The sequence below is a fragment of the Kiloniella sp. genome (genome assembly GCF_965205715.1).
In the GTDB taxonomy this organism is placed as follows: domain Bacteria; phylum Pseudomonadota; class Alphaproteobacteria; order Kiloniellales; family Kiloniellaceae; genus Kiloniella.
The window spans coordinates 1-115,343 of sequence record NZ_CBDBHW010000002.1; the positions used below are offsets into that span (position 1 = coordinate 1).

Annotated in this window: 111 protein-coding genes, 6 tRNA genes and 1 pseudogene; 50 read left to right on the top strand and 68 right to left on the bottom strand. The window is 44.7% G+C overall.

Annotated features, from left to right (window positions below; genetic code table 11):
- A partial coding sequence (locus ACOGW3_RS02130; protein ID WP_419901452.1) for an aminotransferase class V-fold PLP-dependent enzyme occupies positions 1–294 on the top strand: 294 nt, incomplete at its 5' end.
- A 3-nt stretch (positions 295–297) separates the two neighbouring features.
- Positions 298–543 (top strand): hypothetical protein, encoded by a 246-nt coding sequence (locus ACOGW3_RS02135; protein WP_419901453.1) that lies wholly within the window; start codon positions 298–300, stop codon positions 541–543.
- A gap of 206 nt (positions 544–749) precedes the next feature.
- On the opposite strand, the gene ACOGW3_RS02140 is transcribed toward ACOGW3_RS02135, so the two are convergent.
- Positions 750–902, bottom strand: a complete 153-nt coding sequence (locus tag ACOGW3_RS02140) for a hypothetical protein (RefSeq protein WP_419901454.1) — start codon at positions 900–902, stop codon at positions 750–752.
- 364 nt (positions 903–1,266) lie between these two features.
- Here ACOGW3_RS02140 and istA (ACOGW3_RS02145) point away from each other — a divergent pair, with 364 nt between their 5' ends.
- The 3 genes from istA (ACOGW3_RS02145) to ACOGW3_RS02155 all read left to right on the top strand — a co-directional run bounded on the left by istA (ACOGW3_RS02145) (position 1,267) and on the right by ACOGW3_RS02155 (position 4,250).
- A complete protein-coding gene (gene istA, locus ACOGW3_RS02145; RefSeq protein WP_419901087.1) occupies positions 1,267–2,775 on the top strand; it encodes an IS21 family transposase in 1,509 nt (502 codons plus the stop codon).
- Positions 2,772–3,584, top strand: a complete 813-nt coding sequence (gene istB / locus ACOGW3_RS02150) for an IS21-like element helper ATPase IstB (protein ID WP_419901088.1) — start codon at positions 2,772–2,774, stop codon at positions 3,582–3,584. Before istA (ACOGW3_RS02145) ends, istB (ACOGW3_RS02150) begins: the two co-directional genes overlap by 4 nt.
- Positions 3,585–3,773: 189 nt before the next feature.
- The gene (locus ACOGW3_RS02155; RefSeq protein WP_419901455.1) at positions 3,774–4,250 is read left to right on the top strand and encodes a helix-turn-helix domain-containing protein; all 477 of its coding nucleotides are present in this window, start codon (positions 3,774–3,776) and stop codon (positions 4,248–4,250) included.
- Positions 4,251–4,343: 93 nt separating this feature from the next.
- On the opposite strand, the gene ACOGW3_RS02160 is transcribed toward ACOGW3_RS02155, so the two are convergent.
- From ACOGW3_RS02160 to ACOGW3_RS02170, 3 genes are all read right to left on the bottom strand, one after another.
- The gene (locus ACOGW3_RS02160) at positions 4,344–4,469 is read right to left on the bottom strand and encodes a hypothetical protein (RefSeq protein WP_419901456.1); all 126 of its coding nucleotides are present in this window, start codon (positions 4,467–4,469) and stop codon (positions 4,344–4,346) included.
- A 179-nt stretch (positions 4,470–4,648) separates the two neighbouring features.
- Positions 4,649–4,975, bottom strand: coding sequence for a hypothetical protein (locus ACOGW3_RS02165; RefSeq protein ID WP_419901457.1), 327 nt, complete (start codon positions 4,973–4,975; stop codon positions 4,649–4,651).
- Positions 4,972–6,054 (bottom strand): phosphotransferase family protein, encoded by a 1,083-nt coding sequence (locus tag ACOGW3_RS02170; RefSeq protein WP_419901458.1) that lies wholly within the window; start codon positions 6,052–6,054, stop codon positions 4,972–4,974. The genes ACOGW3_RS02165 and ACOGW3_RS02170 overlap by 4 nt, the downstream gene beginning before the upstream one ends.
- Before the next feature lie 111 nt (positions 6,055–6,165).
- On the opposite strand from ACOGW3_RS02170, the gene ACOGW3_RS02175 reads away from it, so the two are divergent.
- The gene (locus tag ACOGW3_RS02175) at positions 6,166–6,816 is read left to right on the top strand and encodes a DsbA family oxidoreductase (protein ID WP_419901459.1); all 651 of its coding nucleotides are present in this window, start codon (positions 6,166–6,168) and stop codon (positions 6,814–6,816) included.
- Between the two features lie 66 nt (positions 6,817–6,882).
- Here the strand turns inward: ACOGW3_RS02175 and mfd are convergent, their stop codons facing one another.
- Together mfd and ACOGW3_RS02185 are read right to left on the bottom strand one after the other, a co-directional pair.
- Positions 6,883–10,362, bottom strand: coding sequence for a transcription-repair coupling factor (gene mfd, locus ACOGW3_RS02180; RefSeq protein WP_419901460.1), 3,480 nt, complete (start codon positions 10,360–10,362; stop codon positions 6,883–6,885).
- A gap of 70 nt (positions 10,363–10,432) precedes the next feature.
- Positions 10,433–10,717 carry a succinate dehydrogenase assembly factor 2 gene (locus ACOGW3_RS02185; protein WP_419901461.1) on the bottom strand — a complete coding sequence of 95 codons (285 nt, stop codon included), beginning with the start codon at positions 10,715–10,717 and terminating at the stop codon, positions 10,433–10,435.
- A 124-nt stretch (positions 10,718–10,841) separates the two neighbouring features.
- Between ACOGW3_RS02185 and recG the strand changes: the two genes are divergently transcribed.
- Entirely contained in the window at positions 10,842–12,923 is a 2,082-nt protein-coding gene (gene recG, locus ACOGW3_RS02190) for an ATP-dependent DNA helicase RecG (RefSeq protein WP_419901462.1), read from the top strand.
- 19 nt (positions 12,924–12,942) lie between these two features.
- On the opposite strand, the gene ACOGW3_RS02195 is transcribed toward recG, so the two are convergent.
- From ACOGW3_RS02195 to ACOGW3_RS02205, 3 genes are all read right to left on the bottom strand, one after another.
- Positions 12,943–14,367 (bottom strand): DUF502 domain-containing protein, encoded by a 1,425-nt coding sequence (locus ACOGW3_RS02195; protein WP_419901463.1) that lies wholly within the window; start codon positions 14,365–14,367, stop codon positions 12,943–12,945.
- A gap of 155 nt (positions 14,368–14,522) precedes the next feature.
- Positions 14,523–14,609: transfer RNA gene (locus ACOGW3_RS02200), tRNA-Leu, on the bottom strand.
- Positions 14,610–14,687: 78 nt separating this feature from the next.
- Positions 14,688–14,775 (bottom strand) — tRNA-Leu (locus tag ACOGW3_RS02205).
- A gap of 485 nt (positions 14,776–15,260) precedes the next feature.
- Between ACOGW3_RS02205 and ACOGW3_RS02210 the strand changes: the two genes are divergently transcribed.
- Positions 15,261–15,614, top strand: a complete 354-nt coding sequence (locus ACOGW3_RS02210) for a TraR/DksA family transcriptional regulator (protein WP_419901464.1) — start codon at positions 15,261–15,263, stop codon at positions 15,612–15,614.
- A 102-nt stretch (positions 15,615–15,716) separates the two neighbouring features.
- On the opposite strand, the gene ACOGW3_RS02215 is transcribed toward ACOGW3_RS02210, so the two are convergent.
- Entirely contained in the window at positions 15,717–15,929 is a 213-nt protein-coding gene (locus ACOGW3_RS02215) for a DUF3126 family protein (protein ID WP_419901465.1), read from the bottom strand.
- A gap of 138 nt (positions 15,930–16,067) precedes the next feature.
- On the opposite strand from ACOGW3_RS02215, the gene ACOGW3_RS02220 reads away from it, so the two are divergent.
- Positions 16,068–16,277 carry a hypothetical protein gene (locus ACOGW3_RS02220; RefSeq protein ID WP_419901466.1) on the top strand — a complete coding sequence of 70 codons (210 nt, stop codon included), beginning with the start codon at positions 16,068–16,070 and terminating at the stop codon, positions 16,275–16,277.
- A gap of 60 nt (positions 16,278–16,337) precedes the next feature.
- Here the strand turns inward: ACOGW3_RS02220 and ACOGW3_RS02225 are convergent, their stop codons facing one another.
- The 8 genes from ACOGW3_RS02225 to ssb form a co-directional block, all read right to left on the bottom strand.
- Positions 16,338–17,354 carry a M23 family metallopeptidase gene (locus ACOGW3_RS02225; protein WP_419901467.1) on the bottom strand — a complete coding sequence of 339 codons (1,017 nt, stop codon included), beginning with the start codon at positions 17,352–17,354 and terminating at the stop codon, positions 16,338–16,340.
- 10 nt (positions 17,355–17,364) lie between these two features.
- Positions 17,365–18,129, bottom strand: a complete 765-nt coding sequence (locus ACOGW3_RS02230) for a 5'-methylthioadenosine/adenosylhomocysteine nucleosidase (protein ID WP_419901468.1) — start codon at positions 18,127–18,129, stop codon at positions 17,365–17,367.
- A gap of 226 nt (positions 18,130–18,355) precedes the next feature.
- Positions 18,356–18,431, bottom strand: a tRNA-Lys gene (locus tag ACOGW3_RS02235).
- Positions 18,432–18,471: 40 nt separating this feature from the next.
- Positions 18,472–18,547: transfer RNA gene (locus tag ACOGW3_RS02240), tRNA-Lys, on the bottom strand.
- Positions 18,548–18,700: 153 nt separating this feature from the next.
- Positions 18,701–19,219, bottom strand: a complete 519-nt coding sequence (coaD, locus tag ACOGW3_RS02245; protein ID WP_419901469.1) for a pantetheine-phosphate adenylyltransferase — start codon at positions 19,217–19,219, stop codon at positions 18,701–18,703.
- A 37-nt stretch (positions 19,220–19,256) separates the two neighbouring features.
- Positions 19,257–22,058, bottom strand: coding sequence for a DNA gyrase subunit A (gyrA, locus tag ACOGW3_RS02250; protein WP_419901759.1), 2,802 nt, complete (start codon positions 22,056–22,058; stop codon positions 19,257–19,259).
- Positions 22,059–22,357: 299 nt separating this feature from the next.
- A complete protein-coding gene (locus ACOGW3_RS02255) occupies positions 22,358–22,813 on the bottom strand; it encodes a GNAT family N-acetyltransferase (protein ID WP_419901470.1) in 456 nt (151 codons plus the stop codon).
- A gap of 101 nt (positions 22,814–22,914) precedes the next feature.
- Entirely contained in the window at positions 22,915–23,451 is a 537-nt protein-coding gene (gene ssb / locus ACOGW3_RS02260) for a single-stranded DNA-binding protein (RefSeq protein WP_419901471.1), read from the bottom strand.
- 202 nt (positions 23,452–23,653) lie between these two features.
- Here ssb and uvrA point away from each other — a divergent pair, with 202 nt between their 5' ends.
- Positions 23,654–26,494 (top strand): excinuclease ABC subunit UvrA, encoded by a 2,841-nt coding sequence (gene uvrA, locus ACOGW3_RS02265; RefSeq protein WP_419901472.1) that lies wholly within the window; start codon positions 23,654–23,656, stop codon positions 26,492–26,494.
- Between the two features lie 79 nt (positions 26,495–26,573).
- On the opposite strand, the gene ACOGW3_RS02270 is transcribed toward uvrA, so the two are convergent.
- On the bottom strand, positions 26,574–27,806 hold the full coding sequence (locus tag ACOGW3_RS02270) for an adenylate/guanylate cyclase domain-containing protein (RefSeq protein ID WP_419901473.1): 1,233 nt from the start codon (positions 27,804–27,806) through the stop codon (positions 26,574–26,576).
- Positions 27,807–27,942: 136 nt separating this feature from the next.
- Between ACOGW3_RS02270 and trmFO the strand changes: the two genes are divergently transcribed.
- On the top strand, positions 27,943–29,319 hold the full coding sequence (trmFO, locus tag ACOGW3_RS02275; protein ID WP_419901474.1) for a methylenetetrahydrofolate--tRNA-(uracil(54)-C(5))-methyltransferase (FADH(2)-oxidizing) TrmFO: 1,377 nt from the start codon (positions 27,943–27,945) through the stop codon (positions 29,317–29,319).
- Positions 29,320–29,381: 62 nt separating this feature from the next.
- Here the strand turns inward: trmFO and ACOGW3_RS02280 are convergent, their stop codons facing one another.
- From ACOGW3_RS02280 to yajC, 5 genes are all read right to left on the bottom strand, one after another.
- Positions 29,382–30,230, bottom strand: coding sequence for a phytoene/squalene synthase family protein (locus ACOGW3_RS02280; protein ID WP_419901475.1), 849 nt, complete (start codon positions 30,228–30,230; stop codon positions 29,382–29,384).
- Between the two features lie 12 nt (positions 30,231–30,242).
- Positions 30,243–30,620 (bottom strand): Mth938-like domain-containing protein, encoded by a 378-nt coding sequence (locus tag ACOGW3_RS02285; protein ID WP_419901476.1) that lies wholly within the window; start codon positions 30,618–30,620, stop codon positions 30,243–30,245.
- Between the two features lie 12 nt (positions 30,621–30,632).
- Positions 30,633–31,580, bottom strand: a complete 948-nt coding sequence (gene secF / locus ACOGW3_RS02290) for a protein translocase subunit SecF (protein WP_419901477.1) — start codon at positions 31,578–31,580, stop codon at positions 30,633–30,635.
- 19 nt (positions 31,581–31,599) lie between these two features.
- Entirely contained in the window at positions 31,600–33,168 is a 1,569-nt protein-coding gene (gene secD, locus ACOGW3_RS02295) for a protein translocase subunit SecD (protein WP_419901478.1), read from the bottom strand.
- Positions 33,169–33,298: 130 nt separating this feature from the next.
- On the bottom strand, positions 33,299–33,685 hold the full coding sequence (gene yajC, locus ACOGW3_RS02300; RefSeq protein ID WP_419901479.1) for a preprotein translocase subunit YajC: 387 nt from the start codon (positions 33,683–33,685) through the stop codon (positions 33,299–33,301).
- Between the two features lie 211 nt (positions 33,686–33,896).
- Here yajC and ACOGW3_RS02305 point away from each other — a divergent pair, with 211 nt between their 5' ends.
- Positions 33,897–34,769: an ATP-binding protein gene (locus tag ACOGW3_RS02305; RefSeq protein ID WP_419901480.1), complete on the top strand. Its 873-nt coding sequence runs from the start codon at positions 33,897–33,899 to the stop codon at positions 34,767–34,769.
- A gap of 62 nt (positions 34,770–34,831) precedes the next feature.
- Here the strand turns inward: ACOGW3_RS02305 and ACOGW3_RS02310 are convergent, their stop codons facing one another.
- A complete protein-coding gene (locus tag ACOGW3_RS02310) occupies positions 34,832–36,064 on the bottom strand; it encodes an ISL3 family transposase (protein ID WP_419901077.1) in 1,233 nt (410 codons plus the stop codon).
- Between ACOGW3_RS02310 and ACOGW3_RS02315 the strand changes: the two genes are divergently transcribed.
- Positions 36,051–36,242, top strand: coding sequence for a hypothetical protein (locus ACOGW3_RS02315; protein ID WP_419901481.1), 192 nt, complete (start codon positions 36,051–36,053; stop codon positions 36,240–36,242). The two genes, ACOGW3_RS02310 and ACOGW3_RS02315, sit on opposite strands and share 14 nt — an antisense overlap.
- Here ACOGW3_RS02315 and ACOGW3_RS02320 read toward each other — a convergent pair.
- The 16 genes from ACOGW3_RS02320 to ACOGW3_RS02395 form a co-directional block, all read right to left on the bottom strand.
- Positions 36,168–37,391: a peptidoglycan DD-metalloendopeptidase family protein gene (locus tag ACOGW3_RS02320; protein ID WP_419901482.1), complete on the bottom strand. Its 1,224-nt coding sequence runs from the start codon at positions 37,389–37,391 to the stop codon at positions 36,168–36,170. The genes ACOGW3_RS02315 and ACOGW3_RS02320 overlap by 75 nt on opposite strands.
- Before the next feature lie 54 nt (positions 37,392–37,445).
- Positions 37,446–38,087 (bottom strand): protein-L-isoaspartate(D-aspartate) O-methyltransferase, encoded by a 642-nt coding sequence (locus ACOGW3_RS02325; RefSeq protein WP_419901483.1) that lies wholly within the window; start codon positions 38,085–38,087, stop codon positions 37,446–37,448.
- Entirely contained in the window at positions 38,084–38,872 is a 789-nt protein-coding gene (surE, locus tag ACOGW3_RS02330; protein ID WP_419901484.1) for a 5'/3'-nucleotidase SurE, read from the bottom strand. Before surE ends, ACOGW3_RS02325 begins: the two co-directional genes overlap by 4 nt.
- Positions 38,865–40,142 carry a serine--tRNA ligase gene (gene serS / locus ACOGW3_RS02335; RefSeq protein WP_419901485.1) on the bottom strand — a complete coding sequence of 426 codons (1,278 nt, stop codon included), beginning with the start codon at positions 40,140–40,142 and terminating at the stop codon, positions 38,865–38,867. The genes surE and serS overlap by 8 nt, the downstream gene beginning before the upstream one ends.
- Before the next feature lie 107 nt (positions 40,143–40,249).
- A complete protein-coding gene (gene tatC / locus ACOGW3_RS02340) occupies positions 40,250–41,032 on the bottom strand; it encodes a twin-arginine translocase subunit TatC (RefSeq protein ID WP_419901760.1) in 783 nt (260 codons plus the stop codon).
- 32 nt (positions 41,033–41,064) lie between these two features.
- The gene (tatB, locus tag ACOGW3_RS02345; RefSeq protein ID WP_419901486.1) at positions 41,065–41,538 is read right to left on the bottom strand and encodes a Sec-independent protein translocase protein TatB; all 474 of its coding nucleotides are present in this window, start codon (positions 41,536–41,538) and stop codon (positions 41,065–41,067) included.
- A gap of 51 nt (positions 41,539–41,589) precedes the next feature.
- The gene (locus ACOGW3_RS02350) at positions 41,590–41,799 is read right to left on the bottom strand and encodes a twin-arginine translocase TatA/TatE family subunit (RefSeq protein ID WP_419901487.1); all 210 of its coding nucleotides are present in this window, start codon (positions 41,797–41,799) and stop codon (positions 41,590–41,592) included.
- Positions 41,800–41,913: 114 nt separating this feature from the next.
- Complete coding sequence (locus ACOGW3_RS02355; protein ID WP_419901488.1) at positions 41,914–42,975, bottom strand: ABC transporter ATP-binding protein; 1,062 nt, start codon at positions 42,973–42,975, stop codon at positions 41,914–41,916.
- Positions 42,976–43,112: 137 nt separating this feature from the next.
- Positions 43,113–43,850 carry an SMC-Scp complex subunit ScpB gene (gene scpB, locus ACOGW3_RS02360; protein ID WP_419901489.1) on the bottom strand — a complete coding sequence of 246 codons (738 nt, stop codon included), beginning with the start codon at positions 43,848–43,850 and terminating at the stop codon, positions 43,113–43,115.
- A gap of 73 nt (positions 43,851–43,923) precedes the next feature.
- The gene (locus ACOGW3_RS02365) at positions 43,924–44,712 is read right to left on the bottom strand and encodes a segregation and condensation protein A (protein ID WP_419901490.1); all 789 of its coding nucleotides are present in this window, start codon (positions 44,710–44,712) and stop codon (positions 43,924–43,926) included.
- A 13-nt stretch (positions 44,713–44,725) separates the two neighbouring features.
- Entirely contained in the window at positions 44,726–45,421 is a 696-nt protein-coding gene (locus tag ACOGW3_RS02370) for a site-2 protease family protein (protein ID WP_419901491.1), read from the bottom strand.
- Between the two features lie 56 nt (positions 45,422–45,477).
- Positions 45,478–46,500: a beta-N-acetylhexosaminidase gene (gene nagZ, locus ACOGW3_RS02375; protein ID WP_419901492.1), complete on the bottom strand. Its 1,023-nt coding sequence runs from the start codon at positions 46,498–46,500 to the stop codon at positions 45,478–45,480.
- A gap of 18 nt (positions 46,501–46,518) precedes the next feature.
- The gene (locus tag ACOGW3_RS02380) at positions 46,519–47,556 is read right to left on the bottom strand and encodes an SPOR domain-containing protein (RefSeq protein ID WP_419901493.1); all 1,038 of its coding nucleotides are present in this window, start codon (positions 47,554–47,556) and stop codon (positions 46,519–46,521) included.
- The gene (gene argS, locus ACOGW3_RS02385; protein ID WP_419901494.1) at positions 47,556–49,310 is read right to left on the bottom strand and encodes an arginine--tRNA ligase; all 1,755 of its coding nucleotides are present in this window, start codon (positions 49,308–49,310) and stop codon (positions 47,556–47,558) included. The genes ACOGW3_RS02380 and argS overlap by 1 nt, the downstream gene beginning before the upstream one ends.
- Positions 49,307–50,494 (bottom strand): deoxyguanosinetriphosphate triphosphohydrolase, encoded by a 1,188-nt coding sequence (locus ACOGW3_RS02390; RefSeq protein WP_419901495.1) that lies wholly within the window; start codon positions 50,492–50,494, stop codon positions 49,307–49,309. The genes argS and ACOGW3_RS02390 overlap by 4 nt, the downstream gene beginning before the upstream one ends.
- The gene (locus ACOGW3_RS02395; protein ID WP_419901496.1) at positions 50,487–50,645 is read right to left on the bottom strand and encodes a hypothetical protein; all 159 of its coding nucleotides are present in this window, start codon (positions 50,643–50,645) and stop codon (positions 50,487–50,489) included. The genes ACOGW3_RS02390 and ACOGW3_RS02395 overlap by 8 nt, the downstream gene beginning before the upstream one ends.
- On the opposite strand from ACOGW3_RS02395, the gene ACOGW3_RS02400 reads away from it, so the two are divergent.
- From ACOGW3_RS02400 to ilvD, 5 genes are all read left to right on the top strand, one after another.
- The gene (locus tag ACOGW3_RS02400) at positions 50,632–51,864 is read left to right on the top strand and encodes an ISL3 family transposase (RefSeq protein ID WP_419901077.1); all 1,233 of its coding nucleotides are present in this window, start codon (positions 50,632–50,634) and stop codon (positions 51,862–51,864) included. The two genes, ACOGW3_RS02395 and ACOGW3_RS02400, sit on opposite strands and share 14 nt — an antisense overlap.
- Before the next feature lie 276 nt (positions 51,865–52,140).
- A complete protein-coding gene (gene erpA, locus ACOGW3_RS02405; RefSeq protein ID WP_419901497.1) occupies positions 52,141–52,482 on the top strand; it encodes an iron-sulfur cluster insertion protein ErpA in 342 nt (113 codons plus the stop codon).
- A gap of 58 nt (positions 52,483–52,540) precedes the next feature.
- On the top strand, positions 52,541–53,329 hold the full coding sequence (xth, locus tag ACOGW3_RS02410; RefSeq protein WP_419901498.1) for an exodeoxyribonuclease III: 789 nt from the start codon (positions 52,541–52,543) through the stop codon (positions 53,327–53,329).
- Between the two features lie 139 nt (positions 53,330–53,468).
- Entirely contained in the window at positions 53,469–54,071 is a 603-nt protein-coding gene (locus tag ACOGW3_RS02415) for a rhomboid family intramembrane serine protease (RefSeq protein ID WP_419901499.1), read from the top strand.
- Positions 54,072–54,210: 139 nt separating this feature from the next.
- Positions 54,211–56,061 carry a dihydroxy-acid dehydratase gene (gene ilvD / locus ACOGW3_RS02420; protein ID WP_419901500.1) on the top strand — a complete coding sequence of 617 codons (1,851 nt, stop codon included), beginning with the start codon at positions 54,211–54,213 and terminating at the stop codon, positions 56,059–56,061.
- Between the two features lie 52 nt (positions 56,062–56,113).
- On the opposite strand, the gene ACOGW3_RS02425 is transcribed toward ilvD, so the two are convergent.
- From ACOGW3_RS02425 to ACOGW3_RS02445, 5 genes are all read right to left on the bottom strand, one after another.
- Positions 56,114–56,833 carry a TetR/AcrR family transcriptional regulator gene (locus ACOGW3_RS02425; RefSeq protein ID WP_419901501.1) on the bottom strand — a complete coding sequence of 240 codons (720 nt, stop codon included), beginning with the start codon at positions 56,831–56,833 and terminating at the stop codon, positions 56,114–56,116.
- Between the two features lie 99 nt (positions 56,834–56,932).
- On the bottom strand, positions 56,933–59,584 hold the full coding sequence (locus ACOGW3_RS02430) for a valine--tRNA ligase (protein ID WP_419901502.1): 2,652 nt from the start codon (positions 59,582–59,584) through the stop codon (positions 56,933–56,935).
- Between the two features lie 128 nt (positions 59,585–59,712).
- Positions 59,713–60,423, bottom strand: coding sequence for a DUF2497 domain-containing protein (locus tag ACOGW3_RS02435; RefSeq protein ID WP_419901503.1), 711 nt, complete (start codon positions 60,421–60,423; stop codon positions 59,713–59,715).
- A 105-nt stretch (positions 60,424–60,528) separates the two neighbouring features.
- Entirely contained in the window at positions 60,529–61,917 is a 1,389-nt protein-coding gene (locus ACOGW3_RS02440) for a TolC family outer membrane protein (protein WP_419901504.1), read from the bottom strand.
- Positions 61,907–62,119, bottom strand: a complete 213-nt coding sequence (locus ACOGW3_RS02445; protein WP_419901505.1) for a hypothetical protein — start codon at positions 62,117–62,119, stop codon at positions 61,907–61,909. Before ACOGW3_RS02445 ends, ACOGW3_RS02440 begins: the two co-directional genes overlap by 11 nt.
- On the opposite strand from ACOGW3_RS02445, the gene ACOGW3_RS02450 reads away from it, so the two are divergent.
- Entirely contained in the window at positions 62,106–63,338 is a 1,233-nt protein-coding gene (locus ACOGW3_RS02450) for an ISL3 family transposase (RefSeq protein ID WP_419901077.1), read from the top strand. The two genes, ACOGW3_RS02445 and ACOGW3_RS02450, sit on opposite strands and share 14 nt — an antisense overlap.
- A gap of 172 nt (positions 63,339–63,510) precedes the next feature.
- Here the strand turns inward: ACOGW3_RS02450 and ACOGW3_RS02455 are convergent, their stop codons facing one another.
- Complete coding sequence (locus ACOGW3_RS02455; RefSeq protein ID WP_419901506.1) at positions 63,511–64,182, bottom strand: protein-L-isoaspartate O-methyltransferase family protein; 672 nt, start codon at positions 64,180–64,182, stop codon at positions 63,511–63,513.
- Between the two features lie 233 nt (positions 64,183–64,415).
- On the opposite strand from ACOGW3_RS02455, the gene ACOGW3_RS02460 reads away from it, so the two are divergent.
- From ACOGW3_RS02460 to ACOGW3_RS02470, 3 genes are all read left to right on the top strand, one after another.
- Positions 64,416–64,489, top strand: a tRNA-Cys gene (locus ACOGW3_RS02460).
- 342 nt (positions 64,490–64,831) lie between these two features.
- Positions 64,832–64,907, top strand: a tRNA-Asn gene (locus tag ACOGW3_RS02465).
- A gap of 166 nt (positions 64,908–65,073) precedes the next feature.
- Positions 65,074–66,024, top strand: a complete 951-nt coding sequence (locus ACOGW3_RS02470) for a tetratricopeptide repeat protein (RefSeq protein WP_419901507.1) — start codon at positions 65,074–65,076, stop codon at positions 66,022–66,024.
- A 19-nt stretch (positions 66,025–66,043) separates the two neighbouring features.
- Here ACOGW3_RS02470 and ACOGW3_RS02475 read toward each other — a convergent pair whose 3' ends face one another.
- The gene (locus ACOGW3_RS02475; protein WP_419901508.1) at positions 66,044–66,649 is read right to left on the bottom strand and encodes a hypothetical protein; all 606 of its coding nucleotides are present in this window, start codon (positions 66,647–66,649) and stop codon (positions 66,044–66,046) included.
- A 165-nt stretch (positions 66,650–66,814) separates the two neighbouring features.
- On the opposite strand from ACOGW3_RS02475, the gene ACOGW3_RS02480 reads away from it, so the two are divergent.
- The 7 genes from ACOGW3_RS02480 to ACOGW3_RS02510 all read left to right on the top strand — a co-directional run bounded on the left by ACOGW3_RS02480 (position 66,815) and on the right by ACOGW3_RS02510 (position 73,920).
- Positions 66,815–68,149, top strand: a complete 1,335-nt coding sequence (locus ACOGW3_RS02480; RefSeq protein ID WP_419901509.1) for a pentapeptide repeat-containing protein — start codon at positions 66,815–66,817, stop codon at positions 68,147–68,149.
- An 85-nt stretch (positions 68,150–68,234) separates the two neighbouring features.
- Complete coding sequence (locus ACOGW3_RS02485) at positions 68,235–68,885, top strand: NUDIX domain-containing protein (protein WP_419901510.1); 651 nt, start codon at positions 68,235–68,237, stop codon at positions 68,883–68,885.
- Positions 68,886–68,927: 42 nt separating this feature from the next.
- Entirely contained in the window at positions 68,928–69,929 is a 1,002-nt protein-coding gene (locus tag ACOGW3_RS02490) for a cysteine synthase A (RefSeq protein WP_419901511.1), read from the top strand.
- A gap of 202 nt (positions 69,930–70,131) precedes the next feature.
- Positions 70,132–70,842: an alanyl-tRNA editing protein gene (locus ACOGW3_RS02495; protein ID WP_419901512.1), complete on the top strand. Its 711-nt coding sequence runs from the start codon at positions 70,132–70,134 to the stop codon at positions 70,840–70,842.
- Between the two features lie 18 nt (positions 70,843–70,860).
- On the top strand, positions 70,861–71,712 hold the full coding sequence (gene sseA / locus ACOGW3_RS02500; protein WP_419901513.1) for a 3-mercaptopyruvate sulfurtransferase: 852 nt from the start codon (positions 70,861–70,863) through the stop codon (positions 71,710–71,712).
- A gap of 90 nt (positions 71,713–71,802) precedes the next feature.
- Positions 71,803–73,290, top strand: a complete 1,488-nt coding sequence (locus tag ACOGW3_RS02505; protein WP_419901514.1) for an MATE family efflux transporter — start codon at positions 71,803–71,805, stop codon at positions 73,288–73,290.
- A gap of 42 nt (positions 73,291–73,332) precedes the next feature.
- The gene (locus ACOGW3_RS02510) at positions 73,333–73,920 is read left to right on the top strand and encodes a GNAT family N-acetyltransferase (RefSeq protein WP_419901515.1); all 588 of its coding nucleotides are present in this window, start codon (positions 73,333–73,335) and stop codon (positions 73,918–73,920) included.
- Between the two features lie 86 nt (positions 73,921–74,006).
- Here the strand turns inward: ACOGW3_RS02510 and tnpA are convergent, their stop codons facing one another.
- From tnpA to ACOGW3_RS02540, 6 genes are all read right to left on the bottom strand, one after another.
- Positions 74,007–74,441, bottom strand: coding sequence for an IS200/IS605 family transposase (gene tnpA, locus ACOGW3_RS02515; RefSeq protein WP_419901154.1), 435 nt, complete (start codon positions 74,439–74,441; stop codon positions 74,007–74,009).
- A 152-nt stretch (positions 74,442–74,593) separates the two neighbouring features.
- Positions 74,594–75,520 carry a hypothetical protein gene (locus tag ACOGW3_RS02520; RefSeq protein WP_419901516.1) on the bottom strand — a complete coding sequence of 309 codons (927 nt, stop codon included), beginning with the start codon at positions 75,518–75,520 and terminating at the stop codon, positions 74,594–74,596.
- Between the two features lie 202 nt (positions 75,521–75,722).
- Positions 75,723–76,496, bottom strand: a complete 774-nt coding sequence (locus ACOGW3_RS02525; protein WP_419901517.1) for an amino acid ABC transporter ATP-binding protein — start codon at positions 76,494–76,496, stop codon at positions 75,723–75,725.
- 13 nt (positions 76,497–76,509) lie between these two features.
- Positions 76,510–77,619 (bottom strand): amino acid ABC transporter permease, encoded by a 1,110-nt coding sequence (locus ACOGW3_RS02530; protein ID WP_419901518.1) that lies wholly within the window; start codon positions 77,617–77,619, stop codon positions 76,510–76,512.
- Positions 77,620–77,628: 9 nt separating this feature from the next.
- Entirely contained in the window at positions 77,629–78,825 is a 1,197-nt protein-coding gene (locus tag ACOGW3_RS02535; protein ID WP_419901519.1) for an amino acid ABC transporter permease, read from the bottom strand.
- 110 nt (positions 78,826–78,935) lie between these two features.
- Complete coding sequence (locus ACOGW3_RS02540; RefSeq protein ID WP_419901520.1) at positions 78,936–79,946, bottom strand: amino acid ABC transporter substrate-binding protein; 1,011 nt, start codon at positions 79,944–79,946, stop codon at positions 78,936–78,938.
- Positions 79,947–80,479: 533 nt separating this feature from the next.
- Between ACOGW3_RS02540 and metC the strand changes: the two genes are divergently transcribed.
- From metC to ACOGW3_RS02565, 5 genes are all read left to right on the top strand, one after another.
- Positions 80,480–81,664, top strand: coding sequence for a cystathionine beta-lyase (gene metC, locus ACOGW3_RS02545; RefSeq protein WP_419901521.1), 1,185 nt, complete (start codon positions 80,480–80,482; stop codon positions 81,662–81,664).
- Between the two features lie 11 nt (positions 81,665–81,675).
- Positions 81,676–82,083 carry a phosphoribosyl-AMP cyclohydrolase gene (gene hisI, locus ACOGW3_RS02550; protein ID WP_419901522.1) on the top strand — a complete coding sequence of 136 codons (408 nt, stop codon included), beginning with the start codon at positions 81,676–81,678 and terminating at the stop codon, positions 82,081–82,083.
- Positions 82,084–82,290: 207 nt separating this feature from the next.
- Positions 82,291–83,076 carry a response regulator gene (locus ACOGW3_RS02555; protein WP_419901523.1) on the top strand — a complete coding sequence of 262 codons (786 nt, stop codon included), beginning with the start codon at positions 82,291–82,293 and terminating at the stop codon, positions 83,074–83,076.
- A 92-nt stretch (positions 83,077–83,168) separates the two neighbouring features.
- Positions 83,169–83,489: a peptidylprolyl isomerase gene (locus ACOGW3_RS02560; protein ID WP_419901524.1), complete on the top strand. Its 321-nt coding sequence runs from the start codon at positions 83,169–83,171 to the stop codon at positions 83,487–83,489.
- Positions 83,490–83,569: 80 nt separating this feature from the next.
- Positions 83,570–83,875: a PilZ domain-containing protein gene (locus tag ACOGW3_RS02565; RefSeq protein ID WP_419901525.1), complete on the top strand. Its 306-nt coding sequence runs from the start codon at positions 83,570–83,572 to the stop codon at positions 83,873–83,875.
- 56 nt (positions 83,876–83,931) lie between these two features.
- Here ACOGW3_RS02565 and ACOGW3_RS02570 read toward each other — a convergent pair whose 3' ends face one another.
- Positions 83,932–84,660: a protein phosphatase CheZ gene (locus tag ACOGW3_RS02570; protein WP_419901526.1), complete on the bottom strand. Its 729-nt coding sequence runs from the start codon at positions 84,658–84,660 to the stop codon at positions 83,932–83,934.
- Positions 84,661–84,924: 264 nt separating this feature from the next.
- Between ACOGW3_RS02570 and ACOGW3_RS02575 the strand changes: the two genes are divergently transcribed.
- The 12 genes and pseudogenes from ACOGW3_RS02575 to ACOGW3_RS02630 all read left to right on the top strand — a co-directional run bounded on the left by ACOGW3_RS02575 (position 84,925) and on the right by ACOGW3_RS02630 (position 97,246).
- Positions 84,925–85,926: a BMP family lipoprotein gene (locus tag ACOGW3_RS02575; RefSeq protein WP_419901527.1), complete on the top strand. Its 1,002-nt coding sequence runs from the start codon at positions 84,925–84,927 to the stop codon at positions 85,924–85,926.
- A gap of 49 nt (positions 85,927–85,975) precedes the next feature.
- Positions 85,976–87,613, top strand: coding sequence for an ABC transporter ATP-binding protein (locus tag ACOGW3_RS02580; protein WP_419901528.1), 1,638 nt, complete (start codon positions 85,976–85,978; stop codon positions 87,611–87,613).
- The gene (locus tag ACOGW3_RS02585) at positions 87,610–88,743 is read left to right on the top strand and encodes an ABC transporter permease (RefSeq protein ID WP_419901529.1); all 1,134 of its coding nucleotides are present in this window, start codon (positions 87,610–87,612) and stop codon (positions 88,741–88,743) included. The genes ACOGW3_RS02580 and ACOGW3_RS02585 overlap by 4 nt, the downstream gene beginning before the upstream one ends.
- Entirely contained in the window at positions 88,736–89,710 is a 975-nt protein-coding gene (locus ACOGW3_RS02590) for an ABC transporter permease (RefSeq protein WP_419901530.1), read from the top strand. Before ACOGW3_RS02585 ends, ACOGW3_RS02590 begins: the two co-directional genes overlap by 8 nt.
- 1 nt (position 89,711) lies before the next feature.
- A complete protein-coding gene (gene cdd / locus ACOGW3_RS02595; RefSeq protein ID WP_419901531.1) occupies positions 89,712–90,113 on the top strand; it encodes a cytidine deaminase in 402 nt (133 codons plus the stop codon).
- Positions 90,106–90,939: pseudogene (locus ACOGW3_RS02600) on the top strand (purine-nucleoside phosphorylase). The gene cdd and the pseudogene ACOGW3_RS02600 overlap by 8 nt, the downstream one beginning before the upstream one ends.
- Positions 90,932–91,687: a deoxyribose-phosphate aldolase gene (gene deoC, locus ACOGW3_RS02605; protein ID WP_419901532.1), complete on the top strand. Its 756-nt coding sequence runs from the start codon at positions 90,932–90,934 to the stop codon at positions 91,685–91,687. Before ACOGW3_RS02600 ends, deoC begins: the two are co-directional and overlap by 8 nt.
- A complete protein-coding gene (deoA, locus tag ACOGW3_RS02610) occupies positions 91,687–93,009 on the top strand; it encodes a thymidine phosphorylase (protein WP_419901533.1) in 1,323 nt (440 codons plus the stop codon). Before deoC ends, deoA begins: the two co-directional genes overlap by 1 nt.
- A gap of 1 nt (position 93,010) precedes the next feature.
- Positions 93,011–94,231 carry a phosphopentomutase gene (locus ACOGW3_RS02615; protein WP_419901534.1) on the top strand — a complete coding sequence of 407 codons (1,221 nt, stop codon included), beginning with the start codon at positions 93,011–93,013 and terminating at the stop codon, positions 94,229–94,231.
- A gap of 38 nt (positions 94,232–94,269) precedes the next feature.
- Positions 94,270–95,235, top strand: a complete 966-nt coding sequence (locus ACOGW3_RS02620; protein WP_419901535.1) for an adenosine deaminase — start codon at positions 94,270–94,272, stop codon at positions 95,233–95,235.
- Between the two features lie 39 nt (positions 95,236–95,274).
- Entirely contained in the window at positions 95,275–95,871 is a 597-nt protein-coding gene (locus ACOGW3_RS02625; protein ID WP_419901536.1) for a thymidine kinase, read from the top strand.
- 253 nt (positions 95,872–96,124) lie between these two features.
- Positions 96,125–97,246, top strand: coding sequence for an NAD(P)/FAD-dependent oxidoreductase (locus tag ACOGW3_RS02630; RefSeq protein ID WP_419901537.1), 1,122 nt, complete (start codon positions 96,125–96,127; stop codon positions 97,244–97,246).
- Positions 97,247–97,318: 72 nt separating this feature from the next.
- Here the strand turns inward: ACOGW3_RS02630 and ACOGW3_RS02635 are convergent, their stop codons facing one another.
- Positions 97,319–99,391 carry a methyl-accepting chemotaxis protein gene (locus ACOGW3_RS02635; protein WP_419901538.1) on the bottom strand — a complete coding sequence of 691 codons (2,073 nt, stop codon included), beginning with the start codon at positions 99,389–99,391 and terminating at the stop codon, positions 97,319–97,321.
- A gap of 82 nt (positions 99,392–99,473) precedes the next feature.
- Positions 99,474–100,706: an ISL3 family transposase gene (locus tag ACOGW3_RS02640; protein WP_419901077.1), complete on the bottom strand. Its 1,233-nt coding sequence runs from the start codon at positions 100,704–100,706 to the stop codon at positions 99,474–99,476.
- Between ACOGW3_RS02640 and ACOGW3_RS02645 the strand changes: the two genes are divergently transcribed.
- A complete protein-coding gene (locus ACOGW3_RS02645; protein WP_419901539.1) occupies positions 100,693–100,827 on the top strand; it encodes a hypothetical protein in 135 nt (44 codons plus the stop codon). The two genes, ACOGW3_RS02640 and ACOGW3_RS02645, sit on opposite strands and share 14 nt — an antisense overlap.
- A 6-nt stretch (positions 100,828–100,833) precedes the next feature.
- Here ACOGW3_RS02645 and ACOGW3_RS02650 read toward each other — a convergent pair whose 3' ends face one another.
- On the bottom strand, positions 100,834–102,066 hold the full coding sequence (locus ACOGW3_RS02650; RefSeq protein ID WP_419901077.1) for an ISL3 family transposase: 1,233 nt from the start codon (positions 102,064–102,066) through the stop codon (positions 100,834–100,836).
- 364 nt (positions 102,067–102,430) lie between these two features.
- On the opposite strand from ACOGW3_RS02650, the gene mazG reads away from it, so the two are divergent.
- Positions 102,431–103,243: a nucleoside triphosphate pyrophosphohydrolase gene (mazG, locus tag ACOGW3_RS02655; protein WP_419901540.1), complete on the top strand. Its 813-nt coding sequence runs from the start codon at positions 102,431–102,433 to the stop codon at positions 103,241–103,243.
- Positions 103,244–103,256: 13 nt separating this feature from the next.
- Here mazG and ACOGW3_RS02660 read toward each other — a convergent pair whose 3' ends face one another.
- The 9 genes from ACOGW3_RS02660 to ACOGW3_RS02700 all read right to left on the bottom strand — a co-directional run bounded on the left by ACOGW3_RS02660 (position 103,257) and on the right by ACOGW3_RS02700 (position 112,324).
- Positions 103,257–105,980 carry a hypothetical protein gene (locus ACOGW3_RS02660; RefSeq protein ID WP_419901541.1) on the bottom strand — a complete coding sequence of 908 codons (2,724 nt, stop codon included), beginning with the start codon at positions 105,978–105,980 and terminating at the stop codon, positions 103,257–103,259.
- Positions 105,981–106,011: 31 nt separating this feature from the next.
- Positions 106,012–106,905: a molecular chaperone gene (locus ACOGW3_RS02665; RefSeq protein WP_419901542.1), complete on the bottom strand. Its 894-nt coding sequence runs from the start codon at positions 106,903–106,905 to the stop codon at positions 106,012–106,014.
- 65 nt (positions 106,906–106,970) lie between these two features.
- Complete coding sequence (locus ACOGW3_RS02670; RefSeq protein ID WP_419901761.1) at positions 106,971–107,144, bottom strand: DUF4402 domain-containing protein; 174 nt, start codon at positions 107,142–107,144, stop codon at positions 106,971–106,973.
- Positions 107,145–108,377, bottom strand: a complete 1,233-nt coding sequence (locus ACOGW3_RS02675; RefSeq protein ID WP_419901077.1) for an ISL3 family transposase — start codon at positions 108,375–108,377, stop codon at positions 107,145–107,147.
- Positions 108,378–108,447: 70 nt separating this feature from the next.
- Positions 108,448–108,846, bottom strand: coding sequence for a DUF4402 domain-containing protein (locus ACOGW3_RS02680; protein WP_419901543.1), 399 nt, complete (start codon positions 108,844–108,846; stop codon positions 108,448–108,450).
- Positions 108,847–109,436: 590 nt separating this feature from the next.
- Positions 109,437–110,318, bottom strand: a complete 882-nt coding sequence (locus ACOGW3_RS02685) for an AEC family transporter (RefSeq protein WP_419901544.1) — start codon at positions 110,316–110,318, stop codon at positions 109,437–109,439.
- A 188-nt stretch (positions 110,319–110,506) separates the two neighbouring features.
- Entirely contained in the window at positions 110,507–110,836 is a 330-nt protein-coding gene (locus tag ACOGW3_RS02690) for an NIPSNAP family protein (protein ID WP_419901545.1), read from the bottom strand.
- A gap of 109 nt (positions 110,837–110,945) precedes the next feature.
- Positions 110,946–111,794, bottom strand: a complete 849-nt coding sequence (locus ACOGW3_RS02695) for a substrate-binding periplasmic protein (protein ID WP_419901546.1) — start codon at positions 111,792–111,794, stop codon at positions 110,946–110,948.
- Positions 111,795–111,922: 128 nt separating this feature from the next.
- Positions 111,923–112,324, bottom strand: a complete 402-nt coding sequence (locus tag ACOGW3_RS02700) for a hypothetical protein (protein ID WP_419901547.1) — start codon at positions 112,322–112,324, stop codon at positions 111,923–111,925.
- A gap of 210 nt (positions 112,325–112,534) precedes the next feature.
- Here ACOGW3_RS02700 and istA (ACOGW3_RS02705) point away from each other — a divergent pair, with 210 nt between their 5' ends.
- The gene (gene istA, locus ACOGW3_RS02705; RefSeq protein WP_419901087.1) at positions 112,535–114,043 is read left to right on the top strand and encodes an IS21 family transposase; all 1,509 of its coding nucleotides are present in this window, start codon (positions 112,535–112,537) and stop codon (positions 114,041–114,043) included.
- Positions 114,040–114,852 carry an IS21-like element helper ATPase IstB gene (istB, locus tag ACOGW3_RS02710; RefSeq protein WP_419901088.1) on the top strand — a complete coding sequence of 271 codons (813 nt, stop codon included), beginning with the start codon at positions 114,040–114,042 and terminating at the stop codon, positions 114,850–114,852. Before istA (ACOGW3_RS02705) ends, istB (ACOGW3_RS02710) begins: the two co-directional genes overlap by 4 nt.
- Positions 114,853–114,875: 23 nt before the next feature.
- Here istB (ACOGW3_RS02710) and ACOGW3_RS02715 read toward each other — a convergent pair whose 3' ends face one another.
- A complete protein-coding gene (locus ACOGW3_RS02715; protein ID WP_419901548.1) occupies positions 114,876–115,325 on the bottom strand; it encodes a transporter substrate-binding domain-containing protein in 450 nt (149 codons plus the stop codon).
- Positions 115,326–115,343 lie beyond the last annotated feature (18 nt).

Here is a 115,343-nt window from a genome sequence, read left to right on the forward strand (position 1 = left end):
AGTCAATATTTTCGAAATGAACTATCAAATATCCCAAGTATATCATTACTCGATTTGGGAGATAAAAAATGCGGCATCGTGAGTTTTTATTCTGATCAAAAAAAATGTACCGAAATAAGGGCTTTTTTAGAAACTAACCAAATTCATGTCTCCACGCCAGGCAGAACAGGAAATCCAGTTTTATTTGACCAATGCGGCATTTCCCAGTTAGTAAGAGCCTCCGTACATTACTTTAATACCAAAGAAGAAATCGATAAGATGGTCGATCTTCTTAAAACATTTCTGAGAGCCTGAGGCATGAATAAGCCAACAACGATCCCTGACATCCAAAAACAGTTAGAAATTATTAGTCAGGAGCTGATTGCCATTATACAAAAATACGAACTGGATGCTCAGAACCCGCTGGACGTTATTCCTGTTGCGCGAAAACAAATTACGAATGACAGTGATTATGTGCGATTTCTTGAGCTATCGCTTGAAGGAAGACTACTGGGAGAAGCAGCAGAACACCTTAATGCAAGCAACGAAAGCTCTAAAGGATAAGGCTGAAACCTTATCCTGAGAAATTCACCCAGCACGATTATCCTCTTTCTATAAGCCACCCCGGAAAAATCTACGTAGACATACATTATGTCTATTGCCGCGAGGGCATTAATAAGGCTTTTGAGTTCCACCTCTTCCGCCAACAAAAGCTTAACCTTTAATCACTGTGTGTGTTCATACGGGAGCTGCACGCATAATTAGCCAATCTATCCAACAGCATCAGACTTGCCAGAGTGAACTCCAAGCGAATCACTAGAGTATTCGGCTTTTCGAACTGAAAAATTACTCAAAGCACCTTTAAGGTAGGAACGTTTTCTCAACTCAGGCAAGCGCACATTAATCATGTTCAAGGTTAACATAACTATCTTTTTATCACGCAAAAGAAGTAAATTTATCAATTGTAGGAATTAATTCATCAGTAATTACACGCCAACTTAGTATTTTATTAAGGCGGATGATGCATATTTACTCGTTGTGGACACGCATTTGAATTTGCTCGCTCAACGAGTTCTAAAATTTTACAAATCCAACCAAATAAGGATTTGTTCAGCGACAATAACCTTGGCCGGTTGCGACAACCACCTTGGCCGGTGGATCTGATCATTAAAAAGGGCGTGCCCGTTTGATAATCAGATCCACCGGCCAAGGCTTAATTTGGTGTTAGTTACAAGCTGCTGTGAGTTGATAAATTAGGAACCTCTAGATGTAATTGGAGGAACCTGTTTGCCGTATAAATTTATCACAGATGAACAACTGAGACTTTACATGACAGATAGAAAAACTCATGGTCAACGAACCGCCGCTGCCCGCGCAGGGTTTAGCGAACGCACGGCCCGCCGATTTGACGTTGATGCGACTTTACCGTCACAACGCAATATAAAGCGAGGGCGAACAGTTTCTGATCCGCTTGAAGATATCTGGGATAAGGACATCCTTCCCATTTTGGATAAAGACAACTCGGTCAAACCCATTACTTTGTTGCGCCACATACAGAGCCTCTATCCGCTCCGTTTTCCCGATGACCGTGTCAAGCGCACGTTAGAGCGCCGAGTTCGGGGATGGCGGGCTCTGAATGGCCCTGAAAAGGATATCATTTTCAGGCAAACACCTGAGCCGGGTTACATGGGCCAATCAGATTTCACGGATGCAGCCGACTTAAGTATTACCATTGCAGGAGATCCTTTGGTGCATCGGCTCTATCATTTTGTTCTGGTATATAGCCGATGGGAACATGTTGGGGTCGTACTTGGCGGTGAGAGTTTTACAGCCCTTGCGGAGAACTTACAAAATGCGCTTTGGTCCTTGGGGGGCGCTCCTGAAAACCACCGGACCGACAGCCTGTCTGCGGCCTTTCGGAATTTGAGCGTTGAGGAAAAGGAGGACATTACCAAACGTTATTCTGCTTTTGTTGAGCACTACGGTATGGAGGCCAGTCGAAATAACAGAGGGGAATCACACGAGAACGGTGCCATTGAATCTCACCACGGTCACCTTAAGACTGCGATAAAGCAGGCCCTGATTTTGCGTGGCAGTAATGACTTTGACACTTTGGATGAGTATCGGCGATTTTTGGACGAGCTGATTGCTAGACGGAACAAACATCGTGACCAAGATATCCAAACAGAGTTGAAATCTCTCAAGGCGTTACCTCCTCGGCGAACAACAGATTACACTGAAGTCGTGTCGAGAGTTACCAAAACAAGTGGTTTTTTAGTTAAGCAGGTTTTTTATAGCGCCCCTTCTCGCCTAATTGGTCAACGCTTGCGTGTCCATATTTACGATAACCGGATAGAAGCCTATCTAGGCAGCACTCATGTCGTCAGCCATTCTCGTGAGCGGGGGCACGGCAAAGGCCCCCGCATTCATGTTATCAATTATCATCACGTCATTCATGCTCTCAAACGTAAACCTCAGGCACTCGCCAATTCTATTTATCGTGACAGTATTTTTCCAAGAACCGAGTACTCCCTGGCCTGGACATTGTTTCAGAAAAAGTTGTCCCGCAGAGATGCGTGTCGTCAGATGGTTGGGATACTTTTCCTTGCGCACGAAGAGGCTTGTGAGGCCGAAGTCGCGCACCTGATTTCGAGAGAAATCAATGCAGGAAGGCTACCTTGCGCAAAAAAACTTAAGCTGAATATCACAAAAAAGAACACGGATTTACCTCCTGATATTCCCGTGGTTCAACCTTCATTATCAGTCTTTGATACTCTGTTGGAGGATCGGGCATGACAAACATTGAAGTGGATCAGCACAAGCTGCCTCTTATGCTAACTGACTTACGATTACCCAGCTTTCACAAACACTGGCAAGATATCGCAATCCAATCCGACAAGGAGGGCTGGTCAGCAGCCAGGTTCCTTGCCGTTTTGGCCGAATATGAATTGGCCGAAAGGGACACGCGACGCATTCAACGCCATCTCAACGCATCAAACCTGCTGGGCGGAAAAACTCTGGCCACTTTTAACTTCAAGCGGCTGCCTAACGTGAAAAAGGCGCAGGTCGAAGCCTTGTCTGCCGGTGACTGGATTGACGCAAGAGCAAATCTGATTGCCATTGGAAATTCAGGGGGAGGAAAAACTCATCTCCTATGCGCCGTAGGTTATGCTCTTATAGAGGCTGGATACCGTGTGCTCTATACGCAAACCAGTGATCTGGTGCAAAAACTCCAGGCTGCCAGACGTGAACTTATGCTCGAAAACGCCCTCGCAAAACTCGATAAATTTGATCTCATCATTCTCGATGATATTACCTATGCACAAAGGGATATATCTGAAACATCCGTGCTCTTTGAATTGATCGCCAGACGATATGAGTACCGAAGTATTGCAATTGCTGCCAATCAACCTTTTAGCGGATGGGACAATATTTTTCAAGATAAGGCCATGACCGTTGCAGCAATCGATCGTCTTGTTCACCACTCAACCATTCTTGAGATGAATATCGACAGCTACAGACAATGGGAAGCCGCCCAAAATCTCAAAAAAATGTTGCGGAAAACCACAAACAAAAAGGTGAAAAATATGCCTGAAGCATCGTAAATAAACGTCAGATCACAGCCGCATCAAAAGCGGCCAAGGTGGTTGACGCAACCGGACAAAGTGGTTGACGCTCTACAAGGATTGGTAATTATTGTCAAATAGCGTCTCTTAGCTTAAGATTTCACGATGAATACTTGGGCTAGTGCGCGCGGTATGGTAGAATAACCATCGCAACCATCAAGGTTTAGCATGAGAAATAAAAAAACACTTCCTAAGCGGATCACTGGCGTACCCAATGCTGTGGACGTCCATGTGGGACAACGACTAAGGTTACGTCGTACTCTTTTAGGCTTAAGCCAAGAGAAACTTGGTGAGGCTTTGGGCCTGACATTTCAGCAAGTTCAAAAGTACGAACGTGGGACCAACAGAATTGGTGCTAGCCGCCTCTATGATCTCGCAAGGGTACTGGATATCGATGTTGGATATTTCTTTAACGAGATGACTGACGAAGTATCGCATAGATCACCCGGTCAAATAAGAGGCATGGCCGAGGAAGGTGAGGAACTCCCCTTCCAGAAGGACCCCATGGCGCGTCGGGAAACTCTCGAGCTCGTGCGGGCTTATTATAAAATTGACGATCCGACAGTACGACGGCGACTACTGGAAATGGCAAAAACACTTGGCAAAGTGTCATTGGATTTAAATGAAATGACAGAAGCCGAATAGCCTATCTACATATAAATACAAAAAGGATTGCCGCATGAATTCTGCAATCCTTTTTGTGACATTATAACTTCCAGGTTGCCAGTAGACCTATGATTACTGAGCCATAACCTGAAAAGCTGTCAGCCATCCATAGGACAATACAAACAGAAAAAAACCAAAACTACCAAAAGCAACTAAACTGCTGAGAAAATAATCTAGCATTGAGGTCTCTTCTCTCATTTCCATCTCCTACCTTTAGAACATTACATGAACAAATATGAACATGGAGACCATCTTCGTCAAGAACAAAAAGAGAACAAAATTCACAAAACAAGAACGTAAATAATTATTTTCTTATAATTCAAATAGATAGAAGGATGTATTTTTTAGAAATAAATTCTTAACTCAGTAAATAAGAGTTATTCAAGCAAACCGACATAACCCTTCAAACTATCAGGACTAATGAGCTCCAATTTAGAATGGGTATGCATATATAACTTTTGGTACAACTCAGCATTACCGTCACAACAACCAGAACGGACATTTTCGGTTAACTTGCCAGCTTCGAGCTCGACTAGACCTACGACTGCATCATTTGCATTCATTAACTTAAAGCGGTTTGATATTTTATAAATTCGTTGAACAGCCTTTTCTTCGCTCAAGGACAGTTGAGTATTTATGTTCTCTTTATCCTTAATAATTTGTTCAACCTGCAAGACCAATTGATCAATTTGATTTCGCATCATTTTGGGCCGTTCTCATTACCAAGATCAGGCCGTGTATCTGGTTGGGGATCTTTTTGAGATTCTGGCCAATTATCAGGAGCAGTCATTTCCAGTAACATCATCTCAATCTCAGGTGGACGAATAAGGCCGGTTAATCCTAACTCTAAATCTCGTTCACCTTCTACGAAATTTCGGTCTCCTTGCTGAATGGCGATTACGAGCCAACGCAGTAACGACATGACTTCCCAAAACAGAACTCGTTGATGATCGACCTCTTTTCCCGTTATTGCTGAATAGCCCTCATAAAAGCTTTTACGGCTTGCGATTCCTCCAGCCGGATTGTCTTCGTGGCCATACCGCCAGCACTTGGCACAAAACCACCCCAGATCGCTATAGGGGTCTCCCCATCCGGAGAATTCCCAATCGAGCAGTCCTGATAAGCCTTCTGGAGTTACAAGGTAGTTTGCTGTTCGAAAATCACCGTGAACGAGAACCTGTGGTAACGGGGGAAGCTTTGTTTGTTGTAATAAACACCAGCGCATAGCCCATTCTGCGACAGGATTAGGCTTATTCCGACCGTCACAAAAACCACGGTACCGGTTTATGAGCTCTTCCACCGGGTTGGGAGAAGCTTTGTTTAAAAATTTCAATTCCGTAGGACATAATTGATGTAATTGAGCAATTTCGGATCCAAGCTCATAAGCAAGTGCCTCACAATTGCCCGAGGATTTTATCTGATCAAAATCTGTCGTTCCAGGAAGCAGCTCCATCAAAATAAAGCTCCGCCCAATAAGAGCCTTATCCAAACAAAGAGCCAAAGGCTTTGGTGCTTTTACACCCGCTTTCCAGGCATAGGATAGAACTTCAAATTCATCTTCTTTAGGGTGACTTCCAGGGACCCCCGTATGTGCATCAGCCCGAACAACAAGACTTCCCTCTTCTCCAGAAAATTCGTGATAATCCAGTCGCCAATTTTCCTGAATAGCACCTCCTGACATTGTGATCATCTTATCAATCACAAGCCCTTGACGGCCGAGGACATGGCCAACAAAATCAGCCAAAGCATCCACATTTACACTATCTGGAAAAATTTGTTCCACCACGTACACCTTGAAAATCGCAACTCGACACCTCATACCAAAGGTGTACCCGAACACAAACCCTGATATTATCCCTGAACACTATCTTTCTTTCAAAGGTCCGTTGTTAGCATGATGAAACCCTCTATCGAAATCGATATCTATTCCGACCCTATTTGTCCCTGGTGCTACATAGGGTTAAAAAGATTTCAAAAAGCTCAGGCTCAACGACCACATTTTGATGTAAAAATACGCTGGCTAACTTTTCAGTTAAATCCCGATATGCCTGATGAAGGTATGGATCGGCAACATTATCTCGACACAAAATTCGGTGGCAGAGCCAACGCAACCCAGTTCTATAGCCAAATTGCCGCCGCAGGGATTTCCGACGGTATAGATTTCAAGTTCGATCTCATTCAAAAAACACCGAATACCGTTGATGCTCACCGTCTCTCCCTACTTGCCAGAGACCAAGACAAGCAAGATGAGGTTATGGAATGCTTGTTTGAGAGTTATTTTCTCGAAGGTAAAAATATTGGTGAAAGAGAAGTTCTCCTATCCATTGCGGATGAAACAGGACTGACTGGTGCAGAAGAATATCTCAATAGTGACCAAGGTCATGAAGATGTTTTATTTACCGATCAAAATGCCAGATCTCTAGGCTTAACCGGCGTACCCTGCTTTATTGTCAACCGACAGCACATCCTACCCGGCGCACAAAGCCCTGACACCCTAGCCCAGATGCTTGATATTGGTTTTCAGCAATTAAATGAAGAGGCCTGAATCTATAGGAGTGATCATGATAGACGTTCCCGATTGTCGTGATCACTCATACAGGATCTGTTTTTGTCAGGATTTCGCCAACTTAACCAACTCTTCCATCATCATTTTAACGCCTTTTAGTCGACTGCCAGCATCGTCCCATGCACGACGGTAAACCAATTTATGGTCGGGACGAATTTTCACCGTTCCGACCTGCTCTTGAATGAAAATAATCAAGGCAGATGGGTTTTCAAAATTATCATTTCTAAAGGAAACCACAGCGCCCTTAGGCCCAGCGTCTACCTTCTCAACGCCACTAAGCTTGCAGAGCCCTTTAATAAGCATAATTTGTAAAAGGTTTTCCACTTCTTCTGGAAGGTCGCCAAAACGATCAATAAGCTCCGCGGCAAAACCATCAATTTCGGTACGTTCCGTCAAAGAAGATAGACGCCTGTACAGTCCCAAACGCACGTTTAGATCGGCGACATAACGATCGGGAATAAGAACAGAAGTTCCAATGTTGATTTGTGGTGACCATGCCAGATCCTCTTCACCCTCTGCCTCATCACTCCGCAGGGATGCGACGGCTTCTTCCAGCATTTGTTGGTAGAGCTCAACACCGACTTCTTTGATGTGTCCGGACTGTTCGTCCCCAACCAGATTTCCCGCCCCACGAATATCCATATCGTGACTGGCAAGGTTAAATCCGGCGCCGAGATTATCCAGCGTCTGCATAACCTCTAGACGGCGTTCCGCAGTTTTGCTCAACAACTTACCAACAGGTAGAGTGAGGTAACAGTAACCGCGTATTTTGGACCTGCCAATACGCCCGCGAATTTGATAAAGCTGAGCCAGACCAAACATGTCAGCACGGTGTACCAACATTGTATTGGCGCTCGGAATATCAAGGCCAGATTCGATGATACTGGTCGAAAGCAGGACGTCGTATTGATGATCACAGAAAGCTGTCATCACATCTTCGAGCTCACTTGCAGGCAATTGACCGTGCGCCATGCAGATTTTCACTTCGGGAACCAGCTTTTCCAACCGCTCTCTCAGGTCTTTCAAATCAGACAAGCGAGGGCAGACATAGAAGGTTTGGCCTCCACGATAGTGTTCACGTAAAATAGCTTCGCGAATGATGACGGGATCGAAAGGAAGAACAAAGGTTCTAACCGCAAGACGATCTACTGGCGGAGTGGCAATTAGGCTCATTTCTTTGACACCAGACATAGCCATTTGCAAAGTTCTCGGTATTGGCGTCGCTGTCAAAGTTAGAACATGAACATCTGATCTGAGTTCCTTGAGACGTTCTTTTTGCTTAACGCCAAAATGCTGTTCTTCATCAACGATGAGAAGACCAAGATCTGAAAACTTCATGTTCTTGGCAAAAACAGCGTGGGTACCAACAACGATCTCGACGGTTCCCTCTGCCAAGCCTTTTTTGGTTTCGGTCTGTTCTTTCCCTGTTGCCAGTCGCGAGAGCTGACCGATGCGTACAGGTAACCCTTTAAAACGCTCCATAAAGGTGCGGTAATGCTGACGGGCCAACAATGTCGTTGGAACCACTATCGCGACTTGCTTACCACTCATAACGGCAATAAAGGCAGCGCGCAGGGCAACTTCTGTTTTACCAAAGCCGACATCACCACAAACCAAGCGGTCCATCGGGCGCCCAGAACGTAAATCACCGAAAACATCTTCTATGGCATTGAGCTGATCTTCAGTCTCAGGATAAGGAAAGCGAGCCGCAAATTCATCATAGAGCCCCTCAGGAACGTCAATCGTATCTGCTTTACGCAACAGACGATTAGCTGCAATTCCGATGAGCTGATGTGCAATCGCTCGGATACGTTCTTTAACACGTGCTTTTTTTGCCTGCCAGGCTACTCCACCAAGACGATCTAGTTCGGCTCCACAGTCTTCGGATCCATATCGAGATAGAATTTCAATATTTTCAACGGGAACGAATAGCTTATCACCACCGTGGTAAAGCACCTTGAGACAATCATGCGGCGCACCGCCGACATCAACAGTTTCCAGCCCAATATACTGCCCAATACCGTGCTCCATATGAACGACAAAGTCTTTGTCCTGCAGAGATGAAACTTCTTTGAGAAAGTTATCAGACTTCCGGCGTCTTTTTTGCGCACGGGCCAGTCGTTCACCCAGGATATCCTGCTCGGTAATAAAGGCTACTTTAGGTGTAACAATGCCACGCTCAAGACCGAGCGTCAGGAATTGCACCTGCTTACGCATGGTCTTTTTATGGGTTTTCCAATCACGGAGAACATCAGTGTTCGTGAGGCCATGCTCATGAAACATGGAAATCAGGCGATCACGCGAACCGTCTGTATACCCAGTAACAATTATTTTTTTACCGTCATTTTGCTGAAGCCGGATGTATTCACTTACATCATCAAAGACATTCACATCTTCCCGGTTTCTCGCTTCGGAAAAGTCTTTCCCTTGTTTGCCTTCCGCTTCAACCAGGTTTTCCACATGATCAGGTAGGGCAAAGGGTGAGAATTGAGTTGTACTTCGGCTTGAGAGAATACTTTCCCAATCATCCTTTGAAAGAAACAGGCGCTGCATAGGTACAGGCTTGTAAACCCACCCCCCTTCAGAGGACGTTTCCATGGATTTTCTCGCCTGGAAAAAATCAGTGATGGATTCAATACGCGCATCCCGGGCTTCTTCTGCCTGCCCGTCTAATGTAATGACAGCCTCAGGCAGGTAATCAAACAGGGTTTCGAGCTCACCGTAGAACAATGGAAGCCAATGCTCCATTCCAGGGTACTGGCGCCCCTCAGAAATAGCCTCATACAAAGGATCTTCTTTAGCAACGGCCCCAAATGTCTCCCTGTATCCTTTTCGGAATGACTCAATTGTTTTTTCATCAAGGATGGCTTCGCCGACTGGCTTTAACTCCAGGCTTTCAGCTTCACCGGTCGTTCGCTGAGTTAGAGGATCAAACCGCCTTAGGGTATCCAGCTCGTCTCCAAAAAAATCAAGTCGTAGAGGACTTTCTTCTCCAGGAGGAAAAACGTCTACGATACCTCCGCGTATCGCAAATTCACCGGATTCACTTACAGTATCAGCACGAAGATATCCATTGGTAGAGAAGAACTTCAGGAGGTGATCGGTTTTAATCTCTGACCCTGATTTCGCAACCAGAGTTCTGTTTTTAAAAAGGTCTCTGGGAGGCACCCGCTGAAGAGAGGAAGATATCGTTGTTAAAATCAACCGTCCCGTTTTTGGTACCGGGGTTGCCAAGAGCTTTGCAAAAGCATCAATACGGGATGCCAGAATATCTTTATGGGGGCTAACACGGTCATAAGGAAGGCAATCCCAGGCCGGAATTTCGACGATCTCGAGATCGGGGGCAAAAAACTGAACAAGTTCTGCCAGCACAGCCAAACGATTATCATCAAGAGCGATATGCAATACTGGCCTCGGTGCAAGCTCTATCGCTAGCTCAGAGAGAAGCTGGGCATCATATCCCTCCGGAACAGCTGAAATTTGATAACGATCAGCGGCCTGTAGCCGAGTAGCAAGTGTTTTCACAGTAAGATTCTTTGTATTTGACGGACAAAATTTCGATGATCAGGCTTTATTAATGCGACAAATGCTCTGATTATCTTGGATTGGGTGTATATTTGTAACTCAACAAATCATCGAGCACTTTGTTGTGCATATTTTCTGTCGGTTCGGAATTACCGATTATCCAGTCATAGAGAACTGGGTCAGGAATTTCGAGTACACGCTCAAAAAGGTTTAATTCTTCCGCACCCATTTTACTTACATTATCATCTGCGAAGGAACCAATAATGAGATCGGCCTCTTGAGTACCCCGGTGCCAACTCCTGAAACGAAGCTGTTTTCGCCTTTTATCCAAATCGTTGCTGGCTTCAGAACTCATGAAATCTCACCTGTAAAAGAATTATATTTGCTTGTTCGTTTCGCTTGCACAGAAAGCTATGGTATAGGAAACATTACTAGAACATTTAATAAACATCCTACTCATATTCTGCAAGTCAAAGCCCGTGCGCCCTGAAATTCTCTTCCCTCTCTTTACCCCGGTATCCACGCTCCCAGGAGTTGGGCCAAGGTTAAGTACGCTTTATGAAAAGCTTGCTGGCCCACGCGTCATTGACCTTTGCTGGCATTTACCTGTGGGTATGGTTGATCGTCGCTACTCTCCAACAATTGAAGAGGCTATTGCAGATCGGGTCGCGACATTGAAGGTGAGCGTTTTAAGACATATCCCCTCACCCAATCGCCGCAGTCCTTACCGCGTCATTTGCCATGACCCTACCGGTGAGATCCTTTTGATTTTCTTCCACGCACGTGGGGATTATCTGATGAAGCTCCTCCCTCCTGGGGAGACCAGAATTATCAGCGGCAAGCTCGAACGCTTTGGCGATACTTTGCAAATGGCTCACCCCGATCATATGGTCCCGGTTGAAGAAGAACTGGATGTTAAAACAGTAGAACCTGTGTATCCCTTAAGCGCTGGTGTCACCCTAAAGCCCCTAACAAAAGCGATCAAAGCCTCCCTCGTTCAAATCCCGACTGTGCCCGAATGGCTTGACCAATCCCACAAAACTCAAGAATCCTGGCCTGACTGGCAAGAGTGTCTGGAGAAAACACACCATCCGTTATCAGACGAAGAACTGACTGCATTTTCTCCTTATCGCAAACGCCTTGCTTACGATGAATTACTCGCAAATCAACTCGCAATTTCCCTGGTACGAGAACAACAAACAGCCGCGAAAGGACGTATCATTAAGGGAGACGGCTCTCTACGTGAAAAGATGTCAGATATCCTTCCCTTTAAACTGACGGGATCCCAGGACAATGCCATTCGCGAAGTCATAGAGGACATGGAAAGCCCCAACCGAATGTTACGTTTGGTTCAAGGGGATGTTGGGAGTGGTAAAACAGCCGTCGCCCTATTCCCCATGCTTGCCGCCATAGAAAGTGGCTTTCAATCTGCCATTATGGCGCCAACTGAAATCCTCGCGAGACAACACTATAAAACACTGCAGCCTTTTGCTGAAAAACTGGGTGTCTCAATCGTCATCCTTACGGGTAGAGACAAAGGCAAGGCACGCAAAGCAATTCTAGAATCTATTGCTGACGGGTCCACCCAGATGATTATCGGCACTCATGCTCTGTTCCAGGACGACATCGCGTTTTCAGACCTCGCACTTGCCGTTATCGATGAACAACACCGCTTTGGCGTCCATCAACGGCTTTCACTCGCTAAAAAGGGTGCAGGAGTGGATATGCTGGTGATGACTGCAACCCCCATCCCTCGCACCCTGATGCTAACAGCCTATGGCGACATGGAGGTTTCAAGGCTGACAGAGAAACCCGCGGGAAGACAACCCGTAGATACCAGAACGGTATCCGTTGAGCGCATCGGCGATGTTATCAATGGTGTTGCACGTTCTTTGGATCAGGGAACCAAGGTATATTGGGTTTGTCCTCTGGTTGAGGAATCCGATAAGTCAGATTTGGCAGCTGCCGAAGAGCGTTATCGAGAATTAAGCGAACGCTTCGGAGATCGGGTTGGCCTGGTTCATGGCAAAATGAAAGGCCCTGAGAAGGATGCCGTCATGGAACAATTCTCGAAAGGCAATGTTGATCTGCTGGTAGCAACCACAGTTATTGAGGTTGGCGTTGACGTTCCCCAGGCAACCATCATGGTTATTGAACATGCGGAACGTTTTGGTTTGGCTCAGCTGCACCAACTCAGGGGGCGCATTGGGCGCGGTAGTGAAAAATCGACCTGTATCTTGCTTTTCCAAGGCCCCCTTGGGGAAACCAGCAAGGCACGTTTAACGATCATGCGTGAAAGCGATGATGGTTTTGTTATTGCAGAAGAAGATCTTCGCTTACGTGGCGCAGGGGAAGTATTGGGGACGCGCCAAAGCGGCCTGCCTGAATTCAGAGTAGCTGATTTAGCCTGTCACGGTGAACTTCTTGCAACAGCCCGCAACGATGCCAAGCTCATTATGGACAAAGACCCCGCCTTGAAAACAGAGAGGGGACAAGCCCTACGTATTCTGCTGTACCTCTTCGAAAGAGATACAGCCGTCAAGTATCTGAAATCAGGTTAAGAAACGAAGGAAGGGCCCCTTAAGACGCTGCCTTTTGATCCCCGTCAACATCCTCTGAAATTCTATCTTGTTGCTCTGCAGCCTCTTGCTCTTCCAGATCATGTTCATGGCCGGGACGATGGTCCTCAGGGGTAACGATGCCACCAGATACAACCATCTTGATTCCTTCTTCTACCGTCATGGAAAGAGAGCGCGTTTCACCCCGTGGAACAAATAGAAGGAAGCCAGACGTCGGGTTAGGGGTTGTTGGCAGGAAAACATTAATAGATTCGTCTTCAGAGATATTTTTGATTAAACGATTTGAATCCCCTGTATAAAAACCGAGGGCCCAAGATCCTGGACGCGGATATTGAAACAACACCACTTCACGAAAGGCATTTGAGTGTTTTTGAAAAATTGTTTCGATGATCTGTTTAACCGCACCGTAAACAGTACGGATAACCGGCATCTGGTCCAATAAATGCTCGCTGATACGCAACAAAGTCTTACCGACGATGCCAGCGGTTAAAAACCCAATTAAGGTCAATGTCAGGAAAATAAAGAACAGCCCAAGGCCAGGTATTGCAAAGGGAAGATAGCTCTCGGGATTCCATTTCATCGGAATATAGGGGCGGACCCAATTATCGATAAAGATAATGATTTCCCAGGCGAGCCAAAATGTAAGCCCGATTGGCGCCGTAACTAACATACCAGCAAAGAAATAATTTCGAATACGCATAAGAAAGCTTGGCTTATGGCTGGCAATCTCTTCCTCGGCGGCCTTGTTGTCTTTTTCTTCCAGGGTAAGTTTTTTAATTTCAGATGGAGATAGAATACCTCCTGAAATTACCAGCTTAATGCCCTCTTCAACCGTCATATCCAAGTGATGAACATCTTGCTCGGGAATGAAGAGTAAAAAGCCCGTTGTTGGATTGGGGGTCGCTGGAACGAACACATTGATTACAGTATCATCTGTGACGCTCTGAACCTCTCCTTTGGTTCTTCCGGTGATAAATCCAACCGCCCAAGACCCTTTGTGAGGATATTCAACAAGAACAACTTCGTTAAAAGCAGAAGAGTTTTTGGAAAGAACCGTTTCGAATACCTGTTTCGTCCAACTGTAGATACTGCGAACAACAGGGAGGCGCTTTACAATGCTTTCGCTTGTCCGCATCAAAAGGCGACCAATATACCCCGCGGTAAGGAAACCAATGAGCGTGAGGCCAACTATAATGACAACCAGGCCAAGACCGGGCACACCAAAAGGAAGATAGTGTTCAGGGTTCCAGTTCGCTGGTATTAAAGGCGTGACTTGATTGTCGACGAAAGTAATCGCCTTCCAAGCCAACCAGAGCGTAATGGTCACAGGTGCTGTTATGAGAACCCCTGCCAGAAGATAATTGCTAAGCCGTTGGGCAAAAGATTGCTTCAGCTTTTTATTGGTCTTGCGACCGGTATCTTTCATGAATCAAGGTTCCGTTAAAACAACTGTTCTGGCGCCATTAATGGATGACACTTCTTAGATAATTAAGATCGCCGTTATCAGTGTCTTTTTCAAGGGGAGAAGTGAGTAGAAAATACCCATCAGAAAAATTAACAATCAGAATTGAAACTGTGGGATGGTGCGGCAAAGAGGACTTGAACCTCCACTCCCTTACGAGAACTAGCACCTGAAGCTAGCGCGTCTACCAATTCCGCCATTGCCGCATATGATATGCACCCACAGGCTTGCGCAGAAGATCAGAGGAGATCAATACCGGCACTTTAGAGCAACAACATAAATTTTGGTGCGGTCGAGAGGACTTGAACCTCCACGGGCTATTAGCCCATAACGACCTCAACGTTACGCGTCTACCAATTCCGCCACGACCGCATCGTTGTTGCTGAGGGGATTTATACTGATCCAATCAGAAAGGGCAATCGAAAAATTTCAGAAAAGTGAAATTATCTGTGGATAAACATAAAAAGGGTCTCTTTGGGTCGTTTATTAGGGACCGAGCATTGTAAATACTTAACCGTTAGTATTGTTAATATCGATTATTATTAGGCCCTCCGATTCTTTTTACAATCATAATTTTCCCTTAAGGAATCGATAGTTAACAACCTAAGGGCACAGATTAATGAAATTTATTTTCAAAGTGTTATTTGAGAACACAAAATCATCACAACAATTGTCAATTCTCTTTGTTATGTTCAGTTAAATACCTCGAATTGAGACGTTGGCCATGCCGTGACATGCTCATGGAAACCCCCATTTGGCCGTCCCCCCTGTCTGAATTCGAGGTGTTTTCTATTTAATTCTGATCATTTGTATTTTTTTGCTATGATGCTTTTTGCACAATGAAAGGCAAAGGCGGTATGGCTGACGATACTATCAGATTCAACCTGGAAAAATTTGCTGAAGAATTGAATAAACGAAGAGCTGAAATAACAGAGCTTCGTAATTCGAGCCAAGAATCGCGGGATGTCGTTGAACTTGACCAAACAAAGGTTGGGCGGCTTTCTCGAATGGATGCTCTTCAATCCCAAGCTATGTCTTTAGAATCTGAAAGAAGGCGTCAACTCGAGCTCGAGAAGATAGAAACGACACTTACACGTCTTCAAAACGGTAATTTTGGATACTGCCTGAAATGCGATGAAGAAATCCAAATCAAAAGGTTAGAACTTGATCCAACAGTCACACTATGTGTCGAGTGCGCGTCTGACAAATAAGTTTGTTAAATTTAATTTCCCAATAAAAATCGGGATAAGGACATAGACCTTACCCCGATTATAATCTTCTATAGCCGCTTCTAGATTATTTAAAGAGCTATACTATTTTGGCAAATCGTCGGCTAGGATCGCCATATTGAACGAATAAGAGAGTTCTTCGTCTTCGTCATCACGATAAATGACACCGATAAACTCACCTCCAAGGGTCACTTCAATAGAATCTTCTTTTTTGGTTTTACGATCCAAGCCAATTGTTTCGTTACCAAAGGTTTGGCGAAGATATTTCTCTACGCTAGTGATTTCGTTGTTATCCACGCTTACGCTCTCCGACATTAGATTTAAAGGAACTGATTAACGGATCATTCTCAGAACTAAAAGTGTTTTCTCTGGTAGTCTAAAAAAACAACACCATATGTTAACACTTACTTAATAGAGATATGGGAAAGTGAGATTATGACTATAAATGCTACATCTTTCCAGAGCACAGTTCGATTTTCCGAGCCAGCCGCCGCTATTGATACTTCTTTAGAAGGTGGAGTTCAGAAAAACTCACAAGCTGAGTTTGCGACGAAGCGCCCTGTCGAAAACTCTGAAGCCACAAATCCTACTCGTAAACAAAGTACCAGTGAGTATCTTGGCCAGAATGTAGATATAGAAGCTTAATTCCATCTTCGATAATATATTTCAAATAAATCACCACTTTAAAACTGATTTTTCAGTTCATTAATGCATTGTTATTTCAGAATTTTTTGAAAATACAACTTCCCAACGCCCCTCAATAATTCTCTCCAAAATAACTTGCCCCTTATACTTGCCTTTCATCCAACCGGTTATGCCTTTCCTCTTCCCCAAGTATTTAAAATATGATGCCTGATTTTTCTTTAATATTTTCTGATCGGTAGAAACTTTCCCAGAAGGATCGGTGTAAGTCATTGTAAGACGATCAGCCGTTTTCACGCCCCAGGCTTCCATCCAGTAAATAAGGACTTCAGCATCTTTTCGAAGAGAGATTCGCTTTCGCTCATCGGAAAAGGGTAATTGTTTATAAACCGGGATCTCGGAAGAAAAGTTAGCTTCGACAAGCCCAGTTCCAATGTACTTAAGTTTTTTTAAATCTGAATCGTTCCAAAAACTTTTCTTCAACCGATTCTGACATCCTGCAGCGATGGTCCCAATGTAGGGGTCATATATTTTATTGTTATGTATGACTTGAAAATGCAGGTGGGTAAATTCGGTTTTCCCGCTAAGCCCAACAACCCCCAAGCTATCACCCGCTTTGACCTTGTCCCCGACAGATACCTTAATCGATCCTCTCTTTAAGTGAGCGTATAGAGTCTGCCACCCGCCCTTATGTTGCACAACAACACCATTCCCCCCTTCTATGGCTTTGACGGCTTCTTTACCTTGTCTCAAATAATCTCCTTCAACCTCTCCATCCCTTAAGCGCAAGACTGTGCCATCCGCCGCAGCAAGTACGGGGACGCCTCTCTCGTACGATGCATAATCCAATACTCGAAAGTCAGTTCCCTTATGCCGCTCATAACTTAGAGTACCGCAATTGAAGTCTCGTACTCCTGGACCTGGTCTAACATCCATATAGTTCTGAACAACACATTCGCTCGGAACCTCACACTCCAGAGGAATTCTAAATTCTGGCGTGGATAGTTCTTCTGCCTGTACTGAAAAGCTCGTGAAGAAAAAGAGCCCCGATAGCGATAGGAGATGCAGCAGTCTACACATATAACTGCCTTTATATTGCGCTTATGATTCGCCTCAAGACCAATGCCGCTCCGCCTGCGGTTTCTTCAAGGAACTTCATAAAGTCCATAGTACTTTCCTCACCCGCAAGATCACTAAGAGAACGAATAATAATAAAAGGAACTTGATAACGCTCAGCTACCTGGGCAATAGCAGCCCCCTCCATCTCAACAGCAAGCCCTGACAAATCGTCATGCAACTGGTCGCGCGCAACTGTACAGCCAATAAATTGGTCACCTGTTAAAATGGTACCAGTCGTGATAATCGGCTGTCTTGTTTTGCCACCAGCGGCCTCGGCTGAGATCTCAGGAAGTTTGAATCCCCTTAATGCATTCATAAGTTTATCAATAAGGGGAGAGCTCACCTCGTACCCAAGTTTTTCAGTGGGCATATGGATGGGAAGATGGCCAGGCTGATACGCTGTCATTTTTTCATCAACCATCATGCCATAATCATGCTGGATAAGCTTGTTACCAACGATAACATCACCCACCCCAAGCTCAGGATCCAAACCACCTGCTACACCAGAGAAAAGAATGGCTCTACAGTTAAAGTGCTCCATTAACAGCGTTGTAACCACAGCAGCATTTACCTTACCCATACCAGCCTCAACAAGAACTGTATCTACGCCATCCAAAGTACCAGAGAAGAACATAAAGCCTGCAATAGACCTTTCTGCTTCTTTCGTAAAAGCAGAGCCAAAGTGTTGAATTTCATTGGGGATAGCACAGATTAGACCAAGTGGTTTTTGAGACACGATATTTTCCTAACAAAAGAGCTGAATTCAACTACTCTTAATAAAATGGAGGCACCTACTGAAAACTTCTGATAAATCGGAGGATTTTCAAAATAAGATCAACTGATAGACATTATTCATTCTGGAAATGAAGAAAGAAAGACGTTTTATATATCGTAACTTTAGAAAGTAAGGTGAAGAGTAGATAAACAAAACCCCGCATTAAAGCGGGGTTGTTTGTGTAGATTGGTGGGCCCGACAGGATTCGAACCTGTGACCTGCCGATTAAAAGTCGGACGCTCTACCAGCTGAGCTACGGGCCCAATCTACTATATGTATTTACCGAATGAATTCGGTTGAGAATGGTGGGCCCGACAGGATTCGAACCTGTGACCATTCGATTAAAAGTCGAGTGCTCTACCAGCTGAGCTACGGGCCCATTCTCATTTGCTTGCCGACATCAAACTGTAATGCGGTAAGCGAGGCGGAAGATAGAACCACTTATTGATTCGGTCAACAGCCTTTTTACTTATTAGAGGAAAAAAATGAATAATTTCAATTCTTCTCAAAAAGGCATCGGCCTAAAGCTAATCTACCCCTCATTCAGACGCATTAACTTGAACTTTTCCTCAAGTTTGTTTTTTGTGTCCACACTGACGAATGTTGAGATATCTCCCCCTAAATATCCGATTTCTTTGACGAATCTAGAGGAGATGAATTGTTGTTTCTCAGATGCCATAAGAAAGACAGTCTCTATTTCAGCATCCAGTCTGGCGTTCATACCTGTCATTTGAAATTCATACTCGAAGTCAGATACAGCACGAAGCCCACGTAAAATGACACTTGCCCCGACTTCTCTGGCAAATTTAACCAAGAGATTGTCAAAAGGAAGAACTTCAATTTCAAAACCCTTATCCCGTAAGGGTTTTGTATCATGTAAAACCATCTCAACACGTTCGTCAGTGTTGAATAACGGCCCCTTACGATCATTTCTCGCGACAGCAATGATCAGCTTATCAACCACACGACACCCGCGTGTGATGATGTCCATATGGCCTTTAGTAATAGGGTCAAAGGTACCTGGGTAGAGCCCGACGTGTTTTGTCGTCATGGAGTCTATCTTTCTCTCTTCACCGAAGAGGCGGGGATTACTCCCCACCATCTCCTTCTACCTGCTGAGCTTCACCTGAATTGGCCTCTGAGGTCTCTTCAGAGGTTTCTGATACATTTTCAGCCCCCTCATCACCCTCAATCAGGTCCAGGTTATCCTCTTCTTCATTTTCGTCTTCGCCATCATCTTCAAGACGAGATACAGAAACGATTTTCTCATCATCAGCAACGTTAAACAGGTTAACGCCACGTGTTGAACGCCCTGCTATTCTCACATCATGAACCGGGCAGCGGATCAATTTACCAGCGTCTGTAACCAACATAATATGGTCAGTCTCATCAATTGGGAATACCGAAATTACAGTCGTGGTTTTCCCCTTAGCCCGGGTTAAGTCCAGGTTACCAATACCTTTACCACCACGACTTGTTACCCGGTATTCGAATGACGATGATCGTTTACCCAATCCATCTTGCGAAATAGAAAGGATAAACTGTTCCGTTTCAGCCATACTATCAAGAAGCTCTTGAGATAAAGTCGTCTCAAGTGCTGATGGATCGAATTCACCCTCATCAGCATTTTCACTACGGCGCTTGGCACTCGCATAACGTAAATACTGTTCTCGTGTCTCGGAATCAGCGTCCATGTGGTTGATGATCGCCATAGAGATAACCGAATCACCTTCAGCCAAGGAAATCCCCCGAACACCCGTAGAAGTCCGCCCAGCAAATACACGAACGCCATTAACAGGGAAACGAATACACTTACCATTAGCTGTCGATAGCATGATGTCGTCGTGTTCGGTACACGTTTGCACCGCGATTAACCGACTGCTTTCGTCTTCGAGTTTCATGGCGATTTTACCGTTTGCCATAACACGAGTGAAGTCAGAAAGCTTGTTGCGTCGTATGCCACCAGTCGATGTGGCAAACATTACGTACATTTCTGACCAGGTCTCCTCATCTTCAGGAAGAGGCATCATCGTAGAGATGGTTTCTCCCTGCTGTAGAGGAAGCATATTAATGAGCGCCTTCCCTTTTGATGTCGGGTTACCTGCAGGTAGTCTATAGACCTTCATCTTGTAGACCATCCCGCGGGAAGAGAAGAACAGAACAGGTGTATGGGTGTTGCAGACGAAGATCTGGGAGACAAAATCTTCATCTTTAGTGGACATACCCGACCGCCCCTTACCACCACGACGTTGCGCGCGATAAGTACTTAGCGGTACGCGTTTGATGTAGCCGCTATGGCTAACAGTAACGACCATATCTTCGCGTTGAATAAGATCTTCATCGTCGTAGCCAAAGACACCATCCAGAATTTCGGTCCGCCGAGGAGTGGCGTACCGTTCTTTCATCTCGGTGAGTTCATTACGCAGTATATCTAGTAGTTTTTCGCGAGATGCGAGAATTTCGAGGTAGTAGCGAATTTGCGCTGCGATCTCTTCTAACTCGTTGGCAATTTTATCTCTTTCAAGACCGGTAAGTCTTTGTAACCGCAGCTCCAAAATAGCTCGGGCTTGAATTTCTGAGAGATAATAATTTCCGTCTTCATCTACGTTCCGTCCGGGCTCGTCGATCAGCTGTATCAACGGCTCAACATCTTTGGCTGGCCATGCACGGCTCATAAGCTGTTCGCGCGCAAGCACAGGATCAGACGCAGCTCTAATCAGAGCAATAACCTCGTCAATGTTTGCAACAGCTATCGCCAATCCAGCAAGAACATGAGCGCGATCTCTTGCTTTATTGAGTTCATAAATCGTTCTGCGTGTAATCACTTGTTCGCGGAATGCGATAAATGCAGAAATAATTGATTTAAGGTCAAGAAGCTCTGGGCGTCCAGAGTTAAGCGCCAACATATTTGCGCCAAAGGAAGTCTGAAGCGGAGAATAACGATAAAGCTGGTTGAGAATTACTTCAGGCTCGACATCACGACGCAGCTCAACAACAACACGAACGCCGTGTCTGTCACTTTCATCGCGAATATCGGTAATGCCTTCAATCGTTTTCTCTCGTGCAATTTCAGCAATTTTCTCAAGCATCCGTGCCTTATTAACCTGGAATGGCACTTCGGTGATGATGATTGCCATTTTGTCCTTACGGACTTCCTGGATTTCAGCCTTACCACGCATGACGATTGAGCCACGACCAGTATGATAGGCATCACGGATCGTGGTCCGGCCAAGAATAAGACCGCCCGTTGGGAAATCTGGTCCTGGAATAATCTGGTTTAGCTGATCAATTGAGATCTCAGGGTCATCTACATAAGCCTGACAGCCATCCAAGACCTCACCAAGGTTATGAGGCGGTATATTCGTCGCCATACCAACAGCGATACCACCTGCACCGTTTACCAGAAGGTTTGGATAACGGGCGGGAAGAACAATAGGCTCTTTCGTTGATTCGTCGTAGTTGTCCTGAAAGTCAACTGTATCGCGATCGATATCCTCTAAGAGAGAGTCAGACGCAACACGTTGAAGTCTGGCTTCAGTATAACGCATCGCAGCAGGAGGATCACCATCCATGGAACCGAAGTTACCCTGGCCATCGATCAACGGCAGACGCATGGAGAAATCTTGCGCCATACGAACCATGGCATCATAGATCGCACTATCGCCGTGAGGGTGATACTGTCCCATCACATCACCAACGATACGCGCTGACTTACGGTAGGCCCGGTTCCAATCGTATCCAGATTCCTTCATAGCGTAGAGAATGCGGCGATGTACCGGTTTCAAGCCATCTCGAACGTCAGGAAGAGCACGTGAGACGATAACGCTCATAGCGTAATCGAGGTAAGAGCGCTTCATTTCATCTTCAATGGTTACCGGAAAGATATCCATATGATCAGAGGAGGTATCAGAATTCGAGGTCACGTAATCATCCTGTTTCTGTTTCACAGAAATGCTTTAAACACCGTCTTTGGCAGGCTGCCATTGAGCGAATAAATTAAAGCGTCATAAATTTCAGGGAAAATGTAACAAATTCATCCCGCTGCCACAACAAAATGTGCACAAAAAGATACGGAAAAAGACGGTTCTATCGGTTTGAAATTAAATAATTTTTCCAGAGCTCAATATTAGCCAAAAATTCAAAAATATTTTAGTTTGTCAAGACAAATATAATGGCGAATAAAGAGTATTTACACCGCCCTAATCATATCGATATGCATTACGCCAGCATCGTCATATGGCTGCTCAGAAACCAAAACATATCCAAGATTTTTGTAGAAATCACATAGGTATTCTTGGGCCGACAGCTCTATACGTTCTGCGCCCTCTTGTTTGGCAACAAACTCATGAGCCCGTTCCATCAATTTCTTTGCCAGACCTTTGCCTCTTGCTGATTTGGAAACTGCAACACGTCCAATCGTATAACAAGATGGATACTTTATATCTTTGAGAACTCGAACAACGCCCGCCAGCTCATTTTGGGTATTACAGGCCAAAATATGCCAAGCATATGCGTCTTGCCCATCCATATCCCGATACAAAGACTGTTGCTCTAATACAAACACATCCGCACGCAGCTGCAAAACACCATACAACTGCTCTTTAGATAATTGCTCAAAATGAAGAAGACTAAGTTGAAAAGACATTAGGTTCCCTTCTCAATGACGAGACAAAACAGCCATCTATAGCTGATAAAAACAAGAAAAGCGGCCACAAGGACCGCTTTCTTAATTAAAACATCATCAACCTAGAACGGGATTTCATCGTCCAGATCATCAACAGGCGCACTACCGCCAGAGGAGCTACCGCCACCGGATTGTGATGAACCACCACCAAAGCCGCCGCCATAACCACCGCCACCACTGCCGCTTCCGCCAAAGCCGCCAGCATCACCACCGGCTGAATCACCAAAGCCACCACCTTGGCCATCGTTACGACCGTCTAACATGGTGAGTTCACCGCGGAAGTTCTGTAGAACGATTTCTGTTGTATATTTTTCAACGCCAGAATTATCAGTCCATTTACGGGTCTGTAGTTGGCCTTCAAGGTAAACCTTTGAGCCTTTTTTTAAGAATTTTTCTGCAACGTCGCACAAACGGTCATTAAAGATAACAACGCGATGCCATTCGGTTTTGTCCCGACGCTCACCAGTGTTGCGATCTTTCCAGCTCTCAGATGTCGCAATATTCAGATTAGCCACACGCTGTCCGGATTGCATAGAACGGATCTCAGGATCACGTCCCAAATTACCAACCAGGATCACCTTGTTAACACTACCAGCCATGGCCTCTTTCCTTGAAAAATAAAGAATCTATAAATTGATCTGAAACCCTATCAGTCAGGGTCCTCAGAGCCAACGTCTAATAAGAGATCGATCACATTTCTGCAAGATATCTAAAAGCAATTAGAAAAAAGATGCATTTTGTTCACTGTTCGTCCATATATATCCCAACGAGAACATTTGCAAAACATCTACAGGTAAAAAAATGAGTTCGATACAGGAATCCCGCACAATTTCCGTACGTGGCGCAAGGGAGCATAACCTGAAAAATGTCAGCGTTGATTTGCCGAGAAATCAACTGGTTGTCATTACCGGGCTCAGTGGATCGGGCAAATCTTCTCTTGCCTTTGATACGATATACGCTGAGGGGCAGCGACGGTATGTCGAATCCCTTTCTGCTTATGCGCGTCAGTTTTTGGAACTAATGCAGAAACCAGATGTCGATTCTATCGAAGGCCTTTCCCCGGCCATTTCAATCGAACAGAAAACAACATCCAAGAACCCCAGATCAACCGTTGGTACCGTTACTGAAATTTACGATTACCTACGCCTTTTGTTTGCCCGCGTGGGTATCCCCTACTCTCCCGCAACAGGCCTTCCCATCCAAAGTCAATCTGTCAGCCAAATGGTCGACAAGGTTATGGAGATGGAACAGGGGACACGGCTTTATCTCCTCGCCCCAATCGTTCGCGGCCGCAAGGGAGAATACAGAAAAGAACTTGCTGATCTACAGGTAAAGGGCTTTCAACGGGTCAAGGTTGATGGCGAGCTCTATGAAATTGCCGACGTCCCGGCTCTCGATAAAAAGAAAAAGCACGACATTGAAGTTGTCGTAGACCGCGTTGTCGTCAAAGGAGATATAAAAACCCGTTTGGCTGACAGTCTGGAAACCGCTTTGGCCTTGGCAGATGGCATTGCTTTTGCGGAAGATGCCAAAACGGGAGAACGGACGATTTTTTCAGCCCGTTATGCCTGCCCGGTTTCCGGTTTCACAATCGATGAAATCGAACCCCGATTATTTTCATTTAACAATCCCTTTGGTGCTTGTCCTACTTGTGATGGTCTTGGAAAAACACTGATCTTTGATGGTGAACTCATCGTTCCGGACCCAAGAATGACCTTAAAAGAAGGAGCGATAGCTCCCTGGGCAAACTCAACTTCTAAATACTACCTTCAAACCCTGAAAAGCCTGGCCGAACATTTCAGCTTTGAGCTTGATTGTTCATGGAACGAGCTTCCTCAAAATATCAAAAAACTCCTACTTATGGGGTCTGGTAAAGAAACCATCGATATGACCTATACCGATGGTAATAGAAGCTATCAAACCAAGAAACCGTTTGAAGGCATTATCCCCAACATGGAACGTCGTTTCCGTGAAACAGATAGTGATTGGGTGAGAGAAGAGCTCGCGAAATATCAGGCCAAGCAACCCTGTACCGTTTGTAAGGGACACCGATTAAAACCTGAAGCACTGGCGGTAAAAATCGGTGACAAGCATGCAGGTGATATTGCCCAGCTTTCAATCGCTGAAGCAAGTAAGTGGTTTACCGAGATTCCAGAGATACTCTCATCAAAAGAAAATGAAATTGCGGTCCGTATTCTCAAGGAAATTAATGAACGTCTCTATTTCCTCGTCAATGTCGGTCTGGATTACCTTACCCTCTCCAGGTCTTCCGCGACATTGTCTGGGGGGGAAAGCCAACGCATTAGACTTGCATCCCAGATTGGCTCAGGCCTGACGGGTGTCCTCTATGTCCTGGATGAACCATCAATCGGTTTGCACCAACGAGACAATGCCCGCTTACTGGAAACCTTGAGACGGTTACGCGATCTTGGCAACACGGTTGTTGTTGTCGAACACGATGAAGATGCAATCCGAACCGCAGATTACCTGGTAGATATGGGCCCAAGGGCTGGCAAGCATGGCGGACAAGTTGTGGCCTGCGGCACACCAGACGAAGTAATGTCCACGGAGGCAAGTTTAACCGCGAAATATTTAACTGGTGAAGTTGCCATTACTCTTCCTGAGAAACGTCGCAAAGGTCATAAAGGACAAAAAATCAAAGTCCTGAATGCCAATGAAAACAACCTCCAGAATGTATCGATTGAAGTTCCGCTTGGAACCTTCACCTGTATCACAGGGGTTTCAGGCAGCGGAAAATCCACTCTCATTCTTGAAACTCTCTATAAGGCGGTTTCGCGAAAGCTCCATAATGCTAAAGGCCACCCCGGAAGCCATGATTCTATCGAAGGGCTCGAGCACATCGACAAGGTGATCGATATCGATCAATCCCCGATTGGCCGTACACCAAGGTCCAATCCAGCAACATACACGGGTGCTTTTTCTCCAATTCGTGACTGGTTTGCAGGATTACCCGAAGCAAAGACACGTGGCTACAAGCCCGGACGGTTCTCTTTCAACGTAAAGGGGGGACGTTGTGAGGCGTGTCAGGGGGATGGTGTCATCAAAATTGAGATGCACTTCCTACCAGATGTTTATGTAGAGTGTGATGTCTGTAAGGGGAAACGCTATAACCGCGAAACATTGGAAATCCTATTCAAGGGGAAGTCCATTTCAGATGTTCTACAGATGAACGTTGATGACGGGCTTGAGTTTTTTAAAGCGGTTCCATCAATTAAAAACAAACTTGAAACGCTACAGCGCGTCGGCCTAGGTTATGTTCAAGTAGGACAAGCGGCTACTACTTTATCGGGTGGCGAAGCCCAAAGAGTGAAACTAGCCAAAGAGTTATCTCGTAGGGCAACCGGCAAAACACTCTACATTCTGGATGAACCAACAACCGGGCTGCATTTTGATGATGTGAAGAAGTTGCTCGAAGTCCTACAGACCCTTGTTGACCAGGGAAATACCATTCTTTGTATCGAACATAATCTCGAAGTCATCAAAATTTCAGATTGGATTATCGATATGGGCCCTGAAGGCGGGGACAAAGGCGGACGTGTTGTTGCGACGGGAACACCTGAAACCGTGGCCAAGACTAAAGGCAGTTATACAGGCGAATACCTGAAGCCTTACCTCTCTTAAACAACAAGGGCCAGAACAGTATCTATTGTTCTGGCCCTCCTCATTGCAAACTTACGGCAATATACTAACGGTGATGAATTCAGTCACCCATGGTATAAACTTCGCGTTTTTCCTCAATTCCTCTGAGTTGGTGCTTGCCCATTGGCATACATTGCCTGCCAACGATTTCTGCAAACTCCTTGCTCATGAGAATTTCTTTTCCGAGATCTTTTGTCAGAGCTTCAAGTCGGGCCACTTCATTTACCGCCGGACCAACCGTTGTAAATTGAAGCCGATCCGGTAAGCCAATATTACCGAACATAACATTCCCCACATGCAGCCCCAAACCAAACGAAGCTTCGCATTTACCATTACTACAAGCACAGGTGTTTAACTCTTTAATCCGCTCCAGAGCATCATATGCTGCTTTCACAGCTAATTCACCCGTCTCTGCCTGAGTTCGGTTTTCAGTGAACGGAAAAATACCCAGCACAGCATCACCGATAAGCAGGAGGACATCACCACCATTATCAATAATGGCGCCCGCGGTACTTTCGAAATAACCATTAAGAAGATCAAGATAGTCTTCCTCAGGCATCATATCAGCAAGGGCAGTAGAATTTCGTAAATCACTGTACCAGATCACGGCGTGAATTTTTTCACCATCGCCGCGTTTAATTTGTCCCTTCAACACCCGCTGCCCAGCATTACTACCAAGGTAGGTCGTCGAAATATTTTGAGCGATCTGAGACTTGATAATTACCTTACAGGCCACGGCGAGGCGGTTTTGCACCCGGATGAGCGATCTAATATCAGAATCACTAAAGCCTGCTTTTATATCGCAAGACCAAGTACCAAGAATTCCTCTGGCCTCGGTATCCCCTGGAGTAGATTCTTCAAAGTGAATAGCATAGCAAAGGGTGTCGGTGTAACCATCATCGCGTAGATCAGTCATAAGCGGAAAATCATGAATGGCGCCCTCACCCGTCAAACGCCGCCTCAATAGGCTGATATCCTTGCTAAGCATGAAATAAAAGGGGCTGCGACGCCACACTTCATCACGCGAAGCATCATGTGACATGCCAACTGTCTTTACCCCATTACCCAACTCCCAGGTCAAACCCATTGCGCTATAAAGTGGATGAAGGGTACGAAAAGCGATGTAACCTCTGGCAATGGGAAGACCAGCAGACCTTAGGCGAAGGCAACAACCTTCAAAAAGATCTTCGATTGTCGTATCGCGCAGGGCCTGAGCCATAACCCAGTCAACAACCGAGCCGATAAGGCTGTCGTCATCTCCCCCTCGTTTAATACGATCATCAATACGCTGCATAAACTAAATAGCTCCTGAGAAATGTGTTATTATTTTTTAAGTACAAAGAAAATTACAAGACCTAAAACATATGGGTGCAATAAGCTGAATTAATAGATATAACACGAAAAAATTATTTATCATACGAGAAGAACAAATGAGCAACAGCGATTTAAAACCTATCCACGTTATCGGCGGCGGAATGGCGGGAACAGAAGCGACCTGGCAAATTGCTCAAGCTGGTGTCCCTGTTATCCTGCACGAAATGCGTCCAGTCAGAAAAACTGACGCTCACCAGGGTGAAGGTTTGGCAGAACTGGTTTGTTCTAACTCGTTCAGATCTGATGATTACGAAAACAATGCTGTTGGTCTTCTCCACGAAGAGATGCGCCGGATGGATTCAATCATCATGGCCTCAGCAGCCTTACATATGGTCCCTGCTGGTGGCGCACTCGCTGTTGATAGAGATAATTTTTCTGATGAAGTAACACGGCGCCTGGAAGCGCATCCGTTGGTTACGATCGTCCGTGAAGAAATTGACACCCTACCACCAGAAGACTGGGATTCTGTTATTGTTGCAACAGGCCCGCTTACTTCTGAAAGCATGAGCGAGATTATCGCCAGCATTACAGGCGAAGAATACCTCGCTTTCTTCGATGCCATTGCCCCTATTGTTTACAAAGAATCCATAAATTTCGATAAGGCCTGGTTCCAATCTCGCTATGATAAAGTCGGCCCTATGGGTGACGGAGCGGATTACATCAACTGCCCGATGAGCAAGGAACAGTACGAGACCTTTATTCAAGGCTTAATCGATAGCGAAAAAACCGACTTTAAAGAGTGGGAAGAAAACACTCCCTATTTCGAAGGATGCCTTCCAATTGAAGTGATGGCGAGCCGAGGAGTAGAAACGCTTCGTTTTGGCCCTATGAAGCCAGTAGGCCTTACCAATCCTCACAGCGATGAAGAGCCCTATGCCGTCGTACAACTTCGCCAGGATAATAAACTCGGTACGATTTATAATATCGTTGGTTTCCAAACCAAGATGAAATATGGCGCACAAATGGAAATCATCAGAGCCATTCCTGGCCTGGAAGAAGCTGAATTTGCACGTCTGGGCGGGTTGCATAGAAATACTTTCCTGAAATCGCCCAAACTATTGGATAGCTCTCTTCGGATGAAGCCCATGCCTCGGTTGAGGTTTGCAGGTCAAATCACGGGTGTTGAGGGTTATGTTGAATCAGCGGCTTCAGGATTAATGGCCGGACGCTTTGCTGCAGCCGAGCGTCTCGGCAATGAATTGCCAGCTCCTCCAATCACCACAGCACACGGTGCCTTGATCAACCATGTAACAGGTGGCGCAGACGCCAAGACCTTCCAGCCCATGAATGTAAACTTTGGTATATTCCCGAATATTCCAAGAGGCCCAGGTAAAAAGGTCAAAAAGAAAGACCGCAAGCCGCTTTATTCAAAACGGGCACTTGAAGATCTTCAAACATGGTTCGATGAAAATTACGGATCAATACCTTCATAGAATTTGTATATAAAAATGGCCTCGCATTTTCAAATGTGAGGCCAATTTTCTAACAACTAACGTTAGTAACGAGACCGTAGGTTTGCCCACATCAATCGCCAGGAAACTGATGACGTTACCTTATGGAGAGAGGGGCTAAATGGGTCGTATTTATTATCTTCAAGTCGCTTGATGTACTGGTCAGCCAAAATACCCACGAGCAAGGGTGATTGAGCTCTTTTGGGAATATCACGTCTAAAAGACCTGGCTTTAGCTAGGTGACTTCGAAGTCGTTCGGTCAAAACCTCGATAATGTCACATAGAGCTTTAGAGCTCTGTAGCTCAAACAGTTGTTTAAGATCCAGGTTATGTAAGCTGCATAATTCTTGCGGGATATAAATTCGTTTTTTTTCTGCATGGAATGGTATAGCCCGGATCAACCCCAAAATGCCCCACGCCAGCCCCATGTGCTTAACAACGTCATGTGTGTTATTGGCTTGGTTGGATGCCGTGATCTCAACCGCAGCAGCTAACAAGCTTGACGATGTACTCTCGACATAGTTTTCCAAAGATCCAAGAGTTGTTGGGACCTCTTCGTCCAAATCAAATTCTCGGCTATCTATTATCTTTTCAAGCAAACTTTGCTTCAGAGAAAACTGATGCACCGCTTCTGACAGTGCTTCGACAACCATGTGCTTTCTTGGAGAGTGATCGTATATCCCCTGAATAGACTCCCGCCACCATTGCAAACGAATCATCCCCGTAAGAGGTTCACTTACAACTTCGGCGGTTTTTGCTATTTCCTGATTAAAAGCATAAAGAGCAAACAAGGCGTCGCGACATTCTTCAGGCGCAAACAGGCACGTTAAGTAACGATCATAATCATGAGACTTAACTTCCTGGCCGCAAAGAGAGAGAGCACTATTACTCATTAAGGCTACGGCCTATTCTACAGCGATTAAAGCAGCAGCCACAGTTCGGTTTTCTGATAATAGAACATTATAGGTTCTACAAGCAGCTCCTGTGTCCATGGCATCAATAACGAGGCCTTTACCACGTAGCTCTTCTCTAAATTTGGGTGGTATGAATTCAGATTTTGAACCGCAACCGATCAGAAGAACTTCGATTTGATCCGCCATATCAACAAAGGGTTGAAGGCTCTCAACGGTTAAATCCTTGAACTTTGTTACAGTCCAGGGAACCGTTTCTTCGGATCGGATAAGAACGGAACCCTCGTGGTAATGGTCGCTAATAAGAAAGCGGCCATTACCATATTTTTCGACAACCTGTTGGCCATCCTTTAATTGCAGTGTCACTTCCACTTTGTGACGCTCCTAAGCTTCTTGCCCGTTTTCGGCACCTTCGCCATTTTCTTCGTCTTCAGGAACAGGTGAACGAACATCTGTTGCAAAGAGCAATGGAACGGCAAGACCAATGGATGAATATGTACCAATGGCAACACCCCAGATCAGCCCCAAACTTAGACCACGTAGAACTTCACCGCCAAAAACAAAGAGCGAAACCAGAGCCAATAGGGTTGTTACAGATGTCAGGATTGTCCGAGAAAGAGTTTTATTAACCGCCATATTGAGGATGTCGATGACTTCCATCTTTTTATAGCGGCGTAGCTCATCCCGTACCCGGTCAAAAATAACCACCGTGTCATTGATAGAATAACCAGCGATCGTCAGAATAGCAGCAAGTGTCGCCAGATTGAATTCGTATTGCGTCAGAGCAAAGAACCCAATCGTTGTGATCACATCGTGCGTAAGCGCCAAAAGCGCCGCCACAGAGAATTGCCACTCAAAGCGGAACCAGATGTAAAAGGCAATTCCGAGTAGAGCAAAGATCGTTGCAAGTGCTCCATCCTGCTTTAACTCAGCACCGACTTTCGGACCAACAAACTCAACGCGACGGTATTCTGCAACATCGCTGCCCAATTCGGCTTTTACCAAATTGATGGCGTCCATCTGTTTCTTCTCATCACCCTCTTGTTTTTGGATGTTGATTAGAACTTCATCAGGAGCACCAAATTCTTGCAGACTGACTTCACCGATATTAAGTGTGCCCATCCGGCTGCGCAAAGAGTTGAGATCCGCAGGTTCCGTGGTTTTAATTTCGATCAGAACACCACCCCGGAAATCAATTCCGAAGTTTAGTCCACGTGTCGCAACCAAGAAAACAGAAAGGGCAATCAACAGAGCAGAGAAAGCCATAAACAGTTTTCTGTTGCCCAAGAAATTGATTTTGGGATCGACAGGAAGCTTTTTGATTAATGCCATGATATTACAAAGCCTCCTATTATATACCGAGTGATTGCGGACGTTTCCGACGCAACCAGGTTACGATGAGTAAACGGGTGAACATAATCGCCGTAAACATAGATGTAATGATCCCGATCGTCAGTGTGACAGCAAAGCCTTTGATCGGGCCGGTGCCAAACTGGAACAGAAGTACAGCAGCAATTAGGGTTGTGATGTTTGAATCGAGAATAGTTGCGATGGCACGCTTGTAACCCGCATCGACGGCCATAACGGGCCCTCGTCCATTCCGGACCTCTTCCCTAATGCGCTCAAAAATCAACACATTTGCATCAACAGCCATACCAATTGTCAATACAATCCCCGCGATGCCCGGCAAAGTAAGTGTCGCCTGGAACAAAGAGAGTACAGCAACAATCAAGACAAGATTGGCGACTAGGGCAAAGTTGGCCATTACACCAAACAAGCCATAGGCCATCCCCATGAAAATCAAGACAAAGACAAGACCAATGATACTTGCGTACTTACCAGCTGTGACAGAATCTTCACCAAGCCCCGCACCCACTGTTCTTTCTTCTTCAAAAGAAATATCGGCGGGTAGTGCTCCTGCACGTAAGAGTAAAGCGAGCTCTTCGGCCGATTGAATGGTAAAATTACCAGAAATGATGCCCGTACCCGTAAGGATTGGTGAACGAATAACCGGTGCAGAAATAACTTTTTTATCGAGGACAATAGCAAAAGGACGATTTACATTTTTCTGTGTCGCATCTGCAAAACGCTTGGCCCCTGTGGTATCAAAGGTAAAGGAAATAACCGGCTGACCATCCTGAAAAGTCGCCTGAGCATCGATCAGGTTTTCCCCACTGACCATTTCACGCTTATTGATCACATAACGTTGAGGTTGGCCATTGGCTTGCAAATCTTGGGAAAGCAAAATTTGTGAACCTACTGGTGCTTTTCCAGAATAAGGATCGGCATTTTGGTTGACCAGTTGGAAAGTTAATTTTGCAGTTTGACCAATTTTACGTTTCAGCTCATCCGGGTTTTCTTCACCAGGAGCTTGAAGGACAATACGGTTATCACCTTGGCGTTGCAGGCTGATTTCTTTGGTCCCGGTTTCATCTACCCGGCGACGAATAACTTCAATAGATTGGTTTAGAATCGATATATTACGTTGCTGGATAGCCTGTTCACCATAAGCCGCAGTGATAGTGCCATTGTCTGTTGTAATTAACAGACCCGGATTGTTCTGGTAGATCATTGCCCGAACACGTGATGACATTTCATCACTACCATCACGAAGGTCAAAAGTGGCGGCGCCATCTACAACCCGTAGGTTTGTATAACCAATGCGTTCGGTTCTTAGAGTGGCTCTGAAACCTTCAACTAGATTGGAGAGTTGTTCTTGTTTGGCTTTTTCAAGATCGACTTCCATCAGAAGATAAGAACCGCCCTGAAGATCCAATCCCAAGTTTATTTGGTCGGATGCCACCCATTCAGGAAATGCGTCCAGCGTTTGTTCTTTGAAAACATTTGGCATGGCATAATAAAGACCAAGAACAAGGACGCCAATAACTGCAAAAATTTGCCACTTAGGAATTTGAACCATAACCGGCCCGTATTATCTGTTGAATAAAGAAATTAAACCTGCTCTGGATATAGTTCCAGAGCAGGTAAAGACCAGTCCTCAATTTTATATACTTATAAAAAGTAGATAAGTCATTGGGACGGCAGACAAATTAATCCTTGGATTTTTTGTCTTTTTTACTTTTTTTGTCGTCGTTAGCTGATTTTTCAGTAGATTTATCAGCCGGTACTGGTTTCGTCAGTACGCTGGCAATCGTGCTTTGGATAACAGTGATCCGAACACCTTCAGCAATGTCGACTTCAACTTCACCTTCTTTGACTTTCGAAACCTTACCAACGATACCACCAGCTGTGATCACTTTATCACCACGACTAATCGCTTCGATCATCGCTTTTTGCTGTTTCATTTTCTTGCTTTGCGGGCGAATAATCAGAAAGTAGAAAACCGCAAAAATCAAAACAAGCGGGAAGAGTGTCGCGAACAATTCGTTTGGTGAACCACCACCAGCTGCCTGAGCATAAGCTGTGGAAATAAACATTAATCCCTCCAGAAGATAGAACTTGGAATCGGTCTATTAACAGCCGTCCAAAAAAAATTACCCGCGGACTATAACGGTCTGGCCCGGAAATGCAAACGAACAGGCACACAAAGCTAATCGAGCTAGGATATACTCTAATTGACGGCCCTAGTTCGGAAGGATAGGGTTTGGAAAATAATAACTATGTTGGCAATAAGCCGGAGTAAGATAAATGACTGATTCTCAATCTTTAATGCCCGTTCTTGAGCGTATTGCGACCGCATTGGAAAAGATTGCACCTCCAGTCAAATCAGAGCCTGATCTTACAAAGGCGGAAGCCTATGTTTGGCACACAGACCCCGATCAGCTAGAACCAATTTCAGAGGTGAATCGGATCGAATTCGATCTTCTAAAGGGGATTGATCGCCAAAGAGAAATACTTCTTTCCAATACCTTACGCTTCGTTGAAGGCTTTCCGGCGAACAATGCCCTGCTTTGGGGTGCCAGAGGAACAGGGAAAAGCTCAATCGTCAAAGCCGTTCATGACAAGGTAAATAGCCTTGCCGCGGCAGAGGGATTCACCAAACTCACTCTTGTTGAAATTCACCGCGAAGATATCCCCTCCCTTCCAAGATTGCTCAAAATTTTGAAAAAATCAGATCGCCCGTGCATTCTGTTCTGTGATGATCTGAGCTTTGACACTCAGGACGACACTTACAAATCGCTCAAAGCTGTTCTTGAGGGTGGCATTGAAGGTCGCCCAAACAATGTGATTTTTTATGCGACATCAAACCGGCGCCACCTGATGTCCCGTGAGATGATTGAAAACGAGCGTTCATCCGCCATACATACTTCGGAGGCCACCGAAGAAAACGTCAGCCTCTCGGATCGTTTTGGCCTTTGGCTCGGTTTCCATAATTGCAATCAGGATACCTTCTTTGCGATGATTGAAGCCTACGTGGAGCATTATGGCATCAAGATCGATCTCGATACTTTACATGCAGAAGCACGGGAGTGGTCAGTAACCCGGGGATCTCGCTCTGGTCGGGTTGCCTGGCAGTATATCCAGGACCTTGCAGGCCGTATGTCAATTAAGATCACTTAAGAGATTATAATCTTTAGGAAATTCAAGATTACAACGGCACTTCTCCGCTTTGTTGAGTAGATTTAGGATTTCAAATAGAGCATAGATTGATTATCTGGAATGGATGATTGTCTAATTTTGAGTTTGAAGTATTCGGTATCCTTGATGCCTCTGGCTCGCTTACGGATCATTCCTATACTGACATTACCAGCCTCTATCCTGGCGCTTGTGAGCTTGTGTTTGGCGTAGTTGCAGATGCCCACACAATGTTTCCGTAGGGATTTCGCGAACTTTTTTAGATAGAGCATCTGTGACTGATCTGCTATCAGGCACCAACGTTCCAGTTGCTCCGCCATCGCCTCAAATGAAGCGGCACTCCACAGCAGCTGAAGCTGTTCTTTCAAGACGTAAAGTGCATTCAGGTTGCTATTGCTCTCCAGCAACCTTTGCAGCTTGTCACTTTGTTTTTCACTCAACTTATCCGCATTTTTGAGCAACAGATAATGTGTCCCTTTCATCAACTCTTTACCACTTGGATCGGCCTTTCTGAACTCAAGTCGACGCTGATTATGGATAGCTTTGCTGTAGTTTTTCATGACGTGGAAACGGTCAAATACTATGTCGGCCAACGGCAAGGACTCTCTGACAGCCTTTTGGTAGGCAGGCCCCATATCCATCGCTACGGCCTTTATTTTGCAGGCTGTATCTGGTTGCAGTTGTTTCAAAAACCTTGAAAAAACCTCGGCAGTTCGGCCTGCTTCAACCCAGATCAGATGACCGCCAACCATATCGTAGACCACCGTCATGTAGTCATGACCTTTCGCCCGGGCAACTTCATCTACACCAATATATTCCAAGCCAGTTAGCTCTGCAGGATCAAGCGTAGGGAGAGTTTCAATAAGGTATGCCCTGTCGATATTCTTGACCGTTTCCCATCGTATATCCAAATGTCTGGAAACCGCTTGAATAGACATATGCCGACATAATCCACTGATCAGTCGGCAAAATCGGTGAGTGAAACGGCACCCTTTATCAACAAAATCACACCCCTCAATGCGGCGTTCGCCCTTGTTAATATAAACCTGCGCCAGCTCAATCTCGACCACACAAGGATACCCAAAAAGGGGGATGTCGTTTACTTGTCGGCGGACATGCTGGTTGATGCTTCCCTTCTGGCCTGTAGCAGGGTCTATAGCCCTCCTACGCGCGTCTCGGCTGCAGTGAATGACAATCTTAACACCGCCGTCATCCAGTTTAATTTCATTTACACGTTGCCCTTTGAGGCCTAAAATATGCTGCGAGATGTTGATTGTCATATACCTGCTCTATGTAAAGTTATCAGAAACCATACATATCAACAGGTTACTTGGCGGTCGGCATCTTTTTCTACTCAACAAAGCGGAGAAGAGCCATTACAACCTAATTGGTAATCAGCTTGTTGGGATTAACAGCTTCCGATCCTTTGCGGATCTCAAAGTGAAGTTGTGGTTTTGAAACATTTCCCGTACTGCCGACCTTGGCAATCTGCTGGCCTCTTTTTACCCTTTGCCCCCTGCCGACCAATAACTGATCGGTATGGGCATAGGCTGTGACCCATCCATCAGAGTGTTTGATCAACAACATCTGACCAAATCCCTTGAGTTCACTCCCCGCATAAACGACAACACCGTTTTCTGCGGCCTTTACCAATGTCCCTTTTTTAGCAGCGATGTTTATTCCATCGTTGTGAATACCACCGGGTTTTGGCCCAAAGGATGAAATGACTTTGCCACTTACCGGGCGTAAGAAATTACTCGCTGACCGCGGGAGAGGTTTTGGTACCGGTCCTGTGAAGTTCTTAGCCTTGGGTATCTGGGCAACTGTCGTTTTTTGAGAAGGCACAGAAACGGGCTGAACCTTAGCAGCAGCTTGTCCTGTTTTCTTAACAACGGCCTGACCAGCTACGACGGTTTTTCTCAAAGCTGGCAGGTTTAGGCGCTGCCCAACACGCAACGAGTATGGTGGCTGTATTTTGTTGATGCGAACCAGTTCGGTTGTTTCCACCCCATAACGCCTGGAAATTCCATAAATAGTATCCCCGGAAGCCACGACATGTTCCTTCGATACTGGAAGCAGGATGAGCTGCCCTGCAACCAACTTATAGGGCGCAGATAACTTATTAATGATGATTAGTTCACGGATAGAAACCCGTTTGTTGCGAGAAATGGAATAGACACTGTCTCCACGCACAACTTTGTATTTCGACGTTGCGTTATTATTTTGAATTCCCTTGGATACAGTGGTGATCTTGGAGTTTGTCACACCCAATGACGTCTTAGAATCTTTCTGTACCTTGGACCAGGCAAGACCACGCCTTGGATTTCTTTTTGGAAGAGCTATCCGACTAGGCAACAAAGCCGGAATAACATTTCCGGCAACAGTACCTGTCGCACCTTCAGTTATTTGCGGTCGTGGTGGGGGTGTTGGTTTGCGCTTTGGCAGTGTTGGTGGCGGATAGTTATAGACTGTTGGCGGCGCCGTTTTGGTCGTCGAAGAGCTGGAAAGCGTTGGAAAGGATGATGGGTCTAGGGTACAACCAGACAAACCAGCAGAGACAAGCATGGCTAGAATTTTCACAATGGATAAGCTATTCTTATCAAACATTATTCTTGTAACGCACGTTTTATATATCCGCTCTCTCCAGAGAGATAATTTGCCTTATGTATCTTTGGGCATTCCATGTACGAGAGGTACAAAACGCACGCCCCCCAAATTTTCCTGATCATAACCATGTTCTGTTCGTGTAATCCTGATCAGTTCTTGATGATTACCCTGCGAACCAAGTGGTAAAACAAGAATACCACCAATTGCCAATTGCTCAAGAAGCGCTTGAGGAATTTCCTTCGGTGCTGCTGTGATAATTATGCGCTCAAAAGGAGCTTGCTCTTTCCACCCCTTGTAACCATCCCCTAACTTTGTGGTTACATTGTGAAGTCGAAGTTCGGTGAAACGTTCCTCTGCTTCTGACAACAGTTCTTTATGCCGCTCAATGGTGTAAACCCGGCGGCACAGGCGAGAAAGAATTGCTGCCTGATATCCTGACCCTGTACCGACCTCAAGAATCTTAATACGCTTATTCAAGCGAAGTCCCTGGGTCATCATCGCCACGACTTGAGGCTGACTTAATGTCTGACCACGCCCGATTGGAAGAGCCATGTTTTCGTATGACTGATCCTGAAAGGGACCGGGAACAAAAGCTTCTCTTGGGATACGTTCGATGGCAGATAGCACATCTGTATCAGAGATACCGCCACGACGCAGTTCCATTATTAGCCGTATCTTTCGCGCATGGAGGCTCATGAGAACAACTGTCCCATTTTCTCAAGAACGTCGTGATCCGTCAGGTCATACTTCAAGGGTGTAATCGTAATATAATTTTCCGCGATTGCTGACAGATCCGCATTGGGCACCGATGTATGGTGGCTAACGAACTGCCCCACCCACAGATAAGGCCGCCCACCGGGATCATTCCCTTCAACAACTGTGGTCTCTTCGTCCCGGTGCCCCTGTCGACAGATCTTTATTCCTCTGACCTGATCAGCAGGAACTCCTGGAAAATTGACATTAAACAGAAGATTCTCAGCACCGTCCCACATCGCAAGTTTTCGAATGACATCAGGAGCAAAGTGTCGAACCGTGTCCCAGTGGAACAAAGTATCATTTTGGGTATCAGGGCGTAGGCTGAGTGCGATCGACCGGGCGCCGAGAATGGCACCTTCCATTGCAGCTGCAACAGTTCCTGAATAAATCACGTCTTCGCCGAGGTTTGCCCCGACATTTACCCCTGAGAGAACGAGATCAGGCCTCTGACCTTTCATGAGGTACTTCATGCCCATCAAGACACAGTCCGTGGGCGTACCATCAATCGAATAGCGTTTGTCAGCAAGTTTGCGCTCACGCAAAGGACGTCGCAAAGTGAGCGAGTGACTAGCTGCACTTTGCTCTACTTCAGGTGCAACAACCCAAACATTATTAGAAAGCTTACGCGCGACCTCTTCAAGAACAGCTAATCCTTCGGCGTGAATGCCGTCATCGTTAGACAGCAGCATCCGCGCTTTGGAAAGATCAGTTATAGTCCTAGTCATTCGGGCGTATGCTCTCCTTGCCGCCCATATAAGGACGAAGTACTTCTGGCACCGTGATGGAACCATCCGCCTGTTGATAGTTTTCCATTACCGCGATTAGGCAGCGTCCAACAGCTACGCCAGAACCGTTTAGCGTATGAACAAAGGCTGGCTTTTTGCTATCGGTTGGGCGGAAGCGTGCGTTCATGCGACGCGCCTGGAAATCTCCACAAGTAGAACAACTGGAAATTTCACGATAGGCATCCTGCCCCGGAAGCCAGACTTCGATATCATAGGTTTTACGGGCGCCAAAACCCATATCACCCGTACAAAGTACAACAACCCGATAGTGAAGCCCAAGACGTTTTAGAACATCTTCAGCACACCCAGTCATGCGCTCTAGCTCATCATCAGATTTATCTGGATGAACGATGGACACCATCTCTACTTTATCGAATTGATGTTGGCGCAACATACCACGGGTATCACGACCAGCAGAACCCGCTTCTGAACGGAAGCAAGGTGTAAGCGCCGTCATACGTTTGGGCAGCTCATTCTCTTTAAGAATTTCACCAGCGACAGAGTTCGTCAAAGGAACCTCTGCAGTTGGAATAAGCCAGAAACCTTCTTCGGTACGGAATGAATCCTCAGCAAATTTCGGAAGTTGTCCCGTTCCATACATGACATGATCGCGAACCAAAACAGGTGGAATAACCTCTGTATAGCCGTGTTCATCAATGTGAAGGTCGATCATGAACTGCGACAACGCACGGTAAAGTCTGGCAACACCGCCTCTGAGCAGAACAAACCTGGAGCCTGATAGCTTTGCCGCTAATTCGAAGTCCATTTCATCGAGTTCTTCGCCAAGCTCGAAGTGCTGTTTGGCTTCGAAAGACAATTCAGGTTTGTCGCCAACCAGGCGGGCCAAAATATTGTCGTCTTCGTCTTCCCCTACAGGAACATCGTCTTTTGGACGATTAGGCATACCGGAAAGAATATCTTTGATCTGGTTGGCATAATCATTATCGGCGGCTTCTTTTTCAGCCATGCCAGATTTGATACCTGCAACCTCTGCCATAAGATCCGAAGCGTCTTCGCCGTTGCGTTTGGCCATTCCAATTTGCTTGGAAGCCTCATTACGACGCGCCTGCATATCCTGCAGTTCGGCCTGAACCGAACGGTGCTGCTTGTCTAGCTCTAGAATATGAGCAGACATTGGCTCAAGGTTACGACGTTTGAGGCCTTCATCCAGTAATTCTGGAGTTTCGCGGATCAACTTTAGATCATACATAGGTATCTCTGTCCTCACATTGGTAGAGATTATTGATAGAGACAAAATTCAATTAACACTTGGTACACTCTACATCGCAAAGAGAGAATGCAGGAAGTCAAAACACATTAATCTTGAGTAATATCACTCGAATCAGCGGTTTCTTCTTCAGCGCGCTTCTTTTCCACCATTTTGGCCATGAGGATCGAAATCTCATAAAGCAAAACAATCGGAATAGCCAAAGCCAACTGGCTTAGTGGATCAGGTGGAGTAAAAATAGCTGCCACGATAAATACGCCCACAATGGCATATTTACGTTTTGCTGCCATGCCCGCTGACGAAGCAATTCCAACTTTTGCCAAAAGGGTCATAAGCACTGGAAGCTGGAAGCAAATTCCAAAGGCAAAAATCAACTTCATCATAAGGGAGAAGTATTCATTTACCTTGGCTTCAAGCTCAATTGCTAAAGAACCTTCAGATCCTTCAACCTGGAAAGCCAGGAAAAATTCTGCTGCAAGTGGGAAGATGACAAAATAAACCAAAGCCCCGCCAACAAAGAATAAAATTGGTGATGCGATCAGGAAGGGCGCAAATGCCGATTTCTCATTCTTGTAGAGGCCAGGAGCCACAAAGAGATAAATCTGTGACAGAAAAATCGGACAACTAATAAAGGCGCCAAAGAAGAAAGCAACCTTTACATAAGTGAAGAACACTTCTGTCAAATCCGTAAAAATCAAACGGGTTTGACGTTCACTTACAGCGTTTTCCCGCATTACTTCAGCGAGGGGTGCTGCTAGATATTCAAACAGCTGCTCAGCAAACGCAAAGCAAGCCACGAAGGCCACCAATAGAGTGACTACACTCCATAGAAGGCGCCTTCTAAGCTCAATTAAATGCTCCAATAAGGGCATCTTCTGTTCTTCTGTCGTATTCGTCACAATGATTAGCTACTTTTAGAAGTGGTTGTTTCACGATCAGCATCTGACAAAGCCGCCGTTTCTGAAGTGTCACTTTTGGGCGCTTCACTTTTCGGCTTTTCAGTAACAAGATTGGTCGGCGGCTTGGTGATGGATGAAAAAGGATTATGCTCCTCTTTATCTTCGTCCTTGGCTATAGCCTCAACCTCGTCTTTGACCTCTTGTGATGCTTTCGTCAGCGATTTTGAAGGATCGATAACTTCTTCAATCGTTTTACGAATTGATTCGCTATTAGATCCCTCAAGCGCTTTTCGTGCATCCTGAAGATCTGATTCACGAATAACATCATCAACACCAGACTGGAATTCACGAGCCAGTCCTTTAGCTTTCTTTATCCATTTGGATACGCTTCGCAGTGTGTTAGGCAGTTCTTTAGGCCCCATAATCAATAGGGTTAAAACTGCAACGACCATCATTTCCGACCAACCAATGTCGAACATAGGTTACTGCTCCTTAAGTCAAAACTCAATCCAACTGGAACCCAAACGGGTTTAAGCTTTGTCTTTATCTTCTGGAATTGATTTGCTCTCTTCTGTGTCAGAAGAAGCAGTATCTTTGTTTTCTTCTTTAAGACCTTTTTTGAAGGCTTTAATACCGGAACCTGCGTCACCCATAAGCTTACTCAGCTTACCGCCGCCTCCGAAGAGAACCAAAACAACAACTAAAACAATCAGCCAATGCAAAATGCTGAACGCACCCATTACTCTCTCCTTGGAGATAAAATCCTATAATCTGCTAGGGACTATGGCAAAAAGATAAGGGTCAATCAACGATTCATACGCAATGGACTTAAGTGTCTTGTTTCGAAGGAATAATTATTCCGTGGACGGGGATGAAAAAACAAAGGCCAGACGCTTATCCAGCTCGAGTACAATCTTCTTTCCAGCTTCGGGAATAAACTCACTTCCCATTCGAGCTTTCACATGAAGATCGTCCTCTAAGCCATTGGGAATTTTAAAGTCTACAAGACTCGTCCGGCCCAACATACGTGTTTTCAAGACACTGGCTTCAACCCCCGTACCGTTCACTTTCTCCCCCAATACAACACCTTCATGTCGTACCAAAATGTTTACCGGGGATCCATGCGGGAGGCTTGGCGTTGCAAGCGGCCCAAAAGGTGTGACAACGTGACCGTTATTACAAATACCTTTGAATTCATTTAAGTCACCAAAGAAATGGGCCACAAAAGGATCTGCAGGGTTGGTATATAACTCTGATGGGGTTGCAAGCTGGACAATTTTGCCTTCACGCATAATCGCGATCCGATCCGCCATAAACATCGCTTCTTCTGGATCATGGGTAACCATAAGTGTTGCAGTGCCGTTTTCTTTGAGGACACGAACAGTTTCATCCCGTATTTGATTTCGAAGGCGGACATCCAAACCAGAAAAGGGTTCATCCAAAAGAACAAGTTTTGGCCGTGGGGCTACTGCTCGTGCGAGGGCTACGCGCTGTTGCTGTCCCCCAGATAGGGTGTGCGGAAAAGCATCCTTATAATCAGCCATCCCCACTTGTTGAAGTGCTTCCAGCACCCGAGACTTTCGCTCTGACCGCGAAAGATTCGTAAGTCCGAAAGCAACATTTTTTTCAACACTTAGATGGGGAAACAAAGCATAGTCTTGGAATACCAATCCCACAGACCTGTCTTCTGGTGGGGTTTCAATATTGCGATCAGCAACAATGGCCCCTCCCATCCGAACCACCCCACCTTGGAGAGGTTCAAGACCGGCAGCTAAACGTAAAATGGTGGTCTTTCCACAGCCTGATGGACCCAGCAGACAAATAAACTCACCAGCCTCTATCGAAAGGCTGACGTTATTCACCGCTGCTAATTTGCCAAATCTATGGCTCACGTTTTCCAAAGAGAGTGCGGACATTAAGTAACCGTGCCATTAATCTTCATTACGTTTTGTGCAACCTCGCAGAACTGCAGTTAAAAATCAATATCAACTAGAGCCTGAACCCAAAATGTCGCACTAAAAAGCGTTAACAATCCTTATTTTCACAAAAAAAACTAAACAGGCAGTGAAGATTGGTCAGAGATCTCATCAGAATCAGCAGCACCCTCTTCTTCTGAGTTCATCAAATCGTCCCCGAAGTCAGACTTCAACTGTTCTGTAATTTCTGATTCGTCAGCTTCTTCAGCCCCTATTGTATCCACCCCTTCATCTGCCACACTCAACAAGTCGCCGTGATCTCCCAGGGCGGTAATGGCTGGCCTTGCATCCAACAGTCCAGCGACCTTTAATTCATCTAGACCAGGAAGGTCATCCAGATTTTCGATGGAAAAATGATCAAGGAAACTATCACTTGTGGCCCAGGTAACGGGTCGTCCCGGCGTTCTCCGTCGCCCCTTAGGGCGAACCCAGCCGATTTCCAACAAAGTATCCAGGGTCCCCTTTGAGAGGGCTACTCCTCGTATCTCTTCAATTTCGGCGCGTGTCACAGGCTGATGATAGGCAATGATAGCGAGCGTCTCGACAGCAGCACGGGTCAAACGTTTGATCTGACTTTTCTCTATCCGAAGCAGCGGAGCCATATCCGGAGCTGTTCGAAAAGCCCACTTATCTTCAAGTTGGACAAGATTTACCCCGCGTGTTTCATAAACGGCCTTTAGCTCGATAAGCAGGGGTATCAAGTCCAAGTCTTGAGGAAAGTGGCGAGACAATTGTTTTGGTGAAAGAGGTTCGGTTGCTGCAAACAATAACGCTTCAACCAAACGAATATGGTCGTACCTGGTTTCAAGAGACATTCTTTGTCACCTCGTTATCATTTGAACGATTATTCTCATATCTTCCATCATTTTCATATTTCCAGGGCGGTTTCTAAATTCGGTCTTTTATATAGATAGGGCCAAATGTTTCCGTTTGCTTTAATTCGAGCTTCCCCTCCCGGCACATCTCCAGGCTTGCCGCAAAAAGAGAAACCATCGCTGATCGCCCAAGAATTCCAAGCTGTAGATTACCCGGAAGGAATTGATACAGCTCATTCCAATCCGGCATTGTCCCCAGAAAAGCAGATAGCCTAATGATCGCATCCTCTACAGAGTGGAGCTCCATATGTTCAATCAACAAGCTTTTGGTTTCTGTTTTATTTCGAGAGTTCGCATAGGCCTTCAGGAGCTCAAAAAGAGAAACCTCATAGCCTGTTTTCTCAATAATCCCTGTATCTTCTGGGGCTCCTCTGGCAAAGAAATCCAAACCCAATTGTGGTCGAGACATCAACGTTTTACCAGCGTCCTGCATTGCCTGTAGTCGTCGAAGCTGAAACTGTAGTGAAGCAGCGAGTTCCGCCCCAGAGGGTTCTTCATCACCTTGTGGTGCAGGTAATAACAATCGGGACTTGAGATAGGCCAACCAGGCCGCCATCACCAAGTAGTCTGCAGCGAGTTCCAACCTTAATTCGTGAGCTTGCTGGATAAAGTCAATGTATTGATTGGCCAGATCGAGAATAGAAATTTGTGTCAGATCGACCTTTTGATCACGCGCCAATTGTAGAAGAATATCAATGGGTCCCTCGTAACCGTCGAGGTCGAGTACCAGCGGATGAAGCGCCTTTAACGCTTCATCTTTTTCTGATGGATTATCTTCTTCAAATAACGGTGTATCTGTCACAGAGTTCCCATCGTTAAAATCTTAACAGGTTAGCTAAACCATTAAAAAATGGATACATCGCGCTCTGTGATTCAATAAGAACAAATCTTAATAAATCCAAATCCATTCCAATTTGCCTACCAATTAGTGGTAACAGAAAGATTAACCCAAGTAGTATGAACATTCCATAACGTTCTAATTGGGAGAATTTAATTGCCAGAGGAGTAGGCAATAAGCCTGTAAGTATCCTTCCACCATCCAATGGTAAAATTGGCAACATATTAAATACCGCCAATAACAAATTGATTTTAATTGCATTTTGAAGATTTTGCACAATCCACTCATAGACCGTAACGTCAGGAATAAGCGAAACAAAGTTAAAACAAAGTGCCGCAATTATTGCGATAAGAATATTAGAAATTGGACCTGCAATGGCAACAAAGATCATATCCCGTTTAGGATTTCTCAGGCGCCCAAAAATGACCGGCACCGGTTTAGCCCAGCCCAAAACAACAGGAGATCCAGCAAAGATAAGCATTGAAGGCAGTAATATTGTTCCAAAAGGATCTATATGTTTTGCAGGGTTAAGGCTTACTCGTCCTAATTTCGTGGCAGTATCATCTCCCAGAAGCTTAGCGACATAAGCATGTGCAGCTTCATGCAAAGTAACAGCCAAAAGAACTGGTAGAACCCAAACTGTGGCTCCACTTAGGAATTCTGAAATATCCATAGATATTAATCCTGATTAGGTAAGGACATCAGACTTCTTTGATGCCGTAAAGGAGATTAGGTCTCTGGCCAATAAGGCGAGATTAATGTGGTTAGCTCGGCAAGAGCATCATCCCAATCGATTTCAGTTGTTTTTCGTAAATTCCATGTGCTTTCCAGACGCACACTCTTTGCGTTATCAATTGATGTCAGCCCTTTGGCGACAGCTTGCATCTCTACTTGGTCACCATTGCAATGGAGTGCAAGATCGCAACCGGATTGAAGAGCTGTTCTTGCCCGTTCTTCGTAAGTGCCGTGCATGGCTTTCATGGAGAGATCATCAGACAAGAGAATGCCTTCAAAACCGATTTCTCCGCGAATGATCTCTTGGATAACTTTTTCAGACACCGTTGCAATATTATCCGGGTCGATGTCCTGGTAGATAACATGAGCCGTCATCCCCCAAGGCGCATCGTTCATTAACCTGAAAGCTTCAAAGTCGCTACTCGTGAGTTCAGACTTTTGAGTATCGACCCGAGGGAGTTCTTTATGGCTGTCCACCATGGCACGTCCATGACCCGGCAGGTGTTTGACAACAGGCATGACACCGCTATCCAGGAAGCCCTCGCTTACCACTCGGCCAATGGCTGCGACCTGTTCAGGTGTTGCACCATAAGATCTATCGCCAACGATCTCATGAGCCCCAGGGATGGTTAAATCGAGTACTGGGGCACAATCAACCGTAAAGCCCAGATCTGTCAGTTCGTGAGAGATCAAACAGGAATTGAGATAAGCGGCTCTTAAAGCTTTTTCAGGGTTAACTTCATACAACTTGCCAAATACTGCGGCAGGCGGTGTCCGGCGCCAATGCGGAGGACGCAGTCTTGCCACACGTCCACCTTCTTGATCAACAAGGACGGGGAGATCATCACGCCCACTCAGATCTCTTAGCTCAGATATAAGGTTTCTGATCTGTTCTGGTGTATCGCAATTTCGAGCAAAGAGGATGAACCCATAAGGATTTATTTCTGAAAAAAATCCCTTTTCCCAATCTGTAAGACTATACGCTTCACAGCCAAAGATAACTGAGTTACATCCCATTATATCGCCCTCGAAATATTATTTAACTTTTTTGACCAGGCAATCTCTTTTGGCTGATTTTAATTTTGTACAAAAATCACTCGCTGATTTTTTATCAACAAAAGGTCCGGTTTGTAGGCGATAGCGTACCCCTACTCCGGTGATGCTCGCCTTTTCGATGATCGGCTGTTTATCGCCAAGAAGGTTCGACAGCTTTTTCTGCATATTCTTCCACTCGGTCATGGCACCGTCTTTAGATTTCAAAGATGCGAGTTGAAGAATATATTGCCCAGCAACAGGTTTTGCTTTTGTTGTAGCAGGTGCTGTAGCCGGTGCAGGTGTTGGTTCTACCTTTTTCACCACTTTTGGGGCTGGTACTTCTTCAACTACCTTGGTCGGCTCAGGAGCTTTTTCTGGAGTTTTTGGTGCCAAAACGGATTCAACCTCAGGCTCTACCTTTGTTGCTTCAGGCACTGTTGTAGGCGGAGGGGATAATTTAGCCACCTCTTCTTTTGTTATCTCCGTAACTTTTTTAGTAACGGCTTCTGCTGTCGGCGTTTCAGTAACTTCTGTTTTAGCTGGAGCCGAAACAATTTCTTCAGTTTTCGGCTCTTCAGCTTTGGGGGGCTGAGGAACTTCAGGAGGCGGCAATAGCTTTTCAACTTGTACAGTTTTGGTATCAGCGCCTTCCTTATTCAGCACCAGCTTGTCCTGATGCGGAATAACCATGCCTCCCGGCGTTTCAGGCTTGGTTTTCTCCGGAGTAGCCTCTGCTTCAATCAACGGAATAGCATCAGGTATATTTTGCTTGGGAGAACTATCCCCAAGCATAATCAAAATACCGCCACCGACAATTGAAACAGCGATAAGGCCGAGCCCAACGGGCACAAGTTTCTTAAAAATACTTGCACCGGGATCATCGTCTAAATCTATTTCGTCTTCCCAATAATCATCATCGGAAAAGTCATCGTAATTATCTGAAATATCTTCGACATTTCGATCAGAAGCCGCACGCATAGACTCACTTTGGCGTACTTTCTCAAAATTTTTCAGATCATCGGAAGACTTTGATGACATCAGCGCATCTCCTCAGCTGGTTCAATGCCAAACATCTCGAGACCAGAAGCAATAACAATTTTTGTTGCTTCGACGAGTGCCATACGAGCTTGTGTTAACTCTTGATCATCACGAACGATAAACCGTAAGCGCGTGTTCAGCTTACCTTTATGGTAGAGAGAGTGAAGTTCAGAAGCGAGATCATAGAGATAAAAAGCTATTCTATGTGGTTCATGCGCTTCACCAGCACTCTCAAGTAATCTTGGCCACGCACAAAGAGCTTTTATAAGACTGAGCTCACCTTCGCTGTTTAAAGCTGACAGATCCAAGTTTTTCAAGGCTTCAACAGATAGATCTATAGAGGGGAACTCGTCTTTGGCGTGCTTAAGAACAGAGCAATTACGCGCATGAGCATACTGCACATAAAACACTGGATTGTCTTTGCTCTGCTCAAGAACTTTTACCAGATCAAAATCAAGCGACGCATCGTTTTTACGGGTCAGCATGATAAAGCGAACAACGTCTTTGCCGACTTCATCAATAACAGAACGCAACGTAATGAAATTGCCTGAGCGCTTAGACATTTTGACAACTTCGCCATCACGCATCAATTTCACGAGCTGACAGATTTTAACATCCAAGCTGCCCTCTTTATCAGTGACAGCACTGACGGCAGCCTGCATCCGTTTGATATAGCCGCCGTGATCTGCGCCCCAAACGTTGATCATGGTGTTAAATCCGCGACGGTACTTATCGAGGTGATAAGCCATATCCCCTGCGAAATAAGTCCAGGATCCATCTGACTTCTTAATGGGACGATCGACGTCATCACCAAACTCTTTAGACTTAAAGAGGGTCTGTGGGCGCTCTTCCCAATCTTCGAGCTTTTTACCTTTTGGGGGCTCTAAAACTCCCGTGTAAACCAGATCTTTTGCTTCAAGAACGGTCATCACTTCATCAACGCCGCCAGCTTCGACCAGGGCACGTTCGGATGAATAGAGATCCATAACAACACCAAGGGCAGCCAAATCTACTCTGATCAGCTCCATGAGTTGTTCGATCGCAAACTTTCTGACTTCAGAAATCCAATCGGCTTCGTCTTTACCGAGCCACTTGTCGCCATCGCGATCAACAAGAGCTTGACCTACTGCCTTTAGGTATTCACCAGGATAAAAACCTTCTGGGATTTCCCCAATATATTCGCCAAGAGCTTCGCGATATCTCAAGTAGGCAGAGTTCGCTAATACATTGACCTGATTACCAGCGTCATTGATGTAGTACTCGCGGCAAACATCGTATCCGACTTTTGCAAGCAGAGAAGCCAGAGCATCACCGACAATAGCTCCACGAGCATGGCCGACCGTTAAAGGACCTGTTGGATTTGCAGATACGAACTCAACATTGACCTTCTCGCCTTGGCCCATATCTGAATCGCCGTAAGACTTACCGGCATTCAGTATGATGGACACTTGCTCAAACCAGAATTTCTCATCAAGTCTTAGATTAATGAATCCAGGACCCGCGATTTCAACAGATTTCACAACATCTAGAGATTCTAATCGGGCTGCTAGGAGGCCGGCAAGGTCTCTGGGTTTCATCCCAGCAACTTTGGAAAGCACCATGGCCGCGTTTGTTGCAGCATCACCATGAGATGAATCACGCGGAGGTTCTGCGGCCACTCGGGAAAAATCTAACCCATCAGGGATTTCACCGGCCGCAACCATATCTTCGAGTTGCGCAACAATTTTAGTTCTTAGATCTTTGAAAACGTTCATTTTATCTCAAAATCCAGATTGAAAATCTGTCTGTGTTGTTCAAAAGCATAGCGATCGGTCATTCCAGCGATATAGTCTGCTATCAACCTGGCACTCCGCTTCGTTAATTTCGTACCAGCTTCCAAACGCCAATAATCAGGAAGCTCTTCCGGGTGTTCTGAATAATGCGAAAATAGGTTTCTCACAACCTGCTTTACACGTTCTCGCATTTCTTTGACCTTTTCATGGCGATACATACGCTCGAAAAGGAAAGCCCGCAACTCTCTTTCTATCTTCTTAAAGTCATCAGAGAAAGCAACCATCGCTCTATCCTGACATCTGATGTCGTAAACCGTTTTGGGTTTAGCTGATGATAAACGCCGATTGGTCTCGCTCAAGACATCATCGGTCATATAGCCAATGAGGCTTCTTACCGCTTCATGAACCAAGCTTTCCTTCTCAAGGTTCGGGTAGCGCTTCATAACCTTTGAAAATATATCACCGACAAGGGGGAGTTTTAACAGATCATTGATATCGAATAAACCTGCCCGAATACCATCATCTATATCGTGGTTATTATAAGCGATATCATCAGAAATGGCTGCGATCTGTGCCTCAAGGCTCGCAAAAGAAGATACCTCCAAATCCCGGGCATTCCGACAATACTTTAAGATACTTTCGGGAATGTGTTCTTCGCGGGTATGAGGACCTTCGAGGGGGCCGTTATGTTTTGCAAGACCTTCCAGACTTTCCCACGTCAAATTTAATCCGTTAAAATCAGCATAACGTCGCTCTAACTGAGTTACGATCCGAAAGGTTTGCTCATTGTGGTCAAAACCACCAAAAGGCTCCATCACGTCTTGCATTGCATCTTCGCCAGCATGCCCAAAGGGGGTATGGCCAAGGTCATGAGCCAAAGCAATCCCTTCGGCAAGATCTTCATTGACCCCAAGTGTTCGGCTCAAGCTTCTTGCGATCTGTGCAACCTCAAGTGAATGTGTTAGCCGGGTTCTGAAGTGATCGCCTTCATGATAGACAAAAACTTGGGTTTTGTATTGCAGTCGACGGAAGGCTACAGAGTGAATGATCCTGTCGCGGTCTCTTTGAAAGCAAGATCGGGTCTGGCTTTCGGGTTCCTTTAGAAGCCGTCCGCGCGAACTTTCTGGAAAAGAGGCATAGAGTTTTATCGAATCGTCTTTATTCATAGCAAAAGACTAGCTCTATGAAGCCTTTAGTAAAGGTTATTTGGCTCTTCTCCGCTTTGTTGAGTAGAAAAAGATGCCGACCGCCAAGTAACCTGTTGATATGTATGGTTTCTGATAACTTTACATAGAGCAGGTATATGACAATCAACATCTCGCAGCATATTTTAGGCCTCAAAGGGCAACGTGTAAATGAAATTAAACTGGATGACGGCGGTGTTAAGATTGTCATTCACTGCAGCCGAGACGCGCGTAGGAGGGCTATAGACCCTGCTACAGGCCAGAAGGGAAGCATCAACCAGCATGTCCGCCGACAAGTAAACGACATCCCCCTTTTTGGGTATCCTTGTGTGGTCGAGATTGAGCTGGCGCAGGTTTATATTAACAAGGGCGAACGCCGCATTGAGGGGTGTGATTTTGTTGATAAAGGGTGCCGTTTCACTCACCGATTTTGCCGACTGATCAGTGGATTATGTCGGCATATGTCTATTCAAGCGGTTTCCAGACATTTGGATATACGATGGGAAACGGTCAAGAATATCGACAGGGCATACCTTATTGAAACTCTCCCTACGCTTGATCCTGCAGAGCTAACTGGCTTGGAATATATTGGTGTAGATGAAGTTGCCCGGGCGAAAGGTCATGACTACATGACGGTGGTCTACGATATGGTTGGCGGTCATCTGATCTGGGTTGAAGCAGGCCGAACTGCCGAGGTTTTTTCAAGGTTTTTGAAACAACTGCAACCAGATACAGCCTGCAAAATAAAGGCCGTAGCGATGGATATGGGGCCTGCCTACCAAAAGGCTGTCAGAGAGTCCTTGCCGTTGGCCGACATAGTATTTGACCGTTTCCACGTCATGAAAAACTACAGCAAAGCTATCCATAATCAGCGTCGACTTGAGTTCAGAAAGGCCGATCCAAGTGGTAAAGAGTTGATGAAAGGGACACATTATCTGTTGCTCAAAAATGCGGATAAGTTGAGTGAAAAACAAAGTGACAAGCTGCAAAGGTTGCTGGAGAGCAATAGCAACCTGAATGCACTTTACGTCTTGAAAGAACAGCTTCAGCTGCTGTGGAGTGCCGCTTCATTTGAGGCGATGGCGGAGCAACTGGAACGTTGGTGCCTGATAGCAGATCAGTCACAGATGCTCTATCTAAAAAAGTTCGCGAAATCCCTACGGAAACATTGTGTGGGCATCTGCAACTACGCCAAACACAAGCTCACAAGCGCCAGGATAGAGGCTGGTAATGTCAGTATAGGAATGATCCGTAAGCGAGCCAGAGGCATCAAGGATACCGAATACTTCAAACTCAAAATTAGACAATCATCCATTCCAGATAATCAATCTATGCTCTATTTGAAATCCTAAATCTACTCAACAAAGCGGAGAAGTGCCGGTTATTTAGGTCTTCAACCAATTCTAATCTGGATAATCATTTCATAAATCTGGATTGACACCCTCACGATCATACTTACATAGATACCGAAGTCGTGTTAAAGCTTCTAACTGTAATAGAATAATGGCTAGTGATAGCGTTATTCTAGTAGTATAATATATGCCCAAATGTGTATGAACACCACGTGGAAGCCCAATGAATGACTGTGGGTTACCAAGAGTTGCCGAGAGAGTTGACGGAATAACAATATGAATGATCAAGCCCCCGCTATAACGATTTCGTCGAGCGCTGCAAAACGAGTAGCATGGCTCGCAGAGCAAGAAGGTAACCCTGATCTTATGTTACGCATTACCGTTTCGGGCGGTGGGTGCTCTGGTTTCCAATACGGGTTTTCTTTTGATAGCGCCATCAACGACGATGACAAGACTTTCCAAACCGATGGAACCAAAGCCGTCATTGACGAGATGTCTCTCGATATCCTCAACGGCTCAGAAGTCGATTTCGTCGAAGATTTAATGGGCGCCTCTTTCCGCATTAACAACCCGAACGCTACCGCGTCTTGCGGGTGTGGTACTTCTTTCGCCATTTAACGCAAAGCTGTTCTAATTTTCTTTCTGTAATACTGTTATTTCTGGAGCTTTACCTCTTATGGTCAAGATTGCGACTTGGAACGTTAATTCCGTCAACAAACGCCTGCCAAACGTCCTTGACTGGATTAAAATTGCTTCACCAGATGTTCTTCTATTGCAGGAATTAAAAACCGTTTCGGAAAAATTTCCGTATCTAGAGTTTGAAGAACTGGGATACCACGTAGAAATCGTGGGACAGAAAAGTTACAACGGCGTTGCCTTGATTTCAAAAGAGCCGATAACCGATGTGATCCATGCTCTTCCGGGTGATCCTGATGATGATCATGCACGTTATATTGAAGCGACAACATTTGGTATTCGGGTTGCTTCTATTTACCTGCCCAACGGTAACAACAACCACAACATGACCGATGAGATTAAGTTCCCCTATAAATTAAAATGGATGGAACGCCTGAACGCGCACGCTGAAAACCTCTTAAAATCCGAACAGCCAATTGTGCTGGCAGGCGATTTTAATCTTATCCCGACGGATGACGACGTGTTTGATGCCCGCCGTTTTGCAGGAAGCTCGCACACTCATCCAGATTCCAGGGATCGCTATCGCGCGTTAGAACACCTCGGATACAGTGAAGCCTGGCGAAGCCTAAACAAAGAAACCCACGTTTACAGTTATTGGGATTATCAAAAAAGTGCCTATGCCCACAACAACGGCATTAGGATTGACCTTATGATGCTTTCGCCCCAGGCAGCAGACCTTTTAACATCCTGTGTGATTGATAAAGAACCGCGTGGAAAAGAATCACCTTCAGATCATACACCCGTTGTATGTGAACTAGAGCTGGCCTAACCACACCATGTTTTTCCCCTTATTTGATAACCTCCCCCGGCTTTTAATAGACAAGCCCTGGGTTACCATAGGGATAATATTTCTTTGTTTCATCATTTATGCAGTGGAGAGTCTGTCACCTGAGCCTGTGATGAGGCACATGATTTATGGCTTTGGATTAATTCCCGATGTCCTGTTTGGCTCATCTCGGCTCCCTGAGGCTGTGGACTGGATAGCCCCCGTTTTCACGCTTGTTACCTATAACTTCCTCCATGGTAGCTTTATGCACCTCGCTGGAAATATGGCTTACCTATGGGTATTTGGTGATAATGTAGAAGACGCCATGGGACATCGGCGTTTTCTTACCTTCATTCTATCCTGCGGTATTCTCGCGGGCCTAGGTCAGTCCCTTATTACTTCTGAACCACAATCGCCCATCGTTGGTGCAAGTGGAGCTGTATCTGGTATCCTCGGGGCCTATTTACTTCAATATCCCCGTGCGAAAATTTTGGTTCCTATTTTTACAATTCCGGTCTTTGTTCGCGCCTACCTTCTTTTGATTTTTTGGATTGGGTTTCAGGTTTTTTCTGCCCTTTTACCTGGAGAAAGCGGTGTTGCCTGGTGGGCTCATATCATCGGCTTTCTCAGCGGCATGGCCCTACTCCCGTTTTTTCGCCACAAAACCTTACCTTTATTAAGCCCGGAAGAACTTCCAAGAGGTATTAAGATAAGAAAAAAGACGAAGTACCGGGGTCATAATTAAGCTTCTTGAGGCAAATCGTCTCAGAAATGGTAACTTTCTAGCCCTTTTGTGAAATAACCATGGACGAAGTGGCTTCGATTTCCTAATTATCTTACAAGAACCTTAAAATTATAAACGAAGCAACGTTAGGATTAAGACAGTGCCTGAGTATCGCTCCAGAACATCTACACATGGTCGCAATATGGCCGGTGCGCGTGGCCTATGGCGCGCGACAGGCATGACAGATGATGATTTTGGCAAACCGATCATCGCGATTGCGAACTCGTTTACTCAGTTTGTCCCAGGACACGTCCACCTAAAAGACCTTGGTGGCCTCGTCGCAGAAGAAATTGAAAAATCCGGCGGCGTTGCAAAAGAATTCAATACCATTGCGGTTGATGACGGCATTGCCATGGGGCACGACGGCATGCTGTACAGCTTGCCTTCACGTGAAGTCATCGCTGATGCTGTAGAATACATGTGTAATGCACATTGCGCCGATGCTGTCGTCTGCATATCCAATTGTGATAAAATCACACCCGGCATGTTAATGGCAGCCATGCGCCTGAACATTCCAGCGATCTTCATCTCAGGCGGCCCAATGGAAGCTGGTAAAATCATCCTTGATGGTGAAGAGCGCAAACTTGATCTTGTTGACGCTATGGTCGACGCCGCAGATCCAAATGTTAGTGACGAAGACGTTGCAGCTATCGAACGCTCAGCCTGCCCAACCTGTGGTTCATGTTCCGGTATGTTCACAGCGAACTCCATGAACTGTCTTGCAGAAGCAATGGGACTTGGCCTTCCAGGTAATGGCTCTTTACTTGCCACCCACAAAAAACGTGAGGAATTGTTTAGAGAAGCAGGACGTCGAATCGTCGACCTTACCAAACGTTATTATCAAGACGGTGATGAAAGCGTTACCCCACGCAAAATCGCAACATTTGAGACATACCAGAATGCTATGGTTCTTGATATTGCAATGGGGGGATCGACCAATACCATTCTCCACATTCTTGCGATGGCAAAAGAAGGTGGGGTTGAATTCACTCTTTCAGATATTGATGAACTATCGCGTAAAGTACCACAGCTTGCCAAAGTTGCGCCTTCCACGACAAAGTATCACATGGAAGATGTTCACCGCGCCGGTGGTATTATGGGGCTTTTGGGTGAACTTGACCGCCTTGGCTTGATCCAAAGGGATCAACCAACAGTACATGAAAAAACTATTGGTGATGCGATTGATAAATGGGACATCATGCGCACTGATGATCCAGAGGTGAAAAAATTCTATTCCGCTGCACCAGGCGGCGTTAGAACTACGCAAGCTTTCAGCCAAGATCGCTATTATTCGTCACTGGATGATGACCGTGCAAACGGCTGTATCCACAATGGCGAAAATGCCTTCAGTCAAGAAGGTGGTCTCGCGGTTCTCTTTGGTAACATTGCCTTGGATGGCTGTGTCGTAAAGACCGCTGGGGTTGACGATTCTATTCTAAAATTCACTGGTAGCGCGCGCATTTTTGAATCACAGGATGCTGCTTGTGCTGGCGTTCTCAGCGGCGAAGTCGTTGCAGGTGATGTCGTCGTTATCCGCTACGAAGGCCCTAAAGGTGGCCCGGGTATGCAGGAGATGCTCTACCCAACCAGTTACTTGAAATCTATGGGATTGGGTAAAGCCTGTGCCCTTCTCACAGACGGACGCTTCTCTGGTGGCACATCCGGCCTCTCTATCGGTCACGCCTCACCCGAAGCTGCTCAGGGCGGAGCCATTGGCCTGGTTGAGGCTGGGGATGCAATTGAAATCGATATCCCGAACAGAACCATCAACGTTCTGGTCAGCGATGACGAACTTGCAATGCGTCGTCAGGCGATGGATGCAAAAGGAAAAGACGGCTGGAAACCTGTAAAACCAAGAGAGCGAAAAGTAAGCTCAGCCCTAAAGGCCTACGCACACTTTACAACATCAGCGGATAAGGGTGCTTATCGCGACGTGGACCAATACGACTAGCTCTTGCTAATCTTTCTATTCCAAAGGCCGCTTGAGTAATCAGGCGGCCTTTTTATTTAAAAGCCATTCCAATGACTTCAAGAAGAGATTGTTTTCCTCTGGAATAAATCAGAGGCTTTTGTTCTTCATCTGAGTTTGCCATCGGCGTAACCAGAGCTCTTTCAAAATGAAATAGTAACATGGAAATATTCTGCAACTCCTGGAGAGGCAACTTAGCCCCTAGGATTTGTAAAAAATTGACCATCCTATCTGCAAGCCTCTGGCCATGAAGCAGATCAAGTTGCCTTAAATCTTCGTTCATACCCATTGCTTTCTGAAGGCGATCTTTGACTTCCACCCCGGTATTTGTTGCAGCTAAAGCGTCGATGAGTTGGTCGAAAAACTCTCTCCACGTTCCTGAACGCAAGTATTCCGCTTCCGCCCGATCGAACGCACTGCCAGTTTCATCCAACCACTTTTCATAAAGAGCAAAGATTATAGCTTCTTTGTTGGGGTAAAATTGATAAAGCGTTGCAATATTTACATTTGCAACTTCAGCAATCCGCCGCGTGGTTAGCTTGTCAACGCTATTGGATGTAAGCAATGTCGATGCCGCATCGAGAATACGCTCCACACGTTGACGCGAGCGTTCCTGAGAAGGGCTGCGCCGTTTACTTATTGCTGCGTGGCGTTCAGAAGCCTGAAGTTTTGTCTTCGTTGTCATACCAAACAGAATAAAGGCCACGAGTTCGTTTTTATATACGTAGATAAACGTATAAAAGATATTTTTCACACGAATTCAGATAGATAAACCAATACTAAAATTCCGCCATCGAACACAAAAAAAGCCGTTCATAAGAACGGCTTTTTTATAAACATGAATAAAGAGTGCTTAGAGATCTTTTAGCCGATCCATCGCTTCTTCCAGATTAGATTTCACAGACATAAATTCATCCCTAAGGGTTCGCTTTTCCTGAACAACCTGTTCAGGCGCCCGTGCTACAAAATTTTCATTTGAAAGCTGCTTATCAATTTTAGCAATTTCCTCGAGCGTTTTTTCCATCTCTTTGTTCAGACGGGCCGTTTCCTGCTCAACATCGATGATACCTTCAAGTGGTAGAGCAAAGATTGCATCATCCAGAACAATTTGAATGGCACCCTTTGGTAAATCAGCATCGGTAAAATCTACAGAAGATAAACCTGCCAGCCACTTTACGACATCGCCGTACTGATTGACCTTGCCCTTCACAACATCAGTTCCGTCTTTGAGAAGAAGCGGAGCCTTTAGTTTTGGCGGAGTATTCAGTTCAGCACGCGTTGCCCGAATTTCAGAGATGAGCTTCATAACCCACTCCATCTCTTTTTCGACATCTGCATCCGTGTGACGCTCGTCAAATTTAGGCCAAGATGAAGAAATCAGAGGCGTAGCCCCTTCCCCGCCGATCGTTTCCCACAGCTCTTCTGTGATGTAAGGCATAATCGGGTGCAAAAGATGAAGTGTCTGCGCAAGTGTCCAGGCGATAGTCGCCTTGGTTTCCTTGATAACAGCCTCATCACCAGCCGCTAAAACAGGCTTGGTAAATTCGACATACCAATCACAATATTCATTCCAGAAGAAACGATAAAGAGCATTGGCAGCATCGTTAAAGCGGTAATCTTCCAAAGCCTTATCAACAGCCGCAGTAGCCGCGGCAACTTTGCCTACGATCCATTTATTGACGGGTTGCTGACAGCTCAAAGGATCAAAGGAAGGATCATATACAGCCTCATTCATTTGGCTGTATATGGCTGCATTCCAGAGCTTTGTGCCGAAATTCCTGTAACCTTCCACACGAGAAGATGCCAACTTGATATCTCGTCCCGGTGCCGCCATCGCTGAAAGCGTGAACCGGAGAGCATCACAGCTGTACTCGGAAATGACTTCGAGAGGATCAATAACGTTCCCCTTCGATTTGGACATTTTCTGGCCATTTTCGTCGCGAACCAAGGCGTGAATGTAAACGGTCTTGAACGGCACCTCTTTCATGAAGTGCATGCCCATCATCATCATTCTGGCAACCCAGAAGAAAATAATATCAAAACCGGTTACAAGAACATCGCCAGGGTAATAACGTTCCAGCTCAGCCGTCGTTTCAGGCCAACCTATTGTTGAGAAAGGCCACAGCGCAGAAGAGAACCAGGTATCCAAAACGTCTGGATCACGTGTAATTTCAACATCTTTGCCATAATGCGCAAGGGCCGCAGCTTTGGCTCCTTCTTCGCTTTCTTCAACGAAGATCTCGCCATCAGGACCATACCAGGCTGGAATTTGATGCCCCCACCAAAGCTGTCGAGAAACACACCACGGCTGAATGTTACGCATCCATTCGTAGTAGGTGTTTTCCCATTGCTTGGGAACGATCTGGGTTTTACCCGTTTCTACGGCTTCCAAAGCTGGTTTCGCGAGCGTAGCCGCATCAACATACCATTGATCGGTCAACCAAGGTTCAATTGGAACTCCGGAACGGTCGCCATAGGGAACAGAATTGAGGTGATCATCAATTTTGTCCAGCAAGCCAAGCTCTTCAATCTCAGCAACGATTTTCTTCCGGGCAACAAAACGTTCAAGCCCCTGATAGGCTTCCGGAGCATTTTCGTTTACTTGGGCAAACTTATCAAAGATGTTGATCATTTCCAGATTACAACGGCGACCAACCTCAAAGTCATTGAAATCATGTGCCGGGGTAATTTTCACAGCACCCGATCCCGTTTCAGGGTCAGCGTATTCATCAGCCACGATCGGGATCAAACGACCAACAATTGGCAGTTTAACTTTTTTACCAACAAGATCTTTATAGCGGTCATCATCCGGGTGAACGGCAACCCCCGTGTCGCCCAACATTGTTTCCGGACGTGTCGTCGCAACAACAATGTATTTACCGTCTTCACCGTCAATAGGATAACGGAAATGCCATAGCTTCCCGTTACTCTCTTTTTGAATAACTTCGAGGTCAGAAATAGCCGTTAAGAGTTTCGGATCCCAGTTCACCAGGCGTTTGTCTTTGTAGATCAGACCTTCCTTGTGGAGCTGGACAAAAACCTTTTGAACAGCAACAGAAAGTCCCTCGTCCATCGTAAAGCGCTCACGCGGCCAATCTGCAGAAGCACCGAGATGACGAAGTTGCTTTACAATCGCGCCGCCTGATTCCTCTTTCCACTCCCAAACGGAATTAAGGAATTTTTCACGGCCAAGATCGTGTCGGGATATCCCTTTTTCAGCAAGTTGGCGCTCAACAACCATTTGGGTAGCTATACCCGCATGGTCTGTACCTGGCTGCCAGAGGACATCGTGTCCCTTCATGCGCTTATAACGTACGAGAACATCCTGAAGCGTAAATGTCAGAGCGTGCCCCATGTGCAGATTACCAGTGACGTTTGGCGGCGGCATCATGATGGTGTAAGGATCGGCTGGAGAGTTCGGGTCAGCGGAAAAAGCTCCGGATTTTTCCCAGCGCTCGTAATGCTTTGCCTCAACTTTTTCAGGGCAATAGGTTTTGTCCAGCATTACTGGGTTCCTCTTAACTAAAAATTCGACGTGAAATTATGCTAGCAGTAGCTAGCAGTTTGGGAAGAAAAAAGAAAGACCGGGCCCTATAAAACTTGGGCCCGGGACATAAAAAGATCAGTCAGACTCTATAAATCTTCGGCCCGACGCACCATTTTCTTAATTTCTTCACGAACGATACGCTCAACCATAGGGCCGAGGCGGACATCAAGCCATGCCTTAAGTTCCGGAACCAATGCTTCACGTACGATATCTTCCAGTGTTTTTCCGGTCCCGATTGCCAGGGATCGCTGGACAACAGCTGCCCGTGCAATTTCAGACAAAGCTGAAGAAGTGGCATCCTGAGTGATTTCCTGAAGAATACTATCTGCATCGGGAGCGTCGAGTTCAATATCTTCACCGATATCAAGGTCTAAATCGACTTCTTCAATCTCTGGTTCTGACTCGAGCTCAGGTTCCGGCTCGGGCTCAGGTTCCGGCTCGAAGGATTCTTCTACTTCTTCAAAGGAAACCTCATCGATTTCCTCTTCAATTTCGATAACCTCTTCAGCTTCCTCTTCGGGCTCTTCCATTGATTCACGGAAATCATTCTCAATGGAGTCCTCAGGCTCGACAGGCTCCTCAACTTCAGCAACGATTTCTTCTTCCTCGACTTCTTCTGTCAAATCAAGAATATCATCATCTTCTGTTTCGGGTTCTTCTGGCGCAGCTTCTTCCGGGGCCTCACTTGCAGGTGTACCTTCCCCCTCACCTTCAGGATCGTCCTCAGAAATAATCCGGCGAATAGACGCCAGAATTTCTTCCATTGATGGTTCACCCTGGGCTTCTTGATCACTCATTGAAATGTTGTCCCACCGCTTCTTACACTGCCAACATAGTCTTTAACCGATACGAGATCGGTGCTGAAAGCTAGATATTATTGAAAAAGAAGGGCTTTTGCACGTCTATTTTTCAATTTCCAACCCAAACCATTTGTCACGAACCTTGTTATAGTCATCTGTTGGATCAAACAGGTTCACTGAAAGACCAATATGTTGGGCTGTCATTTGCCCCATAGAGTTAAGGACTTGATATGTTGCAACAACCTCATCTCGTTGAGCTCTGACAAGGTTTACTTGCGCATCAAGAAGTTCCTGCTCCGCATCAAGAACATCAAGAACCGTACGCTCACCAACTTCCTCTTCCTGACGGACACCTTCCAAGGCAATTTCTGCGGCATCAACTGCAGAAATAAAGGATTTTATTTGGGCTTGAGTACTAACCAAATTTTCCCAGGAAGACGTTCCTTGCTGCTCAACAGCTCTAACCTGTTCTACGATTTGGATTCTACGCTGATTAGCATTTTGCTTGGCTTGTCTCACCCGGCTACTAACAAGACCTTGTTGGTAAAGAGGAACAACAAGTTGAGCAATAACTTCGCCTGAAGTGCTGTCGATATCTTTACCTGAGGTTTCGTCTGATCGACTTACGCTCCCAACCAAAGAAAGTTCCGGATATAGCTCACCTGTAATTTCCCGAACTTCATTGTTGGATGCGAGTTCATTATATTTTGCAGCCAACAAAGACGGGTTATTTTCCGTGGCTACTGCCAGAAGTTCCGATTCTGAACTTGGTAAAACCGCATAGGGTGCTGGTTGATCAAGCACCCCAGACTCCCCGCCGACAACTTCTTCATAAACAGCTTTGGCTGTATTTAGTGTACCTTCAGATGCAATCCGCTGCGCCGTTGCCGTCGAATATCTGGATTCTGATTGGGCAACGTCCGTTCTTGTTAACTCACCGACTTCGAAGCGATCTTTGGTTGCTTCCAACTGACGAGCCAAAACTTTTTCATTATTAATGTTAAGTTCCAGGATCGCCTGTTCACGCCAAACATTTGCATAGGCTGTTACTGCTTGAAGAAGAACGTCCTGCTCGACGGATGTAACAGTGGCACGCTGTGCAAGCACCAGATTCTCAGCTTGCTCTGTCGCGGCCTCGGTTCTTCCTCCACGATAGAGTGATTGTGATACCTGTAGAGTCGCATTAAGCGGCTGCGTTGTATCATCACTATTACTTGTCGGAGTATCTGTGTCTGTTCTACGTAATCCAGCCGAAGTAGAAAGTGTAACTTCAGGACGCCAGTTCGATAAAGCTTGAGGCACGCCCTCATTAACTGATTTCAAACCAGTTTGGGCACTGGAAAGGGTTGGGTTTGTTTCATAGGCCTGGGTAAGGGCTTCATTAAGGCTCTGTGCACTCGCACCAGACATGACGCCGCCACACATGGCTAAGCTGATCAAAGCACTTCTCGCCAGTAGGTTTTTTTTGGTGTTTCTAAATTTAAAAATCATGTCTTTTCCAATTAAACCTTAATCGATTCCAACTTAACAGATAATACAAGCGCTCAAAATTACACGTAGGATACACTCGAAATAGAAAAATAAGGCTCTTCTCCGCTTTGTTGAGTAGAAAAAGATGCCGACCGCCAAGTAACCTGTTGATATGTATGGTTTCTGATAACTTTACATAGAGCAGGTATATGACAATCAACATCTCGCAGCATATTTTAGGCCTCAAAGGGCAACGTGTAAATGAAATTAAACTGGATGACGGCGGTGTTAAGATTGTCATTCACTGCAGCCGAGACGCGCGTAGGAGGGCTATAGACCCTGCTACAGGCCAGAAGGGAAGCATCAACCAGCATGTCCGCCGACAAGTAAACGACATCCCCCTTTTTGGGTATCCTTGTGTGGTCGAGATTGAGCTGGCGCAGGTTTATATTAACAAGGGCGAACGCCGCATTGAGGGGTGTGATTTTGTTGATAAAGGGTGCCGTTTCACTCACCGATTTTGCCGACTGATCAGTGGATTATGTCGGCATATGTCTATTCAAGCGGTTTCCAGACATTTGGATATACGATGGGAAACGGTCAAGAATATCGACAGGGCATACCTTATTGAAACTCTCCCTACGCTTGATCCTGCAGAGCTAACTGGCTTGGAATATATTGGTGTAGATGAAGTTGCCCGGGCGAAAGGTCATGACTACATGACGGTGGTCTACGATATGGTTGGCGGTCATCTGATCTGGGTTGAAGCAGGCCGAACTGCCGAGGTTTTTTCAAGGTTTTTGAAACAACTGCAACCAGATACAGCCTGCAAAATAAAGGCCGTAGCGATGGATATGGGGCCTGCCTACCAAAAGGCTGTCAGAGAGTCCTTGCCGTTGGCCGACATAGTATTTGACCGTTTCCACGTCATGAAAAACTACAGCAAAGCTATCCATAATCAGCGTCGACTTGAGTTCAGAAAGGCCGATCCAAGTGGTAAAGAGTTGATGAAAGGGACACATTATCTGTTGCTCAAAAATGCGGATAAGTTGAGTGAAAAACAAAGTGACAAGCTGCAAAGGTTGCTGGAGAGCAATAGCAACCTGAATGCACTTTACGTCTTGAAAGAACAGCTTCAGCTGCTGTGGAGTGCCGCTTCATTTGAGGCGATGGCGGAGCAACTGGAACGTTGGTGCCTGATAGCAGATCAGTCACAGATGCTCTATCTAAAAAAGTTCGCGAAATCCCTACGGAAACATTGTGTGGGCATCTGCAACTACGCCAAACACAAGCTCACAAGCGCCAGGATAGAGGCTGGTAATGTCAGTATAGGAATGATCCGTAAGCGAGCCAGAGGCATCAAGGATACCGAATACTTCAAACTCAAAATTAGACAATCATCCATTCCAGATAATCAATCTATGCTCTATTTGAAATCCTAAATCTACTCAACAAAGCGGAGAAGTGCCTCCTAAATCTACTCAACAAAGCGGAGAAGTGCCAAAAATAATACTTAGATCTTAAACCGGAACTTAAAACTGGCGCAGAAAGCGCCAGTTAAAAAGGTAGTCTACAATAACGGTAAAGCAAGGGTAACTTGTAATATGCTTTACTTTAGAAGCTAAAACCTTCTTCAGCCTCAAAACCTGGTAGCAAAGGTGTATTTGCATCAAAAACAATACGGCCTGAAACATTGCCGGCATGCTTTTCCATAAGGGTTACACGACCAAGATATTGTTTATCTCCAGCTTTGGAGTCATGAACGACTGCGATTAGGCGGCCCTTCTCAGCTAATTGATCGATTAAAGAAGCAGGTATATCTGCAACAGCACCGCCAAAGAGGATAAGATCGTAAGGCGCCTGTTTAGGATACCCATTATTAAGGTCTGCTTTTACGGCAACAGCGTTCTCTGCTGACTGAGAGGCAAAGATTTCGTTCATTTTATCAACAAGGTCGTCTTCACTCTCGAGTGCGACAACTACATTTACGAGCTTAGATAAGACTGTTGCTGCATACCCGGTACCCGCGCCAACAACCAGAGCAGTTTCATTTTCTTTTGGATCAAGAAATTGAAGCATACGCCCAAGTATCATTGGCTCCATTAAGTACCGCCCATGACCTAGGGCAAGATCTTCATCTACGTAGGCGATGTGTTTAGATACTTCAGGCACATACTCTTCGCGTGCAACACTCTCAAAGGCATCAAGAACACCAGAGTGCGTGACTTTATTTGTACGCAATTGGCAGTTGACCATATTAAGGCGAGCTTGTTCAAAGTTGATCATAATTTGAAAGACCGATTATTAAATAGAAATTTTGTGGGATCATAGCCAAGAGAACCCGAGCTTTCCAGATAAAGTATCTCTTTTGAGCATTTTATTTCTAGTTAAAGCCCCTCATAAGAGATATTTAGCGCAAGATTGATGTCTGGATTTTGGAATCGAGATTGAGACCTTGACCTCTTCATTCACTCCCACTATACACTGCGGCACTGCCTACGAATTATATTCGTCCGGATGGCCCGGTGGCAGAGTGGTGATGCAGAGGACTGCAAATCCTTGTACGTCGGTTCGATTCCGGCCCGGGCCTCCAACTTTATCTTTTCCCAGCTAAACAAGTTCCAATAAATCACCCTCAAACACTTGAAATCGTTTTTTCTTCAGTAACAACCTTTAGAAACAAACCCGAATTGCTGTGTCGTAAGACAATGAGCTCCAAAGTTCATTTCCACACGAACTTAATCATAGAATCAGCGGGGATTATTAGAATCTAAATTCGACTCTCTTCGTGAATCGCTGCTAAAGACTAGGGTTCAAGCCATTGATTTAAAAGAAACAAAAAAAAATCAAAAAAAATACATAAAAGCCATTGCCAGCTTCTAAGACCGCTGTTATAACCCATCCCAACGCCGCAGAATACAGCGTAAAACACTGATCCGCGATAGCTCAGTTGGTAGAGCAGGTGACTGTTAATCACCCTGTCGCAGGTTCGAGTCCTGCTCGCGGAGCCATTTTAAAAACCCCTGACTGATATTTTCAGTCAGGGGTTTTTCTTTGCCATTAGAATCGAACAATACACGGATCAAGAAAAATTCATCTTTGTAATTCTCCTTTTCGTTAGATAAAATCATGTCATTGTTAACTATGTTTTTTTAAGGCCTACGTGGCGACAGAGATATGCCGTTAAAAAAAATTCTTACTGCTGTAGTTTTTATATATTCCCTCCCGCTATTTTCGCTTGAAACTCAGGCGGGTGGCATCGAATTCGCGAGAGCAGCTCAAGAAGCGCAAGAGTATGGCGATAGAGAGTTAGCTATAAAATACTACACAGAAGCCCTTGATGAAGGAGATCTCTCCGCAAAGCATCAAGCCTATGTCTACAATAATAGAGGCATACTCTTCCAAGATCTGAATAATGCGGATGAGGCTGAGAGTGATTTTGAAGATTCTGTCAGATTACTTCCGAGCTATAGTGATGCTTATTTTAATTTGTCGAGCTTGTTATCTTCGCAAAAACGATATGATGACGCTCTTGCCCTCTTAAATACTGCCTTAACGATTAGCCCAGAGGATGCAGAACTCATTCTTAAGCGTGGCATTATTTACCGAGAATTAAACGAGATTGAAGCCGCCCTTCAAGATATTTCACAGGCAATTCTTATTAAGCCCTCACTCGGCTCGAAGCTTATTGATCAAAGTAACGTATATTTCGGCACTTATATTGAAAGCGCCACGATCGAACATTTTATTTCCATTTTATCGGATGAGCCAGCTTCGCTGGATGGTTATCTTAATCGGGCAAAATCTTACTTAAGCGCAGGTTTTTTTAAACGCGCCCTGGCCGATACTGAATATGTCATCGAATTAGAACCAAAATCATTCAAAGCCTATGAAACAAAAGCAATTATTTTGTATAGTCAAGGTGCTTACGACAAGTCCATAAGGGCTTTTGATAACGCCCTACACTTTGCCCCGAATAATGCTGAAATATTTTATAACAGAGGAAGATTATACAAAAGCTTGGGCGACAACAATAACGCCTCATTTGATTTTCAAATGGCTTTTAGCATCAAACGATCAGAGAAAAAATATCGTAAAGAACTTAGGGAATTGGGCCTGATTAGGTAGCTGTTATTTTGTCGAAAAATTATTTTTTATCGAACAGCTTAAGAATACGCCTCTGCTGAGTGACATTAAGCGTAGGCCATATTTTATCCATATTTGTTTTTGCTTCCGTTGCCCCTGATAGATACGCGCGGCCATACCAAATATATGCAGCTTCTTTGGGATCCAATTCTTTTGTAGATTTTGGCATCATGCCCTGAACATACATCCAGGCGAGAAGCTCCATTGATTCTTTATCACCGGATTCTGCCCGTTTTGTCAGGTCTTTAAGATCCTTTTTATACAGAGTTCCTTGTTGAATGTTTTTAGCGACCCCAATTTTGCTTTCCAAAAGGATCGCAGCCTTAAGCATTCTTTCGGCTTCAGCTTTTTTTCCTGAATCCAGATTATCTCTGTAGGTTCCAAATGAATCCTGAATATTGATTTTTTTTGGCAAGCTGTCACACCAGGAAGGAGGTGTATAATCAGCGCCACACTGATCCCAGTTCTGTAGCCGTGCAGCAACCTGCCAGTCCCGAGAAGGATCTGACATGTCCAAAGCTTGAGCACTATCCATTTGATTCGTAAGAAGAATCGACGCGGATATCACACCTGCAGCCAAAGGCGCTATATTACGTAACTTTACCATGGTTGGTATCTTATCCCAGCAAACCTAAGATTATGTAAAGAAATATAGCCAAAAATAATTCAGTTTTGAAGTAACATCTACTTCTAATTACTTCCGATTTTATCGTTCTAACCGTACACTCCTATTTGGGGATGGCTATTAACTAGTCAAACTAATGGAAAATACATGAAGGCAGAGCATACAGAATCGCTGGAACGGGTAAACCAAATATGGGTTGATGAAGGCGTTACATTACATAGAAACTATTTGGATGGCCGTACTGGCGGTATCCGCTTGTTTCTATCGTTCAAAAACGCCCGAAAATTAAATTTTACCGATAAGATTCTTGATACCGCCGAGATGGTGGGATCAGAATTAGCAGATGCAAACTTCAATAACACAAGTCTTGCACGGGCAAATTTGTTTGGCGCAAACCTAAGTGGCGCAGAAATGCGTCAATGTACACTTGATAAAAGCGACCTACGCGGTGTCTGCCTGGAGAATGCCGACCTTGAAGGCGCATCATTGACCTCCGCAGATATCCGAAACGGTTTTATCCTCGTTAGACAACCGGATGGAACTTATGTTCCTGTCAAAAATGATGAGGCGAGTAATTTTGATGGCATTAATTTAAAAGGTGCAGATCTAAGTGACGCTAAGTTGGGTCGTGTAATTGGAAGAAGAACAAACCTTACCAACGTGAACTTCAAAAATGCAGACTTAACTGGTGCGGTTATGGCTGACTCAAACGTAAGTGGTTCCATTTTTACTGGTGCCGACCTTACAAACGCAGATTTAAGTGGATGTATATTTCATGGTGCAAACTTAAGTGGTGCCCTCCTCAACAATACCAATCTTGAAGGTGCAGATTTAACCGCAGCTCACTTTAATAACAACGATCTGGTGTATGCAAACACTGTGGAAACCAGCCTTCCCAAAAGTATTGAAGCCTTAGATAAGACCTTAAGAGATATTTTGGAAGAACACATGCTGTGGATCAATTCGTTGGGGAGAAGTGGTACACAGGCCGATCTATCAAAGTACGATCTCCAGGCTACGGATCTCGCAGGAATAAATCTTCAAGCCGCAGAGCTTTCATTTTCAAATATATCTAACTGTACATTTCTTGCCAGTCGATTGAACATGGCAAATATGAAGAATGTGATCGCTCTAAATAGCGATTTTAGTGATGCTGATATGCGTGGCGTTAAATTAGAGAACGCAAATTTAACTGGCGCAAGCCTCAGGCATTGTCGTTTGTCACCAATGAACATCTTGGGCACCCAAGGAAATAAGGTTAATGCCAATCTAAGAAGTTGTTGTTTGGACCAAACTGATATGGAGAATGCCGATCTAAGTCATGCAGATCTTTCAGGATCCAGATTTCGCCTTGCAAACTTGGCAAATACCAACCTATCAAATGCCATTTGTGTTGATGTGGATTTTACAGGGGCAGATCTGAGAACAGCAAACCTTGAAGGGGCAGATCTAAGAGGATGCAAAGGATTAGTTCTACCATAACCAAAATACAACACTTAAAATTTGTGATTAATTTATTTTCACAATAAATCTTGTTTTTATTTAATTGAGATCATAATTTCAAAACATGAGCAAAGATACAAACATCATTAATGCCTTAAACGACCATGGCAACATTGAAATCATCGAGAAAACCACCCCTTTTAAAGGGTATTTTCAAGTTGATTCCTACCGTTTCAGCCACAGTCTTTTCGAAGGAGGCATGTCTCGAGAAATTGTAAGAGAAGTTTTTGAGCGCGGCCATGCAGCTGCGGTTTTACTTTATAATGCATCTACAGACGAAGTCATTCTTATTGAGCAATTTCGGGTCGGTGCTTATGCAGCTCAGATGGCACCCTGGCTCCTCGAAGTTGTCGCAGGCATTATAGAACCAGGAGAAACAGCAGAAGACCTTGCTCATAGAGAAGTCATGGAAGAATCCGGTTGCAAGATTGGCCAGTTAGAGAAAATCGGTAACTTTCTTATGACTCCCGGCGGAAGCTCTGAAACAATTACACTGTTTTGCGGCGAGGTTCTCGATCAAGAAATTAAAAACTCTTATGGCCTAGATCATGAGGGTGAAGACATACGCACACACATACTTAAAGCCGCGGAATCTTTCGAATTATTGCGTACCGGAAAAGTAACAAACGCAATTACGGCCATTGCTCTACAATGGTTGGAGTTGAATAATGACCGCATAAGAACTAAATGGTCATCAGATCAAGTTTCAAAATGACTTTAAGACACCCCCTAATACTAACACCAGTGGACAACGAGCATGGATATTCGCGACGGTTTTATTGACAGCATTGGCAACACACCTCTTATTCGCCTTAAAAAAGCGTCAGAGGAAACTGGTTGTGAGATCTTGGGGAAAGCAGAATTTCTAAACCCCGGTGGATCTGTAAAAGATCGCGCAGCATGGGCGATTATTAAAGATGCCGAAGAAAAAGGCATTCTTAACCCTGGTGGCGTCATCGTTGAAGGCACAGCAGGTAATACTGGTATTGGGCTTGCCTTGGTAGCTAGAGCGCGCGGATACCGTTGTGCGATTGTCATTCCTGAAACTCAGTCTCAGGAAAAAAAGGATATGCTTCGTATTTGTGGTGCAGAACTCTATGAAGTCCCGGCAGCACCATACAAAGATCCCAATAATTACGTTCACTACTCCCAACGCTTGGCCCAAGAACTCGCGGGCACGGAACCCAATGGTGTAATTTGGGCAAATCAGTTTGATAACATCGCCAACCGCCAGGGCCATATTGAAACGACGGCTCAGGAAATTTGGAAACAGACTGATGGTAAAGTCGACGCGTTTGTCTCTGCTGTCGGCACAGGGGGCACATTGGCTGGTGTTTCTCTTGGTCTCAAAGAGCACAACAAGGATATTGTCATCGCTCTCGCCGATCCTCATGGCGCTGCCCTTCATAACTACTATAAACATGGTGAGCTTAAAGCTGAAGGATCTTCCATATCTGAAGGCATTGGCCAGGGACGTATTACTGCCAATCTACAAGGCGCAGTAATCGATGAGTCTTTCCGTATCAGTGATGGCGTTGCAATTCCGCTTATTTTTGATCTTTTTGAGGAAGAAGCGCTTTGCCTTGGAAGCTCAAGCGGCGTCAATATTGCTGGAGCAATCGAGCTTGCGAAAAAAATGGGGCCAGGCCATACCATCGTAACAATGCTTTGCGATCTGGGGACACGCTACACCAGTAAGCTCTATAATGCTGAATTCCTGCAGCAACACGATTTACCAGTGCCTAAATGGGTGTCATAAGGCGTTAAAGGCCCTCTGACCTCTGGTTCGACTAATTAAAAGGCTGCCTCAAGGCAGCCTTTTTTATTGTAAGGGGACAAAGTTTTCATAAAAATCGGTACCTTATCACTACAACATTGGGATTCACCGTGATAGCTTTGACCTCCGGGAACAATAATCCCAGCCGAATGACTTTCTAACGCTTTTCCGACCGAGGTATCCAATGGACTTACTCTTCTACAAAGACGCATATTTAAAATCATGTGAGGCCAATGTTACCTTTTCTGAGGATGGGACAATCCGCTTAGATCAGACGATTTTCTACCCAACGGGTGGAGGACAACCAGGAGACAGTGGTTGGATTGAGCTTGAAACAGGTGAAAAAATTCAAATCTTAGAGGCTAAAAAAGGCGAAAGTCATGAAGACGTTGTTTTATTCATGCAAGAGGACACCCCTCTTCCCGCCGTCGGATCAAAAGTAACAGCCCATTTGGACTGGGAGCGTCGCCATGCTCATATGAAGATCCATAGCTGCCTGCACCTACTTTGTGCTTCGGTTGTCGGGGGCGTCACAGGGGGACAAATATCTGCAACAAAAGGGCGGTTGGATTTCAATCTTCCAGATACTGCAATTGATAAAATTGCTCTGGAAACGAAGATCAACCAACTTATTGAAGAAGACCATTCAATCACAATGGACTGGATTACGGACGAAGAGCTCGACAACAACCCTTCAATGGTTCGTACGATGTCAGTAAAACCGCCTCGTGGTTCTGGAAAAATACGTCTGGTAAAAATTGGTGAAGAAGTGGATCTTCAACCCTGTGGTGGAACTCACGTAAAATCGACGGGTGAAATTGGAAAAATAAAAATAGGTAAAGTTGAAAACAAAGGTAAGCAAAACCGACGTATCAACCTAACTTTTGCTGATTAAAAATAAGGGATTCTGCCAATGAGTGATGGATTAAATTCAACTGTTTCAACCCAATGGTTGGCTGATCACCTTTCAGCACCAGATGTACGCGTTGTTGATGGAACTTATTATCTACCCAATGAAAATAAAAATGCCCGGCAACTATATGAAGAACAACACATAGAAAATGCTGTTTTTTTCGATATCGATGATATCTGTGATGAGGGCAATCCTCTCCCCCACATGATCCCTTCTGATATCAAGTTTGCCTCGCGTGTTCGGAAACTTGGATTGGGTGATGGCAACAGAATTATCGTTTATGATCAAAGGGGCCTATTTAGCGCCGCTCGGATTTGGTGGATGTTCAAACTTTTCGGCCATAAAGATGTCGCGGTTCTCGACGGCGGACTACCGAAATGGCTAGAAGAAAATCGCCCGGTTGATGATAATAAGGTTTATCCGGGTGAGCGCCATTTCACACCAAGGTTCAACAGTTTCCTGGTTCGAGACAAAGGGCAAATGCTTAAGAACCTAGATACCAGAAAAGAGCAAATAATCGATGCCCGTGCTGCTGGTCGTTTCACAGGAGAAACCCCTGAACCACGGGAAACATTACGCTCCGGCCATATTCCCGGAAGTTTGAGCCTCCCCTTCACAGAACTTCAGAATGATAAAGGTGTCCTTAAATCATCCCAAGAGCTTCGCGTAATCTTCGAAAAAGCAGGCGTTGACTATTCCAAACCAATAGTAACCTCTTGCGGGTCTGGTGTAACCGCCGCAGTCCTAAGCCTGGGACTGGAATTAACCGGACACAAAAATATATCCCTTTATGACGGGTCTTGGACCGAGTGGGGTCAAGAAGGTGAAACCCCTGTGGATATAGGTACCTAAAGAATTACTTTTATCCCAGCCACTTGAAACACCCGTTTTCGTTCCAAATTTAAACACTTTGGAGGCAATAAAAGTAGTACGGCAAAAATAATGAGCAGAACAACGACCCCGGATGTGAAATTAAGTGGAGCTGCGAGCTCAAACAATATCAACGCCCGCTTTATATCCGGAAGTATTTTAAAGCACGTCATTTATATGACGGCTGCAACTTCTGTTGGGTTGATGTCGATATTTTTTGTTGAGTTGGTTGATATGTATTTTATCAGCCTTCTTGGGGAAGAAGTACTTGCTGCGGCAATCGGCTTTTCCGGCGCAATTACTTTCTTTGTTTTTTCGATAAGTATTGGTCTGTCGATTGGCCTCGCTGCTGTCGTGGCACGAACAATTGGTGCTGGGAATGGTGAACAAGCCAAAAGCGTTATTTTTAACGGCCTGTTGATTTCCTTCCTACTCATGACATTGATTGCCATTCCAGTCTTCATTTATGCACGAGAACTCTTAAGCCTGGTTGGTGCAGAGGGAAAAACCCTGGAATATGCCCTCAAATATATGCATATCGCGATCCCCTCTCTCCCCGTAATATCCATTGGTATGTCAATGGGTGCCGTACTACGGGCGATTGGCGCAGCGAAGGAGTCGATGATTTCGACCGTTATCGCCGGCATCGTTAATGTAATTCTCGATCCAATCTTTATCTTTGTTTTAGATCTACACATAGAGGGTGCCGCTTATGCAACCCTAGTTGCACGACTGACCATGGCTCTCGTCGCAACCGTTATACTAGCTCGCCAAATGGGGATCAGCGTATTCAAACCCCACGGGGGTTTGACACGTGACATTACTTCCATCTCTAAAATTGCGATCCCTGCTGCATTAACAAGTCTTGCAACTCCCTTTGCAAACTCCTATGTCACCCTTTCAGTTGCTGAATATGGTGCAGATGCGGTCGCTGGTCTCGCGATTATCAGCCGCATCACACCTTTTGCTTTTGCAGCTGTTTTTGCTCTATCTGCCGCTTTAGGGCCGATTGTGGGACAAAACATCGGCGCAGGACTTAATTTAAGGGTCCGTGAAGCCCTTACCAGCTCGCTATTTGTCATCATAGCAGTAGTCTCTGCGACCTCGCTCATTATGACGCTGACATCAGACCTCATCGCTTATCTGTTTAATACAACCGGGCAAAGTTCCGAGTTATTGATCTTTTTCTGTGTTTTCACATCCTGGAGCTTTATTTTTACCGGTGCGCAATTTATCGCCAATGCTGCCTTCAACAACATGAATAGAGCAACTTGGTCAACTTTTGCAAACTGGAGTAAGGCGACACTCGGGACAATTCCGTTCATCTGGATTGGTGGGAATATAGCTGGAGCAAAAGGCATTATGGCAGGCCAAGCCGTGGGATCTATTATCTTTGGTGTCATTACGATCGCTGTTGCCTATTATATTGTAGATCGCCCGGCAAATAAGGTTGGCCCAAGATATTTTGGTGCTATGCTTCCAGCTGTTCTATCTCAATTTGGATGGCAAAGGTTTCTCGAAGAACGCTGGAGCGTGGATCATAAGAACGGGAAAGATTAATCAACGTAGAAGCAGAAGTTCTCAGGGGTGGAGCATATAAAAATGGTCAATAAAGATGATAATGGTTCAAATTTTACGGGCGAAAAACTTGAGGTAACAATAACCTCTCTGGAAATGTTTGAGCGCCCGTCAAACCTGATGCTTAACTCCCCCCATGGACATAAAACCTCCCTTATAAGAGCTTATGATCCTACTGTTTCATTTTACCGCTATCTCTACAACACTGTTGGCGCACCTTGGTTGTGGTGGGAACGCCGCACGATGTCAGACGAAGATTTAGCCAAGGTAATTAAAAATCAGGATGTAGAGGTTTACGTGCTCTACTTTGATGGGGTGCCTGCTGGATATGCCGAACTAGATCGCAGAGAACACCCCGTTATTGATCTCGCTTATCTTGGTTTAATCCCCGAATTTGTTGGATGTAAATTGGGTCCATACCTACTTTCATCTATGATCGATATAGCCTGGAGTTACGAACCCAAACGTCTCACCGTTAATACCTGTACCCTAGATCACCCTAAAGCGTTGGGTGTTTATCAAAAGTGCGGTTTTAGCGTTTATGACCAAAGCTCAAAATTGATTGATGATCCCCGGTTAAATTCAGTCTCCTCATTTAAGACCGAAGGCTAGAAGCTAAAGTTAAATGACCCCCGGCAAAGCCGGGGGCTTAAGCGGGTGAGCCCCTTAAAGGGGCAAATTGGGAACCGCTAAAGCGGTTATGGATTGAATATATCCATTTGGTCAAAGTACTTATCACGCTCTTCTTGCGTTCTGATATACTCCCTCACCATCTGTTCATCGAGCCCTACAGTTGAGACGAAATATCCACGGGCCCAAAAATTTTCACCCTTGAAATTCCGTGCTTTATTTTTGAATTTTCGAGCTATGGCAATCGCGCTTTTTCCTTTTAGGTATCCAACGACTTTTGAAACAGCATGTTTGGGCGGTATGCTGATACACATGTGAATGTGATCCGGCATCAAATGGCCCTCCTCAATCTTACTTTCGCGATGCCCGGCCAGTTCATGGAAAATTTCACCAAGATACTGACGTAGGTTGCCATAGATAACTTTTTGCCTGCGTTTAGGGATGAAAACCACGTGGTATTTACAATCCCATCTCGTATGTGCAAGGCTTTTGTAATCTCTCATCGGCTAATTCCTTTGTTATTTTGGTCAATAAACAAAGAAATGTAAGACCGTGGGAACGGTCAAACCATTGAGAGTCCCCCGGCATAGCCGGGGGTTTACCGGATTAAATTACCTTATTTATAAGTCTCACGATGTGAGTATGGCGTAATTACCTAATCACCAATTAGCTGCTCGATGGGATCACGCGGAATGGGGAATGCGCTATTCTCCCCAAAATGTCGTTGATAGATTTCCTTATAGTTACCGTGTGTTTTGATTACCCGATAAGCCCACTGTCTATCTAACCCGAGCGACAAACCAAGATCACCCTTTAAGCCAAGTAATTTTTGTACCGCTTCGTTTGTTGTTGTCGAGGCGATGATATCGATATTTTTAGAGCTGATATTCCCGATTTCAGCCTCAAGCAAAACATGCCCAAAAGAACTGGTGATATTTACCCACTCCTTGTCACTTGTTGATACCAGAATTCCTAATGAATCTTTTGTAGAAGATTCCCTAAGAATATGAGCCTGGGGAAATTTTGATAAAATCTTCTGCTTAAATTGTCGTAGATTAACCCGGGGTAAAGCGATGGCCTTACAGTTGTGCTTTAAAGTCATTTCTAATAACTGTTCAGGAGTTTCATAGCTGATAACACTAAAGCTAATCTGCTGTTTTTGTCCGAGAACAGCTAACCCACTTTTATTTACTTTGTTATTAAGTGTGCATATGCGGTTACCGCTTAGTCTAATAAAATTTTTCTCCCCATTTGGTTTTAAAACTCTTACTCCATTGATTAATAAAGGGGCTGACAGAATTGATTTTTGACTTTTATCAAAACGGTCCCTCCCAGCCAACATAACGAGATCAACCTTACCATTATTGATGTAATCGTGTTTTTTCCCGTTGGGGATTGGGATTATTTTAAGCGCTTTACGATCCTGAAAAAGGGCTACCGTCAAAGCTTGGCAATACTCTCTAGCCGCACTCTCAAGTGGATTTTTAAAGCCTAAGAACGGCTCGATTTTTTCAATGCCACAACGTAGATATCCTCGATCTTCAATCGTATCACGGATGGGGCCAGCAACGGCGTCCCCCATGCTAATCCAGAGAAAAATCAACGATAGGCATAATTGAGCCATTCGACCAAAATTGAACAAATTGAACACCCTAAGTTATTTTAAAAGTCCCAAATTACATTATCCACTCATTCAATAATTTGTATAGATTACTGTTAAGTTTACACAAAAAAAGCGGCTGCAAAATGCAACCGCTTTTTCAATAGAACGTATGCCGTAAAAACTAGTGGGCCAGGATTTGGCTCAAGAATTTTTGAGTTCGTTCGGATTGAGGATTATTGAAGAACTCTTCGGGTTCATTTTCTTCAATAATTTCTCCCCCATCCATAAAGATCACTCTATCGGCAACTTTACGCGCGAAGCCCATTTCGTGGGTAACACACAGCATTGTCATACCGGTTTGAGCAAGCTCAATCATTGTGTCGAGAACTTCCGCAATCATCTCTGGATCAAGAGCCGAAGTCGGCTCATCAAACAGCATGATACGTGGGTTCATACAAAGTGAACGGGCAATCGCAACACGTTGTTGCTGGCCACCAGAAAGCTGACCTGGGAATTTGCCTGCCTGATCTGGAATTTTAACGCGTTCCAGATAATGCATCGCAATTTCTTCTGCTTCTTTCTTCGGCATCTTGCGAACCCAAATCGGTGCAAGAGTACAGTTTTCAAGAACAGTCAGGTGCGGGAAGAGGTTAAAGTGCTGAAAGCACATACCAACTTCACGGCGGATCGCATCAATATGCTTGAGGTTACCTGTGAGCTCGATGTTATCAACGATGATATCACCTTGCTGGTGTTCCTCTAGACGGTTGATACAACGAATCAACGTAGATTTACCTGAGCCAGAAGGACCACAGATAACGATACGTTCACCGCGTTGAACCGTCAGATTGATATCTTTAAGTACATGAAACTGGCCATACCATTTGTGAACACCGTTCAACTGGATAGCCACCTCATCAGTTTTTTTCGAGGTATTGGCATTTGCATTACTCATAATACCAGGCTCCTTATCTTTTATGACCAGTGTGGAGTTTATTCTCAAGCCAGAGGCTGTAACGCGACATCGAGAAACAGGAAATGAAGAACAATAACGCGATAAACACGTAAGTCTCCGGCGCAAGTCCACGCCACTTAACATCGGCAACTGCCACCTGCCCAATTCCGATAAGATCGAAGAGGCCGATGATGGATACAAGTGTTGTATCTTTGTACAAACCGATAAAAGTATTCACGATTCCAGGAATAACGATACGAAGTGCCTGAGGGAGAATAATCAGACGCATGGACTGCCAGTAACTGAGACCCATCGCATCTGCACCCTCGAACTGACCTTTCGGGATGGCTTGAAGACCACCACGAATAACCTCGGCCATATAAGCAGAGGAGAACAGTGCAACACCGATCAGGGCACGAAGCAGTTTATCGAAGTTCACGCCTTCCGGCAGGAACAACGGCAACATATTCGAAGCCATAAACAAAATGGTGATCAACGGTACGCCACGTACAAACTCGATAAAACAAACACAAAGCGTTCTAACGATTGGCATATTTGATCGACGTCCAAGCGCCAATACGATACCGATCGGGAAAGAAGCAACGATCCCAGTAACACCGAGAACAAGAGTAAGTAACAGACCGCCCCAGTTTGAACTGTCTACAGTTTCCATACCCAAACCACCGCTTAAAAGGAAAAAAGCAATGAACGGGAAAAGTGTTGAAAACAGTAGGAACTTCCCACGATGTGGAATTTTGTCAAACAGTACTGGTACTATTGCAATTAGCATTAGTACGAAAGTTAGGTTCGGTCGCCAATACTCAGATTTTGGATATAGGCCGTACATAAACTGGTGGAAACGATCACCAATAACAAGCCAACAAGCGCCACCCAATGTACAATCAGCTTTGGTTTCACCAACGAATGTTGCACCCGTCAGTGTCCAAAAAATAACTGTCGACAGTACATTGTAAAGGAAATAAAGAGCAAGGATTGTCAAAATTGTATTCCCAATAGAGGAAAACAATCTCTTCTTAAACCATGCAATCAGTCCTGCCTCTCCCAAAGGAGCCGGCAGATCCGGATGCTCGCCAGGAGCATATTGTTGTTCAGCTAAACTCATCTGCTCCTCCTATCTTTCTACCAAGCGTACGCGGTTATTATACCAGTTCATAACCATTGAAATCACCAAACTAATTGTAAGGTAGACCAACATGGTAATGAAGATAACCTCAATAGCCTGCCCAGTTTGATTAAGCGTAACCCCACCAAAAGACTGCACAATATCGGGATACCCGATGGCAACAGCCAGTGAAGAGTTTTTGGTTAAGTTCAAATACTGACTGGTCATTGGAGGAATAATCACGCGCAGAGCCTGAGGAAGAATAACCAAGTTCATCGTCCGGGCTGGGCGCAAACCCAATGCTTCCGCTGCTTCAGTTTGACCGTGCGATACAGATTGAATACCTGCACGAACTGTTTCTGCAATAAAAGCTGCAGTATAGAGACTTAACGCAAACCAAAGCGCGGTAAATTCAGGCTTGATGGAAACACCACCTTTGTAGTTGAATCCTTTTAATTCTGCGTATGCAAAATCAAGCGGGAACCCTGTCACCACAAATGCGAGGAGAGGTAAACCAACAATCATCGCCATATTTATGAGAAATACCGGATAGGTTTTACCAGTAGAATCCTGCGTTTTATGAGCCCATTTCGCAAAGATAAAGCTGGCAACTAAGCCAACGACAAGAGCGATAGGAACCAACATAAAACCATCACCAGGTAAAGGTTCTGGAAGGATGAGGCCACGTTTGTTTAGAATAAATGTCTCATTGAAAAAAGTCATACTCTGCTTAACAGCAGGCAATCCGAGGAAGATTGCGTACCACAGAAGAATTTGCAGTAACAAAGGAACGTTACGCGTCATCTCGACATAACAATAAACAATTCTACTTATCAACCAGTTGGGTGACAGGCGAAGAACACCTAGAAATACACCGAGTACGGTTGCTGCAACTATTCCCAAGAAGGAAACCAGAAGCGTATTGAATAGACCGACAAGGAATACACGACCATGCGTGTGTTGTGCGGTATATTCCATAAATGGGGAAATGGCGATGTCGTATCCAGCGGGGGCACTTAAAAAATCAAAACCGGTTTGAATACCACGTTTTTCAATGTTGTGCGCTGTGTTGAAGACGATGAATACGAGGAATGCGCCTAACAGGCCAATTACGAGTGCCTGGAAGAAAAGCGATCTAAACCGCTGATCCGAAAAGAGCGAGGCTCCACCCGACCCACGGGCATTTTGTGCAGTTTCAGCCGACATACTGCCTCCTAATGCTTATTTTTATTAAAATTAAAGCCTGATCATCCAAGGTAGGGGCAACCAAAAAGGGTACCCCTACACAAAGACGAATCAGGCTTTAATGTCTCGACTTAGCGCATTGGAGGAGCGTAAAGCAGACCACCATCTTTCCACTGAGCGTTGATACCGCGCTCAATGTTCAGAGTATCAGTAAGATTTCTTTTGAAAGACTCACCGTAGTTACCAACGTTTTTAATTACGTTGTATGCCCACTTAGTGTCCAGACCAAGCTGCTCGCCCATGTTACCTTCAACACCAAGAAGACGAAGAACTTCTGGGTTTGTAGAAGATGTCATTTCATCGATGTTTGCAGAAGTAACACCTAGCTCTTCAGCAATAATCATAGCGTTTAGAGTCCAGCGAGCGATATCGCCCCACTGTTGGTCACCGTGACGTACGAGTGGACCGAGTGGCTCTTTAGAAATGATTTCTGGAAGAACAACTTGCTCAGCTGGTGCTGCAAGTGTTGAACGAAGAGAATACAAACCAGAAGCATCAGTTGTGTAAACGTCACAACGACCTTCATCATATACTTTCGCGCCTTCTTCAGCTGTAGCTACTGGAACTGTTTCATATTTCATGCCTTGTGCACGGAAATAATCAGCAAGGTTCAACTCAGTTGTTGTACCAGTTTGAACGCAAACGGAAGCTCCGTCTAGTTCAGTTGCACTGGAAACACCGAGACTTTTGTTCACGAGGAAACCTTGACCATCGTAGTAGTTAACACCAACGAATTCAAAGCCGAGGTTAACATCACGAGAGAATGTCCAAGTAGTGTTACGAGCAAGCATATCGATTTCACCAGACTGAAGAACGGTGAAACGCTCTTTAGAAGTCGTTGGTGTAATCTTTACTTTCATAGGATCGCCGAAAACAGCTGCTGCAACTGCGCGGCATACTTCTACGTCAAGACCTTCCCATTTGTTGTCTGCGTTTGGAGCAGCAAAACCAGGTAGTGGTGTAGCAACACCACACTGTAGCTCACCGCGTGCTTTGACATCGTCAAGAGTACCAGCTTGTGCTGTAGCGGTCATAGCTGTGGCTGCTGCTGCTGCCACAAAAAGGACTTTTCCGAATTTCATTTTTTGTGTCTTCCCTGCTGTTTAACACGTTTATTGTTTGTTTAAAGACGTCGCAAACAGGACATCCCGATTATTTTTCATCGGCATACATTTTGTTCACCAACGCAATAAACATGTACTACCAGTAACCTATCGAAGCGGATCGGAAAACAGCATTTTTTACTTTGTTAGGTGACAATTTTTATTGAAATTATTTTACATCAATAAAATCAATATGTTGTAAGGAATGTCATAGTTAAAACTTTATTATTTTTTCACGAAAGAATTGTAAATACAGATTCAAAGTTTGGTTAATTTTTTAAATTCCCTTGAAATTTGTCCTCTCTGCGCCATCGAAAAACTGTTTTCAGAATCCTATTTTCTTAAAATTTCAGGCCGATCTAGTTCGATAACGGACTGATACTGAAGCCGATTCTTTAAAGTTTTCGACAGAGATTTATACCTGATTAGTCGACTATCACTTGCATTAGTGAAATTCTAAGAGGATGCTGCCCTACCATTTCCCTATCAGATACAAATTAATAGAGAACTTCATGTCCAAGAAAAACTTTTCGCAAGAAACAAAAATTACTTACCTTGGTAGAAACCCTTCTGATAATCATGGCGTCGTAAATCCGCCTGTCTATCATGCTTCGACCATTCTATTTAATTCTGTCGAGGAAATGGAAGCACGTGCTGCTGTTAAATTTGAAAAAGGTACCATCAATTATGGGCGACAAGGTACTCCTACAGTTTTCTCACTTGAAAATGCAATTGCAGAACTCGAAGGCGGATACGGAGCATTTTGTGTTTCTTCCGGCCTAGGCGCCATTACAACAGCAATTCTCAGTTTAGTAGAATCTGGTGACCACATTTTGGTAACGGATTCCGTTTATGCACCAACAAGAATGTTCTGTAATGACGTACTAAAACGCATGGGCGTGGAAACAACCTATTACGATCCATTAATTGGCAAAGATATAGATACCCTTATAAAGCCGAATACACGGCTTGTATTTACAGAAGCACCGGGATCCCACTCTTTCGAAATGCAGGACATACCAGCGATATCGAAAGCTGCTCACAGTAAGGGGGCTCTGGTAATTATGGACAACACCTGGGCAACACCTCTCTTTTGTAAGTCTTTTGAACTGGGTGTCGATATTTCAGTCCACGCAGGCACGAAGTATGTTGTCGGTCATTCCGATGCCATGCTTGGTCTCATTATTACGACGGAAGAATGTTATCAGAAGGTGAAACAAACCACCTTCCACCTGGGACAATGTTCTGGTCCAGATGATGTCTATCTCGCTCAGCGCGGTTTAAGAACAATGGCCGTGCGGTTAAAGCAACACCAAGAAAGTGGCATCAAAGTCGCGAAATGGCTGCAAAGCCGTTCAGAAGTATCTCGTGTGCTCCACCCTGCCCTACCTGAGGATCCAGGCCATGAAATATGGAAGCGTGATATGACAGGAGCGACCGGGTTGTTTAGCTTTATACTGAACCCAACCTCAAAATCTGCTATCAATGCGATGGTTAACGATCTTGACCTCTATGGTATAGGGTATAGTTGGGGCGGATACGAAAGCCTTATCCTTCCAAGTGATCCAAGCTCTATTAGAACAGCGACCAAATGGAATGCTGAAGGCCCGCTTTTAAGGTTACATATTGGCCTTGAAGATCCAGATGATCTCATTCGAGACCTTGAAGCAGGCTTTGAAAGAATGTCTGCGAATTAAAGATTGATGCAATGACCAAAGATTCTATGACGAATATTATTTCCGCTATTAAATTTGATAGCCAAGGCCTCGTTCCTGCCATAGCCCAAGACAGCGAAAGAGGCGATGTCGTAATGATGGCTTGGATGAACGAAGCCTCAATCAGAGAAACAATAAACAGCGGCCGCGTATGTTATTGGTCCAGATCACGACAAAGCTTGTGGAAAAAAGGCGAAACATCGGGACAGCATCAAGAACTTGTTGATTTTTTGATCGATTGTGACGGGGACACAGTATTATTGTTCGTAAAACAGCACGGAGTTGCCTGCCATACTGGGCGTCGAAGCTGCTTCTATCGATCGGTGCAACCAGATGGAAGATTAAAAGAGATTATGGATATAGAAAAAGATCCCACAGAACTGTATTCATCAAATAAGTAATCAAGTACATTGATTAAAGCTGCCTAGTATAAAAAACTAGGCAGCTTTTTTTTATGCCTTTTAATATGACTCCTGGCATAATCAAAAAATATGTGGTGCGTTCACCAATAAATCGAAATTAAACAGCATACTATATATAAATTTTAGCAGAGCATTAACTCATTACCTTTATCTTTTGCTGGTAATATGAATTAAGGCGGTAGGTTAATGAATAAAAATTCAGGTTCTGTGATTAGTGAAGAAGAAGCAGATAAAATTGCTGAAGGTGAGATGCACGACGAAGCAAGAGATGTTGCATCGAACCTTGAACTGACATTACAACAAGTACGCACAGGTGATTTAGATGGAAAGACTGCGGCTGAACGTTTAGCCCAAGATTCTTCCAACCTTAGATTTAAAGCAAAATCAGTTAATATCCCTGGATTAGCCGCTATAACTCACCGACTAGACGAATACCTTGGTGGGGTTACTGACCTTGAAGATCAAAATATAAAAGATCTTCAAACATATAGTGATAAAATTTCTGCACTTCTCGACGGCGAGGCAATGCCTACGGAGACAATTGCCGAAGTAGTGCGGTCCATGCCGCATAAAATTACCTTTAATGTAGAAGATATCGAAATCACCAACACCGAAGTTCTTTTGGTCATCCCCCAAAGAACAGCTGGGAAAGTTGTCGCAAGAGAACTCGAAGCCTGTGGGTACAGGGTTACATCCCTAACAGAACCTCTCGAAGCCATTACAATGATACTCGAGACAAAACCCGATTTGATTATCACATCCATGGTTATGCCAAGACTGGGCGGAGCTGATCTGGCTTGTGCCTTAAAGGCAATGCCTTCTACCAAAAAAACCCACGTTGCCGTTTTAACAAGTCTTGATCCAGATGACCCGGCAATGCAGGCTCTACCGATGAGCGTTGGTGTTATTCGACGGGGAAAAACCTTTGGCGATGACCTCGCTGACGTTCTTCAAAAATTTAATATCACATAATTATCAACTCACCATTGATCAATTTAAACCGCACGTTATTGTTAAGTATCAATACCCGCAATAATGTGCGGTTTTTAAATGGAGAATAAGTTATGTCAGATCAGGTACGCGCGTCACACATCCTTCTAATGTACGAAGGTTCAATGCGTTCCACAGCAACTCGTAGCAAAGATGCTGCAGAAGCTTTGATGAAAGATATTAAAGAACAAATCGCTGGCGGCGCATCATTTGCTGATCTTGCAAAAGAGCACTCTGACTGCCCCTCAGGCAACGATGGTGGAGATCTAGGACATTTTGGCAAAGGAATGATGGTTCCTGAATTTGAAGAATCAGCCTTTTCTATGGAACCAGGTGAAACGAGTGATCTTGTTGAAACATCATTTGGTTATCACCTTATCCAACGCACTGAGTAAGCGAAAATAAGCGAGTTCATATTAAACAACTTCTCTTGACGCGTATAATAAGGTTTGAGAGTTGTATAAGGAGGATCTAATTGCAGGATAGTTCGAAAGAGCGTCGCAGATTTCCACGTTATAATTGCGAATTGAAAGCACTTATAAATCTTGGAGAAAGTTGGGAAACTACTGAGTGCCTGAATATTTCAGGTGGGGGAATTTGTTTTTCTACGCGATTAAGGCCTGCACTAGACAATACCATTAAAATACACATCGATAACTTTGGCCGATTTGAAGGTATCGTCTTAAGACACATGAAGGATGGTTTTGCGGTTCAATTGAATGCATCAGAATTTATAATGCAGCAATTGGCAGAACAGCTTTCTTGTGAACTCGTTGATTAAGAAAATAAAAAAAGCGGGGAATCTCTTCCCCGCTTTTTTTTTAGGATGCGAACAGCTTAATCAAAAAGCGCATCAATATCATCTTGGGTAATACCCTCGTTCTCAGCAGCTGGACCGTTCATCAATTGGTCATCGCCTTCTCGACCATCTTCTTCCCCAACTGGTAAATCAACAAAGGCTTCAACTCCCCATATATTAATCATCGAGACAATTCGATCTTCAATAAACCGAAGCGTATTGATAATTTTGGTCATTCTTTGCCCAGTGATATCCTGGAAATTTGAAGCTTCCAATATCGTAATGACATTATTCGCAATTTTATCACAGGCCGTTTGAACATCTGTGTCATCGTGTAACAAGCCAGATAATTCATTCACCGTCGCCTCGATTTGTTCATTGGCATCAAGAATACTGTTAGTGGCAGTTTCAGTTGCCATTACGATAGCGTCGAGTTCATTCGTTGACTGAGCAAATGGATCATCAACATCATCCGGATGCTTAATCTGTGCAATTTCTTTTTTCGTCTTGCCGATCATTCGTACCATTTGGGCTATCTCGATACGAACATCTTCAGCGTCGTTGAAATTTCTCTCTTCCTGGCTTAACTCCGAGGAAGGCTGTCGTTGCATTGCATTAGACTGTTTAAGAGCTGTGATTTCAGATCTGAGCTCATTAATAGATTCAAATAACTGCATATTAGATATAGTCGCAGTTGGCGCTAATCCTTGACGTAACCGGACCCCCCGTTCTGCAGAAAATTCTTTTTTTGGCTCGATCTTACTCATTATTGGCTCCCAGATGACCCCCATATTAGTGGATAAGCATAGCTCCCAATACTTAATGTTTTATTGAATATGTTATTATTTTTACGAGAAAATTAGTTATTTTTTTGACCGATTGAACAATTTTTTCACCTCAAGCTTTAACGATTGGTTGAACATGTTAGGGTTTTGCCTCACCATAGACGACCGATTCCGAGTTATATTGGAGGTCGGCAAAAAAAAATCGAATACTATTTAATAACCAATAGACAGGGATTGGGCACTCAAATGAAGAAGCTGTTCCAGACTGCCGCTGCATCAATTATTGCATTAACGGCTGCAGCCGCTCACGCCGACGAAATTAAACCAGCTGTTGTTTTCGACATGGGTGGTAAGTTTGATAAATCCTTTAACGAAGGTGTTTATAACGGCGTCGAAAAATTCTCGAAAGAGACCGGAATTAAATACCGTGAATTCGAAGTTACAAACCCATCTCAACGCGAACAAGCCATCCGAAAAATGGCTCAACGTGGTGCAGATCCGATCGTCGGCGTTGGTTTTGCTCAGGGTCCAGCGATTGAAAAAGTTGCAAAAGATTTTCCGAACATTCGCTTCACAATCATCGATTCTGTTGTCGACCTCCCAAATGTTCAGTCCGTCGTATTTAAAGAACATGAAGGCTCATTCCTTGTTGGTGTTCTTGCGGCAATGGCATCTGAAAACCATAAAGTTGGCTTTATCGGTGGTATGGATATTCCACTTATCCGTAAATTCGCATGCGGATATGCCCAGGGTGCAAAATTTGCCAACGCAAATGCTGAAGTATACAGCAACATGACAGGGACTACGCCTTCTGCCTGGAACGATCCAAGTAAAGGGTCTGAATTAGCAAAAAGCCAATTCGATAAAGGCGCTGATGTTATCTTTGCTGCAGCTGGCGGTACAGGCATTGGTGTTTATCAGGCTGCTAAAGATTCAGGTAAATTGGCAATTGGTGTTGATTCAAACCAAAATCATATTCAACCAGGAACGATGCTGACATCAATGACCAAAGGTGTTGACGTTGCCGCTTACAATGCCTTCAAAACTGCCATGGCTGGTACTTGGAAGCCAGGTATCCATGCTCTTGGTCTCGCTGAAAACGGTGTTGATTGGGCCCTAGACGATAACAACAAAGCTCTTATTACTGATGCCATGAAAGCAAAAGTAAAAGCCGCACGTGAAGCTATCGTTTCAGGAGCAATTTCTGTTCATGACTTTACGTCAGACAATTCCTGTCCAGCCCTTTAATTTTTTGGGTTAGAAAACAGAAAATTGATAATACTGTATTAGGTTTTTTATGAGTATAAAAAGCATCAAGACTGATAAGTCTGACGCAATGGGGGAGCAATCAGCTCCCCCACCTGCTATTGAACTTAAAGCCATCAGCAAAAGCTTTGGCCCTGTAAAAGCAAATCACAATGTGGATTTAAAGGTTCTCCCGGGAACTATCCACGGCATCATCGGAGAAAATGGTGCCGGAAAATCTACCCTGATGAGCATTCTCTACGGCTTCTACGAGGCTGATAGAGGAGATATCTTCATACATGGCCAAAGAAAATTAATCCATTCTTCTAGAGATGCGATTTCTTTTGGCATTGGTATGGTTCACCAGCATTTTATGCTCGTAGAAACCTTTACAGTTCTTGAAAATGTAATGCTCGGCGCAGAAGGCACTCCTCTTTTGAATGAGAGCAGCAAAGTTGCCCGGGAAGAACTTATAAAACTCTCCAAAGAATATAGCCTATCAGTCTATCCCGATGCCTTAACTGGCGATCTCCCCGTGGGGTTGCAACAACGGGTCGAAATATTAAAAGCACTGTATCGCGGCGCCGAAATTCTTATTCTCGACGAGCCCACAGGCGTTTTAACACCACAGGAAACAGATCAACTGTTTAAAATATTGGATATACTCCGCAGTCGTGGTGTATCCATTATTCTGATCACCCATAAACTTCAGGAAATTATGGCCATTACGGATAGAGTAACTGTAATGCGTGCTGGCACCATGGTTTCTGAAAGAGAAACTGCAGACACTTCTAAAAATGAACTCGCCGAATTGATGGTTGGACGTAAAGTCCTTTTGGAAGTTGATAAAACGGATGCAAAACCAGGTGAAATACTCCTCGAAGCCAAAAACCTCAGTTACAGTGAAGATGGTATTAAAAAGCTCGACGACGTTTCCCTAACACTTAAAGCCGGCGAAATCGTTGGTATCGCAGGTGTATCTGGAAATGGCCAAACCGAGCTTTTGGCGGCTTTAAGCGGTATTTGCCCATTACAGACTGGTTCAATAGAACTCGATACTGTCAAAATCGATGCCCAGGCACACAAAACACCTAAAGAGTTTCGTGAGTTAAGTGTTGGTCATGTACCTGAAGATCGTCATCGAATGGGAATGGTTACTGCATTTAATGCCCAAGAGACAGCCATTATGGGGTTCCATGAGGATCCTGCTTACAATGGTCAAATTCTCATGGATAACAAAGCAGTAGAAGAGCATTGTCGGCGTTTGATGCAGGATCATGACGTTCGTCCTGAGGATCCAAAACTTAAGTCTGCCAATTTCTCTGGGGGCAATCAGCAAAAGCTTGTTCTTGCCCGTGAAATGGATCGTCACCCCAAAGTACTCCTTGTGGGACAGCCTACCCGCGGTGTTGATATTGGCGCTATTGAATATATTCATAAAAACCTGATTGCCATGCGTGATGCCGGCTCAGCGATTTTGGTTGTCTCTGTTGAGCTTGAAGAAATTATGTCTCTTAGTGATCGAATTCTGGTGATGTTTGAGGGACGCGTGGTTGGCGAAGTTGCTGGTAAGGATGCTGATGCAAGACAGCTCGGTCTTCTTATGGGGAATGCAGGAACTCAAGCTGATGTGGGCCCCAAAAGCGCAACCCAAAATAATGATGAGCACTCTGAGGGGATCCCGGCATGAGTAGTCCAAGTAAAGCTCTCCCAGCATGGATCGATGTCGGTGTAATTCCTCTGATCAATATTATGTTGGCATTTTTTGTTTCAGGTTTGGTTATTTGGCTTATAGGCGAAGACCCCGTCGAAGCTGTCAAAATCGTTGTTTATGGTGCATTCGGCAACGATTATAATTTAGGTTACACCCTATACTACACGACGAACTTTATCTTTACCGGGTTAGCTGTTGCAGTCGCATTCCACGCCAGTCTCTTTAATATCGGGGGAGAAGGACAAGCCTATATTGGTGGACTTGGTGTTGGTTTAATTTGCCTCGCTCTTGATCAGTATTTCCCCTTTTGGATCATTCTCCCTCTTGCCATAGTTTCTTCAGGGCTTTTTGGTGCAGCTTGGGCCTATGTCCCAGCTTATCTTCAAGCTTATAGAGGCAGCCATATTGTTATTACGACAATTATGTTCAACTTCATCGCCTTTAGCTTGATGAACTATCTGTTGGTAAATGTCCTTATCGAACCCGGGCAAATGTCACCAGAAAGCCGAGACTTTTTAGCTTCCGCCCAAATACCGACAATGCAAGAAGCTGTAGGATGGTTTGGATTTGAAATCCAGAAAACCCCGTTAAATTTATCAATTCTCCTTGCTTTATTTAGTTGTGTTTTTGTCTGGCTGTTCATTTGGCATACCCGTTGGGGTTACGCGATCAGAATGCTTGGTTTTAATGAGAATGCCGCAAATTATAGCGGCATCAATACACAGCGCTTAGTCGTTGGTACTATGTGTCTTTCTGGTATTCTTGCCGGTTTTGTTGGCATTAATGAGATCATGGGCGTTCATCACAGGGTCCTCTTGGATTTCACTGCTGGTGCGGGCTTTACAGGTATCGCTGTCGCATTGATGGGCCGTAATCATCCAGTCGGTATTGTTATTGCCAGCCTTCTGTTTGGCGCTCTTTACCAAGGTGGAGCTGAACTTTCCTTTGAAATTCCGACTATCCAGGTTGAAATGGTAAAGGCTATTCAAGGGCTTGTAATCCTTTTCTGTGGTGCATTGGCATATATGGCAAGACCTACTGTTGAGCGTATCTTTATGGCCATTGTCTCAAACAAAGAAGTTGTAGGGGAGCAAGCCAATGGATGATTTGTTCCTTTTACTCCTGTCCACTTTGGATTCAACTCTGCGGGTTTCTGCACCACTCGTTCTCTGTGCAATGGCAGGTATTTTCTCAGAGCGCTCAGGCATTATTGATATTAGCCTTGAAGGTAAATTATTAGGAAGTGCCTTTGCTGCAGCGGCTGTTGCCGCCGTCAGTGGGTCGGCGATTGTTGGCTTATGTGCGGCGATTGTAACCTCAGTCTTGATGGCTATCCTTCATGGCTTTGCTTGTATCACCCACCGTGGCAACCAGGTTGTCAGTGGTCTTGCGATAAACATTCTGGCTTCTGGCCTTACGGTTACACTTGGTGGCGCCTGGTTCCATAAAGGTGGCCAGACGCCAACGCTAAGTGGTGATGCACGCTTTTCTCCGATTACCTTCCCCGGAGCTGAGGCACTGGGTGATATTCCGGTACTGGGACCAATATACTCGGAGCTATTAAGCGGCCATAATCTATTGGTTTATGTTGCATTCTTGGCTGTGCCTGTGACCTGGTGGATCCTCTACAAAACCCGTTTTGGTCTGCGTTTGCGTGCGGTTGGGGAAAATCCACAGGCTGTTGATACGGCGGGTATATCAGTAACCTTCTTAAGGTATCGTTCCGTGGTTATCGCGGGTATCCTCTGCGGTATTGCGGGGGCTTATCTATCCACAGGACAAAATGCGGCTTTTGGTAAGGAAATGTCCGCTGGCCAGGGCTATATTGCTTTGGCAGCGATGATTTTTGGTAAGTGGAAACCTGTACCAGGCCTTCTGGCTTGTATGCTCTTTGGTTTCCTCGATGCCATGGCTGTACGTTTGCAAGGTGTCAAATTACCTGGCATTGGTGAAATCCCGGTTCAATTTATGCAGGCCTTGCCTTATGTGCTAACTGTGGTTTTGTTAGCTGGTTTTATTGGTAAAGCAGTAGCGCCAAAAGCGATTGGCCGACCTTACGTGAAGGAGCGGTAGCGTGGAACTTTCTACAATCCTTAAACAGCTTAAAGAAAACATGTCGCGGGCCTATGCGCCTTATTCGAAATTCCATGTTGGCTCTGTTATACGCTCTACTGATGGAAGTTATTACAATGGGTGTAATGTTGAAAATGCAGCATACCCCCTAGGTGTCTGCGCCGAAGGTGGCGCAATTTCTGCCATGGTTCAAAATGGCAGTCGAGAAATAGCTGAAATTTATGTCATGGGTTCTGGTGATGAACTCGTGACCCCTTGTGGCGGATGTCGCCAGAAGATCCGTGAGTTTTCAACGCCAGAAACCAAAATTCATGTCTGTGGCCCAGAAGGCTTACGACAAAGTTTTACTATCGAAGATCTCCTTCCATTTTCATTTGGACCTGATAATTTGAAACATGACTAACTCAACACAATCCACGAATAATGCATCATTAGAAATTATCCGTGGCCGCCTTCAGGGCGTTATCCCAAAAGTAGCAATTATCCTTGGTTCTGGTTTAGGACCACTCGTCGAAGCCGTAGAAAACCCAATTACAATTTCATATGATGATTTGCCTGGGTTTCCTAAACCTTCTGTAGAGGGCCATGCAGGTTCTCTCATTTTAGGTCAAATCAACTGTACAGAAGTCCTGATTTTACAAGGACGCAGTCATTATTATGAAAACGGTAACGCCACAGGCATGTTGACCGTAATCGAGACCATAAAAGAACTCGGTTGCTCTCAATTACTCTTAACCAACGCAGCCGGTAGCCTCAACAAAGCTGCTGGTCCTGGCAGTATCATGTTGATTAACGATCATATTAACTATTCAGGCATGTCCCCCTTAATTGGTGCGCGCGGAAATGATCGCTTTGTTGACTTAACCGACGCTTATGATCCCAAGATTCGTAATGAGCTAATTCACACAGCTAAAGAAAACAAAATTGACCTCCACGAAGGTGTTTACATGTGGTTTTCCGGCCCCAATTTTGAAACGCCTGCCGAGATCCGCGCAGCGTCAATCCTCGGTGCTGATGCCGTTGGAATGTAGACTGTACCCGAAGTTATTTTGGCGCGTAGAGCAGATATTAGAACTGCAGCCGTATCCATCATCACCAACTATGGTGCTGGAATGAGCGATACAGCCCTCACCCACGAACAAACAATGCGAAATGCTAAAATTGCGGCCCAAAATCTCATTTCCCTGGTAAGCTGCTACCTTAAAGATCTGGATGATGCAAATGACTGATAATGCAAAACTGGCCCTAAGCTTGCTCGATTTAACAAGTCTGTCCGCTGATGATACTGATGAAAGTATACGCGAACTATGTGCAAAGGCTGTAACGCCGTTCACAACTGTAGCTGCAGTCTGTGTCTATCCTCCGTTTCTACATCTCTGCAGGGATACTCTCCAAGGAAAAGGCGTAAACTTTGCCGCGGTATCAAACTTCCCCACGGGAAATGAAGGCCTTGAGGCCGCGGTTGCACAGACAAAAAATATCATCGAGCTTGGCGGGACAGAAGTTGATGTCGTCGTTCCCTATCAATCCTGGATGTCTGGCGATAAAACGAGTGCACCTGAGTTGGTTCGCGCCTGTAAGGATGCTTGTGGTGAAAAGGTTTCCCTAAAAGTTATACTTGAAAGCGGTGCGTTCGAAGACCTTTCCTCTCTTTATGAGTTGAGCCTTGCTGTCATTGATGCCGGAGCCGATTTTATCAAGACCTCTACAGGAAAAACGGATGTCTCGGCCACCCTTGAGGCTGCCAAAATTATGCTGAAGGCGATCAAGGATAGTGGGAAAGCCTGTGGTTTCAAAGCTTCTGGCGGCATTAGAACCCATGCACAGGCAGTAGAATACATGGATCTTGCAGCCCAGATAATGGGATCAGATTGGGTGAACTCTAAGAACTTCCGATTTGGCGCCAGTGGCCTTTTAAACGATCTGTTAGCAGTCCTAGGCCACCAAAAACAGGCGGCTGATAAAGGCGGGTATTAATGTACCTTCCTCAGGAACTCATTCGAAAAAAACGAGAAGGCATACCCCTGAATGAAAAAGAAATAGCTTTTTTTGTTCAAGGGATTACCAACGGATCCATTAGCGAAGGGCAAATTGCTGCCTTTGCTATGGCCGTTTTTTTTCGTGGAATGTCCGAAGCAGAAACCGTTGAGCTGACCCGCTCCATGACTTGTTCTGGGGATGTTATTGATTGGTCTGAACTTAAAAGCTTAGGGCCTGTACTCGATAAACACTCAACAGGTGGTGTCGGTGATAAATTAAGCTTGATGCTTGCCCCTATTATCGCAGCTTGCGGTGGTTATGTCCCTATGATTTCAGGACGCGGGCTTGGTCATACCGGGGGGACACTTGATAAACTTGACGCTATTCCCGGCTACCAAACAGTGGTTGGTATTGATAATTTCAAGCAGGTAACCCAACAAGCAGGTTGCGCCATTATTGGGCAAACAGAAAACCTCGCTCCAGCTGATAAACGTTTCTATGCCATAAGAGATATTACAGCGACTGTAGAATCTATCGCATTGATCACTGCTTCCATTCTCTCCAAAAAGCTGTCTGCGGGTCTTCAAGGGCTTGTGATGGATGTTAAAGTAGGCAATGGTGCCTTTGCCGATAATCTTGAGATGGCTGAAGAACTCGCAAATTCTATTGTGAAAGTAGCAAGTGGGGCAGGATTACCAGCTTCAGCACTGATCACAGACATGAACCAGGTTTTAGGATCTACTGCAGGAAACAGTTTGGAAGTTCACGAAGCTCTGGACTATTTAAAATCGGAAACTCGAGATAGCCGACTTGAACAGGTTACGACTTCACTTTGTTCCGAACTCCTTATGACGGGTGGGCTTGCGCAAACATCCAACGAGGCCGAAGCAAAAATTAAGACCGTTTTGGATAATGGTCGTGCTCTCGAACTGTTTCAGAAAATGGTTTCTGGTCTGGGCGGACCTTCTGATTTCTGTGATAAACCGGAAAAATATCTGCAAAAATCGAAAGTGGCTGTCGATATTTTTCTCGATGAAGAGGGTTATTTGTCATCGACAAATACTCGAGACATTGGCATGGCAGTTGTATCTCTGGGCGGCGGAAGAAGCAAAGTAGGACAAGCCCTGGATTACACTGTTGGCTTTGATCATATTGTTCCAATTGGAACGAAGGTTGATCGTCATACGCCCATTGCCCGCGTACATGCCAAATCCGAGGAAGATGCTAAGTTCGCCGCCTCTCAATACAAAATGGCACTGAGCGTAACACAAGAGAAAATCACGCCCTTAAGCCCCATCCTAAAAAAGATTGTAAATTAAAATGCCTAGAGCTTTCATTTTATTATTAGATTCATTTGGAGTTGTTGGGGCCCCTGATGCAAAGGCATTTGGTGATCTGGGTGCGGATACTCTTGGTCATATTGCAAAAGAATGCGCTGCAGGTCGGGCTAATCGCGATGGTTTACGTGGTGGGAAATTAACGCTTCCGAACTTGGAATCCCTGGGGCTTGGCTTCACTGCCAGAGCAAGTACCGGAGATCTCCCTGAAAGTTTTTCAAGCGATATCAAACCGACTTCTATCTACGGTGCAGCAAGCGAAGTGAGTAATGGAAAAGACACCCCGAGCGGTCATTGGGAAATTGCTGGTGTTCCCGTCAATTTCGACTGGGGATACTTTCCGAATGAAACCCCTTGTTTCAAGGAAGACCTCGTTACATCCATTGTTAAACAAGGTCAGTTACCTGGCATACTGGGTAATTATCATGCTTCGGGAACCCAGATTATTGCGGAGCTCGGGGAAGAACATGTAAAAACCGGAAAACCGATTATCTACACATCCGCTGATAGCGTCATTCAAATAGCAGCACATGAAGAAAGCTTTGGCCTGGATCGCTTATTAGATCTTTGCCTGAAAGTTCGAGATCTTGTTGATGAGCTGAATATCGGTCGTGTAATTGCACGCCCCTTTACCGGAACGGATGCCAGCAACTTTGCGAGAACCGGAAACCGACGAGATTACAGTGTTCTGCCCCCTGCCCCGACTTTATTGGATGGAGTGAAAGCTGCTGGGCGTGAAATGATCGCCGTAGGAAAAATCGCAGATATTTATGCTCATCAAGGGCCTACCCAGGTTATCAAAGCATCTGGTCACGATGAGCTTTTTGATAGAACAATGGAACAAGTCCAAACTGCACCAGAAGGCTCTTTGACCTTTACTAACTTTGTTGATTTTGACAGCCTTTATGGACATAGAAGAGATGTTCCTGGGTACGCAGCTGCCCTCGAAGACTTTGATATGAAGCTCCCCAAACTTATGGACGCTTTAAAACCAGACGATCTCGTCATTTTAACTGCCGATCATGGCTGTGATCCAACATGGGGCGGGACAGATCATACCCGCGAAAATATTCCAGTTATCGCTTTTGGCCCTGATATTTTGCCAAAAAATATCGGCCTGAGGGATACCTTTTCCGATATAGGTCAATCAGTTGCAAAACATCTCGGAATTCCATCACTAAAATTCGGCACGTCTTTTTTATAATACAACAACAAAGCTCACACACAGGCAAGGGCAACAAAATGGTACTAAAAGCGGAACTGCACTCGCATCTCGAAGGAACAGCATCTCCAGAACTCGTAAAGCGCCTTGCCAAACGTAACTCAATGTCACTCCCTGCCGAACTCTTTAAAAATGATGGTACTTTCAAGTGGACGACCTTTTTAGAGTTTCTCAATGCTTATGATCTCGCGAGCTCCGTTATCAAGACACCCGAGGATTATCGAGACGTTACTTACGATTATTTGAGGCAATGTGCTGAACAAGGCACAATCTATGCTGAAGTCATGTCTTCCCCTGACCACGCAGCAATGGCCGGGATGAGTTATCAAAACCATCTCGATGGCATCGTACAGGGTATTGAAGACGCTCAGTCTGACTTTGATATTGTGGGGCGCTTAATTGTTACTTGTGTACGTCATTTGGGACCAGAGAGATCCATAGAGGTTGCCAAACAGACAGTTGCATCTCCCCATCCTCTTGTTGTTGGATTTGGTATGGGGGGAGATGAAAATGCACACCACCCATCTGATTTTTCCACTGCTTTTAACACCGCCAATGAATCCGGACTATTGTGTAACGTTCATGCAGGAGAGATGGCAGGACCGGAATCTGTCCATGCAGCCTTAGATCATCTTCCTGTAAAAAGAATTGGGCATGGTGTAAGGTCGATTGAAGATCCTAATCTTGTTCAAAGACTAATAGATCAAAACATTACTCTTGAAGTTTGTCCCGGAAGCAATATTGCGCTGGGTGTTTACCCAAATTTTGCTGAGCACCCCTTCTTAAAGTTAAAAGAAGCAGGATGCAAAGTTACCCTGAGTTCCGATGATCCTCCCTTTTTTCATACCACAATTGGTAATGAATATAGGATTGCTGCCAATCATTTTTCTCTTTCAGATAATGAATTGACTGAAATTACCAAAATATCACTCGAAAATTCATTTGCTGATCAAAAAACCAAAGACAAACTTATCGCACGTCTGTAAACAGTCCTGATACTTTCTCTTAGGTAACGAATAGTTCAAATGGCAAAATTATATTTTTATTACTCCTCTATGAACGCGGGAAAATCCACGGTTCTTTTACAGTCGAGTTATAATTATCAAGAACGAGGTATGGGAACCCTTCTGTTTACAGCGGCCTTGGACGATCGTTATGGAAAAGGAAAGATATCCTCTCGAATAGGCCTTCAGGCAGAGGCGCTAATTTATACTAATGAAGATAATCTATTAGAAATGGCGAGGACTGAGTTATCCGAACGCAAGATCAATTGTGTTTTCGTTGATGAAGCTCAGTTTTTAACCAAGGAACAGGTCTTCCAGATTAGCGAGATAGTCGATCAATTGAATATCCCTGTTCTCGCCTATGGTTTGAGGACAGATTTTCAGGGCAATCTTTTTGAAGGCAGTAAACAACTATTGGCATGGGCAGATGTTTTGCATGAGTTAAAAACAATTTGCCATTGCGGCAGTAAGGCAACAATGGTCATGCGTGTCGATGAAAATGGCTTGGCAATTAAAGAAGGTTCTCAAGTCGTGATTGGGGGCAATGATCGTTACGTGCCGGTATGCAGAAAACATTTTAAAATCGAAGTACTCGGATTACCCCAGAAAATTACTTAATCCTGTTGGATTACATTTCCGATATTCACACCAGTGGGCAACACCTACTGGATATCCTTGATAACATTTTCGACCTTTCCAAGATTTTTCTGGTCGTCACGTACCAGAAAAAACGTCCGTTGAACTTCAAGCCAGAAATAACGAGACTTCATAAGGGTAATTGAGAGATCAAAAATACTTTTGATCAGGGTGCGTTAATGTATAACTTAAAAAGTCTCATTATCTCTCCTTTAATTACTCTAATGATATTCCAATGAATAAACATGCTGATATTCTTGTTATCGGTGGTGGGATTGCAGGTATAAGTGCCGCCGCACGTATGGCCCCAGATGCCAAAGTAATTGTCTTAGAACAAGAACAAGCCTTGGGGTACCACTCTACTGGGCGTTCTGCAGCGATCTTCATACGTAATTATGGTAATGATGTCCTGCGTGCTTTAAATGCTGCGAGTTCAGACGTTTTAGAAAATCCGACAGGAATCTCTGATCGTTCCCTCTTATCCATACGCGGTGAACTATTGGTCGCTACAGAAAAAGAGGTACCTGAATTTGAAACTTACCTCAAAGGTGCGGTAGGTATTGAAGAACTAACTCCTAAGGAAGCCACTGAACTGGTTCCTATTCTTCGCCAAGATAGATTGCAGCGTGTCGCAATCGAACGTGATGCCTATGACATTGATGTCGACCGTCTACTTCAGGGATATGCCAAACTTTTGCGCTCTCATGGCGGAGAAACGGTCATGGCTGCAAAAGCAATAGAGATAACGAAGCAGGATAACTATTGGAACGTTAAGACACCTGCAGGGGCCTTTATAGCTCCAATTATCGTCAATGCCGCGGGTGCTTGGGCGGATGAGATTGCTCAACTGGCTGGCGTTACGCCGGTTGGGCTAGTTCCTATGCGGCGCTCTGCGGCGATCCTACCCGCTCCTAATGGATTTGATGTCACACAATGGCCCCTCGTCGTATCAGCTTCTGAAACATGGTATTTCAAACCTGAAGCTGGCAAATTAATGGTATCTCCTGCAGAAGAAATACCCGTAGAACCACATGACGCCTGGGTCGACGATTTGGTCTTGGCCGAGGGCTTAAATCGCTTTGAAAAGGCCGTAACCATACCCGTCACCAGAGTTGAACGCTCTTGGGCAGGATTACGTAACTTTGTTAAAGATCGCACCCCTGTTGTTGGTTTTAGCCCAGATCCTGATGGTTTCTTCTGGTTGGCAGGACAAGGCGGCTACGGTGTACAAACTTCACCGGCACTTTCGTGTCTGACTGCTGATTTAATGTTCGGACGCAAACCACAACTCTCCTCTGAAATTGTGGCGGCTCTAGATCCCGGCCGAACTTCACTAACACCAAAAGATAACCCATGAAACAAAACACTGCTTCATGGGTTCAGGTACTCAAACTTAATGACTAATCTTATCTTGAGTATCTAACTCAGCTTAACTCACCGACCTAAGTTTATTGATAAACTCGTGAACCTGGGTTTCTAACAGCTTTGCTTCTTCTGCAAGTCCTGAAGCCGATGTCTGCACTTCATTCGCGGCTGAACCCGTAGTGCTGGCAGCCTCTCTTACCTGGGTAATATTCGATGTAACCTGATCAGTACCATTAGCTGCTTGTTGAACAGACTTCGTGATTTCCGCAGTGGCCGCCCCCTGCTCTTCAACGGCAGAGGCTATTGCAGTCGCGACTTCGTGGATTGAATTAATGGTTTGAGAAATACCGTGAATTGCTCCGACGGCATCGCGTGTTTCCGTTTGTATAGAAGTAATTTGACCAGATATTTCTTCTGTTGCTTGTGCCGTTTGATTGGCTAGCGATTTTACTTCTGAAGCAACAACGGCAAAACCCTTGCCAGCTTCTCCCGCTCGAGCGGCTTCAATAGTTGCATTAAGTGCAAGTAAATTGGTCTGTTCCGCAATGTCATTGATAAGCTTCACGACTTCGCCAATTTTGTCTGCAGCTGCGGCCAACCCCTCAACTTTTTCATTTGTCCGGGATGTTTCTTCCACAGCATTACTTGCAATATCCGCAGACCGCTGAACTTGAGAGCTAATTTCATTAATCGAGGCGGATAGTTCTTCTGTTGCAGCCGCGACAGACTGTACATTTTGTGAAGCTTCTTCCGCTGCTCCTGTTACGACATCAGCCTGACTGGAAGAGTGCGTTGCCGCCCCAGCCATACTTTCAGCTGTTGTCCGCATACCATCCGCAGATCCAGACACAGATGTAATAATTTGCCCAACAGAAGCTTCGAATTCATTGGCCATTAACATACGAGATTCCTGGCGTTCATCCGAGGCACGTTTTTCAGCCTCAAGCTTTTCAGCCTCCATGTGGATTACTTGCTCAGCATTCGCCTTAAAAAGATCTAACGCCCTATTAATATCGCCAATCTCATCCCCTCTGTCTTGCCCAGTGACCTCAACTTTATAGTTTCCTTCCATAAGAGCCGTAATCACCTTCATACTTCCCTGAAGTGGGTTACGTATCATTACCCGTGACATCAATAAAAGGGCGGTAACAAGTACCACTAAAAGAATGCCTCCACCGATGATCGTGTAGCGCTCCATGATAACCGCCTGTTCGGTCATCTTATTAACAGGGACATTAATAACAACGGACCAAGGATCTTTTGAGTCCCGAACATTCACAGGAATAAACAGACGATAAACTTCGCCATCCACTCCCTCGAGGGTTTGACCATCTTTAACAAGAGGCACAGCTGTTTCAAAAAGAGGGTTGTTTTGATCCAAAGGCTTTCCGAGAAGCTCCGGATTAGTATGCGCAACCCACTGACCGTTATTTGATACCAAGTTAACTGTACCAGTTTCAAAAGGCGTTAACTTGTTAAATGATGCAGCCATATCGTTGAGGTTCATATCAACCCCGACCACTCCCAGGAAATTATTATTCGCATCTAAAATGGGATAAACAAAGGATGTCAGGGTTACAATGTTACCTTCGATATCATATCCAATGGGATCAACAATCGCTGGCTTTTTTGTCCGTTTTGGAAGGTAATACCAATCGGTTTCTGGCGTCGTCTGATCCGTATCATAAGCTGTTATGATCGACGGAAAGACGCCTTTACCAAAATTATAGTAATAAGATAAATATCGCCCACTAGGGTTATCTTTATTGGCATAGTCAGTATCTTTGCCATCTAAAGCATTTGTCTCGTACCCGGCCCAAGCCCCAGCTAAAACAGGGTTTTCAGTTAAAGTTTGGCGTAATATTTCATCATATGCAGATCTGTTCGTTACCCCCGCTTCCCTCATCCCGATAAAGGTTTGGGTAAGAGAATGAGCCACAGTCATCCCGATATCTAATTGACGTTGAACCTCGGTAGCTTCTGCTTTTCCGATGGCTCTAGCCTGATCAAGGGTTAGATTACGAACCGTGTTCTCAGTTGTTCTAGCCATAAGTACAATACTAACAGCCAAACAAACGACGACGATTAAAGCACTCCATAGTGTTAATTTTGCACTTAGCGATAGTTTATTCAGCATAAGATTTTCCCACCTTCCAATGACGTAATATGCACAGGTATTATTGTATTTTTAGGGCACTTCTCCGCTTTGTTGAGTAGATTTAGGATTTCAAATAGAGCATAGATTGATTATCTGGAATGGATGATTGTCTAATTTTGAGTTTGAAGTATTCGGTATCCTTGATGCCTCTGGCTCGCTTACGGATCATTCCTATACTGACATTACCAGCCTCTATCCTGGCGCTTGTGAGCTTGTGTTTGGCGTAGTTGCAGATGCCCACACAATGTTTCCGTAGGGATTTCGCGAACTTTTTTAGATAGAGCATCTGTGACTGATCTGCTATCAGGCACCAACGTTCCAGTTGCTCCGCCATCGCCTCAAATGAAGCGGCACTCCACAGCAGCTGAAGCTGTTCTTTCAAGACGTAAAGTGCATTCAGGTTGCTATTGCTCTCCAGCAACCTTTGCAGCTTGTCACTTTGTTTTTCACTCAACTTATCCGCATTTTTGAGCAACAGATAATGTGTCCCTTTCATCAACTCTTTACCACTTGGATCGGCCTTTCTGAACTCAAGTCGACGCTGATTATGGATAGCTTTGCTGTAGTTTTTCATGACGTGGAAACGGTCAAATACTATGTCGGCCAACGGCAAGGACTCTCTGACAGCCTTTTGGTAGGCAGGCCCCATATCCATCGCTACGGCCTTTATTTTGCAGGCTGTATCTGGTTGCAGTTGTTTCAAAAACCTTGAAAAAACCTCGGCAGTTCGGCCTGCTTCAACCCAGATCAGATGACCGCCAACCATATCGTAGACCACCGTCATGTAGTCATGACCTTTCGCCCGGGCAACTTCATCTACACCAATATATTCCAAGCCAGTTAGCTCTGCAGGATCAAGCGTAGGGAGAGTTTCAATAAGGTATGCCCTGTCGATATTCTTGACCGTTTCCCATCGTATATCCAAATGTCTGGAAACCGCTTGAATAGACATATGCCGACATAATCCACTGATCAGTCGGCAAAATCGGTGAGTGAAACGGCACCCTTTATCAACAAAATCACACCCCTCAATGCGGCGTTCGCCCTTGTTAATATAAACCTGCGCCAGCTCAATCTCGACCACACAAGGATACCCAAAAAGGGGGATGTCGTTTACTTGTCGGCGGACATGCTGGTTGATGCTTCCCTTCTGGCCTGTAGCAGGGTCTATAGCCCTCCTACGCGCGTCTCGGCTGCAGTGAATGACAATCTTAACACCGCCGTCATCCAGTTTAATTTCATTTACACGTTGCCCTTTGAGGCCTAAAATATGCTGCGAGATGTTGATTGTCATATACCTGCTCTATGTAAAGTTATCAGAAACCATACATATCAACAGGTTACTTGGCGGTCGGCATCTTTTTCTACTCAACAAAGCGGAGAAGAGCCTTGTTGGCACTTCTCCGCTTTGTTGAGTAGATTTAGGATTTCAAATAGAGCATAGATTGATTATCTGGAATGGATGATTGTCTAATTTTGAGTTTGAAGTATTCGGTATCCTTGATGCCTCTGGCTCGCTTACGGATCATTCCTATACTGACATTACCAGCCTCTATCCTGGCGCTTGTGAGCTTGTGTTTGGCGTAGTTGCAGATGCCCACACAATGTTTCCGTAGGGATTTCGCGAACTTTTTTAGATAGAGCATCTGTGACTGATCTGCTATCAGGCACCAACGTTCCAGTTGCTCCGCCATCGCCTCAAATGAAGCGGCACTCCACAGCAGCTGAAGCTGTTCTTTCAAGACGTAAAGTGCATTCAGGTTGCTATTGCTCTCCAGCAACCTTTGCAGCTTGTCACTTTGTTTTTCACTCAACTTATCCGCATTTTTGAGCAACAGATAATGTGTCCCTTTCATCAACTCTTTACCACTTGGATCGGCCTTTCTGAACTCAAGTCGACGCTGATTATGGATAGCTTTGCTGTAGTTTTTCATGACGTGGAAACGGTCAAATACTATGTCGGCCAACGGCAAGGACTCTCTGACAGCCTTTTGGTAGGCAGGCCCCATATCCATCGCTACGGCCTTTATTTTGCAGGCTGTATCTGGTTGCAGTTGTTTCAAAAACCTTGAAAAAACCTCGGCAGTTCGGCCTGCTTCAACCCAGATCAGATGACCGCCAACCATATCGTAGACCACCGTCATGTAGTCATGACCTTTCGCCCGGGCAACTTCATCTACACCAATATATTCCAAGCCAGTTAGCTCTGCAGGATCAAGCGTAGGGAGAGTTTCAATAAGGTATGCCCTGTCGATATTCTTGACCGTTTCCCATCGTATATCCAAATGTCTGGAAACCGCTTGAATAGACATATGCCGACATAATCCACTGATCAGTCGGCAAAATCGGTGAGTGAAACGGCACCCTTTATCAACAAAATCACACCCCTCAATGCGGCGTTCGCCCTTGTTAATATAAACCTGCGCCAGCTCAATCTCGACCACACAAGGATACCCAAAAAGGGGGATGTCGTTTACTTGTCGGCGGACATGCTGGTTGATGCTTCCCTTCTGGCCTGTAGCAGGGTCTATAGCCCTCCTACGCGCGTCTCGGCTGCAGTGAATGACAATCTTAACACCGCCGTCATCCAGTTTAATTTCATTTACACGTTGCCCTTTGAGGCCTAAAATATGCTGCGAGATGTTGATTGTCATATACCTGCTCTATGTAAAGTTATCAGAAACCATACATATCAACAGGTTACTTGGCGGTCGGCATCTTTTTCTACTCAACAAAGCGGAGAAGAGCCATTTTTAGCAACAAGAATTCATGCTAATCCGTGCTTTTGTTTGGTGAAGACAATACCCTCTTGGTATTAAAAAGGGGTAAACTTAGGGTTGATTTTCAAAAGCCCACATGTCGCGTACAGAGATGAAATATTCGCGTTAAACACATTTGACCTGAATAATTATAAATAACTTAAAAGCATCAATTTTTATTTTTATACTTTTTGTCGCCGTCAATTAAGTTCGTTAAAGTGTTTTAAACGGCCACACCCTTTCTTTTACAGGTTAATCAATGAGTAAAAACATCCCCCCTCTGACCGATCGCGGTATTGATAGATTAATACAGTTGATGGCAGATCTCAGGGATCCAAACGGTGGATGCCCCTGGGATATAGAACAGACTTTTCAGACGATTGCTCCCTATACCATTGAAGAAGCCTATGAAGTGGCAGACGCAATTGAAAAGAATGATCACAACTCATTGAAAGATGAACTCGGGGATCTATTATTACAGGTCGTTTATCACGCGCGTATAGCGGAAGATAACAAGCTATTTGATTTTGAAGATATTGCTCAGGCCATCACCGAAAAAATGGTCAACCGGCACCCCCATGTATATGGAGATGTGTCGCACAATAACGTCGCGGAACAAGCTCTTGCCTGGGAAGATCTTAAAGCAAAAGAAAGAGTAATCAAACAAGGCAAAGAAGAAGAAAGCATCTTGGATGGCATCACGGTCGGCCTCCCGGCGGCAACACGCGCGGTAAAGTTACAAAAAAGAGCAGCTCGTGTTGGGTTTGACTGGCCAGATTTAAGCCCGGTCATCGATAAAATACACGAAGAAATCGAAGAACTAAAAGAAGTACTTGATCAAAAGAAGTCCATAGACATGGATCGTGCCGAAGACGAACTAGGTGACGTACTGTTTTCGGTCGTTAATCTTGCCAGACATTTAGACCTGGACCCTGAACAGGCCCTAAGAAGAACCAATCAAAAATTTGAAAAACGGTTTCGCGGCGTTGAAACGGCCTTAAAAAAGAAGGAGCAACAAATAGAAGATGTAGGATTGGAAACCATGGAAAAACTGTGGAATGAGCAAAAATAAATTCAACCTTTTATCATTTTTTTTCCTTCACTATCGCACTCAAATCTTGTGCTGAAATAAAAGGCTCTTCTCCCCCAATTTCAAACTCTCTTAGTATGCCTCCAGCTTCATATCCCAGCTCATCTAACTGCTCACTATCCAGAACAACCTTGTATTCGCCATAAGGAATTCTATCAAAAAAGAAAAAACCATCATAGGCACTGACCGTTTCGGCGACCCTTTCACCATCGCTACCCACGAGATAAATTCGCATCCCCGAGCCCATTTTCTCCTTTACGATATCATCCTTATTCTCACCTCCTAGTTCTCTTAAAAGAACCAAGCCATCCACCTCTCCGGTTTCAATGACTGGAAATTGCATAAGTGTAGTGGTACCTGGACGCATAACAACTTTTACCGGTTGTTTGGACGACACCCAAAAAGGATCTTCCAATGTCGCATTATTAAGCCCGATTTCTATGGCTTTATAAGGCTCTAACCCCGAAATAAATGCTGTTCCATCCTCAGATGTTGTAACGTTACGCGGTAAAGCCAAACCTGAAAATCCCGCATTTGGAATCAGACTATCATTTGGCCCGTAAGCGCCGTCATTATCACGATCGAGAAAAACCTGGGCACTTACAGCACTCTGTCTGGCAAACGGTTTTCCTTTAACAGCTATACTATTATTACCTGGATCGTGGCCAAAACTAAAAGAGAGGCCAAGTCGAGCATTATAATCTCCTTCGCTGTCTGCTTCTAAGTTGACCCCAAGAGCAAATTTCTCAAATTGCCTGTTTAGGCCAGCAGATACCATATTTAAGGAATGATCACCTCCGGTATGAGTGAAATTAACCCGTGCGCCAAAGTCCTCTTCTATATGCCAATCAGCACTCAGTGACACTCTCTCTAATTCAGCCACTGGAGTAACGCCATATCCTGCTTCACCTCTAAGTCGGAAATCACCAAGTAAGGTACTGATGAGAAGCCGCGCGTCGGCCTCGACAGGTTGCTCTTCTTTTATGCGTGCAGTAGATGACAAAGCAAAGTTGAAAGGCCTTACAACAGTAGATAATCGACCAAAAAGCTGAGTTTCCCACTCTCTATCTTCTGATATCTCGTGAGTTACAGAGGCAGACAAGGGCTGATGACCAAGGCCGTAATCGGGTAGATGCCCATTGATCCGTGCACTCGTCTTACTTAGAAGATGGCCACTGACAGAACTATTGTCGGACTGCTCCGAATGAAAACCCTGGTACCAATTTTGTTCAGCAGATAATGACCAGGACCCAATTTGGGTTTGGGTTCGTCCCCCAAGCGCCACCCCACCAGTATCATCGATAGACAGATCTAAATGACCAAGTGCGCCAAATAGAGAGGTTTGGGCCCCAACTGATAGATAATTACGTCGATCACCCTCCAGAGAAAGTGAGGCAATTCCACCATTAACGGATAAAGTCTCGGTCACGCCATACTCTGCCTGAGCAATTAATCTATTTTCACCATCATCCTCTCGAGAGTTAGCTTGATCCGTAAATGAAATTAGATCTCGGTTTGCTTGATTTATGGCAACCCGAAAGGCCCCTTTTTTGGGTTCGGCAAGTTCTGATGTGACAAAGTATCGTTCATTTTTTTCCCGGATCTGTCCTTGTGGTCCATAAAAGACCAACCTAAATTCGTTCAATCCAGCCACAGTTGGAATATTCGAAAACTCATATCGCCCATCCCCGCCATTGCTGTCAGTTTGGAAGTCAATAAGCTCTCCATTACGATAAACTTCGACCTCCCATCCCACGGCCAGCTCACCACGAAGAGTAACCCTGTTGGTTTGTTCTAATCTGTTAAGATCATATGATGACAGAGATATTCCACGACCTACGGTGTTGTCTGCTACCAAAGGTAAATCTGGAGTAGATACATCTCCCAGGGAAAACTCCCGGGCATTAAGAGGACCAAGCAAGTCCCCATTTATAGAACGTCGACCAAGTTGCAACCGAAGGTTTGGTAAAACTTCTGCGCTATTGGCAATAAACGTTGCATCAGCGTCTAGGCCACCAATTATTCCAACAACGGTCGTTGTCTGCCGAACCTGACCATCCAATACATTGTCAGTATTGCGTCCTGATGCATCAATGCTGACATCCACAAAAGGCAGCTCGAACCAGTTATTATCTGGGATGAATAAATCTAATTCATCCCCCTCAACAGTACTTCCAATTTGGGAACGACGTGCTTCTCTTGCAATTCGTTCTTGCAAAGGAAAAGGTTCAAGAGCTCTGACGCCAATTTGTAAATCATTGAAGCGTATTTCAAGAATAAAGGGAAACCACTTTTCAAGTTCAGTTAAGGATACATACAAATCATCAGAGTGTCTTTCCACTTGATCAGGAGAGAACAATAAAGAACGATCTTTAAACTTAACTGTCCCCGTTTTTAAGTCGAGGTCGAAAATTCGATCCTCATTTAAAAACCACCCTTTAGCTGTTCCTTCTATAGGGTTCACATCAATCGGAAATTCTAAAACCTGTGTAATCCCTGCGAGGGGTAGAAAAGCCTCTTTACCATCAAAGTAAATTATAAAACCATCTGTTAAAGTAAATCGATCTAACTCTAGCCCAAAAACATAAAGTTCATCATCAGGCCTTTCGCTCCAAATTTCCTTTTCTGCTATTGTCCCTGCATTTACTTTTGCTTCAAAGAACAAAAGCACCACAAGCAGGACAATACTTAGCCGTATGATTTTAATCGGCCAGAGCATAGCATCAACTCAATTAGTTTATGAATTGGTGCTAAGGTAACCTCAGGCTTGAGGTTATAATGGGACCGGTTTTCCCTTTACGTGGGCGATATTCAACATCGATTGTTTTACCCGAGAGAGATAACAGTTTTTCAGTTGTCAAAGGTACCTCAATGTCACGATAGGCAGTTGAGAGATAGACAGCCACATTATTTAGACGTCCAACTTCATTTCCATCTGACAAGGCCACCAAATCACCACGTAGGGATTGATTACCAGACCGATTAATCCGTAGAGATATTGCTTTTTCCCCGTCATTTTTATCAATAGACTTAAGCTCAGCCAACTGACCATTTCCAGTAAGTTCACCATGACGTACGATAACCGGAATTGAGATGCCAAAAATTGTTTTAATTTCGACAGAAAGCCCCGCGCCACTTGAATTATTCGATGCCTGAGGCTTTGTATCAGGGACTTGTTGAAAAAGAAGATGAGATCGGTATTCACCTTCTTCCAGATCTGCCGGGCGGCGATATAAAACCCTTACTGTCTGAGGTGTTCCTGGCTTTAACGTAATTTGACGTGGAGCATACCGAAAAAGACCATTCGCAAAGGCTTCAACGCCGCTCGGCGTATCAATTTGGAACAAATTACCTTGCTCGTCCATGCGATAATTGATTATTGAAATTCGATATGTTTCTACCTTGTTCCCTCTATTTGCCAAGGTCAGCACCGTATTTCGGTTACGGGCGTTTAATTCTACGAGCTGTGGTGTGACAACTAATCCTCCAGCTGCTCGGGAAGGACTTGATAGGGAAATTGTAAATATTAATATTATTAAGATAAGAATAGTTGGTAAATATGTTGAATAATAAAATTTTTTTATTAATTTTTTACTTGATAATAGAAAATTTGATAGACTAGACACACTAACGGAATTTGTCACCTTACTCCCCCCAAATAATGGAACCAGAGATTCATAAAAAATGTATCTCTGGTTCCAATAAAAACTTAGTAGTTAACAGTTACAGTATATGTACCTGAATAGGCCCCACTAGTTTGTGTGGCGTTGACAACCATATCCCCACCAACAGCAAAAGCTAAGGTACCACCAGCACCTGTTGTGGGTGTTCCGCCTGCATTATGAGTAAAGTTGTTGGCACTTCTCCGCTTTGTTGAGTAGATTTAGGATTTCAAATAGAGCATAGATTGATTATCTGGAATGGATGATTGTCTAATTTTGAGTTTGAAGTATTCGGTATCCTTGATGCCTCTGGCTCGCTTACGGATCATTCCTATACTGACATTACCAGCCTCTATCCTGGCGCTTGTGAGCTTGTGTTTGGCGTAGTTGCAGATGCCCACACAATGTTTCCGTAGGGATTTCGCGAACTTTTTTAGATAGAGCATCTGTGACTGATCTGCTATCAGGCACCAACGTTCCAGTTGCTCCGCCATCGCCTCAAATGAAGCGGCACTCCACAGCAGCTGAAGCTGTTCTTTCAAGACGTAAAGTGCATTCAGGTTGCTATTGCTCTCCAGCAACCTTTGCAGCTTGTCACTTTGTTTTTCACTCAACTTATCCGCATTTTTGAGCAACAGATAATGTGTCCCTTTCATCAACTCTTTACCACTTGGATCGGCCTTTCTGAACTCAAGTCGACGCTGATTATGGATAGCTTTGCTGTAGTTTTTCATGACGTGGAAACGGTCAAATACTATGTCGGCCAACGGCAAGGACTCTCTGACAGCCTTTTGGTAGGCAGGCCCCATATCCATCGCTACGGCCTTTATTTTGCAGGCTGTATCTGGTTGCAGTTGTTTCAAAAACCTTGAAAAAACCTCGGCAGTTCGGCCTGCTTCAACCCAGATCAGATGACCGCCAACCATATCGTAGACCACCGTCATGTAGTCATGACCTTTCGCCCGGGCAACTTCATCTACACCAATATATTCCAAGCCAGTTAGCTCTGCAGGATCAAGCGTAGGGAGAGTTTCAATAAGGTATGCCCTGTCGATATTCTTGACCGTTTCCCATCGTATATCCAAATGTCTGGAAACCGCTTGAATAGACATATGCCGACATAATCCACTGATCAGTCGGCAAAATCGGTGAGTGAAACGGCACCCTTTATCAACAAAATCACACCCCTCAATGCGGCGTTCGCCCTTGTTAATATAAACCTGCGCCAGCTCAATCTCGACCACACAAGGATACCCAAAAAGGGGGATGTCGTTTACTTGTCGGCGGACATGCTGGTTGATGCTTCCCTTCTGGCCTGTAGCAGGGTCTATAGCCCTCCTACGCGCGTCTCGGCTGCAGTGAATGACAATCTTAACACCGCCGTCATCCAGTTTAATTTCATTTACACGTTGCCCTTTGAGGCCTAAAATATGCTGCGAGATGTTGATTGTCATATACCTGCTCTATGTAAAGTTATCAGAAACCATACATATCAACAGGTTACTTGGCGGTCGGCATCTTTTTCTACTCAACAAAGCGGAGAAGAGCCAAGTTGTTCAATGCCATAGCTGTACCTGGGCCTGTCAATGTGCCATCAGTAAAACTTATTGTAACAGCCGTACTTGCATCCGCTGTTACAGTAAAAGCGCCCGCTGTAGGAGAGCCGGAAAAGGTATAACCACCTGGACCAGATACAACACCTGCAGCGCTCATGGAAACGGTTCCCCCTGAAGCATCAACGGCTGTACTACCAAAGTTCATTGCCGTGTTCTCAACAACAGAGACAGCGGTTTGTATTTGTGCAGAAGCATTACCCGTAGCATCTGCAGAAAATGCAGATGAAGATGCAAAACTTAAACTAATAGCACTAAAAGCAACAATCTTAATAACATTTCTCAACTTATTTCTCCTAAAAACAACCATACATTTTTATGTTTTTACACCAGTACTTTATTTTCGATTTACATTTACTTGTAAAATCTGCGTAGATTGTTGATAGAGTCTCATTAATTAAACATTAACAGCAATTGTTACTTAATGTTTACTTTACAACCATAAACCGTGCTATGGCCCACACGAACACCACTCTAAAGAGAAACGATAAGTTGAATATGACGTATGGTTTTTCGCCTACAACCAAGTGCGCGCCTTACTTATAGGATATTTACAGACAATAAATATAAACTTATTGGTTAAACCAAAGAAAAATACCAATACAGACAAAAAAATGTAATTTTTGATATAAATCCCATTTATTCCAATTTTTTGACCCACATGAAAAATAGCTTTTGTTAAAAATATGTACAAATTTCAGACAGAATGGAGCTTCAAATAGAAGGGATAAAAGTGGCTAGAGATAATCTAATAAAATCGACATAGGTATTTTTAAAAACTGCATATTATTAAAAGTGAAAATACACATACTTATGCAATACGATTTACACGGTACGCTAACCCAATTGCAGCTAGCGAGAAAATCGATACTTACTTCTCATTGAAACATGGAAGGACACTTAGTTTAAAAGAACAAACCACATTAAGGCAGGAAGACTCACGATAGATATAGTTGTAGATATGACAACCAGGCTTGCGACTTCTTCAGGTTGACGTTCGTAGAGTTGTGCCAGGAGGTAACAAAATACTGCCACGGGCAAAGCACACTGGAGAATGACAACACCACGTGCTGCCCCTTCCAAATCAAAACCCCATGCGATCCCAACTCCGACAGCAAACCCTATTGCCAAGCGAAAGACAGCAAGCCAAACACTTCGTCCGATATTAACAACCTTTAGACTTGCGAGGGATACTCCAAGTGTAATCAGCATCAACGGAATGGTTAAATCCCCAATCAGTTTCGTCGTATTAAGGATCCATTCCGGTACATATAAGTCACCAACGAGTACGACAGAGGCAATAATTGTCGCCGGAATGATTGGCATAGTGATCAGTGATTTGGGTGAAAATTGGCCAGAGACAAAAGCAACTCCAATTGTCAACTGGATAACCACATAAACCGCAAAGAAACCGATAGCGAGAGCAAGTCCCTCTTCCCCAAAGGCTAACAGACACAAAGGTAAACCAATATTACCAACATTCGGCCAGGTCAGGGACTGAAGAAACGTCCTTTGTGATAAGCCGAATATCCACAAAGTAACCGCCCCAATGACCGCAAGAACCACATTTGCCGCAATTGCAGCCCCTCCCATGGCGAAGAGCGCATCCATAGAAAGATCTACTGTAGACAATGTATAGAAGACAAGAGCAGGTGTACTAAAATAGGTAACCAGAAAAGTTACCATCGGCGTATCAAATTTACGGCCAGCTTTTGCCCAGGCGAACCCAATTGCAATACATATGAGGACAGGGGCAATAATACCCAGGATTTCAGCTATCATTTTTCTGCGGAGATCTATTTACAAGAAAGGAACAGACAGGATTTCAACATTATGACGCCCTGTCAAAGAAAAGCCGTGATTATATACGGCTTTTCTTCATCTCGATTGATTAAGTGAAAATAACAGTCGAAATTCTCACTCAATACCGGGGAGTACCTTCCGTTTCCTCATACATTAATGCCTCTAAATCATGGCAGTATCAATGTACTATGCGGTCCCGATGCCCGTTTAAGAAAAATCCTGTCTTCCTTACGAATAAATTGTTCTTTCTGTGCAAACTCATAATTTTCACGACCAAGGGGATGTTCCATCAAACGTGCGCGATAAGCCTCGTACTCTGCAAGGTTATCAATATTATAAAGCCCATATGCAGTCGTCGTGGATCCTTCCTGTGGTGCGTAATAACCTATTAAATCAGCACCGCATTGAGGAATAGCCTGCCCCCAATTTCTGGCATACTGCTCGAAGAGTTCTTTTTTGTAGGGATCAATTTCATAACGAATAAAGCAGGTAATCATTGTTAAGCCTCTCATGATTTGACAGGCATCTGTATTAGCATTTCATTAGACTTAATTGCTTCGCTAGAGAACGAAGTGTGATTTTTTTAAATTCTGACTTCTTTTACACTTAAGGGTCTAGGGCGTGGCTATACTTTATTAGTAGGCCAGTAAGTTCCTTCTCTCTTATCTCAGCTATCTCATTCCAGATAGTTTCCGATAAATCAGAGTACTTTGAATAAAAAGTATTTCCCAGGACAAGGTAATAAGAGTTTGTTTTAAGTGCTGGCTTTACCAACTCTATCTGATCGTATTTATCCGGGTGACGCGCAATAATACTCGTAGCAATTTCTTTGATCGTTGCAAAACCATCAATTCTACCTGCCTGGAGGAGTGATAATCCCCTTTGAACAGAGGAGGTTTCAGCGACAACAAGTCTATGTTCTTTAAGCAAATCAATAATGGAGTACCCGATTTGAGCTCCAATTTTATTTACATTTTTAAAACTTTTCCCATTCCAAGACGCTGAACTGCCTATTCGACGAAAAAGATAATAAGATTGATTCATCAATCTACGCTTTTTATCCACTCTTCCTGAAACGTGGGGATAATTACTGAATTCTACGCGGGATTTACTATAAGAGGCAGCAAGAACTCCGTCGACTTGATTTAACTCAAGCTCCCTTAAACAACGCGCCCATGGCGCTCGGTGGAAGCTTATTAAAAGATCTAATTTTTTCTCTACAAGTTCAAGAATTTCAATATATAAACCCGGATTTTTTTTAGGGATGCTACCGCCTTTACCATAATAATAAGGAATATTCTCAATATCCTCATAACATATCGAAAAAGATATTTTTTCAGAATTTGCAGGAGTAATGACACAAAAGCCCAAAACAAGGACAGTAACACTTAGACGAATTATCGTTTTCAGGGGCTTAAAAAAACGTAATTGAAATAGCAATACGACAAATCCCAAAATAAGATCCCCGCGACAAAGCTCTAGAACGATCTCAAGTATTTTTCGAATATCTTTACAGATTAGTTCAAAGATAATCAGAAACCTTTAATACACACTAAAGGAAAAATCGTATCGTTAAGGATCAACTACTCAGATTGGCTTGTTTCACTGTATTTAATAATAAGATCGGGCATTTCGATTTCACGTATTTTAGCCAACTCATTCCAAATATTTTCTGATAATGCATTATGATTCTTATAAAATTCTCTACTTATGATCAGATAATAAGGTTTTGTTGTAAGAGCCACCGGAACTTTCTCAACGTTTTGATAGCGCTCGGGATAACGCATCAACAACGTATTTCCAATTTGTTCTAATGTTGCGAAACCAGCTAAGCGACTAGTATTCACTTGCTGAAATCCGCGTTGTACAGAAGGGTTTTCTATAACAGTCAGGTTATAATTTTTTAGAAAATCAATAATGGCATAACCGATTTGAACCCCGACCTCATTGATACCGCTGAATGCTTTCCCGTCCCAAGAAACCAAGGATGACTTATGGCGGAAAAGAAAATAGGATGTTCAGCGACAATAACCTTGGCCGGTTGCGACAACCACCTTGGCCGGTGGATCTGATCATTAAAAAGGGCGTGCCCGTTTGATAATCAGATCCACCGGCCAAGGCTTAATTTGGTGTTAGTTACAAGCTGCTGTGAGTTGATAAATTAGGAACCTCTAGATGTAATTGGAGGAACCTGTTTGCCGTATAAATTTATCACAGATGAACAACTGAGACTTTACATGACAGATAGAAAAACTCATGGTCAACGAACCGCCGCTGCCCGCGCAGGGTTTAGCGAACGCACGGCCCGCCGATTTGACGTTGATGCGACTTTACCGTCACAACGCAATATAAAGCGAGGGCGAACAGTTTCTGATCCGCTTGAAGATATCTGGGATAAGGACATCCTTCCCATTTTGGATAAAGACAACTCGGTCAAACCCATTACTTTGTTGCGCCACATACAGAGCCTCTATCCGCTCCGTTTTCCCGATGACCGTGTCAAGCGCACGTTAGAGCGCCGAGTTCGGGGATGGCGGGCTCTGAATGGCCCTGAAAAGGATATCATTTTCAGGCAAACACCTGAGCCGGGTTACATGGGCCAATCAGATTTCACGGATGCAGCCGACTTAAGTATTACCATTGCAGGAGATCCTTTGGTGCATCGGCTCTATCATTTTGTTCTGGTATATAGCCGATGGGAACATGTTGGGGTCGTACTTGGCGGTGAGAGTTTTACAGCCCTTGCGGAGAACTTACAAAATGCGCTTTGGTCCTTGGGGGGCGCTCCTGAAAACCACCGGACCGACAGCCTGTCTGCGGCCTTTCGGAATTTGAGCGTTGAGGAAAAGGAGGACATTACCAAACGTTATTCTGCTTTTGTTGAGCACTACGGTATGGAGGCCAGTCGAAATAACAGAGGGGAATCACACGAGAACGGTGCCATTGAATCTCACCACGGTCACCTTAAGACTGCGATAAAGCAGGCCCTGATTTTGCGTGGCAGTAATGACTTTGACACTTTGGATGAGTATCGGCGATTTTTGGACGAGCTGATTGCTAGACGGAACAAACATCGTGACCAAGATATCCAAACAGAGTTGAAATCTCTCAAGGCGTTACCTCCTCGGCGAACAACAGATTACACTGAAGTCGTGTCGAGAGTTACCAAAACAAGTGGTTTTTTAGTTAAGCAGGTTTTTTATAGCGCCCCTTCTCGCCTAATTGGTCAACGCTTGCGTGTCCATATTTACGATAACCGGATAGAAGCCTATCTAGGCAGCACTCATGTCGTCAGCCATTCTCGTGAGCGGGGGCACGGCAAAGGCCCCCGCATTCATGTTATCAATTATCATCACGTCATTCATGCTCTCAAACGTAAACCTCAGGCACTCGCCAATTCTATTTATCGTGACAGTATTTTTCCAAGAACCGAGTACTCCCTGGCCTGGACATTGTTTCAGAAAAAGTTGTCCCGCAGAGATGCGTGTCGTCAGATGGTTGGGATACTTTTCCTTGCGCACGAAGAGGCTTGTGAGGCCGAAGTCGCGCACCTGATTTCGAGAGAAATCAATGCAGGAAGGCTACCTTGCGCAAAAAAACTTAAGCTGAATATCACAAAAAAGAACACGGATTTACCTCCTGATATTCCCGTGGTTCAACCTTCATTATCAGTCTTTGATACTCTGTTGGAGGATCGGGCATGACAAACATTGAAGTGGATCAGCACAAGCTGCCTCTTATGCTAACTGACTTACGATTACCCAGCTTTCACAAACACTGGCAAGATATCGCAATCCAATCCGACAAGGAGGGCTGGTCAGCAGCCAGGTTCCTTGCCGTTTTGGCCGAATATGAATTGGCCGAAAGGGACACGCGACGCATTCAACGCCATCTCAACGCATCAAACCTGCTGGGCGGAAAAACTCTGGCCACTTTTAACTTCAAGCGGCTGCCTAACGTGAAAAAGGCGCAGGTCGAAGCCTTGTCTGCCGGTGACTGGATTGACGCAAGAGCAAATCTGATTGCCATTGGAAATTCAGGGGGAGGAAAAACTCATCTCCTATGCGCCGTAGGTTATGCTCTTATAGAGGCTGGATACCGTGTGCTCTATACGCAAACCAGTGATCTGGTGCAAAAACTCCAGGCTGCCAGACGTGAACTTATGCTCGAAAACGCCCTCGCAAAACTCGATAAATTTGATCTCATCATTCTCGATGATATTACCTATGCACAAAGGGATATATCTGAAACATCCGTGCTCTTTGAATTGATCGCCAGACGATATGAGTACCGAAGTATTGCAATTGCTGCCAATCAACCTTTTAGCGGATGGGACAATATTTTTCAAGATAAGGCCATGACCGTTGCAGCAATCGATCGTCTTGTTCACCACTCAACCATTCTTGAGATGAATATCGACAGCTACAGACAATGGGAAGCCGCCCAAAATCTCAAAAAAATGTTGCGGAAAACCACAAACAAAAAGGTGAAAAATATGCCTGAAGCATCGTAAATAAACGTCAGATCACAGCCGCATCAAAAGCGGCCAAGGTGGTTGACGCAACCGGACAAAGTGGTTGACGCTCTACAATAGGACTTATTAACAATCCTTCTTTCTACGTCTAACTCCCCCAACCTCATTGGATAGTGACTATACTTAGCTCGTTCCGGCTTAAATGAAGCAGCGACTACTCCATCAACACGATTTAATTCTAGTTGCTTAAGACATCGCGCCCACGGAGCCCGGTGGATGACAATATTCAGCTTTAATCTCTGCGAAACAAGATTAATCATATCAACATAAAGGCCAGGCTTGTTTTCTGGTATTTCCGTCCCTTCGCCATAGTAATAAGGGATATTTTCAATATCCTCATAACATATCGAAAAGGGGATAGTTTCTGCCCGGACAACACCAGCAAAACTCAAGCATCCTAGAAAAACCCATAACAGGAGATATCGTTTTGATGAAATGTAAGAGACACTCATTTGCTACACAACATGCTA

What these genes read in the sequence shown, in the direction of transcription:
- ACOGW3_RS02415 (WP_419901499.1), top strand. Translation starts at nt 53,469, where the DNA reads ATGATTTATGGCTTTGGATTAATTCCCGATGTCCTGTTTGGCTCATCT.
- ACOGW3_RS02535 (WP_419901519.1), bottom strand. Translation starts at nt 78,825, where the DNA reads ATGTCGGCTGAAACTGCACAAAATGCCCGTGGGTCGGGTGGAGCCTCG.
- tatC (WP_419901760.1), bottom strand. Translation starts at nt 41,032, where the DNA reads ATGCCCTTATTGGAGCATTTAATTGAGCTTAGAAGGCGCCTTCTATGG.
- ACOGW3_RS02475 (WP_419901508.1), bottom strand. Translation starts at nt 66,649, where the DNA reads ATGGTAAAGTTACGTAATATAGCGCCTTTGGCTGCAGGTGTGATATCC.
- deoC (WP_419901532.1), top strand. Translation starts at nt 90,932, where the DNA reads ATGACTGATAATGCAAAACTGGCCCTAAGCTTGCTCGATTTAACAAGT.
- ACOGW3_RS02520 (WP_419901516.1), bottom strand. Translation starts at nt 75,520, where the DNA reads ATGGGGGACGCCGTTGCTGGCCCCATCCGTGATACGATTGAAGATCGA.
- ACOGW3_RS02165 (WP_419901457.1), bottom strand. Translation starts at nt 4,975, where the DNA reads ATGATGCGAAATCAAATTGATCAATTGGTCTTGCAGGTTGAACAAATT.
- ACOGW3_RS02505 (WP_419901514.1), top strand. Translation starts at nt 71,803, where the DNA reads ATGAGCAGAACAACGACCCCGGATGTGAAATTAAGTGGAGCTGCGAGC.
- deoA (WP_419901533.1), top strand. Translation starts at nt 91,687, where the DNA reads ATGTACCTTCCTCAGGAACTCATTCGAAAAAAACGAGAAGGCATACCC.
- ACOGW3_RS02585 (WP_419901529.1), top strand. Translation starts at nt 87,610, where the DNA reads ATGAGTAGTCCAAGTAAAGCTCTCCCAGCATGGATCGATGTCGGTGTA.
- ACOGW3_RS02645 (WP_419901539.1), top strand. Translation starts at nt 100,693, where the DNA reads ATGTTGATTGTCATATACCTGCTCTATGTAAAGTTATCAGAAACCATA.
- serS (WP_419901485.1), bottom strand. Translation starts at nt 40,142, where the DNA reads ATGTATGATCTAAAGTTGATCCGCGAAACTCCAGAATTACTGGATGAA.
- secF (WP_419901477.1), bottom strand. Translation starts at nt 31,580, where the DNA reads ATGGCATTAATCAAAAAGCTTCCTGTCGATCCCAAAATCAATTTCTTG.
- trmFO (WP_419901474.1), top strand. Translation starts at nt 27,943, where the DNA reads ATGAGCAACAGCGATTTAAAACCTATCCACGTTATCGGCGGCGGAATG.
- ACOGW3_RS02675 (WP_419901077.1), bottom strand. Translation starts at nt 108,377, where the DNA reads ATGACAATCAACATCTCGCAGCATATTTTAGGCCTCAAAGGGCAACGT.
- ACOGW3_RS02310 (WP_419901077.1), bottom strand. Translation starts at nt 36,064, where the DNA reads ATGACAATCAACATCTCGCAGCATATTTTAGGCCTCAAAGGGCAACGT.
- ACOGW3_RS02445 (WP_419901505.1), bottom strand. Translation starts at nt 62,119, where the DNA reads ATGTTGATTGTCATATACCTGCTCTATGTAAAGTTATCAGAAACCATA.
- ACOGW3_RS02620 (WP_419901535.1), top strand. Translation starts at nt 94,270, where the DNA reads ATGGTACTAAAAGCGGAACTGCACTCGCATCTCGAAGGAACAGCATCT.
- erpA (WP_419901497.1), top strand. Translation starts at nt 52,141, where the DNA reads ATGAATGATCAAGCCCCCGCTATAACGATTTCGTCGAGCGCTGCAAAA.
- ACOGW3_RS02590 (WP_419901530.1), top strand. Translation starts at nt 88,736, where the DNA reads ATGGATGATTTGTTCCTTTTACTCCTGTCCACTTTGGATTCAACTCTG.
- scpB (WP_419901489.1), bottom strand. Translation starts at nt 43,850, where the DNA reads ATGTCTCTTGAAACCAGGTACGACCATATTCGTTTGGTTGAAGCGTTA.
- ACOGW3_RS02270 (WP_419901473.1), bottom strand. Translation starts at nt 27,806, where the DNA reads ATGCAGCGTATTGATGATCGTATTAAACGAGGGGGAGATGACGACAGC.
- ACOGW3_RS02635 (WP_419901538.1), bottom strand. Translation starts at nt 99,391, where the DNA reads ATGCTGAATAAACTATCGCTAAGTGCAAAATTAACACTATGGAGTGCT.
- istB (WP_419901088.1), top strand. Translation starts at nt 2,772, where the DNA reads ATGACAAACATTGAAGTGGATCAGCACAAGCTGCCTCTTATGCTAACT.
- ACOGW3_RS02555 (WP_419901523.1), top strand. Translation starts at nt 82,291, where the DNA reads ATGAATAAAAATTCAGGTTCTGTGATTAGTGAAGAAGAAGCAGATAAA.
- ssb (WP_419901471.1), bottom strand. Translation starts at nt 23,451, where the DNA reads ATGGCTGGTAGTGTTAACAAGGTGATCCTGGTTGGTAATTTGGGACGT.
- ACOGW3_RS02140 (WP_419901454.1), bottom strand. Translation starts at nt 902, where the DNA reads ATGTTAACCTTGAACATGATTAATGTGCGCTTGCCTGAGTTGAGAAAA.
- ACOGW3_RS02390 (WP_419901495.1), bottom strand. Translation starts at nt 50,494, where the DNA reads ATGAATAAAGACGATTCGATAAAACTCTATGCCTCTTTTCCAGAAAGT.
- ACOGW3_RS02175 (WP_419901459.1), top strand. Translation starts at nt 6,166, where the DNA reads ATGATGAAACCCTCTATCGAAATCGATATCTATTCCGACCCTATTTGT.
- ACOGW3_RS02370 (WP_419901491.1), bottom strand. Translation starts at nt 45,421, where the DNA reads ATGGATATTTCAGAATTCCTAAGTGGAGCCACAGTTTGGGTTCTACCA.
- argS (WP_419901494.1), bottom strand. Translation starts at nt 49,310, where the DNA reads ATGAACGTTTTCAAAGATCTAAGAACTAAAATTGTTGCGCAACTCGAA.
- ACOGW3_RS02570 (WP_419901526.1), bottom strand. Translation starts at nt 84,660, where the DNA reads ATGAGTAAGATCGAGCCAAAAAAAGAATTTTCTGCAGAACGGGGGGTC.
- metC (WP_419901521.1), top strand. Translation starts at nt 80,480, where the DNA reads ATGTCCAAGAAAAACTTTTCGCAAGAAACAAAAATTACTTACCTTGGT.
- ACOGW3_RS02225 (WP_419901467.1), bottom strand. Translation starts at nt 17,354, where the DNA reads ATGTGTAGACTGCTGCATCTCCTATCGCTATCGGGGCTCTTTTTCTTC.
- ACOGW3_RS02430 (WP_419901502.1), bottom strand. Translation starts at nt 59,584, where the DNA reads ATGCTGGACAAAACCTATTGCCCTGAAAAAGTTGAGGCAAAGCATTAC.
- ACOGW3_RS02485 (WP_419901510.1), top strand. Translation starts at nt 68,235, where the DNA reads ATGAGCAAAGATACAAACATCATTAATGCCTTAAACGACCATGGCAAC.
- ACOGW3_RS02615 (WP_419901534.1), top strand. Translation starts at nt 93,011, where the DNA reads ATGCCTAGAGCTTTCATTTTATTATTAGATTCATTTGGAGTTGTTGGG.
- ACOGW3_RS02495 (WP_419901512.1), top strand. Translation starts at nt 70,132, where the DNA reads ATGGACTTACTCTTCTACAAAGACGCATATTTAAAATCATGTGAGGCC.
- ACOGW3_RS02680 (WP_419901543.1), bottom strand. Translation starts at nt 108,846, where the DNA reads ATGGTTGTTTTTAGGAGAAATAAGTTGAGAAATGTTATTAAGATTGTT.
- ACOGW3_RS02525 (WP_419901517.1), bottom strand. Translation starts at nt 76,496, where the DNA reads ATGAGTAATGCAAATGCCAATACCTCGAAAAAAACTGATGAGGTGGCT.
- ACOGW3_RS02540 (WP_419901520.1), bottom strand. Translation starts at nt 79,946, where the DNA reads ATGAAATTCGGAAAAGTCCTTTTTGTGGCAGCAGCAGCAGCCACAGCT.
- hisI (WP_419901522.1), top strand. Translation starts at nt 81,676, where the DNA reads ATGACCAAAGATTCTATGACGAATATTATTTCCGCTATTAAATTTGAT.
- ACOGW3_RS02480 (WP_419901509.1), top strand. Translation starts at nt 66,815, where the DNA reads ATGAAGGCAGAGCATACAGAATCGCTGGAACGGGTAAACCAAATATGG.
- ACOGW3_RS02435 (WP_419901503.1), bottom strand. Translation starts at nt 60,423, where the DNA reads ATGAGTGATCAAGAAGCCCAGGGTGAACCATCAATGGAAGAAATTCTG.
- tatB (WP_419901486.1), bottom strand. Translation starts at nt 41,538, where the DNA reads ATGTTCGACATTGGTTGGTCGGAAATGATGGTCGTTGCAGTTTTAACC.
- ACOGW3_RS02450 (WP_419901077.1), top strand. Translation starts at nt 62,106, where the DNA reads ATGACAATCAACATCTCGCAGCATATTTTAGGCCTCAAAGGGCAACGT.
- ACOGW3_RS02220 (WP_419901466.1), top strand. Translation starts at nt 16,068, where the DNA reads ATGACTATAAATGCTACATCTTTCCAGAGCACAGTTCGATTTTCCGAG.
- ACOGW3_RS02195 (WP_419901463.1), bottom strand. Translation starts at nt 14,367, where the DNA reads ATGAAAGATACCGGTCGCAAGACCAATAAAAAGCTGAAGCAATCTTTT.
- coaD (WP_419901469.1), bottom strand. Translation starts at nt 19,219, where the DNA reads ATGACGACAAAACACGTCGGGCTCTACCCAGGTACCTTTGACCCTATT.
- ACOGW3_RS02715 (WP_419901548.1), bottom strand. Translation starts at nt 115,325, where the DNA reads ATGAGTGTCTCTTACATTTCATCAAAACGATATCTCCTGTTATGGGTT.
- yajC (WP_419901479.1), bottom strand. Translation starts at nt 33,685, where the DNA reads ATGTTTATTTCCACAGCTTATGCTCAGGCAGCTGGTGGTGGTTCACCA.
- ACOGW3_RS02455 (WP_419901506.1), bottom strand. Translation starts at nt 64,182, where the DNA reads ATGATCAACTTTGAACAAGCTCGCCTTAATATGGTCAACTGCCAATTG.
- ACOGW3_RS02135 (WP_419901453.1), top strand. Translation starts at nt 298, where the DNA reads ATGAATAAGCCAACAACGATCCCTGACATCCAAAAACAGTTAGAAATT.
- ACOGW3_RS02380 (WP_419901493.1), bottom strand. Translation starts at nt 47,556, where the DNA reads ATGTCATCAAAGTCTTCCGATGATCTGAAAAATTTTGAGAAAGTACGC.
- ACOGW3_RS02210 (WP_419901464.1), top strand. Translation starts at nt 15,261, where the DNA reads ATGGCTGACGATACTATCAGATTCAACCTGGAAAAATTTGCTGAAGAA.
- surE (WP_419901484.1), bottom strand. Translation starts at nt 38,872, where the DNA reads ATGACTAGGACTATAACTGATCTTTCCAAAGCGCGGATGCTGCTGTCT.
- ACOGW3_RS02625 (WP_419901536.1), top strand. Translation starts at nt 95,275, where the DNA reads ATGGCAAAATTATATTTTTATTACTCCTCTATGAACGCGGGAAAATCC.
- ACOGW3_RS02630 (WP_419901537.1), top strand. Translation starts at nt 96,125, where the DNA reads ATGAATAAACATGCTGATATTCTTGTTATCGGTGGTGGGATTGCAGGT.
- ACOGW3_RS02400 (WP_419901077.1), top strand. Translation starts at nt 50,632, where the DNA reads ATGACAATCAACATCTCGCAGCATATTTTAGGCCTCAAAGGGCAACGT.
- istB (WP_419901088.1), top strand. Translation starts at nt 114,040, where the DNA reads ATGACAAACATTGAAGTGGATCAGCACAAGCTGCCTCTTATGCTAACT.
- ACOGW3_RS02320 (WP_419901482.1), bottom strand. Translation starts at nt 37,391, where the DNA reads ATGTTTGATAAGAATAGCTTATCCATTGTGAAAATTCTAGCCATGCTT.
- ACOGW3_RS02510 (WP_419901515.1), top strand. Translation starts at nt 73,333, where the DNA reads ATGGTCAATAAAGATGATAATGGTTCAAATTTTACGGGCGAAAAACTT.
- ACOGW3_RS02640 (WP_419901077.1), bottom strand. Translation starts at nt 100,706, where the DNA reads ATGACAATCAACATCTCGCAGCATATTTTAGGCCTCAAAGGGCAACGT.
- ACOGW3_RS02325 (WP_419901483.1), bottom strand. Translation starts at nt 38,087, where the DNA reads ATGAGCCTCCATGCGCGAAAGATACGGCTAATAATGGAACTGCGTCGT.
- secD (WP_419901478.1), bottom strand. Translation starts at nt 33,168, where the DNA reads ATGGTTCAAATTCCTAAGTGGCAAATTTTTGCAGTTATTGGCGTCCTT.
- ACOGW3_RS02315 (WP_419901481.1), top strand. Translation starts at nt 36,051, where the DNA reads ATGTTGATTGTCATATACCTGCTCTATGTAAAGTTATCAGAAACCATA.
- ACOGW3_RS02185 (WP_419901461.1), bottom strand. Translation starts at nt 10,717, where the DNA reads ATGAGTTCTGAAGCCAGCAACGATTTGGATAAAAGGCGAAAACAGCTT.
- ACOGW3_RS02575 (WP_419901527.1), top strand. Translation starts at nt 84,925, where the DNA reads ATGAAGAAGCTGTTCCAGACTGCCGCTGCATCAATTATTGCATTAACG.
- ACOGW3_RS02560 (WP_419901524.1), top strand. Translation starts at nt 83,169, where the DNA reads ATGTCAGATCAGGTACGCGCGTCACACATCCTTCTAATGTACGAAGGT.
- ACOGW3_RS02395 (WP_419901496.1), bottom strand. Translation starts at nt 50,645, where the DNA reads ATGTTGATTGTCATATACCTGCTCTATGTAAAGTTATCAGAAACCATA.
- nagZ (WP_419901492.1), bottom strand. Translation starts at nt 46,500, where the DNA reads ATGGGATGTAACTCAGTTATCTTTGGCTGTGAAGCGTATAGTCTTACA.
- ACOGW3_RS02280 (WP_419901475.1), bottom strand. Translation starts at nt 30,230, where the DNA reads ATGAGTAATAGTGCTCTCTCTCTTTGCGGCCAGGAAGTTAAGTCTCAT.
- ACOGW3_RS02650 (WP_419901077.1), bottom strand. Translation starts at nt 102,066, where the DNA reads ATGACAATCAACATCTCGCAGCATATTTTAGGCCTCAAAGGGCAACGT.
- ACOGW3_RS02660 (WP_419901541.1), bottom strand. Translation starts at nt 105,980, where the DNA reads ATGCTCTGGCCGATTAAAATCATACGGCTAAGTATTGTCCTGCTTGTG.
- ACOGW3_RS02580 (WP_419901528.1), top strand. Translation starts at nt 85,976, where the DNA reads ATGAGTATAAAAAGCATCAAGACTGATAAGTCTGACGCAATGGGGGAG.
- ACOGW3_RS02690 (WP_419901545.1), bottom strand. Translation starts at nt 110,836, where the DNA reads ATGATTACCTGCTTTATTCGTTATGAAATTGATCCCTACAAAAAAGAA.
- ACOGW3_RS02350 (WP_419901487.1), bottom strand. Translation starts at nt 41,799, where the DNA reads ATGGGTGCGTTCAGCATTTTGCATTGGCTGATTGTTTTAGTTGTTGTT.
- ACOGW3_RS02440 (WP_419901504.1), bottom strand. Translation starts at nt 61,917, where the DNA reads ATGATTTTTAAATTTAGAAACACCAAAAAAAACCTACTGGCGAGAAGT.
- ACOGW3_RS02355 (WP_419901488.1), bottom strand. Translation starts at nt 42,975, where the DNA reads ATGTCCGCACTCTCTTTGGAAAACGTGAGCCATAGATTTGGCAAATTA.
- gyrA (WP_419901759.1), bottom strand. Translation starts at nt 22,058, where the DNA reads ATGGATATCTTTCCGGTAACCATTGAAGATGAAATGAAGCGCTCTTAC.
- xth (WP_419901498.1), top strand. Translation starts at nt 52,541, where the DNA reads ATGGTCAAGATTGCGACTTGGAACGTTAATTCCGTCAACAAACGCCTG.
- ACOGW3_RS02255 (WP_419901470.1), bottom strand. Translation starts at nt 22,813, where the DNA reads ATGTCTTTTCAACTTAGTCTTCTTCATTTTGAGCAATTATCTAAAGAG.
- ACOGW3_RS02490 (WP_419901511.1), top strand. Translation starts at nt 68,928, where the DNA reads ATGGATATTCGCGACGGTTTTATTGACAGCATTGGCAACACACCTCTT.
- ACOGW3_RS02305 (WP_419901480.1), top strand. Translation starts at nt 33,897, where the DNA reads ATGACTGATTCTCAATCTTTAATGCCCGTTCTTGAGCGTATTGCGACC.
- mazG (WP_419901540.1), top strand. Translation starts at nt 102,431, where the DNA reads ATGAGTAAAAACATCCCCCCTCTGACCGATCGCGGTATTGATAGATTA.
- tnpA (WP_419901154.1), bottom strand. Translation starts at nt 74,441, where the DNA reads ATGAGAGATTACAAAAGCCTTGCACATACGAGATGGGATTGTAAATAC.
- ACOGW3_RS02160 (WP_419901456.1), bottom strand. Translation starts at nt 4,469, where the DNA reads ATGAGAGAAGAGACCTCAATGCTAGATTATTTTCTCAGCAGTTTAGTT.
- ACOGW3_RS02685 (WP_419901544.1), bottom strand. Translation starts at nt 110,318, where the DNA reads ATGATAGCTGAAATCCTGGGTATTATTGCCCCTGTCCTCATATGTATT.
- ACOGW3_RS02470 (WP_419901507.1), top strand. Translation starts at nt 65,074, where the DNA reads ATGCCGTTAAAAAAAATTCTTACTGCTGTAGTTTTTATATATTCCCTC.
- sseA (WP_419901513.1), top strand. Translation starts at nt 70,861, where the DNA reads ATGAGTGATGGATTAAATTCAACTGTTTCAACCCAATGGTTGGCTGAT.
- ACOGW3_RS02530 (WP_419901518.1), bottom strand. Translation starts at nt 77,619, where the DNA reads ATGAGTTTAGCTGAACAACAATATGCTCCTGGCGAGCATCCGGATCTG.
- uvrA (WP_419901472.1), top strand. Translation starts at nt 23,654, where the DNA reads ATGAGTTCGATACAGGAATCCCGCACAATTTCCGTACGTGGCGCAAGG.
- ACOGW3_RS02155 (WP_419901455.1), top strand. Translation starts at nt 3,774, where the DNA reads ATGAGAAATAAAAAAACACTTCCTAAGCGGATCACTGGCGTACCCAAT.